At 71.6% G+C, this 112,936-nt stretch carries 106 protein-coding genes and 1 riboswitch (1 of these 107 cut by a window edge); of the genes, 67 read left to right on the top strand and 39 right to left on the bottom strand.

Annotated features, from left to right (window positions below; all coding sequences use genetic code 11):
• The 5 genes in view from paaA to paaE are tightly spaced (each overlapping or abutting the next) and all read left to right on the top strand, a layout consistent with a single transcriptional unit that may run on beyond the window.
• Nucleotides 1-534, top strand: the 3' end of a protein-coding gene (gene paaA, locus AB4Y83_RS15815) for a 1,2-phenylacetyl-CoA epoxidase subunit PaaA (RefSeq protein WP_442297449.1). It extends 534 nt beyond the left edge of the window; the window shows 534 of its 1,068 coding nt (coding positions 535-1,068); its start codon lies beyond the left edge, outside the window; the stop codon is at nt 532-534.
• Nucleotides 531-872 carry a 1,2-phenylacetyl-CoA epoxidase subunit PaaB gene (gene paaB, locus AB4Y83_RS15810; protein ID WP_056780265.1) on the top strand — a complete coding sequence of 114 codons (342 nt, stop codon included), beginning with the start codon at nt 531-533 and terminating at the stop codon, nt 870-872. Before paaA ends, paaB begins: the two co-directional genes overlap by 4 nt.
• Nucleotides 869-1,768, top strand: a complete 900-nt coding sequence (gene paaC / locus AB4Y83_RS15805; RefSeq protein ID WP_442297448.1) for a 1,2-phenylacetyl-CoA epoxidase subunit PaaC — start codon at nt 869-871, stop codon at nt 1,766-1,768. The genes paaB and paaC overlap by 4 nt, the downstream gene beginning before the upstream one ends.
• Nucleotides 1,765-2,274 (top strand): 1,2-phenylacetyl-CoA epoxidase subunit PaaD, encoded by a 510-nt coding sequence (gene paaD / locus AB4Y83_RS15800; protein ID WP_442297466.1) that lies wholly within the window; start codon nt 1,765-1,767, stop codon nt 2,272-2,274. Before paaC ends, paaD begins: the two co-directional genes overlap by 4 nt.
• The gene (paaE, locus tag AB4Y83_RS15795; RefSeq protein WP_442297447.1) at nt 2,275-3,435 is read left to right on the top strand and encodes a 1,2-phenylacetyl-CoA epoxidase subunit PaaE; all 1,161 of its coding nucleotides are present in this window, start codon (nt 2,275-2,277) and stop codon (nt 3,433-3,435) included.
• A gap of 89 nt (nt 3,436-3,524) precedes the next feature.
• Here the strand turns inward: paaE and AB4Y83_RS15790 are convergent, their stop codons facing one another.
• Nucleotides 3,525-4,475, bottom strand: coding sequence for a type IV toxin-antitoxin system AbiEi family antitoxin domain-containing protein (locus AB4Y83_RS15790; protein WP_442297446.1), 951 nt, complete (start codon nt 4,473-4,475; stop codon nt 3,525-3,527).
• Nucleotides 4,476-4,666: 191 nt separating this feature from the next.
• Between AB4Y83_RS15790 and AB4Y83_RS15785 the strand changes: the two genes are divergently transcribed.
• From AB4Y83_RS15785 to AB4Y83_RS15765, 5 genes are all read left to right on the top strand, one after another.
• The gene (locus AB4Y83_RS15785; RefSeq protein WP_442297445.1) at nt 4,667-5,482 is read left to right on the top strand and encodes a thymidylate synthase; all 816 of its coding nucleotides are present in this window, start codon (nt 4,667-4,669) and stop codon (nt 5,480-5,482) included.
• Between the two features lie 28 nt (nt 5,483-5,510).
• Nucleotides 5,511-5,990, top strand: a complete 480-nt coding sequence (locus tag AB4Y83_RS15780) for a dihydrofolate reductase (RefSeq protein WP_442297444.1) — start codon at nt 5,511-5,513, stop codon at nt 5,988-5,990.
• A 316-nt stretch (nt 5,991-6,306) separates the two neighbouring features.
• Nucleotides 6,307-7,218: a 4-hydroxy-tetrahydrodipicolinate synthase gene (gene dapA / locus AB4Y83_RS15775; RefSeq protein ID WP_442297443.1), complete on the top strand. Its 912-nt coding sequence runs from the start codon at nt 6,307-6,309 to the stop codon at nt 7,216-7,218.
• A gap of 66 nt (nt 7,219-7,284) precedes the next feature.
• Nucleotides 7,285-8,970, top strand: a complete 1,686-nt coding sequence (locus tag AB4Y83_RS15770; RefSeq protein ID WP_442274733.1) for a ribonuclease J — start codon at nt 7,285-7,287, stop codon at nt 8,968-8,970.
• Nucleotide 8,971: 1 nt separating this feature from the next.
• On the top strand, nt 8,972-10,051 hold the full coding sequence (locus tag AB4Y83_RS15765) for an endonuclease/exonuclease/phosphatase family protein (RefSeq protein WP_442297442.1): 1,080 nt from the start codon (nt 8,972-8,974) through the stop codon (nt 10,049-10,051).
• Between the two features lie 78 nt (nt 10,052-10,129).
• Here the strand turns inward: AB4Y83_RS15765 and AB4Y83_RS15760 are convergent, their stop codons facing one another.
• Nucleotides 10,130-11,527: an aminotransferase class V-fold PLP-dependent enzyme gene (locus AB4Y83_RS15760; protein ID WP_442297441.1), complete on the bottom strand. Its 1,398-nt coding sequence runs from the start codon at nt 11,525-11,527 to the stop codon at nt 10,130-10,132.
• Nucleotides 11,528-11,563: 36 nt separating this feature from the next.
• Nucleotides 11,564-11,689: riboswitch (SAM riboswitch) on the bottom strand.
• 201 nt (nt 11,690-11,890) lie between these two features.
• On the opposite strand from AB4Y83_RS15760, the gene AB4Y83_RS15755 reads away from it, so the two are divergent.
• Nucleotides 11,891-14,830, top strand: a complete 2,940-nt coding sequence (locus AB4Y83_RS15755) for a DNA translocase FtsK 4TM domain-containing protein (RefSeq protein ID WP_442297440.1) — start codon at nt 11,891-11,893, stop codon at nt 14,828-14,830.
• A gap of 50 nt (nt 14,831-14,880) precedes the next feature.
• On the opposite strand, the gene AB4Y83_RS15750 is transcribed toward AB4Y83_RS15755, so the two are convergent.
• From AB4Y83_RS15750 to AB4Y83_RS15725, 6 genes are all read right to left on the bottom strand, one after another.
• Nucleotides 14,881-15,558: a response regulator transcription factor gene (locus AB4Y83_RS15750; protein ID WP_442274729.1), complete on the bottom strand. Its 678-nt coding sequence runs from the start codon at nt 15,556-15,558 to the stop codon at nt 14,881-14,883.
• A complete protein-coding gene (locus AB4Y83_RS15745) occupies nt 15,555-18,212 on the bottom strand; it encodes a DUF4118 domain-containing protein (RefSeq protein WP_442297439.1) in 2,658 nt (885 codons plus the stop codon). The genes AB4Y83_RS15750 and AB4Y83_RS15745 overlap by 4 nt, the downstream gene beginning before the upstream one ends.
• A 17-nt stretch (nt 18,213-18,229) precedes the next feature.
• Complete coding sequence (kdpC, locus tag AB4Y83_RS15740) at nt 18,230-18,802, bottom strand: potassium-transporting ATPase subunit KdpC (protein ID WP_442297438.1); 573 nt, start codon at nt 18,800-18,802, stop codon at nt 18,230-18,232.
• Nucleotides 18,803-18,807: 5 nt separating this feature from the next.
• Complete coding sequence (gene kdpB, locus AB4Y83_RS15735; protein WP_442297465.1) at nt 18,808-20,877, bottom strand: potassium-transporting ATPase subunit KdpB; 2,070 nt, start codon at nt 20,875-20,877, stop codon at nt 18,808-18,810.
• A gap of 104 nt (nt 20,878-20,981) precedes the next feature.
• Nucleotides 20,982-22,628 (bottom strand): potassium-transporting ATPase subunit KdpA, encoded by a 1,647-nt coding sequence (gene kdpA / locus AB4Y83_RS15730; RefSeq protein ID WP_442297437.1) that lies wholly within the window; start codon nt 22,626-22,628, stop codon nt 20,982-20,984.
• Nucleotides 22,628-22,714, bottom strand: coding sequence for a potassium-transporting ATPase subunit F (locus AB4Y83_RS15725; protein ID WP_082588788.1), 87 nt, complete (start codon nt 22,712-22,714; stop codon nt 22,628-22,630). Before AB4Y83_RS15725 ends, kdpA begins: the two co-directional genes overlap by 1 nt.
• A gap of 101 nt (nt 22,715-22,815) precedes the next feature.
• Between AB4Y83_RS15725 and AB4Y83_RS15720 the strand changes: the two genes are divergently transcribed.
• Nucleotides 22,816-23,562, top strand: a complete 747-nt coding sequence (locus AB4Y83_RS15720; protein ID WP_442297436.1) for an ion channel — start codon at nt 22,816-22,818, stop codon at nt 23,560-23,562.
• A gap of 54 nt (nt 23,563-23,616) precedes the next feature.
• Here AB4Y83_RS15720 and AB4Y83_RS15715 read toward each other — a convergent pair whose 3' ends face one another.
• Nucleotides 23,617-24,837, bottom strand: coding sequence for a dipeptidase (locus AB4Y83_RS15715; RefSeq protein WP_442297435.1), 1,221 nt, complete (start codon nt 24,835-24,837; stop codon nt 23,617-23,619).
• Between the two features lie 28 nt (nt 24,838-24,865).
• Between AB4Y83_RS15715 and rimO the strand changes: the two genes are divergently transcribed.
• Genes rimO through AB4Y83_RS15685 form a run of 6 tightly spaced genes read left to right on the top strand, consistent with a single transcriptional unit; the run spans nt 24,866 to nt 30,040 of the window.
• Nucleotides 24,866-26,341, top strand: coding sequence for a 30S ribosomal protein S12 methylthiotransferase RimO (gene rimO, locus AB4Y83_RS15710; RefSeq protein WP_442297434.1), 1,476 nt, complete (start codon nt 24,866-24,868; stop codon nt 26,339-26,341).
• Entirely contained in the window at nt 26,338-27,054 is a 717-nt protein-coding gene (pgsA, locus tag AB4Y83_RS15705) for a CDP-diacylglycerol--glycerol-3-phosphate 3-phosphatidyltransferase (RefSeq protein WP_442297433.1), read from the top strand. Before rimO ends, pgsA begins: the two co-directional genes overlap by 4 nt.
• A 1-nt stretch (nt 27,055) precedes the next feature.
• Complete coding sequence (locus AB4Y83_RS15700) at nt 27,056-27,640, top strand: CinA family protein (RefSeq protein ID WP_442297432.1); 585 nt, start codon at nt 27,056-27,058, stop codon at nt 27,638-27,640.
• Nucleotides 27,641-27,651: 11 nt separating this feature from the next.
• Nucleotides 27,652-27,954, top strand: a complete 303-nt coding sequence (locus tag AB4Y83_RS15695; RefSeq protein WP_056780226.1) for a helix-turn-helix domain-containing protein — start codon at nt 27,652-27,654, stop codon at nt 27,952-27,954.
• A 17-nt stretch (nt 27,955-27,971) separates the two neighbouring features.
• Complete coding sequence (locus AB4Y83_RS15690) at nt 27,972-28,937, top strand: serine hydrolase (RefSeq protein ID WP_442274722.1); 966 nt, start codon at nt 27,972-27,974, stop codon at nt 28,935-28,937.
• Nucleotides 28,934-30,040, top strand: coding sequence for a dipeptide epimerase (locus AB4Y83_RS15685; protein ID WP_442274721.1), 1,107 nt, complete (start codon nt 28,934-28,936; stop codon nt 30,038-30,040). Before AB4Y83_RS15690 ends, AB4Y83_RS15685 begins: the two co-directional genes overlap by 4 nt.
• Before the next feature lie 59 nt (nt 30,041-30,099).
• Here AB4Y83_RS15685 and AB4Y83_RS15680 read toward each other — a convergent pair whose 3' ends face one another.
• Nucleotides 30,100-31,719 carry a DUF3352 domain-containing protein gene (locus AB4Y83_RS15680; protein WP_442297431.1) on the bottom strand — a complete coding sequence of 540 codons (1,620 nt, stop codon included), beginning with the start codon at nt 31,717-31,719 and terminating at the stop codon, nt 30,100-30,102.
• Between the two features lie 156 nt (nt 31,720-31,875).
• Here AB4Y83_RS15680 and AB4Y83_RS15675 point away from each other — a divergent pair, with 156 nt between their 5' ends.
• The 4 genes from AB4Y83_RS15675 to AB4Y83_RS15660 all read left to right on the top strand — a co-directional run bounded on the left by AB4Y83_RS15675 (nt 31,876) and on the right by AB4Y83_RS15660 (nt 34,870).
• On the top strand, nt 31,876-32,124 hold the full coding sequence (locus AB4Y83_RS15675; protein WP_082620036.1) for a DUF3046 domain-containing protein: 249 nt from the start codon (nt 31,876-31,878) through the stop codon (nt 32,122-32,124).
• Nucleotides 32,124-32,672 (top strand): O-acetyl-ADP-ribose deacetylase, encoded by a 549-nt coding sequence (locus tag AB4Y83_RS15670; protein WP_442274719.1) that lies wholly within the window; start codon nt 32,124-32,126, stop codon nt 32,670-32,672. The genes AB4Y83_RS15675 and AB4Y83_RS15670 overlap by 1 nt, the downstream gene beginning before the upstream one ends.
• 219 nt (nt 32,673-32,891) lie before the next feature.
• Nucleotides 32,892-33,941 (top strand): recombinase RecA, encoded by a 1,050-nt coding sequence (gene recA / locus AB4Y83_RS15665; protein WP_028785358.1) that lies wholly within the window; start codon nt 32,892-32,894, stop codon nt 33,939-33,941.
• 2 nt (nt 33,942-33,943) lie between these two features.
• The gene (locus AB4Y83_RS15660) at nt 33,944-34,870 is read left to right on the top strand and encodes a regulatory protein RecX (RefSeq protein ID WP_442297430.1); all 927 of its coding nucleotides are present in this window, start codon (nt 33,944-33,946) and stop codon (nt 34,868-34,870) included.
• A 98-nt stretch (nt 34,871-34,968) separates the two neighbouring features.
• Here the strand turns inward: AB4Y83_RS15660 and AB4Y83_RS15655 are convergent, their stop codons facing one another.
• Nucleotides 34,969-35,574 carry a YceI family protein gene (locus AB4Y83_RS15655; protein WP_442274717.1) on the bottom strand — a complete coding sequence of 202 codons (606 nt, stop codon included), beginning with the start codon at nt 35,572-35,574 and terminating at the stop codon, nt 34,969-34,971.
• Between the two features lie 197 nt (nt 35,575-35,771).
• Here AB4Y83_RS15655 and miaB point away from each other — a divergent pair, with 197 nt between their 5' ends.
• From miaB to dapF, 4 genes are read left to right on the top strand one after another with little or no spacing between them, the layout of a single operon-like run.
• Entirely contained in the window at nt 35,772-37,343 is a 1,572-nt protein-coding gene (gene miaB, locus AB4Y83_RS15650) for a tRNA (N6-isopentenyl adenosine(37)-C2)-methylthiotransferase MiaB (RefSeq protein ID WP_442274716.1), read from the top strand.
• Between the two features lie 42 nt (nt 37,344-37,385).
• Nucleotides 37,386-38,000: a peptide deformylase gene (gene def / locus AB4Y83_RS15645; RefSeq protein WP_442274715.1), complete on the top strand. Its 615-nt coding sequence runs from the start codon at nt 37,386-37,388 to the stop codon at nt 37,998-38,000.
• A gap of 45 nt (nt 38,001-38,045) precedes the next feature.
• On the top strand, nt 38,046-39,011 hold the full coding sequence (miaA, locus tag AB4Y83_RS15640) for a tRNA (adenosine(37)-N6)-dimethylallyltransferase MiaA (protein WP_442297429.1): 966 nt from the start codon (nt 38,046-38,048) through the stop codon (nt 39,009-39,011).
• Between the two features lies 1 nt (nt 39,012).
• A complete protein-coding gene (gene dapF, locus AB4Y83_RS15635) occupies nt 39,013-39,864 on the top strand; it encodes a diaminopimelate epimerase (RefSeq protein WP_442274713.1) in 852 nt (283 codons plus the stop codon).
• Nucleotides 39,865-39,914: 50 nt separating this feature from the next.
• On the opposite strand, the gene AB4Y83_RS15630 is transcribed toward dapF, so the two are convergent.
• Together AB4Y83_RS15630 and AB4Y83_RS15625 are read right to left on the bottom strand one after the other, a co-directional pair.
• Entirely contained in the window at nt 39,915-40,664 is a 750-nt protein-coding gene (locus AB4Y83_RS15630; RefSeq protein ID WP_442274878.1) for a nucleotidyltransferase domain-containing protein, read from the bottom strand.
• Nucleotide 40,665: 1 nt separating this feature from the next.
• The gene (locus AB4Y83_RS15625; protein ID WP_442274712.1) at nt 40,666-41,277 is read right to left on the bottom strand and encodes a class I SAM-dependent methyltransferase; all 612 of its coding nucleotides are present in this window, start codon (nt 41,275-41,277) and stop codon (nt 40,666-40,668) included.
• 121 nt (nt 41,278-41,398) lie between these two features.
• Between AB4Y83_RS15625 and hflX the strand changes: the two genes are divergently transcribed.
• The 4 genes from hflX (at nt 41,399) to AB4Y83_RS15605 (ending at nt 44,628) form a co-directional block, all read left to right on the top strand.
• Nucleotides 41,399-42,904 (top strand): GTPase HflX, encoded by a 1,506-nt coding sequence (gene hflX, locus AB4Y83_RS15620; RefSeq protein WP_442274711.1) that lies wholly within the window; start codon nt 41,399-41,401, stop codon nt 42,902-42,904.
• 82 nt (nt 42,905-42,986) lie between these two features.
• Complete coding sequence (locus AB4Y83_RS15615; protein WP_020142601.1) at nt 42,987-43,142, top strand: hypothetical protein; 156 nt, start codon at nt 42,987-42,989, stop codon at nt 43,140-43,142.
• Nucleotides 43,139-44,209, top strand: a complete 1,071-nt coding sequence (locus AB4Y83_RS15610; protein WP_442274710.1) for a GNAT family N-acetyltransferase — start codon at nt 43,139-43,141, stop codon at nt 44,207-44,209. Before AB4Y83_RS15615 ends, AB4Y83_RS15610 begins: the two co-directional genes overlap by 4 nt.
• Entirely contained in the window at nt 44,206-44,628 is a 423-nt protein-coding gene (locus AB4Y83_RS15605) for a hypothetical protein (RefSeq protein ID WP_442297428.1), read from the top strand. Before AB4Y83_RS15610 ends, AB4Y83_RS15605 begins: the two co-directional genes overlap by 4 nt.
• A 131-nt stretch (nt 44,629-44,759) precedes the next feature.
• Here AB4Y83_RS15605 and AB4Y83_RS15600 read toward each other — a convergent pair whose 3' ends face one another.
• The 3 genes from AB4Y83_RS15600 to AB4Y83_RS15590 form a co-directional block, all read right to left on the bottom strand.
• Entirely contained in the window at nt 44,760-46,568 is a 1,809-nt protein-coding gene (locus AB4Y83_RS15600) for an FG-GAP repeat domain-containing protein (protein ID WP_442297427.1), read from the bottom strand.
• 122 nt (nt 46,569-46,690) lie between these two features.
• Nucleotides 46,691-48,394, bottom strand: coding sequence for a formate--tetrahydrofolate ligase (locus tag AB4Y83_RS15595; protein ID WP_442297426.1), 1,704 nt, complete (start codon nt 48,392-48,394; stop codon nt 46,691-46,693).
• 116 nt (nt 48,395-48,510) lie between these two features.
• Entirely contained in the window at nt 48,511-49,104 is a 594-nt protein-coding gene (locus tag AB4Y83_RS15590) for a TIGR03086 family metal-binding protein (RefSeq protein ID WP_442297425.1), read from the bottom strand.
• Nucleotides 49,105-49,187: 83 nt separating this feature from the next.
• Here AB4Y83_RS15590 and AB4Y83_RS15585 point away from each other — a divergent pair, with 83 nt between their 5' ends.
• From AB4Y83_RS15585 to rpsT, 4 genes are all read left to right on the top strand, one after another.
• Nucleotides 49,188-49,862 (top strand): TetR family transcriptional regulator, encoded by a 675-nt coding sequence (locus tag AB4Y83_RS15585; RefSeq protein ID WP_442274705.1) that lies wholly within the window; start codon nt 49,188-49,190, stop codon nt 49,860-49,862.
• A 123-nt stretch (nt 49,863-49,985) separates the two neighbouring features.
• A complete protein-coding gene (locus tag AB4Y83_RS15580) occupies nt 49,986-52,226 on the top strand; it encodes an ATP-dependent DNA helicase (RefSeq protein ID WP_442297424.1) in 2,241 nt (746 codons plus the stop codon).
• Between the two features lie 70 nt (nt 52,227-52,296).
• Nucleotides 52,297-53,256 carry a DNA polymerase III subunit delta gene (gene holA, locus AB4Y83_RS15575; RefSeq protein WP_442297423.1) on the top strand — a complete coding sequence of 320 codons (960 nt, stop codon included), beginning with the start codon at nt 52,297-52,299 and terminating at the stop codon, nt 53,254-53,256.
• A gap of 226 nt (nt 53,257-53,482) precedes the next feature.
• The gene (rpsT, locus tag AB4Y83_RS15570) at nt 53,483-53,743 is read left to right on the top strand and encodes a 30S ribosomal protein S20 (RefSeq protein ID WP_020142594.1); all 261 of its coding nucleotides are present in this window, start codon (nt 53,483-53,485) and stop codon (nt 53,741-53,743) included.
• A gap of 60 nt (nt 53,744-53,803) precedes the next feature.
• On the opposite strand, the gene AB4Y83_RS15565 is transcribed toward rpsT, so the two are convergent.
• Nucleotides 53,804-54,349 (bottom strand): type II toxin-antitoxin system PemK/MazF family toxin, encoded by a 546-nt coding sequence (locus AB4Y83_RS15565; RefSeq protein WP_442297422.1) that lies wholly within the window; start codon nt 54,347-54,349, stop codon nt 53,804-53,806.
• Nucleotides 54,350-54,474: 125 nt separating this feature from the next.
• Between AB4Y83_RS15565 and AB4Y83_RS15560 the strand changes: the two genes are divergently transcribed.
• Entirely contained in the window at nt 54,475-55,713 is a 1,239-nt protein-coding gene (locus tag AB4Y83_RS15560; RefSeq protein ID WP_442274701.1) for an MFS transporter, read from the top strand.
• Between the two features lie 96 nt (nt 55,714-55,809).
• On the opposite strand, the gene AB4Y83_RS15555 is transcribed toward AB4Y83_RS15560, so the two are convergent.
• A complete protein-coding gene (locus AB4Y83_RS15555) occupies nt 55,810-56,946 on the bottom strand; it encodes a M48 family metallopeptidase (protein WP_442297421.1) in 1,137 nt (378 codons plus the stop codon).
• A gap of 199 nt (nt 56,947-57,145) precedes the next feature.
• On the opposite strand from AB4Y83_RS15555, the gene lepA reads away from it, so the two are divergent.
• Nucleotides 57,146-58,990 (top strand): translation elongation factor 4, encoded by a 1,845-nt coding sequence (gene lepA / locus AB4Y83_RS15550; RefSeq protein WP_442274699.1) that lies wholly within the window; start codon nt 57,146-57,148, stop codon nt 58,988-58,990.
• 64 nt (nt 58,991-59,054) lie between these two features.
• Here the strand turns inward: lepA and AB4Y83_RS15545 are convergent, their stop codons facing one another.
• Nucleotides 59,055-59,885 carry a tyrosine-protein phosphatase gene (locus tag AB4Y83_RS15545; protein WP_442297420.1) on the bottom strand — a complete coding sequence of 277 codons (831 nt, stop codon included), beginning with the start codon at nt 59,883-59,885 and terminating at the stop codon, nt 59,055-59,057.
• A gap of 96 nt (nt 59,886-59,981) precedes the next feature.
• On the opposite strand from AB4Y83_RS15545, the gene AB4Y83_RS15540 reads away from it, so the two are divergent.
• Nucleotides 59,982-60,725 (top strand): MFS transporter, encoded by a 744-nt coding sequence (locus tag AB4Y83_RS15540; RefSeq protein ID WP_442274697.1) that lies wholly within the window; start codon nt 59,982-59,984, stop codon nt 60,723-60,725.
• Between the two features lie 66 nt (nt 60,726-60,791).
• Nucleotides 60,792-62,726 (top strand): glycosyltransferase family 61 protein, encoded by a 1,935-nt coding sequence (locus AB4Y83_RS15535; protein WP_442274696.1) that lies wholly within the window; start codon nt 60,792-60,794, stop codon nt 62,724-62,726.
• Nucleotides 62,727-62,732: 6 nt separating this feature from the next.
• Here AB4Y83_RS15535 and AB4Y83_RS15530 read toward each other — a convergent pair whose 3' ends face one another.
• Nucleotides 62,733-63,458 carry a peptidylprolyl isomerase gene (locus AB4Y83_RS15530; protein WP_442297419.1) on the bottom strand — a complete coding sequence of 242 codons (726 nt, stop codon included), beginning with the start codon at nt 63,456-63,458 and terminating at the stop codon, nt 62,733-62,735.
• Between the two features lie 62 nt (nt 63,459-63,520).
• Here AB4Y83_RS15530 and hemW point away from each other — a divergent pair, with 62 nt between their 5' ends.
• From hemW to AB4Y83_RS15515, 3 genes are all read left to right on the top strand, one after another.
• A complete protein-coding gene (hemW, locus tag AB4Y83_RS15525; RefSeq protein ID WP_442297418.1) occupies nt 63,521-64,756 on the top strand; it encodes a radical SAM family heme chaperone HemW in 1,236 nt (411 codons plus the stop codon).
• A gap of 26 nt (nt 64,757-64,782) precedes the next feature.
• Nucleotides 64,783-66,279, top strand: coding sequence for an aldehyde dehydrogenase family protein (locus AB4Y83_RS15520; protein ID WP_442297417.1), 1,497 nt, complete (start codon nt 64,783-64,785; stop codon nt 66,277-66,279).
• A 141-nt stretch (nt 66,280-66,420) separates the two neighbouring features.
• The gene (locus tag AB4Y83_RS15515; RefSeq protein WP_442297416.1) at nt 66,421-68,139 is read left to right on the top strand and encodes a CHAP domain-containing protein; all 1,719 of its coding nucleotides are present in this window, start codon (nt 66,421-66,423) and stop codon (nt 68,137-68,139) included.
• A gap of 61 nt (nt 68,140-68,200) precedes the next feature.
• On the opposite strand, the gene AB4Y83_RS15510 is transcribed toward AB4Y83_RS15515, so the two are convergent.
• Nucleotides 68,201-69,085, bottom strand: coding sequence for a DUF3097 domain-containing protein (locus AB4Y83_RS15510; protein WP_442297415.1), 885 nt, complete (start codon nt 69,083-69,085; stop codon nt 68,201-68,203).
• Between the two features lie 167 nt (nt 69,086-69,252).
• On the opposite strand from AB4Y83_RS15510, the gene hrcA reads away from it, so the two are divergent.
• The 3 genes from hrcA (at nt 69,253) to AB4Y83_RS15495 (ending at nt 72,274) form a co-directional block, all read left to right on the top strand.
• The gene (hrcA, locus tag AB4Y83_RS15505; protein WP_056824900.1) at nt 69,253-70,296 is read left to right on the top strand and encodes a heat-inducible transcriptional repressor HrcA; all 1,044 of its coding nucleotides are present in this window, start codon (nt 69,253-69,255) and stop codon (nt 70,294-70,296) included.
• An 82-nt stretch (nt 70,297-70,378) separates the two neighbouring features.
• The gene (dnaJ, locus tag AB4Y83_RS15500; RefSeq protein ID WP_020142578.1) at nt 70,379-71,512 is read left to right on the top strand and encodes a molecular chaperone DnaJ; all 1,134 of its coding nucleotides are present in this window, start codon (nt 70,379-70,381) and stop codon (nt 71,510-71,512) included.
• 18 nt (nt 71,513-71,530) lie between these two features.
• Complete coding sequence (locus tag AB4Y83_RS15495) at nt 71,531-72,274, top strand: 16S rRNA (uracil(1498)-N(3))-methyltransferase (protein WP_442274690.1); 744 nt, start codon at nt 71,531-71,533, stop codon at nt 72,272-72,274.
• An 82-nt stretch (nt 72,275-72,356) separates the two neighbouring features.
• On the opposite strand, the gene AB4Y83_RS15490 is transcribed toward AB4Y83_RS15495, so the two are convergent.
• From AB4Y83_RS15490 to AB4Y83_RS15480, 3 genes are all read right to left on the bottom strand, one after another.
• Nucleotides 72,357-73,544 carry a Gmad2 immunoglobulin-like domain-containing protein gene (locus tag AB4Y83_RS15490; RefSeq protein WP_442297414.1) on the bottom strand — a complete coding sequence of 396 codons (1,188 nt, stop codon included), beginning with the start codon at nt 73,542-73,544 and terminating at the stop codon, nt 72,357-72,359.
• On the bottom strand, nt 73,541-74,188 hold the full coding sequence (locus tag AB4Y83_RS15485; RefSeq protein WP_442297413.1) for an RNA polymerase sigma factor: 648 nt from the start codon (nt 74,186-74,188) through the stop codon (nt 73,541-73,543). The genes AB4Y83_RS15490 and AB4Y83_RS15485 overlap by 4 nt, the downstream gene beginning before the upstream one ends.
• A gap of 139 nt (nt 74,189-74,327) precedes the next feature.
• The gene (locus tag AB4Y83_RS15480) at nt 74,328-77,303 is read right to left on the bottom strand and encodes a glycoside hydrolase (protein WP_442297412.1); all 2,976 of its coding nucleotides are present in this window, start codon (nt 77,301-77,303) and stop codon (nt 74,328-74,330) included.
• 214 nt (nt 77,304-77,517) lie between these two features.
• On the opposite strand from AB4Y83_RS15480, the gene AB4Y83_RS15475 reads away from it, so the two are divergent.
• The 12 genes from AB4Y83_RS15475 to AB4Y83_RS15420 all read left to right on the top strand — a co-directional run bounded on the left by AB4Y83_RS15475 (nt 77,518) and on the right by AB4Y83_RS15420 (nt 89,069).
• Complete coding sequence (locus AB4Y83_RS15475; RefSeq protein ID WP_442297411.1) at nt 77,518-78,558, top strand: LacI family DNA-binding transcriptional regulator; 1,041 nt, start codon at nt 77,518-77,520, stop codon at nt 78,556-78,558.
• Between the two features lie 9 nt (nt 78,559-78,567).
• A complete protein-coding gene (locus tag AB4Y83_RS15470) occupies nt 78,568-78,927 on the top strand; it encodes a histidine triad nucleotide-binding protein (RefSeq protein WP_056780126.1) in 360 nt (119 codons plus the stop codon).
• Nucleotides 78,924-80,456 (top strand): S10 family peptidase, encoded by a 1,533-nt coding sequence (locus AB4Y83_RS15465; RefSeq protein WP_442297410.1) that lies wholly within the window; start codon nt 78,924-78,926, stop codon nt 80,454-80,456. The genes AB4Y83_RS15470 and AB4Y83_RS15465 overlap by 4 nt, the downstream gene beginning before the upstream one ends.
• A 13-nt stretch (nt 80,457-80,469) precedes the next feature.
• On the top strand, nt 80,470-81,693 hold the full coding sequence (locus AB4Y83_RS15460) for a PhoH family protein (RefSeq protein WP_442297409.1): 1,224 nt from the start codon (nt 80,470-80,472) through the stop codon (nt 81,691-81,693).
• Nucleotides 81,690-82,157: an rRNA maturation RNase YbeY gene (gene ybeY / locus AB4Y83_RS15455; protein WP_056824909.1), complete on the top strand. Its 468-nt coding sequence runs from the start codon at nt 81,690-81,692 to the stop codon at nt 82,155-82,157. The genes AB4Y83_RS15460 and ybeY overlap by 4 nt, the downstream gene beginning before the upstream one ends.
• 19 nt (nt 82,158-82,176) lie before the next feature.
• The gene (locus AB4Y83_RS15450) at nt 82,177-83,490 is read left to right on the top strand and encodes a hemolysin family protein (RefSeq protein WP_442297408.1); all 1,314 of its coding nucleotides are present in this window, start codon (nt 82,177-82,179) and stop codon (nt 83,488-83,490) included.
• Nucleotides 83,471-84,445 (top strand): GTPase Era, encoded by a 975-nt coding sequence (gene era, locus AB4Y83_RS15445; RefSeq protein ID WP_442297407.1) that lies wholly within the window; start codon nt 83,471-83,473, stop codon nt 84,443-84,445. Before AB4Y83_RS15450 ends, era begins: the two co-directional genes overlap by 20 nt.
• Nucleotides 84,446-84,509: 64 nt before the next feature.
• Nucleotides 84,510-84,875 (top strand): VOC family protein, encoded by a 366-nt coding sequence (locus AB4Y83_RS15440; RefSeq protein WP_442274684.1) that lies wholly within the window; start codon nt 84,510-84,512, stop codon nt 84,873-84,875.
• 40 nt (nt 84,876-84,915) lie between these two features.
• On the top strand, nt 84,916-85,107 hold the full coding sequence (locus tag AB4Y83_RS15435) for a hypothetical protein (protein WP_442274683.1): 192 nt from the start codon (nt 84,916-84,918) through the stop codon (nt 85,105-85,107).
• A 48-nt stretch (nt 85,108-85,155) separates the two neighbouring features.
• Nucleotides 85,156-85,629, top strand: a complete 474-nt coding sequence (locus tag AB4Y83_RS15430) for a hypothetical protein (protein ID WP_442297406.1) — start codon at nt 85,156-85,158, stop codon at nt 85,627-85,629.
• A gap of 107 nt (nt 85,630-85,736) precedes the next feature.
• A complete protein-coding gene (leuA, locus tag AB4Y83_RS15425) occupies nt 85,737-87,494 on the top strand; it encodes a 2-isopropylmalate synthase (RefSeq protein ID WP_442297405.1) in 1,758 nt (585 codons plus the stop codon).
• Between the two features lie 36 nt (nt 87,495-87,530).
• On the top strand, nt 87,531-89,069 hold the full coding sequence (locus AB4Y83_RS15420) for a hypothetical protein (protein ID WP_442297404.1): 1,539 nt from the start codon (nt 87,531-87,533) through the stop codon (nt 89,067-89,069).
• 10 nt (nt 89,070-89,079) lie between these two features.
• Here AB4Y83_RS15420 and AB4Y83_RS15415 read toward each other — a convergent pair whose 3' ends face one another.
• The gene (locus tag AB4Y83_RS15415) at nt 89,080-89,898 is read right to left on the bottom strand and encodes a maleylpyruvate isomerase family mycothiol-dependent enzyme (protein WP_442274679.1); all 819 of its coding nucleotides are present in this window, start codon (nt 89,896-89,898) and stop codon (nt 89,080-89,082) included.
• A 14-nt stretch (nt 89,899-89,912) separates the two neighbouring features.
• A complete protein-coding gene (locus AB4Y83_RS15410; protein ID WP_442297403.1) occupies nt 89,913-90,563 on the bottom strand; it encodes an alpha-ketoglutarate-dependent dioxygenase AlkB in 651 nt (216 codons plus the stop codon).
• Nucleotides 90,564-90,683: 120 nt separating this feature from the next.
• Here AB4Y83_RS15410 and recO point away from each other — a divergent pair, with 120 nt between their 5' ends.
• The gene (gene recO, locus AB4Y83_RS15405; RefSeq protein ID WP_442297402.1) at nt 90,684-91,412 is read left to right on the top strand and encodes a DNA repair protein RecO; all 729 of its coding nucleotides are present in this window, start codon (nt 90,684-90,686) and stop codon (nt 91,410-91,412) included.
• Nucleotides 91,413-91,449: 37 nt separating this feature from the next.
• Nucleotides 91,450-92,229 (top strand): isoprenyl transferase, encoded by a 780-nt coding sequence (locus tag AB4Y83_RS15400; protein ID WP_442297401.1) that lies wholly within the window; start codon nt 91,450-91,452, stop codon nt 92,227-92,229.
• A 112-nt stretch (nt 92,230-92,341) separates the two neighbouring features.
• Here the strand turns inward: AB4Y83_RS15400 and AB4Y83_RS15395 are convergent, their stop codons facing one another.
• The 5 genes from AB4Y83_RS15395 to AB4Y83_RS15375 all read right to left on the bottom strand — a co-directional run bounded on the left by AB4Y83_RS15395 (nt 92,342) and on the right by AB4Y83_RS15375 (nt 96,016).
• The gene (locus AB4Y83_RS15395; protein ID WP_056780097.1) at nt 92,342-92,770 is read right to left on the bottom strand and encodes a Fur family transcriptional regulator; all 429 of its coding nucleotides are present in this window, start codon (nt 92,768-92,770) and stop codon (nt 92,342-92,344) included.
• On the bottom strand, nt 92,767-93,822 hold the full coding sequence (locus AB4Y83_RS15390) for a metal ABC transporter permease (protein ID WP_442297400.1): 1,056 nt from the start codon (nt 93,820-93,822) through the stop codon (nt 92,767-92,769). The genes AB4Y83_RS15395 and AB4Y83_RS15390 overlap by 4 nt, the downstream gene beginning before the upstream one ends.
• Nucleotides 93,819-94,664 (bottom strand): metal ABC transporter ATP-binding protein, encoded by an 846-nt coding sequence (locus AB4Y83_RS15385; protein WP_442297399.1) that lies wholly within the window; start codon nt 94,662-94,664, stop codon nt 93,819-93,821. The genes AB4Y83_RS15390 and AB4Y83_RS15385 overlap by 4 nt, the downstream gene beginning before the upstream one ends.
• Complete coding sequence (locus AB4Y83_RS15380) at nt 94,661-95,662, bottom strand: metal ABC transporter substrate-binding protein (protein WP_442297398.1); 1,002 nt, start codon at nt 95,660-95,662, stop codon at nt 94,661-94,663. The genes AB4Y83_RS15385 and AB4Y83_RS15380 overlap by 4 nt, the downstream gene beginning before the upstream one ends.
• 63 nt (nt 95,663-95,725) lie before the next feature.
• On the bottom strand, nt 95,726-96,016 hold the full coding sequence (locus AB4Y83_RS15375) for a DUF6703 family protein (protein ID WP_442274674.1): 291 nt from the start codon (nt 96,014-96,016) through the stop codon (nt 95,726-95,728).
• A 78-nt stretch (nt 96,017-96,094) separates the two neighbouring features.
• On the opposite strand from AB4Y83_RS15375, the gene AB4Y83_RS15370 reads away from it, so the two are divergent.
• A complete protein-coding gene (locus AB4Y83_RS15370) occupies nt 96,095-97,489 on the top strand; it encodes a glycine--tRNA ligase (RefSeq protein ID WP_442297397.1) in 1,395 nt (464 codons plus the stop codon).
• A gap of 159 nt (nt 97,490-97,648) precedes the next feature.
• Complete coding sequence (locus AB4Y83_RS15365; RefSeq protein ID WP_442297396.1) at nt 97,649-98,212, top strand: HEAT repeat domain-containing protein; 564 nt, start codon at nt 97,649-97,651, stop codon at nt 98,210-98,212.
• Nucleotides 98,213-98,426: 214 nt separating this feature from the next.
• Here the strand turns inward: AB4Y83_RS15365 and AB4Y83_RS15360 are convergent, their stop codons facing one another.
• The gene (locus tag AB4Y83_RS15360) at nt 98,427-99,266 is read right to left on the bottom strand and encodes a sulfurtransferase (RefSeq protein WP_442297395.1); all 840 of its coding nucleotides are present in this window, start codon (nt 99,264-99,266) and stop codon (nt 98,427-98,429) included.
• Between the two features lie 25 nt (nt 99,267-99,291).
• On the opposite strand from AB4Y83_RS15360, the gene AB4Y83_RS15355 reads away from it, so the two are divergent.
• Complete coding sequence (locus tag AB4Y83_RS15355; protein ID WP_442297394.1) at nt 99,292-100,020, top strand: alpha/beta fold hydrolase; 729 nt, start codon at nt 99,292-99,294, stop codon at nt 100,018-100,020.
• A gap of 30 nt (nt 100,021-100,050) precedes the next feature.
• On the top strand, nt 100,051-101,283 hold the full coding sequence (dusB, locus tag AB4Y83_RS15350; protein WP_442297464.1) for a tRNA dihydrouridine synthase DusB: 1,233 nt from the start codon (nt 100,051-100,053) through the stop codon (nt 101,281-101,283).
• Between the two features lie 3 nt (nt 101,284-101,286).
• Here the strand turns inward: dusB and AB4Y83_RS15345 are convergent, their stop codons facing one another.
• A complete protein-coding gene (locus AB4Y83_RS15345; RefSeq protein ID WP_442274669.1) occupies nt 101,287-101,991 on the bottom strand; it encodes a hypothetical protein in 705 nt (234 codons plus the stop codon).
• 45 nt (nt 101,992-102,036) lie between these two features.
• On the opposite strand from AB4Y83_RS15345, the gene AB4Y83_RS15340 reads away from it, so the two are divergent.
• On the top strand, nt 102,037-102,675 hold the full coding sequence (locus tag AB4Y83_RS15340) for a YdeI/OmpD-associated family protein (RefSeq protein ID WP_056780075.1): 639 nt from the start codon (nt 102,037-102,039) through the stop codon (nt 102,673-102,675).
• A 45-nt stretch (nt 102,676-102,720) separates the two neighbouring features.
• On the opposite strand, the gene AB4Y83_RS15335 is transcribed toward AB4Y83_RS15340, so the two are convergent.
• Nucleotides 102,721-102,852: a hypothetical protein gene (locus AB4Y83_RS15335; RefSeq protein ID WP_020142547.1), complete on the bottom strand. Its 132-nt coding sequence runs from the start codon at nt 102,850-102,852 to the stop codon at nt 102,721-102,723.
• A 102-nt stretch (nt 102,853-102,954) separates the two neighbouring features.
• On the opposite strand from AB4Y83_RS15335, the gene AB4Y83_RS15330 reads away from it, so the two are divergent.
• The 3 genes from AB4Y83_RS15330 to AB4Y83_RS15320 are packed head-to-tail and all read left to right on the top strand — an operon-like array spanning nt 102,955 to nt 106,697.
• Nucleotides 102,955-104,184 (top strand): deoxyguanosinetriphosphate triphosphohydrolase, encoded by a 1,230-nt coding sequence (locus AB4Y83_RS15330; protein ID WP_442297393.1) that lies wholly within the window; start codon nt 102,955-102,957, stop codon nt 104,182-104,184.
• A gap of 51 nt (nt 104,185-104,235) precedes the next feature.
• Complete coding sequence (dnaG, locus tag AB4Y83_RS15325) at nt 104,236-106,179, top strand: DNA primase (protein ID WP_442297392.1); 1,944 nt, start codon at nt 104,236-104,238, stop codon at nt 106,177-106,179.
• On the top strand, nt 106,179-106,697 hold the full coding sequence (locus AB4Y83_RS15320; protein ID WP_442297391.1) for a hypothetical protein: 519 nt from the start codon (nt 106,179-106,181) through the stop codon (nt 106,695-106,697). Before dnaG ends, AB4Y83_RS15320 begins: the two co-directional genes overlap by 1 nt.
• A gap of 149 nt (nt 106,698-106,846) precedes the next feature.
• Here AB4Y83_RS15320 and AB4Y83_RS15315 read toward each other — a convergent pair whose 3' ends face one another.
• The 5 genes from AB4Y83_RS15315 to AB4Y83_RS15295 all read right to left on the bottom strand — a co-directional run bounded on the left by AB4Y83_RS15315 (nt 106,847) and on the right by AB4Y83_RS15295 (nt 111,762).
• Nucleotides 106,847-107,731, bottom strand: a complete 885-nt coding sequence (locus AB4Y83_RS15315) for an amino acid ABC transporter permease (protein ID WP_442274665.1) — start codon at nt 107,729-107,731, stop codon at nt 106,847-106,849.
• Nucleotides 107,728-108,405, bottom strand: a complete 678-nt coding sequence (locus AB4Y83_RS15310; RefSeq protein ID WP_056780058.1) for an amino acid ABC transporter permease — start codon at nt 108,403-108,405, stop codon at nt 107,728-107,730. Before AB4Y83_RS15310 ends, AB4Y83_RS15315 begins: the two co-directional genes overlap by 4 nt.
• Nucleotides 108,406-108,524: 119 nt before the next feature.
• Entirely contained in the window at nt 108,525-109,358 is an 834-nt protein-coding gene (locus tag AB4Y83_RS15305) for a glutamate ABC transporter substrate-binding protein (RefSeq protein WP_056780055.1), read from the bottom strand.
• Nucleotides 109,359-109,453: 95 nt separating this feature from the next.
• Nucleotides 109,454-110,182, bottom strand: coding sequence for an amino acid ABC transporter ATP-binding protein (locus AB4Y83_RS15300; RefSeq protein ID WP_442274875.1), 729 nt, complete (start codon nt 110,180-110,182; stop codon nt 109,454-109,456).
• A 227-nt stretch (nt 110,183-110,409) separates the two neighbouring features.
• Nucleotides 110,410-111,762 carry a M23 family metallopeptidase gene (locus AB4Y83_RS15295; RefSeq protein ID WP_442297390.1) on the bottom strand — a complete coding sequence of 451 codons (1,353 nt, stop codon included), beginning with the start codon at nt 111,760-111,762 and terminating at the stop codon, nt 110,410-110,412.
• A 339-nt stretch (nt 111,763-112,101) separates the two neighbouring features.
• Here AB4Y83_RS15295 and AB4Y83_RS15290 point away from each other — a divergent pair, with 339 nt between their 5' ends.
• The gene (locus AB4Y83_RS15290; protein ID WP_442297389.1) at nt 112,102-112,908 is read left to right on the top strand and encodes a maleylpyruvate isomerase family mycothiol-dependent enzyme; all 807 of its coding nucleotides are present in this window, start codon (nt 112,102-112,104) and stop codon (nt 112,906-112,908) included.
• Nucleotides 112,909-112,936: the final 28 nt, after the last annotated feature.

Raw genomic sequence — 112,936 nt, 5'->3', positions numbered from 1 at the left:
GCCCGCGCCATGATCMGCGTGTGCAAGGAGGAGTCCTTCCACCAGCGGCAGGGCTTCGAGATCCTCTGGAACCTCATGCGCGGCACCGAGTCCCAGAAGGCGATGGCCCAGGACGCCGCCGACCGCTGGTGGTGGCCGGCGCTCGCGATGTTCGGTCCGCCCGACACCGGTGAGGCTGCGAAGGGTGGCCACACCGAGCAGTCGATGGCCTGGGGCATCAAGCGGTTCAGCAACGACGACCTCCGCCAGAAGTTCGTCGACATGACCGTCCCGCAGGCCCAGAAGCTCGGCCTCACCCTGCCCGACCCCGACCTGCGCTGGAACGAGGAGCGCGGCCACTGGGACTTCGGCGAGATCGACTGGGACGAGTTCTGGCAGGTGCTGCGCGGCGACGGCCCGTGCAACGCCGAGCGCATCGAGCACCGCCGCCGGGCCCACGACGAGGGCGCCTGGGTGCGCGAGGCCGCCAACGCGTACGCCACCAAGCAGGCCGCCCGCGAGCGGGAGCAGCAGCAGAAGGAGAGTGCCGCGTGAGCGGAGCCACCACCCCGACCACCGGTGCCGGGGCCCCGTCCGAGCCTGCCCAGGGGGAGCGCAGCTGGCCCCTCTGGGAGGTGTTCGTGCGCGGCAAGCGCGGACTGTCGCACGTGCACGTCGGCTCGCTCCACGCGCCCGACGCCGAGCTCGCGCTGCGCAACGCCCGCGACGTCTACACCCGCCGCCAGGAGGGTGTCTCGATCTGGGTCGTCAAGGCCGACGACGTCACCGCGAGCAGCCCGTCCGAGAAGGACTCCTTCTTCGACCCGGCCGGCGACAAGATCTACCGGCACCCGACCTTCTATGACGTGCCCGAGGATGTCGAGTACCTGTGAGCACCTCAGCCAGCTCGCCCTCGACCGACACCGGCACCACGCCGGTCACCGAGCCGGTCACCGGCGCCGCGACCTCTGCCTCGGAGTCCGCGCAGCGTGAGTCCCTGCCCGGCGCCGCCGAGAACACCGGCGCCGCCCCCGGGGCCAAGCCGTATGCCGCCTACCTCCTCGGGCTCGCCGACGACGCCATGGTCTACGCCCAGCGCCTCGGCGAGTGGATGACGAACGCGCCGCAGATCGAGGAGGACATGGCGCTCGGGAACATCGCGCTCGACCTCCTCGGCCAGGCGCGTGGGCTCTACCCCTACATCGGCTCCATCGACGGCACCGGTCGCGGCGAGGACGACTACGCCATGCAGCGCGACGAGCGGGAGTGGCACAACGTCCACCTCGTCGAGCAGGAGCGTGGTGACTTCGCCGACGAGATGGCCCGGTTGCTCTGGTTCTCCGCCTACCAGGTCGAGCTGCACACGGCCCTGACCGGTTCGGGCGACGACGTCGTGGCGGGCGTCGCGGGCAAGGCCCTCAAGGAGGTGCGCTACCACCTCGACCACGCCTCGCTCTGGGTCGTGCGCCTCGGCGACGGCACCGCAGAGTCCCACCGACGCATGCAGGCGGCGCTCGAGCGCGTGCTGCCGCACCTCGCCGAGCTCTTCGACGACGACGAGGCCTCGGTGCTCGCGGCCGACCTCGAGGTCGGCGTGCTGCCCTCGACCCTCCATGACGCCGTCGTGGCCCGGGTCGCGCGCGTCGTCGAGCAGGGGACCCTGACGCTGCCCGACGGCTCGCGGTGGCGCTCGCGCGGAGGTCGCGCCGGCATCCACTCGCGTCCCATGGGCTCGCTCCTGGCCGAGATGCAACACATCGCACGGTCGCATCCCGGCGCGACGTGGTGACCGCCGTGGCCGTGGAGTCCGCTGTCGCAGAGGCGATCTCGCGCATCCCGGACCCCGAGGTGCCCGTCATCAGCATCGCCGACCTCGGCATCCTGCGAGAGGTCGACGTCGACGAGCAGGCGCACACCGTCGCCGTGACGATCACCCCGACCTACAGCGGGTGCCCCGCCATGGAGGCGATCGCGTCACGCATCGTCTTCGAGGCCGCACGTCAGGGGTATGCCGCCGACGTCCGCACGCAGCTGTCGCCGGCGTGGACGACCGACTGGATGAGCGACGAAGGGCGAGCGGCACTGCTGCGCTTCGGGATCGCGCCCCCCGGCGCGGTGCCGGTGGCGGAGCCGCACGGTCCGGTGGCCGTGACCCTGAGCCGCCACGTCGTGGCCTGCCCCCGCTGCGGCTCCGCCGACACGACCGAGATCGCCCACTTCGGCTCGACCGCGTGCAAGGCCTTGCGCCGCTGCAACGCGTGCCTCGAGCCCTTCGACGAGTTCAAGGCCATCTGAATGACCGACGTCTCCACCCCGACCGCAGCCGATCCCGCCGCGGACACGGCCCCTGTCCAGGCCACGAGCGCCCGACACCGCGCGCGCTTCCACCCACTGACCGTCTCGTCGGTCGAGCGCCTCACCGACGAGGCCGTCGCGGTCACCTTCGCCGTGCCCGAGGACCTCGTCGACGAGTTCGTCTTCGAGCCCGGCCAGCACCTGACGCTCCGCGCCGAGATCCGCGGTGAGGACGTGCGCCAGTCCTACTCGATCTGCCAGTCACGCCGGGCCGACCCGGCCGGACGCAGCCTGCGGGTCGCGGCCGCGCGCGTGCCCGAGGGTCGCATGTCGAACTGGCTCAACGACGGCGTCTCGCGCGGCGCCGTCGTCGAGGTCATGACCCCGCAGGGGTCGTTCACCTGCCCGACCCGGCCGGACGGCATACGCCATCACGTCGCGATCGCGGCCGGCTCGGGCATCACGCCCGTCATCTCGCTGCTGACCACGGCGCTGGAGGAGGAGCCCGGGTCGCGCGCGACGCTGCTCTTCGGCAACCGGCGCACCAGCTCGATCATGTTCCTCGAGGAGCTCGAGGACCTCAAGAACCGCTTCCCGGGGCGCTTCCACCTCGTCAACGTCCTGTCCCGGGAGGCCCAGGACGTCGAGCTCTTCCACGGGCGGCTCGACAGCGAGCGGCTCGAGGCGATCTTCGGCACGCTGCTGCCGGTCGGGTCCGTCGACGAGTGGTACCTCTGCGGTCCGTTCGGCATGGTCACCGGCGCCGAGGGGCTGCTCACCGGGCGCGGCGTCGACCCGCGGCACATCCACCACGAGATCTTCCACGTCGACGACGGCACGGAGCCGAGGCGCAAGGTCGTCGTCGACGCCGGCGCACCGCCGGAGGCCACGGTCACGGTGAACCTCGACGGCCGCACGACGGTCATCCCGATGCCGAGCCGCGAGGAGACGATCCTCGACGCGACCCTGCGCGCCCGGCCCGACGCGCCCTACTCGTGCACGGGCGGCGTGTGCGGCACCTGTCGTGCCCGTCTGGTCTCGGGCGAGGTCCGGATGGACCGCAACTACGCGCTCGAACCCGAGGAGGTGGCAGCCGGCATCGTGCTCGCCTGCCAGAGCCACCCGGTCACCGACGAGGTCAGCCTCGACTACGACGCCTGACCGCGGCGGGGTCGCCTGCCGGCGCAGGTCCGTGTGCATTCGATGCCCCCTGGGGGCTGCATCTGCACACGGAGTCCGGCTGGCGACCGTCATCTGACCCTCTGCCGGATGACGAGGCAGGCTGGGAGGTGGCAGGGCTCGGCCCTGCCGGCCCACCCCCTGTCCCTGAAGATCGCGTCGAGGTCGGCTGCGAGCCCGCACGGTGCGTGAGCGACCTCAAGCCATGTGGGCCGCTCGGTCAGCCAGCCCGCGACCGCGCCGTCGAGGTCGCGCCGCCGGTCGACGGACTGGGCGGCCCAGCCCTCGTGCCCGAGCCGGCCGTCCACCTCCACGACGACCTTCACCTCGTCGTAGGCGCTGTCCCGGTGTCGTTGTCCGGGAGCGGGTGCCTGCCGCCGTCCGACGGGGAGCCGGTGCGCACGCTCGACATCGCGGACGTAGCGATACTCCGCTGCACTCTCGACGCCGTCTCGGACCTCACCCAGGGCCTCGAGCAACATCCTCCGCTGCGGCTGCCGTGGCCGTGCCGCGAGGGCACGGAGGAGCTGCTCCGGTGTGCAGAGGCGCAGCTGTTGCGCCTTGGCCATCACGGCCACCGAACGATCGAGAGTCTGGCCGGCGCAGAGGTCGAAGACGGTGTGCGCGGCCGTGACCCGATGGGGCCACGCAGTGGGGTCCAGACGTTCGTCGAAGTGGCGGCTCCGCACGATCGTGATCCCGTCGCGCGCGCGTCCCGACCGCCCGAGCGGCACGACGACCTCGATCGGGTCGTCCGGGCGGTTGAGCATCGTCCAGGCATGGCCCGCGCTGGGGCCGTGCAGCGCCGCCGGCCGACCCACGTGCAGCAGGGCGGCGACGGCCCTCAGGTCCCAACCAGACCGGCCTGGCTCGGTGAGGAACACGCGCGGGTGAACCACGGTCCACCGACCCGAGCTGACCCGCCAGCGGATCGCCTTCTCGGTCAGTCCCGCCGCCAGAGCCTGTTCGCGCGTCACGAGGCCCGACTGTCCCCGGATGCGCGCCGCGAGCAGAGGATCCATGACAAGAGCCTGTCGGCGCAGGAGCCTCCGGCGGGTAGCCCATCCACAGCCTCAGCCGACGCCCCACAGGCAAGGGCTTCGTGTGCGCCGGCCGCCCTGCGCGGGGCGCCTCCTGCACACGAACGCGCTCGGACAGCGGTCGGCGGCACGGCGTCCGGCCGCTGCAGGGCCTGCGGGTTAGGCTGCGGATCGTGCGGCAGTACCTCGATCTCCTCGACCACGTCCTGACCCACGGTCAGGAGAAGTCCGACCGGACGGGCACGGGCACGCTCAGCGTGTTCGGCCACCAGATGCGCTTCGACCTCGCCGACGGCTTCCCGGCCATGACGACGAAGAAGCTACACCTGCGCTCGATCATCGGCGAGCTGCTGTGGTTCCTGCGCGGCGACACCAACGTGCGCTGGCTCCAGGAGCGCGGGATCTCGATCTGGGACGAGTGGGCCGACCCCGCGACGGGCGACCTCGGCCCGATCTACGGCTACCAGTGGCGGTCGTGGCCCACGCCCGACGGCCGCCGCGTCGACCAGATCGCCAAGGTCATCGAGCAGATCCGCACCAACCCCGACAGCCGCCGCCTCATCGTCTCGGCCTGGAACGTCGCCGACGTCGACGACATGGCCCTGCCGCCGTGCCACACGATGTTCCAGTTCTACGTCTCGCCGCCCGGACCCGACGGCCGCCGGCGCCTCTCGTGCCAGCTCTACCAGCGCAGCGCCGACATCTTCCTCGGCGTGCCGTTCAACATCGCGAGCTACGCCCTGCTGACGCAGATGGTCGCCCAGCTGACCGACCTCGAGCCGGGGGAGTTCGTGCACACGCTCGGCGACGCACACCTCTACCTCAACCACCTCGACCAAGCCCGCCTGCAGCTGACCCGCACTCCGCACCCGCTCCCGACGATGCGCATCACGCCGGGCAAGACGAACATCGACGACTTCGACCTCGACGACTTCGAGCTCGTCGACTACGTCGCCGATCCGGGCATCAGGGCCCCCATCGCCGTCTGAGCGGCCCGAGTCTGGGAGCCTTGGCGCCATGACGACCACGCTGCCGAACGTGACGATGATCGCCGCCGTCGCACGCAACGGCGTCATCGGTGACGGGCTGACGATGCCGTGGCACCTGTCGGAGGACCTCAAGTTCTTCAAGCGCACGACGATGGGCCACCCGATGGTCATGGGCCGCCGCACGTTCGACTCGATGGGCGCGCTCCCCGGCCGGCGCAGCGTCGTCGTCACCCGCCAGCGCGACTGGAGCGCTCCCGGCGTCGAGGTCGCGCACTCCCTCCCCGAGGCGCTCGCGCTCGTGGCCGAGGCCGAGCAGGTCTTCGTCGTCGGCGGGGGAGAGATCTACCGACAGGCGATGGCGTATGCCGTCCGCCTCCTCGTGACGGACGTCGACCAGTCCCCGGAGGGCTCGGTCACCTTCCCGGCCATCGACCCGGCCGTCTGGAGCGAGACCGCCCGCGACGAGCAGCCCGGCTTCGCCTGGGTCACCYACGAGCGGCGGGGCTGACACGGCATACGCGATCTCTCGGAAAGAAAGCCCGGATCGGGCTGTAACGCCCGGGCGAACGCGCCGATATAGGAGGTGGCGAGGCACTACTCGGACCCCCGAGCGAGTAGTGCCTCGCCTTCTGCGTCCCCCGGTCCATGTTTCGCGCGCTCGTGCCTTGAGCGCGCGATTTGCCGCCGCGGCGCGTGAAACCTGGCGCGCTCGACGCGACGATCGCGCGCTCGGAGCCGGAGCGCGCGAAACATCCGAGTGCGGTGGCGGGCGCGCGGGTGGGCGTGGCGTCGTGAGCGAGGGCCCGGGCGCTAACCTTGGCCTCATGGCTGACGCACCCGCCCTCGGACGTGTTCTCTCGGCGATGGTCACGCCCATGCGGCCCGATGGCTCGATCGACCTCGACGCCGCGCAGCGGGTCGCGGCCCACCTCGTCGACGCCGGTCACGACGGCCTCGTCGTCTCGGGCACGACCGGCGAGTCGCCCACCACCTCGTCCGACGAGAAGGACGAGCTGCTCCGCGCCGTCATCGAGGCCGTCGGCGACCGCTGCGTCGTCATCGCGGGCGCCGGCAGCAACGACACCGCCAAGAGCGTCGAGGCGGTGCGCCACGCGCAGAAGGCCGGCGCCGACGCCGTGCTCGCGGTGACGCCGTACTACAACAAGCCCCCGCAGGCCGGACTCGTCGCCCACTTCACGGCCCTCGCCGACGCGAGCGACCTGCCCGTCATGGTCTACGACATCCCCGGCCGCTCGGGCATCGCCATCGCGCGCGAGACCTACCTGCGCATCGCCGAGCACGACCGCATCGCCGCCGTGAAGGATGCCCGCGGCGACCTCTGGTTCGCGAGCGAGATGATGCAGGAGACGGGCCTCGACTGGTACTCCGGCGACGACGCCATGAACCTCGGCCACTTCATCAACGGCGCCGTCGGCTTCGTCGGCGTCACGTCCCAGGTGGCCCCGGCGGCCTACCGGGAGATGGCCGACGCCGTCGTCGACGGGCGCTGGGACGACGCCCGAGCCGTGCACCGACGCCTCACCCCGATCGTCAACGCCGTCATGAACGTCACCCAGGGCGCCATCATGGCCAAGGCCGGCCTCGCCGAGCAGGGCATCATCGAGTCGACGGCCGTGCGGCTGCCGCTCGTGCCCGCCGACGAGGCGCAGACCGTCCTCGTCCGGGCCGCTCTCGCCGCTCTCGCCGCCACCGCGGCCCACCCGGCGGTCGGATGACCGCCCCGCTGACCTCCGACCGGAGCCCCCGACGGCCCGGTAGCACCACCGAATGACAGGACACCTGTGAGCCACCCCCACCCCGAGCTGACCATGCCGCCCGCCCTCCCCGACAACGGCCTGAGGGTCGTCGCGCTCGGAGGGCTCGGCGAGGTCGGCCGCAACATGGCCGTGCTGGAGACGAAGGGCAAGCTGCTCGTCATCGACTGCGGCGTGCTCTTCCCCGAGGACCACCACCCCGGAGTCGACCTCATCCTGCCGGACTTCACCTACATCGCCGACCGGCTCGACGACATCGAGGCCATCGTCCTCACGCACGGCCACGAGGACCACATCGGCGCCGTGCCGTACCTGCTCAAGCTCAAGGGCGACATCCCGATCATCGGCTCGACCCTGACCCTGGCGCTCGTCGAGGCCAAGCTCAAGGAGCACCGGATCCGTCCGTACTCCATGGCCGTCAAGGAGGGCCAGCGCGAGAAGCTCGGCGTCTTCGACCTCGAGTTCGTCGCGGTCAACCACTCGATCCCCGACGCGCTCGCCGTCTTCGTGCGCACCGAGGCCGGCACGCTGCTGCACACCGGCGACTTCAAGATGGACCAGCTGCCGCTCGACGGCCGCCTCACCGACCTGCGTGCCTTCGCTCGGCTCGGCGAGGAGGGCGTCGACCTCTTCCTCACCGACTCGACGAACGCCGACGTCCCCGGCTTCACGACGCCCGAGCTCGAGATCGCTCCGGCCATCGACAAGGTCTTCCGCCACGCCCAGCGCCGCGTCATCGTCGCCTGCTTCAGCAGCCACGTGCACCGCGTGCAGCAGGTGCTCGACGCCGCGGAGAAGGCCGGCCGCAAGGTCGCCATGGTGGGGCGCTCGATGGTGCGCAACATGGGCATCGCCGCCGAGCTCGGCTACCTCCGGGTGCCCGACGGCATCCTCATCGACATCAAGAAGATCGACAGCCTGCGTGACGACGAGCTCGTCCTCATCTGCACCGGCTCCCAGGGTGAGCCGATGGCGGCCCTCTCGCGGATGGCGAACCGCGAGCACCGCATCGACGTCGGCCCCGGCGACACGGTGCTGCTCGCGAGCAGCCTCATCCCCGGCAACGAGAACGCCGTCTACCGCATCATCAACGGCCTCATGCGCCTCGGCGCCAACGTCGTGCACAAGGGCAATGCCAAGGTGCACGTCTCGGGCCACGCCAGCGCGGGCGAGCTGCTCTACTGCTACAACATCGTCAAGCCGCGCAACGTCCTTCCCGTGCACGGCGAGTGGCGGCACATGTATGCCAACGCCCAGCTCGCCATCGCCTCCGGCGTCCACGAGGACAACGTCGTGCTCGCCGAGGACGGCGTCGTCGTCGACCTCGTCAACGGGGTCGCCGAGGTGACCGGTGTCGTCGAGTGCGGCTACGTCTACGTCGACGGCAGCAGCGTGGGCGGCGCCGACGAGGCGCTGCTCAAGGACCGGCGGATCCTGCGCGACGAGGGTTTCATCACCTGCGTCGTCGTGCTCGACGCGGCCACCGGCAAGATCGCGAGCGGCCCGGAGATCACGGCCCGCGGGTTCGTCGAGGACGACGAGATCTTCCAGCAGGTCATCCCGAAGGTCGAGCGGGCCATCGAGGAGGCCGTCGCCAAGGGTGTCCGCGACGACCAGCAGCTCCAGCAGGTCATCCGGCGCGCGGTCGGCTCGTGGGTCGGTGGCAAGATCCGCCGCCGGCCGATGATCATCCCGGTCGTGCTGCAGGCCTGACGTGACGGTGCAGGAGGCCGCCCGGGGGCACCTCGACAGCGACGACGGCCACGGCGGTCCCTCCGGTCCTCCGGGGGAGCCCGCCGAGTCGTCGACGTGGGAGCCTGCCGGACGTCGTCCCCGCGGGCGCTGGGTCGACGTCGTCATCGGCGTCGTCCTGCTCGGGCTCGTCGCCGTCGGGGCGCTGCGCTGGTACGACTCGACGGCATACGTCGTCGTCGTGCTCCAGACGGCAGGGCCCTTCGTCGTCATCGGCCTGGGCCTGCTCGCCGTGGCGACGCTCGTGCTGCGGCGGTGGTGGATGCTCGTCCCCGTCGTCGTCGCGCTCGTCGTGGCGGCGACGGTCGCCGCGCCGGCCTTCCGAGCCACCTCCTCGCCGAAGGCCGACCGAGACCTCACGGTCATGTCGGCCAACGTCTGGATCGGGGCGGCCAACGCCGGCCAGCTCATGGATGCCGTGCGCTTCCACTCCGTCGACGTCCTCGTGCTCACCGAGGCGACACCCGCGATCCTGCGGCGACTCGACGCCGAAGGGGCAGCCGACTACTTCAGCCAGCGGGAGGGCGTCGCCCGGGCCAGCACCTACACGGGGACGATGGTCCTGTCGCGCTACCCGCTCTCGGTGCGCAGCCTCGGCACCGACCCAGCGCTCGAGGGCACCCGGAGCGTCCAGCCCGAGGTCGACGTGACCGTGCCCAACGGCACGGTGCGTCTCAAGGTCGCCCATCCCACGGCGCCCTTGCGCGGTGACACCGTCGAGTGGCGCGCGGGCCTGCGGGCGCTCCAGTCGTGGAAGCAGCGTCTCGACGGCGACGAGCTCCTCGTCATGGCCGGCGACTTCAACGCCGGCTTCGGCCACCCCGGCTTCCGCGACCTCGCCGCGGGCCTCGACGACGCGCAGCGCATCGACGGGCAGGGCTGGGTGCGCACCTGGCCCTTCGCGGGCAACCGGCTTCCGGCCTTCGTCCAGCTCGACCACCTGCTGAGCCGCGGCCTCACGGTCGTCGAGGCCGGGCAGGTGGCTCTCAACCGGGCCGACCACGCCGCGGTCTGGGCGAGCTACGCCCTGCCGGCGCGCTGACCCGACCCTGAGCGTTCGAGCGCACCGACCGCGCCGGCGCACCGGCGCACGGACCTGCTCAGCGGCGTACGCCCGCGCTCACCAGGGTCGCTCGACCTCGACGTCGCGCGGGTCGGTGCCCTCGAGCGCCCATCCGGTCTCGGTGAGCGTCCACTCCGCGTCGGTGCCGTGCTCGACGAGCCCCGCGACGGCCGCGACGAGACGCTCGACGCCCTCGAGCGTGCTGCCGAGGCCGATGCTGGCGCGGACCGCGGTGGCGGAACGCTCGCCCCACGGGTCCTCGAGGAGCTCGTCGACGAGCAGGTGGGCGCAGAACTTGCCGTCCCGCACGCCGATGCCGTGCTCGACGGAGAGGACCTGCGAGACGAGCGAGGAGTCCCAGCCGTCGATGGTGAAGGCGACGACGCCGACCCGGTCGCTGTCGTCACCGAAGATCGAGAGGACCTCGACGCCCGCGACGTCGTCGAGTCCGGCGCGGAGCCGCTCGAGGAGGCGGGTCTCGTGCTCCTCGATGGCCTCGCGGTGCCGGCGGATCGTCGAGCAGGCCGCGGCGAGGGCGATGGCGCCGATGACGTTGGGGCTGCCGCCCTCGTGGCGCGCCGGCCCGGTCGCCCACGTGGTGCCGTCCTCGGTCACCGAGCGCGTCGCGCCGCCACCGAGCAGGTAGGGGTTGCCGGCGTCGAGCCAGTCGGAGCGCCCGGCGAGGACGCCCGCGCCGTAGGGGGCGTACGTCTTGTGCCCCGAGAACGCGACGTAGTCGGCGTCCCACGCGGCGAGGTCGATGGTGCGGTGCGCCGAGAGCTGGGCCGCATCGACGGCGATCCGGGCGCCGTGCTCGTGCGCCAGGGTGGCGAAGCGCTCGACCGGCCAGACCTCTCCCGTCACGTTCGAGGCGGCCGCGACGACGACGAGGCGGTGGCGCGACGGGTGGTCGGTCAGCGCCTCCTCGAGCAGGGCGTGCGCGTCCTCGACGGTCTGCGGGACGGGGAGGCGCACGGTGCGGAAGCGGCCCCAGGGCAGCAGGGTCGAGTGGTGCTCGGTGCCGAAGACGAAGACCGTCGTGCGGCTCGGCAGCGCCTTGCTCAGCAGGGCCCACGAGTCGGTCGTCGTCCGGGTGAAGATGACGGAGTCGCCCTCACGCGCGCCGACGAAGGCGGCGACCTCGGCGCGGGCCTGCTCGTACCACGCGCTCGTCAGCCGCGAGGCGAACCCGGCGCCGCGGTGCACGGACGAGTAGGTCTCGAGCGCGCGGTCGACCGCGGCCTGGACCGTCTCGAGCGCCGGCGTCGAGGCCGCGTGGTCGAGGTTGGCGTATGCCGTGTCGCCGTGGAGCGTGGGCACGCGCAGTCCCGCGCCGACGACGGTGGGCAGCGTGCGCGCCTCGGGCACGACGTGCAGGGCGCGGGTGCGCACGACGGGTGCGGGGGAGCCGCCACAGAGGGAGGCCGCTGGGTGCGTCGAGGGAAGGACCGACATGGGAGTGCTCCTGGGTCATGGGACCCACCCGGTGCAGGTCCGCGCTTGCCGACCTCGATCACACGTTCAGACCGAGGATGGCCTGGTCGTCACCCGGAGCACCCCACCGCGGAGGAGGGTTGCTGGCCAGCGAGCCGGGGCTTGTCACTGGCACTCATGACCTGCGCACGACGATAAAGGGGTCGGTCGCCGGCTGTCCACCGCCCGGTCCCCGGGTGTCGCGATCTGAGACGCCGACCCCGCCGGGGCCCTCGCGGGACGACGGCGGGCGCGGCCACGGCATACGGCGGCCGCGTCCGACTGGTCAGCCCTGTTGCGCGTGTGACGCGTGAGTTCAGCGGTGCGTTGACGTACGGTGCGAGCATGGCGTCACGTCCGTCCACCAACCAGCGCTCGAGCTCCGCCGCGGCCACCCGTGCCAAGGGGTCCGCGGGCAGCGCCTCGTCACGCCCTCCCGCAGCCCGGGGCGGCCGGCCCGCGCAGCGCAAGCCAGCGGCCCGCAAGCCCGCCGCCAAGACCGCGTCCAAGGCGCGGGGCGGAGGCCTCCCCTTCCCGCTCGGCGCGATGCGCAACACGTGGATGGGCGTCTCGCACATGGCCGGGGGAGCGGTGCGCCGCGTCGGCCACAGCGCCGCCGACCTCGAGCCGGAGCACCGCCGCGACGGTATCGGCTTCGCGCTCATCGCGCTCGCCGTCGTCGTCGCCGCCCGTGAGTGGTGGGGCGTCTCCGGCACCTTCGGCCAGGTGGTGCACGCCGTCTTCGCCGGCACCTTCGGCCGCGTCGCCTACGCCGTCCCGCTCGTGCTGCTCGCCCTCGGCCTGCGCATGCTGCGCGCCCCCCAGGACGACGCCGCGACCAACCGCGTCGTCGTCGGCACCATCGCCCTGACCTTCGCCGCGTGCGGTCTGTCGCACCTTGCCGACGGCATCCCCAACCCGCCCGACGGCGCCGACGGCATGCGTGCCGCCGGCGGCATCCTCGGCTTCCTCGCCTCGAGCCCGCTCGCGGCGGCCGTCTCGACCTACGGGGCGCTCGTCCTGCTCGTCCTGCTCGGTCTCTTCGGCCTGCTCGTCATCACGGCGACGCCGGTCAACATGATCCCGACCCGCCTGCGCCAGCTGCGCGCCCTGGTCATCGACCGCGACCACGTCGACGAGCAGCCCGACGAGGCTCTCGACGCCCCTGCCGCAGCGGTGAAGCGCGCACGCCGCAAGGCCGTCGACCTCGCCGACCGCGACGGCGACGAGGCGTTCCGCCAGGCCGCGCAGAAGGCCCTCGAGGACGAGGCGACCACGCAGCTGCGACCGGGCGAGAAGCGCCCGACCCCTCCCGGTCTGCTCGCCCCGCGTCCCGGCGGCGAGAAGGGGGTCGAGAAGGTCATCGACGCCACCGACCCCAAGACGCTCGGGGCGCCCGACACGAGCAAGGTCGGACCCAAGGCCGAGCTCATCCCGCCGCCCATGTCCGACCTGCCGGCTCGCGTCGAGCAGCTCAGTCTCGGCGGCGACATCACCTACCAGCTGCCCGACCACGCGATGCTGACGCCGGGGCCGCCGCACAAGACGCGCAGCGAGACCAACGACCGCGTCGTCGAGTCGCTGACCAACGTCTTCGACCAGTTCGACATCGACGCTGCCGTCACAGGGTTCACCCGCGGCCCGACGGTCACGCGCTACGAGGTCGAGCTCGGCTCGGGCACCAAGGTCGAGCGCGTCACCGCCCTCTCCAAGAACATCGCGTATGCCGTCGCCTCGGCTGACGTGCGCATCCTCAGCCCCATCCCGGGCAAGTCCGCGATCGGCATCGAGATCCCGAACCTCGACCGCGAGAACGTGTCCCTCGGCGACGTGCTGCGCAGCAACACGGCCCGCACCAACGAGCACCCGATGGTCATGGGTGTCGGCAAGGACGTCGAGGGCGCCTACGTCATCGCCAACCTCGCGAAGATGCCGCACCTGCTCGTCGCGGGCGCCACCGGCTCGGGCAAGTCGAGCTTCGTCAACTCGATGATCACCTCGATCCTCATGCGCTCGACGCCCGAGGAGGTCCGGATGATCCTCGTCGACCCGAAGCGCGTCGAGCTGACGGCCTACGAAGGCATCCCGCACCTCATCACGCCGATCATCACCAACCCCAAGAAGGCCGCCGAGGCCCTCGCGTGGGTCGTCAAGGAGATGGACCAGCGCTACGACGACCTCGCGGCGTTCGGCTTCAAGCACGTCGACGACTTCAACAAGGCGGTCCGCGCCGGCAAGGTCAAGCCGCTGCCCGGCTCGGAGCGCCAGATCACGACCTACCCCTACCTCCTCGTCGTTGTCGACGAGCTCGCCGACCTCATGATGGTCGCCCCGCGCGACGTCGAGGAGTCGGTCGTGCGCATCACCCAGCTCGCCCGTGCCGCCGGCATCCACCTCGTCCTCGCGACGCAGCGTCCGTCGGTCGACGTCGTCACGGGCCTCATCAAGGCCAACGTCCCCTCGCGCATGGCGTTCGCGACGTCCTCGCTCGCGGACTCCCGCGTCGTGCTCGACCAGCCCGGCGCCGAGAAGCTCATCGGCCAGGGTGACGCGCTCTTCCTGCCGATGGGCGCGAGCAAGCCGATGCGTGTCCAGGGCGCGTGGGTCAACGAGTCCGAGATCCACGAGGTCGTCAAGTTCGTCACGACCCAGCTCAAGCCCAACTACGTCGAGAACGTCACCGTCGCGGCGCCCAAGAAGCAGATCGACGACGACATCGGCGACGACCTCGACGTGCTGCTCCAGGCCACCGAGCTCGTCGTCACGACTCAGTTCGGCTCGACGTCGATGCTCCAGCGCAAGCTGCGCGTCGGCTTCGCCAAGGCCGGACGGCTCATGGACCTGCTCGAGTCGCGCGGCGTCGTCGGCCCGAGCGAGGGCTCCAAGGCCCGCGACGTGCTCGTGCGCCCGGACGACCTCGAGCAGACGCTCGCGCTGCTGCGCGGCGAGGACGTGCCGCACCCCAACGAGCCCGTCGACGACGACTTCGCCGACATCGTCGAGCCCGCCGAGCCGTACGCCGCCCCGCCCGTCGACGTGGAGCCCCCGGACGTGTCGGCCGGCTACGCCGAGGAGCCCGACGATGAGGTCGCGCCGCAGCGCACGGCCTCGCTCGTCGCCGAGCGCGGTGAGCAGCGTGCCCACGAGGACGAGACGACCGCGGTCCCGACGGCGCGGTGGACGCCCGGCGACATGACGCGCACGGTCGACGAGGGCGACGAGGGCGACGAGGAGTCCGAGGATGCCTGGAACCTCACCGACCGCGGCGGTAGAGAGCGCTACTGACCCCCGAGGGCCCGACACCCTGAGGCCGAGAGCCCCGACCCCACCGCGGTTCAGGGGTTGAAGCGGTAGCCGAGACCGGGTTCGGTGACGAGGTGGCGCGGGTTCGCCGGGTCGGGCTCGAGCTTGCGGCGCAGCTGGTTGGCGTAGACGCGCAGGTAGTTCGACTCGCGCCCGTACGAAGGGCCCCAGACGGCTCTGAGCAGGTCCTGCTGCTGGACGAGGTGACCGGGCTCGCGGCACAGCGCCTCGAGCACCCGCCACTCGGTCGGCGTGAGACGGACGTCCTCGCCCTCGACGGTCGCCCTCCGCTCGGCGAAGTCGAGGACGAAGTGGTCGGTCGCGACCGGCCCGAGGTGCCGGCCGAGGTCGCCGCCGCGGCGCACGGCCGCGCGCACCCGAGCGAGCAGCTCCTCGACACCGAAGGGCTTCGTGACGTAGTCGTCCGCGCCGAGGTCGAGCGCCTCGATCTTGTCGTCGGACTCGTGACGTGCCGACAGGACGATGACCGGGACGACCGACGCGGCGCGGATGCGGCGCAGCACCTCGGTGCCGTCGAGGTCGGGCAGTCCGAGGTCGAGGATGACGACGTCGGGTGCGTCCTCGAGCACCGACTGGACCGCGGTGCGACCGTCGGCGGCCGTGACGACCTCGTTGCCGTGGGCCCGCAGCGCGATCGTCAGGGTGCGCTGCAGCCGCGGGTCGTCGTCGACGACGAGCACTCGGGTCACGCGTCCTCCTTCGTCTCGGCAGGCCCGGCAGGCCCGGCAGGCCCAGCAGCCTCGGTCGAGGTGATGCTGTCAGCCACGTCGGTGCCGCCATCACCTCGACCCGAGGGGACCGGCGGGGTGAGGGGCAGCTCGACGACCATCGTGAGGCCACCGCCCGGGGTGTCCTCCGGCACGAGCGAGCCGCCCAGCACGGTCATCAGTCCCCGAGCCACAGCCAGGCCGAGGCCGAGGCCGTCGCCCTGCGGGGCGTCCCCGGCCCGCTGGAACGCAGCGAAGATGCGCTCCTTGTCGGCATCGGACACGCCCGGTCCGCGGTCGATGACTCGCAGCTGCACGGTGGCTCCGATCCGGCCTGCCGTGAGGCGCACCTCTGCGTCGCCGCTGTGCCTCAGGGCGTTCTCGACGACGTTGGCGAGCACGCGGTCGAGCAGTCCCAGGTCGGTCCGCACGAGGGGGAGGTCCGGCTCGAGGTCGACGTCGACGCGCTGGGGGGCGGAGGTGGTGCGCACCGTCGACACGACGGCGTCGAGCAGGTCGATCGAGTGGTGGTGCGCGCGCACGGCACCGGTCTCGAGCCGGGACAGGTCGAGGAGGTTGCCGATGAGGGCGTCGAGGCGGTCCGCGCTCTCCTCGATCGACTCGAGCAGCTCTGCCTCGTCGTCGGCCGTCAGGTCGAGACCGGACTGGCGCAGCGTGGAGACCCCCGCCTTGATGCTCGCGAGGGGCGTGCGCAGATCGTGCGAGACGGCGGCGAGCAGGGTCGTGCGCGCGGCGTTGTCGCGGGCGAGCCCGGCGGCCTCGCGCGCGGCCCGGACGAGCTGCTCGCGTCCGTGCAGGATCGCGGCATGGGTGGCGTACGCGTTGACGACGCGCTGGTCCTCGGCCGCCACGGGCGGTCCGTCGAGCAGCAGGTGGACACCGTCGTCGACGGTGATGTCCAGAGCCCACACGGCGCCGACCGGGAGCACGGTGCCTGCGGGCAGGTGGGGGTCGGTCGAGGCGACGACGGTCGACGGCTGGTCCGGGTGCGACTCGGTGAGCACGGCAGCGCGCATGCCGAGGTCGTCGCGCGCACGGTCGAGCAGGGCCGGCAGGGGTCGCGGCTCGGCGAGCAGGTCGCGACTCATCGCGGCGAGCGCTGACGACTCGCGCTCGGCCGAGACCGCCTGCTCGGTGCGCCGGGCTGCGACGTTGACGACCGACGAGACCGCCATGGCCACGAGCACGAAGACGGCGAGAGCCAGGGCGTTGGGTGGGTCACTGATGGTGAGCGTGCCCCGTGGCTCGGTGAAGAACCAGTTGACGACGAGCGAGCCGACGACGGCGCAGAAGAGCGCCGGCCAGATGCCACCCACGAGGGCGCACACGACGGTCAGCGCGAGGTAGAGGAGCAGGTCGAGCGAGAGCGTGTGCCCCTCCCGGGTGGCRACGAGCACGGCGGTCAGCCCGACGAGGGCGACGACGGCGAACAGCATCCCGCCGACGACCCGGCGGGCGGGCAGGCCAGTGGCGTTCCGGCGACGGCTGGCGACCTTCGACCCCTCGTGAGGGACCAGGTGGACGTCGATGTCGCCCGAGCCGTCGGCCACCTCGGAGGCGATGCTCGGACGCAGGATCTGCTGCCACCGGCCTCGCCGGCTGACGCCGACGACGATCTGCGTCGCGTTGACGCCGCGGGCGTGGTCGAGGATCGCCTCTGCGACGTCCTGGCCGGAGACGTCCTGGAACTCCGCCCCGAGGTCGCGAGCCAGTTGCCGCAGCCGAACCAGCACGGCAGGGTCGGTCGACGTGAGGCCCTCGGACGACCGGACGTGACAGGCGATGAGGTCACCGCCGGCCGCGCGGGTGGCGAGGCGGGCACCTCGCCGGAGCAGCGTCTCGCTGCCGGCGCCGCCGGTCAGGGCCACGACGACGCGCTCGCGAGTGGGCCACTGCTCGCTGATGCCCTGGTCGGCCCGGTAGCGTTCGAGCGCCTCGTCGACCCGGTCCGCGAGCCACAGCAGCGCGATCTCGCGCAACGCGGAGAGGTTCCCCGTCCGGAAGTAGTTGGCGAGGGCGGCATCGACCTTGTCGGGTCCGTAGATGTTTCCGTGCGCCATCCGACGGCGCAGCGCCTCGGGTGACATGTCCACGAGCTCCACCTGGTCGGCCCGGCGTACGACCTCGTCGGGGACGGTCTCCTGCTGTCGGATGCCCGTGATCGACTCGACGACGTCGTTGAGCGACTCGAGGTGCTGGATGTTGACGGTCGAGATGACGTCGATGCCGGCCTCGAGGATCTCCTCGACGTCCTGCCAGCGCTTCTCGTGCCCGTCACGCGACGCGTCCCCGGCCCCGCCGCCCGACGGGGCGCCCGAGCCGGGGACGTTGGTGTGGGCGAGCTCGTCGACGAGGACCACGTGAGGGTGTCGGGCGAGGACCGCGGCGACGTCGAGCTCGGTGAGCCGGTTGCCGCGGTACTCGACCGTGCGACGAGGGAGGACCTCGAGGCCCTCGAGCATGGCCGCCGTGTGGGACCGCCCGTGCGTCTCGACGTAGCCGACGACGACGTCCGTGCCCCGCGAGAGGCGCCGGTGCGCCTCGTCGAGCATCGCGACCGTCTTGCCGACTCCGGGCGCGGCCCCGAGGTAGATCCGAAGCGACCCTCGACCCATGCGCTGATCCTCTCAGGTCACCCGGCGCTCGGCGCCGAGAGACGCGCGAGGGCGAGGTTGAGCTCGAGGACGTCGACCCGCGGCTGGCCCAGGAAGCCGGCGATGCGGTCCTGTGAATGCTCCTCGACGAGCGCCCGGACCCGGGTGACGTCGAGACCTCGGGCTGCGGCGACGCGCTCGACCTGGGCGACGGCATACGCCGGTGTGATGTGGGGGTCCAGCCCGCTGCCCGATGCGGTGAGCGCGTCGGCGGGAGCGGTCGAAGGGTCGAGACCCGCTGCCGCCGCGCGCCTGGCGACCTCGGCCTCGAGGTCAGCACCGGGCCCGAGGTTGGTTCCACCGCTCGTGTCGCCGGCGTAGTCGCTGGCCGAGGGGCGACCGTGGAACCACTCGTCGCCCTGCCACTGCTGGCCGATGAGGCTCGAGCCGACGACCCTGGTTCCGGACGAGACGAGCGAGCCGGCCGCCTGGTCGCGTCCGGCGACCTGGCCGACGCCCCACACCGCGGCGGGGTAGAGCACGCCGAACAGCACGGTGAGGACGAGCATGGCCCGAAGGCCCGCGAGGGACTGCTTGATGACGTTGTCCACGTGTCTCACATCATTCCGGGGAGGTGGCTCACGACGAGGTCGATCAGCTTGATGCCGATGAACGGGGCGATGACGCCGCCGACTCCGTAGATGAGGATGTTGCGCCGCAACAGGGCAGTGCTTCCGGAGGGCCGGTAGCGAACCCCCCTCAGCGACAAGGGGATCAGCGCGACGATGACGAGGGCGTTGAAGATCACGGCCGAGAGCATTGCCGACTTCGGGGTCGAGAGGCCCATGATGTTGAGGACCTCGAGGCCGGGGAAGAGCACGACGAACATCGCCGGGATGATCGCGAAGTACTTCGCGATGTCGTTCGCGATCGAGAAGGTCGTCAACGCTCCTCGGGTGATGAGCAGCTGCTTGCCGATGGAGACGATGTCGATGAGCTTCGTGGGGTCGGAGTCGAGGTCGACCATGTTGGCCGCCTCCTTGGCAGCCGAGGTGCCGGTGTTCATCGCCACGCCGACGTCCGACTGGGCCAGGGCGGGGGCGTCGTTCGTGCCGTCGCCGGTCATCGCCACGAGACGGCCGCCCTGCTGCTCCTTCCGGATCAGGGCCATCTTGTCCTCGGGTGTGGCCTCGGCGAGGAAGTCGTCGACCCCGGCCTCCTCCGCCATGGACTTCGCCGTGAGCGGGTTGTCGCCGGTGATCATGACGGTGCGGATGCCCATCGTGCGCAGCTGGGCGAAGCGCTCCTTCATGCCGGGCTTGACGACGTCCTTGAGGTGGATGACGCCGAGCACCCGGGCCGGCTCGCCCGGCTGCTTCGACGCGACGACCAGAGGGGTCCCGCCGGAGCTGGCGATCCCGGCGACCTCGGTGAGCACCCCGGACGGAACGCCACCCCCGTGGTCGGAAGCCCAGCGGCACACGGCGTCGGACGCACCCTTGCGCACGGCCGTGCCGTCGGGCAGGTCGATCCCCGACATGCGGGTCTGCGCGGTGAACTCCACGAACGTGGCACCCTCGCGCCGGGCTCCGTCGAAGCGCGTACGCGTCTCGTCGGCGAGTCCCCGCGCGGACAGCTCGACGATCGAGCGCCCCTCGGGCGTCTCGTCGGCCAGTGAGGAGAGGTATGCCGCCTCGGTGACCTCCACGTCCGGAAGGCCGGGGGCCGCGAGCAGCTCGGTTGCACGGCGGTTGCCGAACGTGATGGTGCCGGTCTTGTCGAGCAGGAGCGTCGACACGTCGCCCGCTGCCTCGACGGCACGGCCCGACATCGCGAGGACGTTGTGCTGCACGAGCCGGTCCATGCCGGCGATGCCGATCGCGGAGAGCAGCGCCCCGATCGTCGTGGGGATGAGGCAGACGAGCAGGGCCACGAGCACGACGACAGACTGCTCCTGGCCGGAGTAGGCGGCGAGCGGCTGGATCGCCATGACGGCGAGGACGAAGATGATCGTCAGCGTCGTGAGCAGGATGGTCAGCGCGATCTCGTTGGGCGTCTTCTGCCGTGCCGCGCCCTCGACGAGGGCGATCATCCGGTCGATGAAGGTCTCACCGGGCTTGGTCGTGATGCGCACCGTGATGCCGTCGGAGAGCACGGTCGTGCCGCCCGTGACGGCGCACCGGTCACCACCGGACTCACGGATGACGGGAGCGGACTCGCCGGTGATCGCCGACTCGTCCACGGTGGCCATGCCCTGGACGACGTCCCCGTCACCGGGGATGACCTGGCCGGGACGCACGACGACGACGTCGCCGATCGTGAGGTCGGAGGCAGCCACGGTCTCGATGGAGCCGTCGGCGCTCCGGCGCTGAGCCGTCGTCGTGGTCCGGGTGGCGCGCAGCGTGGCCGCCTGCGCCTTGCCGCGGCCCTCGGCGACGGCCTCGGCCATGTTGGCGAAGAGGACGGTGGCCCACAGCCACAGGGTGATGCTCCACGCGAACCACGAGGGGTCGACGACCGCGACGACGGTGGTCAGGAGCGAGCCGATCCACACGACGAAGACGACGGGGCTGTGCCACACGTGACGCGGGTCGAGCTTGCGCACGGCCTCGGGGAAGGTCGCGACCAGCTGGCGCGCGAGCGTGCCGAGCGACAGCGGGGCCTTCCCGGCCCTGCTGAGAGGCATCTCGCTGCCGGAGCCGCCGCGCCGGTGGGCCGAGCCGGTGTGGGCGCCGGGGCCACGCGGGTCGGTGGTGTCGGGGGACGACGGGGTCGTCGTCGGGGACGGGGTCATGACAGTGCCTCCGCGAGGGGACCGAGGGCCAGGGCAGGGAAGAACGTGAGTCCGGCGACGATGATCGCCACCCCGACGAAGAGGCCCGCGAACGTGGGTGTGTGGGTGGGAAGGGTGCCAGCGTTGGCTGGCCGACGTCGTTGCGCCACCAGGGAACCGGCAAGAGCCAGCACGAGGACGATCGGCACGAAGCGGCCGAGGAACATGCACAGGGCGAGGGTGAGGTTCGTGTACGGCGTGTCGGCCGAGAAGCCGGCGAACGCGCTGCCGTTGTTGTTGGCGGCCGAGGCGTAGGCGTACATCACCTCAGTGAGCCCGTGCGGGCCGCTCGCGAGCATCTGCGACGACACCAGGGGCGCCACCATGCCGATCCCCGTGAAGACGAGCACGAGGGCCGGCATGACGAGCAGGGCCAGCGCGACCAGCGTGATCTCGCGCCGACCGATCTGCTTGCCGAGCAGCTCGGGGGTGCGCCCGACCATGAGCCCGGAGATGAAGACGGTCAGCATCGCGAGGAGCAAGGCGCCGTAGAGTCCCGACCCGACACCGCCGGGGGAGACCTCGCCGAGGAGCATGTGGACGAGCGCACCGCCTCCACCGAGGGGGCTGTAGCTCTCGTGCATCGAGTTGACGGCGCCGGTCGAGGTGCCGGTGGTGCTCGCCGCGAAGAGGGCGGACGGCCAGACGCCGAAACGCACCTCCTTGCCCTCGAGGCCGCCGAGCGGGCCGCTCGCCGCGCTCACCTCGGCCCACGTCACGGCCGCGACCATGAGGCCCCAGAGCGTCGCCATGAAGCCGAGCACTGCCCAGCCCTGCCGCCGGTCGCCGACGAGGATGCCGTAGGTCCGCGGCAGGGAGACCGGGATGACGAGCAGCAGGAAGATCTCGACGAGGTTCGTGACGGCGTTCGGGTTCTCGAAGGGGTGGGCGGAGTTGGCGTTGAAGTATCCGCCGCCGTTCGTGCCGAGCTCCTTGATCGCCTCCTGCGACGCGACGAGGCCGCCCTGGACGACCTGCGAGCCGCCCGTCACGGTCGTGATGGTGGTCGGCTCCGTCAGGTTCTGGATGACGCCGCCGAGCAGCAGGACGACGGCCGCGACGACGGCGAGGGGCAGCAGGACACGCAGTGACCCACGCACGAGGTCGACCCAGAAGTTGCCGATCTCGGCCCCGCTCGAACGAGCGAGGCCGCGCACGAGCGCCACGGCCACGGCCAGCCCCACCGCCGGCGAGACGAAGTTCTGGACGGTCAGCCCGAGCGTCTGGACGAGCGGCGACGTGCCGGACTCACCGGCATACGACTGCCAGTTCGTGTTCGTCACGAACGACACGGCCGTGTTGAGGGCGGTGTCGAGGTTCATCGACGCACCGCGGGCGAACGGCAGGACGCCCTGCAGGGCGATGAGCGCGAAGAGCAGGACGACGCCGACGACGGAGAAGCCGAGGACGGCGACGGCATACGTGCTCCAACGCTGCTCGGACGCGGGGTCGACGCGGCACAGCCGGTAGACGAGGCGCTCGACGCGCCAGTCCCGGGTGTCGGTGAAGACGCGTGCCATCCACGACCCGAGTGGCACGTGGACGGCGGCGAGCGCGGCGACGAGGACGGCGATCGTGAGCAGCCCGCTGACGGTGTCGCTCATCAGAACCGGTCCGCGTGGAGCAGGACGTGGACGAGGTACACCAGCACGGCGACGCCGACCACGAGGAGGAGGATGGAGGTGAACATGACTCCTTCCTAGGGTGGCCCGCCGGGCGCCCTGCAGCCGTTGACCGCGCGCTGACGGCTCTTGACGCGTTCTTGACGGGCCCGCCACTAGAGTCCGAGTCGTGAGTGCGTCGCTGGAGCTCTGGCCGTCATCGCCCCGTCGCGCCGGGCCGCCGTCACGGCTCGACCAGCTGCGGCGCAAGGTCAACGAGCTGCCGTGCGCCCTGCTCCTCTTCGTCCAGCTGGGTGCGCTGTTGGCCTACCCCTTCGTCGAGACCGCCACCCTCGGTGAGTACCGCGAGGCGGGACGCGCGGTCTTCGGCCTCATCGGCCTGCTCGTGCTCTTCCTCGCCGTGCGCGCGGTGCGGGCGACCCCGGCGCTGACGTGGGTCGCCGTCGTGCTGGGCGGGCCGGTGGTCCTGCTCACCGTGGCTGAGGCCGTGTGGCCCGACAACAGCCCGATCGCCTTCTGGAGCGCCCTGCTGCACGCGCTCTTCTACTTCTACACGGGCTACGGCCTGCTGCGGTACATGTTCGCCGACAACTGGGTGACCCGTGACGAGCTCTACGCCACGGGCGCGACGTTCACCGTCGTCGCGTGGGGCTTCGCCTACCTCTACGTCGCCGTGCAGTTCATCTGGCCGAACTCGTTCACCATCTACGGCGAGACCCTGCCGGGGGTGCGCACCTGGTACGAGCTGCTCTACCTCTCGATCACGACGATGACCTCGACCGGCCTCTCCGACATCTACGCCGTGACCCCGCACGCCCGCTCGTTCGTGCTGCTCCAGCAGATCGCCGGCATGCTCTACGTCGCGCTCGTCGTCGCCCGCCTCGTCGGGCTCACCATCGCCCGTTTCCGTCAGTAGCGGGCTGCGCCCACCGAGGGCGTATGCCGTGTGCCCGGGTCGGGCAGGCAGCGCTCAGCGGGTGCCGTCGAGCTCGGCGAAGGTCCTGAGGCTCGGGGGGCGGGTCGTCTGGAGGTCGCGGGCCACGGCCTCGACGTCGCGCATGACGCGGAGCGTGTTGCCGCGGACGAGCTGCGCGACGTCGGCCTCGGACCACGACCGCTCGAGCAGGGCGGCGACGAGCCGCGGGTAGCCGCTGACGTCCTCGAGCCCGACCGGGAAGGTGTCGGTGCCGTCGTAGTCGCCGCCGATCCCGATGTGGTCGATGCCGGCCACCTCGCGCACGTGCTCGAGGTGGGCGACGACCTGCTCGATCGTCGCGTCCGGCTTGGGGCGATCACGCTGCCACCCGGCGGTGAACCGGCCGAACGCCTCCCAGTCGCGCGCCTCCACGCCCACCTCCGCCGCGGCGGCGGCGGCCTCGACGCGCCAGGCGGCGGTCGCGGGCGAGACGAACTCGGGGACGAAGGTCACCATGCACACGCCGCCGTTGGCGGGCAGCGCGCCGAGCACGTCGTCGGGCACGTTGCGGGGGGTGTCGCACAGGGCCAGCGCCGAGGAGTGGCTGAAGATGACCGGTGCGTCGGTGGTCCCGAGCGCGTCCCGCATCGTCGTCCCGGCGACGTGGCTGAGGTCGACCATCATCCCGAGGCGGTTCATCTCGCGCACGACCTCGCGGCCGAACTCGCTGAGGCCGCCGACGAGGGGCACATCGGTGGCCGAGTCGGCCCAGGGCGTGTTGTCGTTGTGCGTCAGCGTCAGGTAGCGCACGCCGAGGACGTGGAGCATCCGCAGGGTCCCGAGCGAGCAGCCGATGGAGTGACCGCCCTCGGCGCCGAGGAGCGACGCGACGCGGCCCGTCGCGGTGGCAGCCTCCACCTCGTCCGCGGTGCGGGCGAGCGCCAGCCGGTCGGCATACGACCCGATCATCCGGTGCACGCCGTCGACCTGCTCGAGCGTCGCCGTGACGGCCGAGTCGCCCTGGAGGGTGCTCGGCACGAAGACCGACCAGAACTGCGCGCCGACCCCGCCCTCGGTGAGGCGGGGCAGGTCGGTCTGCGTCGTCGTGAGGCGGCCGGAGATGTCGAGGGCCTCGAAGTCGTAGCCGGTCTGCTCGCGGGCCTCCCACGGGAGGTCGTTGTGGCCGTCGACGAGGGGGTGCGCCCGCAGCAGGTCGCGGGCCCTCGTGAGCAGGTCGTCGTGGCCGTGGGCGGCGGTTCCGAGCATGTCGGCCATTGAACACCCCGGCATCTAGAGTGGACGCATGACCCCTCCCCACCCGAGCGCCGACAAGAGCGTCGCACTCGTCACCCTCGGGTGCACGCGCAACGAGGTCGACTCCGAGGAGCTGGCCGGTCGGCTGCTCGCGGAGGGATGGCGTCTCGTCGACGACGCGTCCGAGGCCGATGTCGCGGTCGTCAACACGTGCGGCTTCGTCGAGCAGGCCAAGAAGGACTCCATCGACGCGCTGCTCGAGGCCTCCGACCTCAAGGGCGAGGGCAGCCGCACGCAGAAGGTCGTCGCCGTCGGCTGCCTCGCCGAGCGCTACGGCAAGGAGCTCGCCGACCAGCTGCCCGAGGCCGACGCCGTGCTCGGCTTCGACTCCTACCGCGACATGAGCACGCACCTGCAGACGATCCTCGCGGGCGGCCACGTCGAGAGCCACACGCCGGGCGACCGTCGCACGTTGCTCCCGCTGACCCCGGTCGAGCGCCAGCAGGGCTCCGCGTCCGTCGCGCTGCCGGGCCACGGTGACCCACGCCCAGACCTCGCCGACGACGACGTGCCGACCCCCGCCTCCGGTCCCCGGGTCATCCGCGCGCGCCTCGACGGTCGTCCGTGGGCGCCGCTCAAGATCGCCTCGGGCTGTGACCGGCGCTGCTCGTTCTGCGCCATCCCGATGTTCCGTGGCGCGTTCCTGTCGCGCCGTCCCGCCGACGTCGTCGCCGAGGGCCGCTGGCTCGCCGAGCAGGGCGTCAAGGAGCTCTTCCTCGTCTCCGAGAACTCCACGAGCTACGGCAAGGACCTCGGCGACCTCGCCCTGCTCGAGAAGCTGCTGCCCGAGCTGACCGCGATCGAGGGCATCGAGCGCGTCCGCGTCTCCTACCTCCAACCGGCCGAGATCCGGCCCGGCCTGCTGCGCGCCATGGCCGACACCCCCGGCGTCGCGCCCTACTACGACATCTCCTTCCAGCACGCGTCCGAGCCGCTCCTGCGCTCGATGCGCCGGTTCGGCTCGCGCGAGGCCTTCCTCGAGCTCCTCGGGCGGGTGCGTGCCGACGCTCCCGAGGCCGGCATCCGCTGCAACGTCATCGTCGGCTTCCCGGGCGAGACCGAGGCCGACCTCGACGAGCTCGAGGCCTTCCTCACGGAGGCCCGTCTCGACGTCGTCGGCGTCTTCGGCTACTCCGACGAGGACGGCACCGAGGCCGAGGGTTACGCCGGCAAGCTGGCTCCCGAGGTCGTCGCCGAGCGTCTCGACCGCTTCACCCGCCTCGTCGAGGAGCTGAACGCCCAGCGGGCCGAAGAGCGCGTCGGCGAGCGGGTCCTCGTCCTCGTCGAGGAGATCGACGACGAGGAGGGCACCGTCGTCGGGCGCGCCGACTTCCAGGGGCCCGACGTCGACGGCGTCACCATCGTGCACGTCCCCCAGGGTGCCCCGGCCCCTCAGGTCGGCGACCTCGTGCCGGCTGTCGTCGTCGGCACCGAGGGGATCGACCTCGTCGCGGAGCCGCGATGACGCCACAGACCTTCCACCGGGGGGAGGGGCCGGCGCCCCGACCGACCGACTGGAACCTGCCCAACGCCCTGACGGTCCTGCGCTTCCTGCTCGTCCCGGTCTACGCCGCGCTGCTCTTCCAGGACGGCGGCAACGAGCCGTGGTGGCGCTTCTGGGCGTGGGCGGTCTTCGTCCTCGCCGCGGTCACTGACGGCATCGACGGCAAGATCGYGCGGCAGCGCGGTGAGATCACCAACTTCGGCAAGGTCGCCGACCCCATCGCCGACAAGGCGCTGACCGGCACGGCCTTCATCGGGCTGTCGCTGCTCGGGGTCGTGTGGTGGTGGGTGACCGTCGTCATCCTCGTCCGCGAGATCGGCATCACCGTGCTGCGCTTCGTCGTCATCCGGCACGGCGTCATGCCGGCCGGCCGTGGCGGCAAGCTCAAGACGATGCTCCAGACGCTGTCGCTCGGGGCCCTGACCTTCCCGCTCTGGGTGCTCCCGTTCGGCAGCGCGTGGTTGCTCGTGGCCTACGTCGTGCTCGGCGCGGCGCTCGTCATGACCGTGGTCAGCGGCATCGACTACGTCTTCAAGGCGGCACGGCTGCGCGAGACGAGTGAGCGCACGCTGGCCCGGCGGGCCGCCCGCGCCGCCGCCCGGGAGGCGAGGTCCGAGACGCCGGACGGCTCCACCGGCGACCCGGCGCCACCCCGGACGGCGAAACGGGACTGACGTGGACGACGTGTCCGAGGCGCCGGGGGCACGTCTCGTGGCCCGGCTGACCGAGGCGCGCCAGACCGTGGCCTGTGCCGAGTCGCTGACCGCGGGGCTCGTCGCCGCCACCGTGGCCGACACCCCTGGCGCGTCCGTGGTGCTGCTCGGTGGGGTCGTCGCGTATGCCGCCGAGGTGAAGACGGCGCTGCTCGACGTGCCCGACGAGCTCATCGCACGGGTGGGCACCGTCGACCCCGAGGTAGCCGTGCTCATGGCCGAGGGCGTACGCCGTCGGCTCGGCTCCACGTGGGGCCTCGCCACGACCGGTGTGGCCGGCCCGGGACCGTCGGAGGGCAAGCCGGCGGGCACCGTCCACGTGGCTGTCTCCGGTCCGTCGGGAACAGTGACGCGTGCCCTGGAGTTGAACGGGACCAGGGCCGAGATCCGGTCGGCCACCGTGGACGCGGTGCTCCGGCTCGCGGTGGAGGAGACGGGCGCCACGCGCCAAACACCTGCGCCGCCGTGGGACCCTCGGGGTACGGTAGGGCTGTCGGGTCACCCCGACGACGGCCCGCCACCCGAACGCACGACACCAGCGACCTGAAGGAGGACGACATGACGACACTGCTGCGGCGCGAGCTCGGCGACGTCCTCCGTGAGCGCCGGCGCGCCCAGGGCCGCACCCTCCGTGAGGTCTCTGCGACGGCCTCTGTCTCCCTCGGCTACCTCAGCGAGGTCGAGCGCGGCGAGAAGGAAGCCTCGTCCGAGCTGCTCGCCTCGATCTGCGGGGCGCTGGCCCTGCCGTTGTCGCAGGTCCTCATCGACGTGTCCAACCGGATGGCCGAGAGCGAAGGCCTCGCCCCGACCGTCTCGCTGCCCGTCCCGTCGGGCGACGTGGTGTCCGCCTCCGCTGCCTGATCGTCTACCGTGCTGGGGTGCCCAGCCCCTTCTCGGACCTCGACTCACGCCTGGACCGGGCCGTCTCGGCCTCGGACCCCTCGGACCCTGACGCGGCGGTGTCGGTGTGGCTGGGAGACCTCGACGGCCGGCCCCGCTACGAGCACGACGCGTTCGCGCCGCACTACGCCGCGTCCACGATGAAGCTCCCGCTCGTCATCGCGGCCTTCCGCCGCGTCGTGCGCGGCGAACTCGACCTCGACGCGCCGGTCGCGGTGACCGGCACCTTCGCCTCCGTGCTCGACGGATCCCCGTTCGACCTCGACGAGGCCGAGGACCAGGACCCGCAGACCTGGGCGGCGCTCGGCGGCACCCGCACGCTGGGAGAGCTGGCGGAGCAGGCCATCACCCACTCGAGCAACATCGCGACCAACCTGCTCGTCGACGTCGTCGGCCTCGACGAGGTGGCCGAGGTGCTCCGCATCGTCGGCTGCTCGCCGGCCACCGTGGTCGGGCGCGGCATCGAGGACGCCGTGGCCCGTCGAGCCGGCATCACCAACACGGTGACCGCCGCCGATCTCGGGCTCGTCATGGCCGCGGTCGGGCGCCGCGAGCCCGCCCTCGGTGGCGACGAGGTGCTGGCGCCCGTCGAGGAGATGCTGGCCCGGCAGGAGCACGTCGACCAGGTGCCGGCGGGCCTGCCGCCGGGCACCCCGACCGCGAGCAAGTCGGGCTGGATCCCGGGCGTCTCCCACGACGTCGCGCTCGTGCGGCCGGTGGGCGAGGAGCCGTTCGTCATCGCCGTCTGCACGACGATCGACCTCGACGAGACGGAGGCCGCCGTCTTCGTCGCCGGCATCGCCCGGGACGTCTGGCGTGCCGAGCACCCGACCGACGACCCGACCGACGACCCGGGGACCGTGACCGAGCCCCTGACCGAGCCCCTGACCGAGCCCCTGACCGACCTCGCGGCCCAGCCGGGGGCCGAGGGGGAGCGGGCATGACGACCGTCGCGCGGGTCACGACGACGACCTCGTCCGTGCGGCTCCACACGCCGTTCGTCACGGCCCTGCGCCGCACCGAGACCACCGACACCGTCGTCGTGACGGTCACCGACAGCGACGGCCGCACGGGTTGGGGAGAGGCGCCCCAGGTGTGGCAGGTGACGGGGGAGTCGCTCGCGAGCGCCACGGCGTGCATCGAGCAGATGCTCGCGCCTGCCGTCACGGGCCACCGGCTCGACGACCGCAGCGACCTCGCCGCTGCTGCTGCCGTCGTCCAGCGGGCCGTCGCCCGCAACTTCGGTGCCAAGGCAGCGGTCGACGCGGCCCTGCACGACCTCGTCGCCCAGGCGGAGGGCACGTCGGTGGCGGCGCTGCTCGCGACCCGGCCGGACGGCATACGCGAGGTGCTCACGACCGACGTCACCCTGTCGGCAGGTGCGGCTGACGCCCTCGCCGACACGGCGCGTGCGCGCGTCTCCGACGGCTTCCGCACCCTGAAGATGAAGGTGGGCACCGACGCGAGCACCGATGTGCAGCGTGTCGCGGCGGTGCGCGACGCCGTCGGACCCGACGTCGGCATCCGGCTCGACGCCAACCAGGGGTGGACGCGCGAGGAGGCCGTCCAGGTCATCCGCGCACTCGAGGTCGCCGACCTCGGGGTCGAGTTCGTCGAGCAGCCGGTCGTGGCCGACGACGTCGAGGGCCTGGCCTGGGTGCGGGAGCGGGTCGGGCTGCCGGTCATGGCCGACGAGTCGTGCTACGGGCCCTACGACCTCGAACGGATCATCCGGCTCGGCGCGGCGGACCTCGTCAACGTCAAGCTCGCCAAGTGCGGATCGCTCACCGTGGGCCGCGACATGCTGCGCCGCGCCCACGACGCCGGCCTGCGCACCATCGTGGGCTCGATGATGGAGAGCCACGTCGGGGTCGGGGCCGCGGCAGCGCTCGTGGCTGCCGAACCCACGACCGAGGTGAGTGACCTCGACGCCGCATGGTGGTCGGTCACGTCACCCGTCGTGGGTGGAATCGCCTACTCGGGCAACCAGATCCGTGTGCCGATGACCGACGGTCTCGGGATCAGCGGGTTCGTCCACCACGACTGACCCACCGCACGCACGAAGGGCCCCGCCGGAGCGGGGCCCTTCGAGCGTTGCAGGTGGTGTCAGTCGCCCAGGACGCGCAACGTGAACGAGCCTTCACCGTTGCCGGTGTTGGTGGCGGTGAAGCCCACGGCACGCAGCGACTCGAGGAAGGACTTGGCCTCGCCGTGGACGTCGCCCTTGACGAGGGCGTCGACCTTGTCGAGGTCGACAAAGAGCGTCGCCGTCGCGTTGCTGACGTCACCGACCGCGACCTTGAAGGTGTCGCTGTCGCCGAGCTTGCCGCCCGACTTGAGGTCGTCGGCGTAGTCGGGCGTCGTCGCCACGAAGACCTTGTCGCCCTCGACCTTGTGGGTCAGCACGTCGCCGCCGACGCCGGCCGACTCCATGAGTCGACCCACGAGCTCGTCGGCGCGCTTGGCGTCGCTCGAGACGACCTTGGCCCCGAGGACCGGCACGTCGCTCTTGAGGTCCTGCTCGGGCATGGCCAGGGTGAAGGAGCGGCCGAGCAGCACCTTGAGGTCGTCGGGCAGCTTGATGCCGAGCTGCTGCTCGACCATGCCGATCGGGTCGGACTCACCGTCGGCGGCGGCGAGGCTCTCGATCTGCTTCTTCAGCTGGGGCCACGCCGAGTCGAGCATCTGGTCGGCGCCGGAGACGTTGACGGCAGCCATCGTGTTGGCCGGCAGCGAGGCCACCTCGCTGCCGTCGCCCTTGACGGACTTCGTCGCGTCGGCGCCGCGCWCGACGYCGGCCATCTCGACGTAGTCTGCGTCGAAGCGGACCGCCGTCGCGAAGCGTCCCTTCGCCGAGGCCAGGGCCGTCGCGTCCATGCCGGTCGTGCCGCTGAACTTCTGGATCTCCTTCAGGCCCGCGCCCATGTCGAACCAGGCCGACAGGATGCCCTGCTCGCCGAGGGCCGCCATGTCGGAGGTGAAGTCGGCGTTCTGCGCGAGCGTGCCCTTGGCGGCAGCCGCGAGGGTGGCGTCGCCCACGCCGGGCGGCGTGACGATGGCGTAGCCGTCCTTCATCCGCAGCTCGGTGTCGGACCCGCCCTTGTCGCAGGCGAACAGCTTGGTCAGGGTGTCCTTGGCCGCGGACTCGTCCTTGACCTGGATCGCGATGGCGACGTTGGGCGCGTCCGCGGTGCCACCGGGACGGATCGCGGCGCCGACCCGGTCACCGAGCCAGGGCGCGATGTCCGTGTCGTAGCTGAACCTGGCGACGCAGTCGTTGCTCGCGTCCTTCGAGGCGAGCTGCCACAGCTGCTTGCGGGGGTCGTCGGCGCCGAGCGTGTCCTTGACCTGGGGCAGCTTGCCCAGGAAGCGCACGGCGGCGATCTTCTGGCCGGCGGACGGGTCGATGTCGAGACGGAGGTAGGCGTAGGCGTCGCCGGGCAGCACGTCGGCGGGCTGCGAACCGCCGCCGCTCAGCGTCTGGAAGGCGAAGGCGCCGGCGCCACCGAGGATGAGGGCGGTGACGACGCCACCGACGAGCAGACCCGTGCGCTTGCGGCCCCCGGACGTGGGCGGCTGCGGGTCGTCGGAGAGCGTGACCTCGCCGGGAACGGTCTCGGCCGCTCCGGCGGGCGTCGGGTAGGTGTAGGGCTGGCTCGCCCCGTGCGTGGGCTCGGTGGGCTCGGTGGGCTCTGTGGGCTCGGTGGGCTCGGTGGGCTCGGTCATGGTGTGCTCCCCTGAAGAGTTCGGTGCGTCCTGCGGTTGCGCGCGGGACGAGAGGACGATACCGGCAGCGCCGGACGTCCGCGGCCGGTTGCGATAACGCTCCGACGACGGATTCGCGTGGAACGGTTCCGGTGCCACGGGTGGCACACTGCAGTGGTGCGGATCAGCCACTTCTGGACCTTGATGGACGACGAGTTCGGCGCGGCGTATGCCGGGTCGCTCGCCCGTGACCACGTGCTGGGTGCGCTCGGCAACCGCACCGTCGTTCAGGCCCTCGCCGACGGCGAGGCGCCGCGTGCGGTGTGGGAAGCGCTGTGCGTCGACATGGACGTGCCACCGGAGCGACGTCTCGGACGTGACACCCGTGTCGCTCGGGGGGCCCAGGGCGGTCAGGCCGGTCGCTGATGCCGGCGTCGCTCGACCCCGGTCTGTCGCGGATCACGCTGCGGCACGGCGACATCACGAGCGACGCCTCGGCCGACGCCATCGTCAATGCCGCGAACCGGTCCCTGCTGGGCGGCGGCGGTGTCGACGGGGCGATCCACCGGGCAGCGGGGCCGGCTCTGCTCGCCGAGTGCCGGCTGCTCGGCGGGTGCGACACCGGCGACGCGAAGATCACCGGCGCCGGTCGGCTGCCCGTGCGGCACGTCATCCACACGGTCGGCCCGGTCTGGCGAGGGGGAGGTGACGGTGAGCCGGAGCTCCTGGCGAGCTGCTACGTGCGGTCGGTCGAGGTCGCCGACGCCGCCGGCTGCGCGGTGCTCGCCTTCCCCGCCGTCTCGTGCGGGGTCTACGGCTACCCGCTCGACGCGGCGGCGGGGGTGTCGCTCGAGGCGCTGGCGGCAGCGCTCACGGTGCACGTCGGGGTGCGCGAGGCGCGGTTCTGGCTCTTCTCCGACCCGGCGTACGCCGCGTTCGACCGGGCGCTGACGCGGCTGAGAGCGACACGCTGACCCGGGATCGGCGTGTCGTGCGGACTTCGAACACCTGTTCGGTAGTGTTCTCCACAGGTCCTGCGCCACCACCCGCATCGTCCACGGGCCGTCTCGTGGATCCTCCCGATGTCGGCGCCGGCACCTAGCGTCTGACCCGACAGCGGACCTCGCAGCACGAGGCCGTGGCCCGGGTCGAAGGTAGACGACCGCAACGCAGACGGCAGATAGGTGACCGACATGGCTTCGGTGCAGGAAAAGGACAAGGACAAGGCCCTCTCCTCGGTGATGGGCCAGATCGAGAAGAGCTACGGCAAGGGTGCGGTGATGCGCCTCGGCGACGACATCCGTCCGCCCATCGAGGTGATCCCCACCGGATCGATCGCCCTCGACGTCGCTCTCGGCATCGGCGGTCTGCCGCGCGGACGCGTCGTCGAGATCTACGGCCCGGAGTCCTCGGGCAAGACGACCGTCGCGCTCCACGCGGTCGCCAACGCGCAGAAGGCCGGTGGCATCGCGGCGTTCATCGACGCCGAGCACGCGCTCGACCCGGACTACGCGAAGAAGCTCGGTGTCGACACCGACGCCCTGCTCGTGTCGCAGCCCGACACGGGCGAGCAGGCGCTCGAGATCGCCGACATGCTGATCCGCTCGGGTGCCATCGACATCATCGTCATCGACTCCGTGGCGGCCCTCGTGCCGCGCGCCGAGATCGAGGGTGAGATGGGCGACAGCCACGTGGGCCTGCAGGCACGACTCATGAGCCAGGCGCTGCGCAAGCTCACCGGCGCCCTCAACAACACCGGCACCACGGCGATCTTCATCAACCAGCTCCGCGAGAAGATCGGCGTCATGTTCGGCTCGCCCGAGACGACGACCGGTGGCAAGGCGCTGAAGTTCTACGCCTCGGTCCGCCTCGACGTGCGTCGCATCGAGACCCTCAAGGACGGCACCGAGCCGGTCGGCAACCGCACCCGCGTCAAGGTCGTCAAGAACAAGGTCTCCCCGCCGTTCAAGCAGGCCGAGTTCGACATCCTCTACGGCCACGGCATCTCGCGTGAGGGCGGCCTCATCGACATGGGCGTCGAGCACGGCTTCGTCCGCAAGGCCGGTGCCTGGTACACCTACGACGGCGACCAGCTCGGCCAGGGCAAGGAGAACGCTCGCAACTTCCTCAAGGACAACCCCGACCTCGCCGACGAGATCGAGAAGAAGGTCAAGGAGAAGCTCGGCGTCGGGCCGCGCGTCGACCAGCCCGCCGAGGTGTCGGACGTGCCTGTCGACTTCTGACCATGGGTCTCTCCGAAGAGGAGACCGCACGGGACCGTCTGGCTCGCGCCGCGGCCGCCCTGGCTGAGGCCGAGGGGGTGGCCGGGGTGCGAGCCGGCGGTGCGTCGGGTGAAGGCTCGGATGCAGGTTGGGGGGAGTCGGCGTCCGAGGCCGGTGCGAGCCGGTCCGGACTGCCGTGGTCCGTGCCCGTCCGCGCCGAGCCGACCGGGCATGAGAGCGGGCGGCCCGCGAGCACACGCATGACCCGGTCCGACGGGTCGAGCCCGTCGGGCTCGTCGGGAGGGTCCCGCGGCGGCGGGCGTCCGGGCCGGTCGGGCGGTGCCGGCGGCTCCGGCCGTCGGGGGCGCCGGTCTGCCAAGCCGCGCTCGGGCTGGGGTTCCGATGAGGTGGGGGAGCGACCCGACTGGGCGCCCCCGCCGGAGGACGTCGAGACGGCCGTGCCCGAGGCCGATGCCGAGTCGGTGGCACGCGCGATCGTCCTGCGACAGCTGAGCATGGCGCCGCGCAGCCGTGCCCAGCTCGAGAAGAAGCTGCGCCAGCGCGGCTGCGAGGACGACGTGGCGGCGAAGGTCCTCGACCGGATGACCGAGGTCGGTCTCATCGACGACGAGGCGTACGCCCAGATGCTCGTCCGCTCGAAGCAGTCGGACAAGGGCCTGGCCCGGCGCGCGCTCGCGCACGAGCTGCGCAAGCAGGGCATCGACCAGGAGATCGCCGACGAGGCGCTCGGTCAGGTGGGTGCCGGGGACGAGAGGCTCCGGGCTGAGCAGCTGGTGGCCAAGAAGCTGCGCTCGATGCGCGGGTTGGCTCCCGAGGTCCAGACCCGACGTCTGGCCGGGCTGCTCGCTCGCAAGGGCTACTCGGGGGAGGTCGCGTGGCCGATCATCCGCGACGCGGTCGACGGGCTGCCCGAACACGGTCGTGACTGAGGAGCGTCGCGGTGCTCACGGCATGCCCTCCGGACACCACGAGGGGGTGAGGACCGTGTGGTCCCCACCCCCTTGGGTGTGCTGTGGTGCGGTGCTGCTCAGACCTCGGCGGGCACGTTGGCGATCGCGGAGACGTCGAACTCGAGCTTGACCTTCTCGCTGACGAGGACGCCACCGGTCTCGAGGGCCGCGTTGAAAGAGAGGTTCCACTCGGTGCGGTCGATGGTGACGTCACCCTCGAAGCCGACGCGCGTGTTGCCGAACGGGTCCTTGGCCGAGCCGGTCTCCTCGAAGGGGATCGTGACGGACTTGGTGACACCGTTGATGGTCAGGTCGCCGGTGATGTCCCACTCGGCGCCGTCGCGCTCGACGTTCGTCGAGACGAACGTGATCTGCGGGTAGGTGGCGATGTCGAAGAAGTCGGGGGTCTTGAGGTGACCGTCGCGCTGCTCGTTGCCCGTGGTGACGCTGGCGGCCTGGATCGTCACGGTCACCGAGGAGTTCGCCGGCGTCACGGTGTCGACGTGGGCCGAGCCCTCGAACTCGTCGAAGTGGCCGCGGACCTTCGTGACCATCGCGTGGCGTGCGGAGAAGCCGATGCGCGTGTGGCTCGGGTCGATGGTGTAGTCGCCGGAGATGTTCTCGACAGCGACCGAGGGGGTCTCGGAGACGGTCTCGTCCTTGGTGCGGGTGAACAGGCCCATGATGTGTCCTTCGGAGTAGGTTATTGAATCTTCAACAACTATGATGCACTCAAGTCGTTGAACTGTCAAGCAATGGGGTCAACAGGTCCACCATCACCCCTATTCCTTCGTCTCGCGCGCTGGGATCGAGGCCGGACCGGAGCATCGACCGCGCCCGGCCGTGGGAGCGCGCTGCACGACGTACCCTTGTCGGTGCCATGACAACGCAGAACTTCGCGCCCACGCCCGAGGCCGCCACCACCGCGCCCGCCGGCTCGCCCCGCACCTACGACGTCCGCACCCATGGGTGCCAGATGAACGTCCACGACAGCGAGCGACTCGCCGGGCTGCTCGAGACGGCGGGCTACGTCGACCTCGCGAGCCTGCCGACCGGGGAGCGGCCGGAGGTCGCCGACGTCGTCGTGTTCAACACGTGCGCCGTGCGAGAGAACGCCGACAACAAGCTGTACGGCAACCTCGGACAGCTGCGCCCGGCGAAGCAGAAGAACCCCGACATGCAGATCGCCGTCGGCGGCTGCATGGCCCAGAAGGACCGCGGCACCATCGTCCAACGCGCGCCGTGGGTCGACGTCGTCTTCGGCACCCACAACATCGGCTCGTTGCCCGCCCTGCTCGACCGGGCGGCCCACAACAAGCGCGCCGAGGTCGAGATCCTCGAGAGCCTCGAGGTCTTCCCCTCGACCCTGCCGACCCGTCGCGACTCGGCCTACAGCGCCTGGGTCTCCATCTCGGTCGGCTGCAACAACACGTGCACCTTCTGCATCGTGCCGAGCCTGCGCGGCAAGGAGCAGGACCGTCGTCCCGGCGAGATCCTCGCCGAGATCGAGGCGCTCGTGGCCCAGGGCGTCGTCGAGGTGACCCTGCTCGGCCAGAACGTCAACACCTACGGCGTGGAGTTCGGCGACCGCCTCGCCTTCGGCAAGCTGCTGCGCGCCTGCGGCGAGATCGAGGGCCTCGAGCGCGTCCGCTTCACGAGCCCGCACCCGGCCGCCTTCACCGAGGACGTCATCCTCGCGATGGCCGAGACTCCCAACGTGATGCCCAGCCTGCACATGCCCCTCCAGTCCGGCTCGGACAAGGTGCTCAAGGACATGCGCCGCTCCTACCGGAGCACGAAGTTCCTCCGGATCATCGAGAACGTCCGCCGGCACATCCCGGACGCGGCGATCACGACCGACATCATCGTCGGCTTCCCCGGCGAGACCGAGGAGGACTTCCAGGGCACGCTCGACGTCGTCCGCGAGTCGCGCTTCTCCAGCGCCTTCACCTTCCAGTACTCCATCCGGCCCGGCACCCCCGCTGCGACGATGGACGACCAGGTCCCCAAGGCCGTCGTGCAGGAGCGCTTCGAGCGACTCATCGCCGTGCAGGAGGAGGTCAGCTGGGCCGGCAACCGCGCCGTCGAGGGCCGTGAGGTCGAGGTGCTCGTCGCGCCGTCGGAGGGTCGCAAGGACGTCGAGACGAAGCGGCTGTCAGGGCGGGCCCGCGACAACCGGCTCGTCCACTTCGCCGTTCCCGAGGGCGCGGAGGTGCCCCGCCCCGGCGACATGGTCACCGTGAAGGTCACGTACGGCGCGCCGCACCACCTCGTGGCCGACTCGGGCCTCGAGGGCGGGACGTATGCCGTCCGGCGCACCCCCGGGGGTGACGCCTGGGCGGCGCTCCAGGACGCGCCTCAAGGCACCGGCAAGCCGGCCGTGAGCCTCGGCATGCCGTCCATCGGTCGACCGGCCATCACCCCGGTGGCGTCGGGCTGCTCTGTCGTCTGAGCCGATTCGGGTCAGCGCGTCCCCACGTGCTTGACTTGGTGCATGAGTGTGCGCCCCATCGTCATCACCGGTGAGCCCGTCCTGCACCGGGCCGCCGCCCTCGTCACGGACTTCGACGACGAGCTCCGCACCCTCGTCGAGGACATGTACGAGACGAACGTCGCGGCCAACGGCGTCGGGCTCGCGGCACCCCAGATCGGGGTCGGGCTGCGGGTGTTCATCTGGAAGATGGCCAACGAGGACGGCGTGCCCGAGCAGGGGCACGTCATCAACCCGACGGTCACCACCTCGAAGATCCCGCAGGAGCGCCCGAACCCCGACGAGGAGACCGAGGGCTGCCTCTCGGTGCCCGGTGAGGCCTTCCCCCTCAAGCGGGCCGACCGCGCCCACGTCATCGGCTTCGACGTCGACGGCAACCGCGTCGAGTTCGACGCGACCGGATGGTTCGCGCGGTGCATGCAGCACGAGTACGACCACCTCAACGGCACCCTCTACGTCGACCGTCTCGACGACCGCCAGTCCAAGAAGGCCCGCAAGGCCGTCAAGCGCAACGGCTGGGGCAAGCCCGGCAGCTCGTGGCATCCAGGCGTCGACAAGGACCCGTTCGGTCACGACGAGGACGAGGTTGACGAGTACGCCGACGACCTCATCGGCTGAGCCCTCGCCTCGTGACAGCCACGACCTGCTCGCGTCCGGACCGTCGTGACGCCTGACAGCGCGCCGACGGTCGCCGCTCCGGTGGTCGCCGTCGTCGGGCCGACGGCGACGGGCAAGTCCGACCTGGCCCTCGACCTCGCCGCGCGGCTCGGTGGTGAGATCGTCAACGCCGACGCCATGCAGTTCTACCGCGGCATGGACATCGGCACGGCCAAGCTGCCCRCCGCCGAGCGGCGCGGCATCGCCCACCACCAGCTCGACGTCTTCGACGTGACCGAGGAGGCCAGCGTCGCCGGCTACCAGGCGGCAGCCCGCGCCGACATCGCCGCGATCCGCGGGCGAGGCCACCGGCCGCTCCTCGTCGGCGGGTCGGGCCTCTACGTCCGAGCCGCCCTCGACCGGCTCGAGATCCCGCCCACCGACGCCGCCGTGCGCGGGCGCCTCGAGGCCGAGGCCGAGGTGGTCGGTGGTGACGCGATGCACGCGCGGCTGCTCGCTCTCGACCCACGGGCTGCCGCCGCGATCCTGCCCGGCAACCGCCGACGGGTGATCCGGGCCCTCGAGGTCATCGAGCTCACCGGCCGCCCGTTCAGTGCGTCGATGCCCACGCGTGAGTTCGTCTCTCCGGCAGTTGTCCTGGGCCTCCGCGTCGACCGTGACGTCCTCGTGGAACGCATCGAGCGGCGTGTCGAGCGCATGTGGGAGGCGGGGCTGCGTGGCGAGACCGAGGCCCTCCTCGCCGTAGGTCTGCGCGACGGTGTCACCGCGAGTCGGGCCATCGGCTACAGCCAGGCCATCGCCGTCGTCGACGGCGCCCTCGACGAGGCCACGGCGCGCAGCGACACGGCTCAGGCGACTCGCCGCTACGCCCGCCGGCAGGAGTCGTGGTTCAGGCCCGACCCCCGCATCGAGTGGCTCGACGCCACGAGCCCGGACCTGCTCGACCGGGCCCTCACGGCAGTTCGTGAGGCGGATGCGCGGGTGCGCGACGGCATACCGGAGAATGACTGACATGACGCGCTTCACCAAGGGCCACGGCACCGAGAACGACTTCGTCCTCGTCCCCGACCTCGAGGGCTCGCTCGAGCTCACCCCCGCCCAGGTGCAACGCATCGCCGACCGGCACGCCGGACTCGGGGCCGACGGCGTCATCAGGGTCGTGCGCGCGGCGCTCTCGACCGACGAGGACGTGCGAGCGCAGTCGCGCGAGGCCGAGTGGTTCATGGACTACCGCAACGCCGACGGCTCGCTCGCCGAGATGTGCGGCAACGGCACGCGCGTCTTCGCCGAGTACCTCCGCCGTGAGGGCCTGGCGTTCGGCTCGACCTTCAGCATCGCCACCCGCGCCGGCGTCAAGACGGTGCGCGTCGTCGAGCAGGGGTATGCCGTCGACCTCGGTCCGTGGCGTCTCGGCGACGAGGAGGGTGCCCGCCGCGACGGTTTCGACGTCATGGTCAAGCCGCGCCACGGCAAGCCCGTGCCGGCACTGACCCTCGACCTCGGCAACCCGCACGCGGTCGTCATGCTGCCCGAGGGCATCGCCCTCGAGAACCTCGACCTCGGTGAGGCGCCCGAACTGCATCCGGAGCCGGCCGACGGGTCCAACGTCGAGTTCGTCCGAGCAGTCGGACCCGGTCACATCGCCATGCGCGTCCACGAGCGTGGGGTCGGCGAGACCCGGTCGTGCGGCACGGGCGCTGCTGCGGCCGCCCTCGCGACGCGCTTCTGGTCCGGGGTGGAGGACCTCAGCCCGTGGACGGTCGACGTGCCGGGTGGGCGCCTCACCGTCACGCCCCTGGCCGGCCAGCGGGTCGAGCTCGCAGGACCCGCGGTCCTCGTCGCCGACGGGGACTTCCCGCTCTGACGACCGTCGGCCCCGTTCGGGTGGTGGAGGCAGCCACCCGGGGCTCGGGATCAGGCCGAACCGGGATCCGGTGGCGCAGCAGGGTCGGTGCCCGCGAGCCTGAAGCCCTCGAACAGCGGACCGCCATGGCGGGCCAGCACGTCGTCGGCGAAGGCGAGCAGCAGTGACACGTCGCCGGCAGCCGCCGTGACGAGTGCCTTCTCGTGCCTCTCCCGCCAAGAGGTGTTCTCGCGCTCGTCGAAGTCGGCGAGCTCGCGCGCCACCCACTTGCCGCGGCCCCACCAGTGACCCGATCCGTGCAGGAGCAGGTGAGCGGCCTCGTCGGCGAGCAGCACGGCGCAGACGAGCCGCTCGTGGGCGTCGTGCGCGTGGGTCACGTCGTCGAGCAGGTCGGTGACGGCATACCTCATCGTGGCGAGGTCGTCGCCGGTGAGCCGGGGAGGTCCCGCGGCGAGCAGCTGCTGCGCCGTCCGCTGCCACTGGGCACCGGACCCGTCGTTGTCGAGGAGGACGACCGAGCGTCCGAGGAGCCGCACCATGGTGGGCCGCCCGCCGGCGACGTCGCGCCGCACGTAGTGGCCGAGCGACGTCTCGGTGTGCACGAAGAGCTCGACCGGCCAGTCGCGGAAGCGCCGCGCATCGCGGTACGGCGCTGGTGGCCCGGGCAGGAGCACGGTCACGTCGAGGTCGGAGCCCGGGGTGGCGGAGCCGAGGACGACGCTACCGCCGAGCCACGCAGCCCCCGCCTCGGGGAACCAGCGGGCCACGAGGGCCCGCGCGTCGTCGACGGCCCCGTCCATGTCAGGCACGGCGCACCTCGAGGATGCGGAACGCCTTGGCGGACGAGAGGCGGGTGCACCTGAGCCCCCAGTCCTGCTCGGTGATCCACCGCTGGAGCGAGTCGGAGCCGAGGTGCTTCTGGACGACGAGGTGCGCGACGCCGTCGTCGGCCAGGCGTGGGAGCCACCGCTCGAGCAGGGCGTGGAGGGCGGGCTTGCCGACGTGGATCGGCGGGTTGGACCAGATCGTCGTGAAGCGCACGTCGTCGGGCACCTCGTCCGGCTCGCAGAAGGTCGTGTTGTCGACCCCCACCGCCGCGGCGTTGGTCCGCGCCAGGTCGAGCGACCGGCGGTTGACGTCGACACCCCAGACCTTGGCGCCGGGGGAGCGGAGCGCGAGGGTCAGCGAGATCGGGCCCCAGCCGCAGCCGATGTCGAGCAGGTCCCCGGTCGGGCTCGGGTCGGGAGCGCCCTGGAGCAGCACGGCCGTGCCCGGGTCGAGGCGGTCGGGGGAGTAGACGCCGCGGGCCGTCGTCAGCGTGTACCGGTGCCCGTCGAGGACGACCTCGATGGTGCGTCGCTCCTCCGGGGTGGCCGGCTCGGCGGTGAAGTAGTGGTCGGTCGGCTCGCTCATCACGGTCACCGTATCGGCCCCGGCCCGTCGACCGCGGCACCCTACCCGCCGTGCCCTGCACGCCGGTTCGGGCACAAACGAGTGGCTCGTGGCGTTCTACGGGTGGGACCATAGGGAGAACATGACGAGCAACCACACGAACCACCCCAGCGACACCGACCGCGCCGTGCAGCGCGAGCGCACCCTCTTCGCCACCCGCGCCGACGCGCTGGCCGAGGAGCTCCACGAGACCGACGAGACGGCATACCCGCTCTACGACGGCGACCAGCTCGACCGCGAGGAGCGCGCCGCGCTCCGCCGCGTCCAGGGCCTGTCGACCGAGCTCGAGGACATCACCGAGGTCGAGTACCGCCAGCTGCGCCTCGAGCGCGTCGTGCTGGCCGGTGTCTGGACCGAGGGCACCGCCGACGACGCCGAGAACTCCATCCGCGAGCTAGCGGCGCTCGCCGAGACCGCCGGCTCGACCGTGCTCGAGGGCGTCGTCCAGCGCCGCCAGAAGCCCGACCCGGCGACCTGGCTCGGCAAGGGCAAGGCGATCGAGCTGCGCGACATCGTCGTCGAGGAGGGCGCCGACACCGTCATCTGCGACGGTGAGCTGGCCCCCAGCCAGCGCCGAGCGCTCGAGGACGTCGTCAAGGTCAAGGTCATCGACCGCACCGCGCTCATCCTCGATATCTTCGCCCAGCACGCCAAGAGCCGTGAGGGCCGCGCTCAGGTCGAGCTGGCCCAGCTCCAGTACCTCCTGCCGCGCCTGCGTGGCTGGGGCGAGTCGATGTCCCGTCAGGCCGGTGGCCGGGTCGCCGGCGGTGAGGGCATCGGCTCGCGTGGACCCGGTGAGACGAAGATCGAGCTCGACCGTCGCCGCATCAACACGAAGATCGCCAAGCTGCGCCGCGACATCAAGGGAATGAAGACGAGCCGCGACACCCGTCGCCACTCGCGCCGGGCCGGCGGCGTCCCGTCGGTGGCCATCGCCGGCTACACCAATGCCGGCAAGAGCTCGCTGCTCAACCGCCTCACCGGCGCCGGCGTCCTCGTCGAGAACCAGCTCTTCGCGACCCTTGACCCGACCGTGCGTCGCACCGAGACCGAGGACGGCCGCGTCTACACGCTCGCCGACACCGTCGGCTTCGTGCGCAGCCTTCCGCACCAGCTCGTCGAGGCGTTCCGCTCGACGCTCGAGGAGGTGGGCGACTCCGACCTGCTCCTGCACGTCGTCGACGGATCGCACCCCGACCCCGAGGGCCAGATCTCGGCCGTGCGCGAGGTGCTCGCAGAGGTCGGTGGCGACCAGATCAAGGAGATCATCGTCGTCAACAAGGCCGACATCGCCGACCCGGAGGTGCTCGACCGGCTCCGCCGCCACGAGAAGCACTGCATCACCGTGTCAGCGCGCACCGGCGCCGGCCTCGACGAGCTGCGTGCCCTCATCGACGAGGAGCTGCCGAAGCCCGACATCGAGGTGGACGTGCTCGTGCCCTACGAGCGCGGTGATCTCATCTCGCGCCTCCACGAGGAGGGTGAGATCCTCCAGAGCGAGCACGTGGCCGAGGGGACCCGGCTGCGCGCCAAGGTCACGCCGAGCATGGAGCCCGACCTCGCGGCATACGCCGTCGTCGCCAGCTGACGGACACCGCCGAAGGGCCCCTCACCGGGCCCTTCGGCATGTCGGTGCCCGGCCGTCGGGGGTGTCGGGGAGGATGAGGAGCATGGCCCTCGAGATCCCGTGCCCCTACTGCGGCACCCAGATGTATGCCGAGCAGGCGCACAACCGCTGCCCGAAGTGCCTCTACATCGAGCCCTGCTGCGACGGCGCGCCGCTGGCCGCCTGTGAGACGCGCGCGCCCGAGCGACAGGCGCCGTGACCGCTCCCGCCGACGGCGGGGCCGTGTGGCTGACGACCGAACGGCTCGTCCTGCGGCGTCCGCGGGCCGACGACCTCGACGACTACGTGCGCCTCCACAGCGACCCGCGCACGTATGCCCACTCGCCCTCGAGCATGCCCAGCCTCGAGCGGTGCCGCGAGAGGCTCGAGGCCGACCTCGCCGACTGGGAGCGGGACGAGCTGGGGTATGCCGCCGTCGTCGACCGCGCGACCGGTGAGGTCGTCGGGTGGGCGGGCTTGCGGCACAAGGACTCCGACGCCTCGAGCCTCAACCTCTACTACCGACTCGCGCACGACCGCCTGGGTGCAGGTCTCGGGAGGGAGATCGCGCGCGCGGTCGTCGCGTGGGGCGTCGAGCACCGCCCGGACGCGCTCGTGACGGCGATGGTCGACGCCGTCAACGCGGCGTCGATGCGCACGGCGGTGTCGGCGGGACTCGTCCAGGTAGGCACCCGGCGGATGAAGGGCGAGCCGGAGAGCGAGCCGATGCCCTACTTCGAGGCGCCGAAGGTCGCGTCCGTGCCTCGAGAGGCGGTCGGCGCCGGGCTCCGGGAGGCCGTCGTGGACCTCTGGGTGCGCGTCAACGACGCCGGTGGCTCCGTCGGCTTCCTGCCCGGGGCGACCCGGCACGACGTGGCGGCCGCGCTCGACGGGCACCTCGACGACGTCCGTGCGCGGCGCTCGCTGCTCTGTGTGCTCAGGGAGCCCGGCGGTTCCTTGCTCGGCATCGGCTTCTGGGAGCACTCGAGAGGCTTCCCCTACGACCACGTCGCCGGGCTGAAGCGGCTCATGGTCGACCCGGCCGCCCAGGGGCGCAACCTCGGCCGCATCTTCCTCGGCGGCATGGTCGGCATCGCCCGACGCGAGCTGCCTTGGGTCGAGCTGCTGCGCCTCGACTACCGCGACGGTCTCGGTCTGGGGGAGTTCTACGTCCGCGCGGGCTGGACCGAGGTCGGTCGGGTGCCACGCGGCCTTCGCCTCAGCGCGAGCGACTACCGCGACGACGTCACGATGGCGCGGCGCGTCGACGGGACTCCGCTGTCGTGAGCGTCGGCGCCCCGCTCGTCGCTCTCACCGCTGCCGCTGCGCTCCACGCCGGGTTCCAGGTCACCGTCACGGCGCTCGTCTACCCGGCGCTCCTCGGCGACGACCATGACTGGGCCCGGCGCCACGCCGCGCACGGCCGCCGGATCGTGCCGCTCGTCGTCGTCACCTACGGAGCCGTGCTGCTGTCAGTGGTCTGGGTGCTGTCCAGCGGTCCGGCATCGCTCAGCGTGGGGGTCGCCGCAGGGGGGTTCGGTGTCATCCTCGTGCTGACCGCCGTGGGCGCAGCGCCACGGCACGGACGGCTCGGACGCGGCTACGACGCCGGTGTCGCGGCCGGCCTGTCCCGCGTCGACCACTGGCGCTGCGCCATGGCCGTCGTCGTGCTCGCCGCTGCGGTCACGGCATCGGTCCAGGGCTGAGGGGCAGGGCTCCGCCGCTGGTTTCGGAGTCGGGGGGCGGAGGGTCCTTCAGGAGGGCCGCGACGCCACGGGCTGTCGCAGTCTCCTGCTCAGGAGCGCGTGGGGGGCCGCGGCCCGTGCCCGTGACACGGTCAGTAGATGGCGCTCGGGACCTTGAAGGCGACGCGGTTGTTGTCGAGGACGCGGTTGGAGATCTTCCGGGTACCGACGTGCCCGTTGCCCTCGCCGGGGTAGAGCCACAGCCACCCGGACGCGTCACGGGCGAGGAGGTCGGCGCGACCGTCGCCGGTGAGGTCACCGGCGCGCAGGACCGCGGTGTAGCCCTGCCATCCGCGTTCGACGAGGACTCCGGCCGCGACCCGGCCGTTGCCGAGCCCTGCGTGGAAATAGAGGTTCCCGGCGGTCGTCATCGAGTAGAGGTCCGCTCGTCCGTCCCGGTTCATGTCGCCTGCGACCGTGACGATGCGGCGGTTGCCGAAACCCGTGCCGACGACCTTGCCGGGGGCGAGACCGAGGGGACCGCGACCGGCGTAGAAGAGGAGCGCGCCGTCCGACCGGCGCCGTGCCATGACGTCGCCGTAGCGGTCGCCGTCGAAGTCCGCGCCCGCCAGGACGCGGTCCATGCCGTTCCAGCCGCTGCCGATACGGAAGCGGCCAAGGTTGGCGGAGTACTCGATCGGGTCGGTGCGGTAGGCCCAGAGGTAGCCCTGGGCGTCACGGACGACGAAGTCCTCCTGCCCGTCGCCGGACATGTCTCCCACCGCCAACGCCGTGGCCCAGCTGCCCCACGAGGCCTTGGCCGACTGTGCGCCGCCCCAGTCGATGCCGCCGTTGAACCCGTCGCGCGTCAGCAGGTAGCCCTGTTCCCGCACGGCGATGTCGCGGTACCGGTCACCGGAGAGCGACACGGGCTGGTAGGTGCCCGGCATGACGGCCGTCTGGGCCGTGGTGAGCGTGCGCGTCACATATCCGGGCGAGCGGACGGTCACCCGAACAGACAGGCGCTTGCCGACATCGAGTCGGGTGAGGGTGTAGGCGTCCCGGGTCGCGCCGTAGATGGGGACACCGTTGCGCAGCCACTGCTGCGTGGTGGTGAACCGGCCGAACAGGTCGTCCGAGAAGGCGTCGGGGTAGGCCTGGGTGGGGCGAACCTCGACGGCGAGCGCGTTGTCGACCTTCAGAGGGGTCGCGGGGATGGTCGCGGTCAGGGACCACGTGCCGACGGTGGGTGTCGGGTCCGACGTGTAGGTCGCGGAGATCCCGGTGGCGGCCTGGCCGACCGACATGCGCAGCGACAGGTGGTGTCCGGCGTCGCCGTCCGTGAGGCGGTGAGACCATKGACGGGTCGTCTCGCCACCGCCGCCGGCGATGGCCACGCCGTCGCGCAGCCACGTGTACGTCGTGCGGATCTCCCCGGCCCTGGCCGCCACGGACGTCGCGAGGCGCTGGTCGTCGTACAGCAGGAAAGCGGGTCCGCCGGGAGAGTAGGTGCGGTCGGCGCTGTAGCCGACGTAGGCCGTACCGGACCCGAGGGTGACCCGCTTCGGCAGGCTGCGAACCGTCTGGGTGTCTCCGGCTGGCGTGGTTGCCGTCGCCTCGCAGGTGAAGGAGGTGCCGAGATCGGAGATCGACACGGTCAGGTACCTCGACGTGACGATCTCGGTCCCGTTGTCGTCGAGCCACCGCCGCGCGATCGTGGTGCCGGGCACCCATCCGGGCCCGCTCCAGGCCTCGCAGGACAGCTGTGAGTGCGCCTGCACCCAGAGCAACTCGGAGGACCCGAAGACCTCTGCGGTGGGATGGAGCAGGTCAGGCACCTCGTCGGCGCTAGCCGTGGGAGAGCCCGCGAGCGCCGCAGGCAACAGTGCCAGTGCCGCGCCGAGGGCCACGAGCCGTCGGCGACGGGTCGAGGACCGGGCGCCGCGCGCCGCTGCAGTCATATGAGCTCCCCTGTAATCGATCCGGTCCGGCACCGGCCACGCTGAGGCTAGTGGCCGCACACGGCATTCGGGGCGAATCCACGCTCACACTTACAGCCCGGCGGTTCGTGGTGCGACGACCGTCAGGACAGGCCGGTGACGGAGCCGTTCTCGTCGATGTCGATGCGTTCGGCGTTGGGGGAGGTCGGCAGGCCCGGCATGGTCCGCATGTCTCCGCAGATCGCGTAGACGTAGCCGGCCCCGACCGCCGCCCGGACCTCGCGCACCGGCATCCGCCACCCGCGCGGGGCTCCGCGCAGCGAGGGGTCGGACGAGATCGACAGGTGCGTCTTGGCGATGACCACGGGCAGCCCGCCGTAGCCGAGCCGTTCGTAGTCCTTGAGCGCCCTGGCCGCCGCCGGGCTGAGGTCGATCCCGTCGGCGCCGTAGATCTGTGTGGCGATGGCCTCGATCTTCTGCTCGAGCGGCAGGTCGAGGGGATAGAGGAACTCGAAGCTCGTCGGCTCGTGCGCGGCCTCGATGACGACCTGGGCGAGCTCCAGCGCTCCCGCCCCGCCCTCGGCGACGTGACGGGTCACCGCTGAGCGGACCCCGAGGCTGTTGCAGAAGCGGCGGATGACGGCGTGCTCGGAGTCGTGGTCGTCGGGGAACGCGTTGATCGCGATGACGGGCTGCACGCCGAAGCGACGCACGATCTCGACGTGCTTGCGAAGGTTGGCCAACCCGGCCTCGACGTCCTTGGGACTCTCCTTGAGCAGGCCCGCGGGCAGGGGTTTTCCGGCCTTGACGGCATACCTCCCCGAATGGGTCTTGAGCGCGCGGACCGTCGCCACGATCACGGCGACGTCGGGCCTGAGCCCGCTGACCCGGCACTTGACGTCGAAGAAGCGCTCGGCTCCCATGTCGGCCCCGAAGCCGGCCTCGGTGATGGCGTAGTCGCTGCCGCGCATGGCGATGAGGTCGGCCGTGACGGACGACGTGCCCGTCGCGATGTTGCCGAACGGCCCGCAGTGGATGATGGCCGGCCCGCCCTCGAGCGTCTGGAGCAGGTTGGGTTTGAGGGCGTCCGCGAGGATCGCCGTCATCGCCCCGGCGGCGTGCAGGTCCTCGGCGCTGACGCCCTTTCCCTCGGTCGTGTAGCCGACGACGATCCGGCCGAGGCGCTCGCGCAGGTCGCGCAGCGAGGTCGCGAGGGTGAGCAGCACCATGACCTCGCTCGCGGCCGTGATGTCGAACCCCGTCTCGCGGGCCACGCCGTCCTGACGTGCACCGAGCCCGATGACGACGTTGCGCAGGGCCCGGTCGTTGACGTCGAGCACCCGGCGCCACGTGATGTTGCGGACGTCGAGGCCGAGCGCGTTGCCGTGGTGCAGGTGGTTGTCGATCATCGCGGCGAGCAGGTTGTGGGCCGACGTGACGGCGTGGAAGTCACCCGTCAGGTGCAGGTTGAGCCGCTCCATCGGGACGACCTGGCTGTAGCCGCCGCCGGCCGCACCGCCCTTGATCCCGAACGTCGGACCCATCGAGGGCTGGCGCAGCGCGACGACGGCACGCTTGTCGAGCCGCTGCAGCGCCTGGGCGAGCCCGACGGAGGTCGTCGTCTTGCCCTCGCCGAGCGGCGTCGGCGTGATCGCGGTGACGACGACGTACTTCGCGTCGGGCTGGTGGGGTGGCTCGTCGAGGACGGCGAGGTCGATCTTCGCGACGTCACGCCCCCACGGCTCGAGGTGGTCGGACGTGACGCCGAGGTCGGCGGCGACGTCGGCGAGCGGACGCAGGGTCGCCGCGTTCGCGATGTCGAGGTCGGTGGGCAGGGGTGCGCTCATACCTCGATACAACCCCCGGACCTGCCTCGGCACAACGAGATCGGCGCAGTCGGTGGCGTGACGTCCGTCCCAGGCCGGCACGTCCGGACGCACGGTCGGAGACGGACGGCTGCGGCTCAGCGCGTCGGGGACCAGCTGGGGTCTCGTCCGAGGTAGCGCAGCAGCCGGTCGACGGCATCACCCTGGACGCCGGGCAGTGCTGCGGCATAGGCGAATCCGCGCAGGGGCTCGACGATCTCGACAGCCACGGCGTACAGCTGCGCGGCGAGCCCGGCGTCCATGGGGGACGGCTGGCCGGTCGCGACCGCGATGTCCCAGGCGTGCACCGCTGCGTCCAGCGCGGCCGCGCCCACGGCGACCGGAGCGACCAGCCGTGCCTGCGGGAGCGGCACGGCGACCGCGGGGTCGTCCGCGCCGACGCGCGAGAAGGCAAGGCGGGATGCCCTGAGCGGCGGGTCGAGCAGCTCGAGCGCGCTCGTCTCCAGGGTGCCCGTGGGGGAGAAGGGGTCGTATGCCGGGAAGTCGCCCTCGCCGAGCATCGCCGCGTAGGCCTGCTGGTCGCCGGCCGCGTGCTGGAGCACCTGCGCCACGGTCCAGTCGGAGCACGGCGTGGGGCCGTCCCACTCGTCCGTGCGCACCGCGGTCACGGTGTCGCGCAGGGCGGTGTGCGCCGCGTCGAGGATCGTCCAAGYGGTCTGCGTCGTGTCCATCGGGGTGCCTCTCTATCGGAATGGTTCGTTCCGTATAGACATTAACGGAATGATGCGTTCCGTTCAAGTGGTACGGTCGGTCCATGCCGAGCCGCACGCCAGGGGAGCCCGCCGCCGACGACGCACGGGACCGACCGCGGCGCGGTCGCCAGGCGGAGGCGGCGCGCAACGACGCTGCCATCGTCGAGGCGGCGCGGGAGGTGCTGCTGCGCGACCCGGAGGCCTCGATGGCCGCGGTCGCGCAGGCGGCCGGAGTCGGTGTCGGTGGTCTCTATCGTCGCTATGCCGGCCGGGACGAGCTGCTGCGGCGGGTGTGCGGCGACGGGCTACGCCGTTTCGCCGAGCTGGCCGAGCGGGCGCTCGCCGACGACCGTGACGCGTGGTCAGCCTTCGAGGACTTCCTCGCCGACGTGGTCGAGGCCGACGTCCACGCCCTGACCGTCCGGCTGGCCGGCACGTTCCGGTCGACGGTCGAGCTGCGCGACCTCGCCGTCCGCGGCGGCGACCTCGTCGACGCCCTCGTGCGGCGGGCGCAGTCCACCGGTCGGCTGCGCCGCGACGTCGAGGCGGCAGACGTCCCCATGCTGCTCGAGCAGCTGACCGCCGTACGCGTCGACGACCCCGCGCGGACCGTCGCCCTCCGGCGCCGCTACCTCCGCCTGCAGCTCGACGCGTTGTGCACGCCGGAGCCCTCGACGCTCGACGCCACCGCGCCGACGGGCACCGAGCTCGGCGAACGCTGGGCACGGAGTCACTGAGCCTCCGAGCCTCCGAGCCTCCGAGCCTCCGCGCCACAGCCACTGCGCGCGACCCGACCGCGGGTCACGCGACGCGGGGGACGGGTGGCACGGCGAGTCGGCCCTGCGGCATACGCTGAGCCAATGCCTCAGCGACCCGCGCTCGACGACCTCCTCCACGCCGCGGTGTCGGGGGTCGGCGGTGTCGAGCGCCCCGGTCAGGTCGAGATGGCCAAGGCCGTCGCCCACGCCATCGACGGCGGCGAGCACCTGCTCGTGCAGGCCGGGACCGGCACCGGCAAGTCGCTCGCCTATCTCGTGCCCGCCGTCGCGCACGCCTTCGAGGCGGGCAAACCGGCGGTCGTCGCGACCGCGACCCTGGCGCTGCAGGCACAGATCGTCGACCGCGACATGCCGCGGGTCGCCGATGCGCTCGCGCCCGTGCTCGGGCGACGACCGACCTACGCCCTCGTCAAGGGGCGGCGCAACTACGTGTGCCTCAACAAGCTCGAGGGTGGCTTCCCCGACGACGAGGACGGACTGCTGTCGGTCGGGCAGGTCGACGCCGCCGTCGGCCGTCTCGGCCAGGAGGTCGTCCGGCTGCGCGAGTGGGCGAGCACGACCGACTCCGGTGACCGCGACGAGCTCGTGCCCGGCGTCTCGGAGCGCGCGTGGCGGCAGGTCTCGGTGTCGGCGCACGAGTGCATGGGCGGCAAGTGCCCGCTCGTCGCCGAGTGCTTCGTCGAGCGCGCCCGCGAGGCCGCCAAGGACGTCGACGTCATCGTCACCAACCACTCCTTCATGGCCATCGACTCCTTCGAGGGCCGACAGATGCTGCCCGAGCACGACGTGCTCGTCGTCGACGAGGCCCACGAGCTCGTCGACCGCGTCACCGCGACGATCACCGACGAGCTGACCGGCACCATGGTCATGACGGCTGCGAAGAAGGCCGGCCGCATGTCCGAGAACACCGCCGCCATGGACGAGGCGGGGGAGATGCTCGCCCAGGCGCTCGAGCCGATCGAGGAGGGGCGGATGCTCGGCATCCCCGACTCCGTCGGCCTCGCGCTCGCCCGGGTGCGTGACACGGCCCGCACCGTCCAGAGCGACCTCAAGCCACCGCCCGGGCAGGAGGCCGACGGCGCCCGCCAGGTGGCCCGCGCCGCCGTCGACGAGATCCACGAGAACGCCGAGCGGATCCTCGAGGAGCGCGAGCTCGACGTCGTCTGGCTCAATCGCGACCAGCGCCGCGGGCCGGTCCTGCGCGTCGCGCCGATGAGCGTCGCCATGCTCGTGCGCGACAAGATCTTCGAGGAGCGCACCGTCGTCCTCACGTCCGCGACGCTCGAGCTCGGCGGCACGTTCGACGCGGTGGCCGGCACGATCGGGCTGCGCGGCGAGGGCGCTCCCACGTGGCAGGGCCTCGACGTCGGCAGCCCCTTCGACTACCCCAAGCAGGCCATCGCCTACGTCGCCGCCCAGCTGCCGCCGCCCGGCCGTGACGGCGCCGGCGACGACACGCTGGACGAGATCGAGGAGCTCGTGCGTGCCGCCGGAGGCCGCACCCTCGGTCTCTTCTCGTCGATGCGGGCGGCCCAGACGGCCGCCGAGGTCATGCGCGCGCGGTTCGGCGACGACATCCCGGTCCTCTGCCAGGGGGAGGACCAGATCACGACCCTCGTGCGCCAGTTCGCGCGCGACCCTCGCACCTGTCTCTTCGGCACGCTCACCCTGTGGCAGGGCGTCGACGTGCCGGGCTCGTCGTGCCAGCTCGTCATCATCGACCGCATCCCGTTCCCACGACCCGACGACCCGCTCGCCTCCGCCCGGTCGCAGGCGATCGCGCGGATGGGCGGCAACGGCTTCATGGCCGTCTCGGCCACCCACGCCGCGCTGCGCCTGGCCCAGGGCGCCGGACGTCTCGTGCGCCGTGCCGACGACCGCGGCGTCGTGGCTTTCCTCGACTCCCGGATGATGACGGCGAGGTATGCCGGCTTCCTCCAGCGCTCGCTGCCGCCCTTCTACCCGACGACCGACAGGAAGATGGTGCTCTCCGCGCTGGCCCGGCTCGACGCCATGGCGCCGCCGCCCGTCCCCGTCGAGGAGCCGGCCCTGCGGTCGCTCACCGGGGCCCGGTCCGACGCCGACGGCACGGAGYACCCGAGGCCGGTCGCGGTGGCCCCGCCTGCTCCGGTCTCCTCGCGCAGCGCGGTGACGTCCGGGCACGCGTGGACCGACGAGCAGGACGAGGAGCTGCGCGACGCAGCAGAGACCGGCATGCAGCTCGACGAGCTCGTCGACCACTTCGAGCTGCCCGAGGAGACGATCGCCGCTCGCGTCGAGCAGCTCGGGCTGACCATCGCGTCGGGCGCCCTCTTCGACTGACACGCCTCAGCGGGCTTCCCGGGATCCCGGGCGTCCCGCGGTGTCGGCGTCGCATGGCAGAGTTGCGGCCATGACCGACCCGGCCATCCTTCCCTTCGTGCTCGTGACCGGCCCCGAGGGCGTCCTCGTCGAGCGGGCCGTCGCCGGCGTCCTCGCCGGCGCCAAGGAGGCCGACGTCGAGGTCATCCGCATCGAGGCCGCGACCTACGAGTCCGGCGCCCTCCAGATGCACGCCAGTCCCTCGCTCTTCGGCGGCGCCAAGACGATCGTCGTGCGCGACCTCCACGAGTCACCCGACGAGCTCCAGCTCGACCTGCTCGCGCTCCTCGCGGCGCCCGACCCCGACGTCGGCCTCGTCGTCGCGCACGGCGGAGGGATGAAGGGCAAGAAGGTCCTCGACACGATGAAGAAGGCCGGGGCCCGCGTCATCGAGTGCCCCGCCATCAAGACCGACCGCGACAAGACCGACTTCGTCATGAAGGAGTTCTCGGCGGCCCGGCGCAAGATCACGAGCGAGGGCGTGCGGGCCCTCATCGAGGCCGTGGGCAAGGACGTCCGCGAGCTCGCCGCCGCCTGCTCCCAGCTCGTCTCGGACACCGAGGGCACGATCGACGACGCCGTCGTCGACACCTACCACGGGGGCAAGGTCGAGGCCACGGGCTTCCGGGTTGCCGACGCGACGATCGCCGGGCACTCCGGGGAGGCGCTGCGCCTGCTCCGACACGCCATCGCCACCGGGGTCGACCCGGTCCCGATCGTCGCCGTCATCGCCTCGCAGCTGCGCCAGCTCATCAAGGTCGGCGCGGCTGGCCGGGGCAGCTCGGCCCAGCTCGCCAAGAGCCTCGGCATGGCTCCGTGGCAGATCGACAAGGCCCGCCGCGCCGTCGGCCACTGGACCGCCGACGGGCTCGCCGTCGCCGTGCAGGCGGTGGCGGCCGCGGACTTCGAGGTCAAGGGCGGCGGCCGCGACCCCGTGTACGCCGTCGAGCGGGCGATCCTGACCATCTCCCGGGCGCGAGCGGCCCGCTGAGGTCGAGCTCACCGGACGACCGCGCGGACCGCGCCGGACGGCATACCTCCGGTTTGGTCGAGCGCCCCGCCCGCTGGTAACTTTGACCCTTGCGTGCGCGCTCAGGTCGTGCGCGCATGCATGCACCATCCAGAGCCGCTCACGCAGGGTGTCCCCACGCCCGGTCCCGAGCAGCTTTGCCGCCCTCTAACGGCAACCATCCGACCGAACGAAAGAAACCATCAACGTGGCAAACATCAAGTCGCAGCTCAAGCGCATCAAGACGAACGCGACGCGCACCGAGCGCAACAAGGCCGTCAAGAGCGAGCTTCGCACGTGGGTCCGCAAGGTCCGCGAGGCCACGGCCTCCGGCGACAAGGACGCTGCTGCCGAGGCCCTCAAGACCGCCTCGAAGAAGCTCGACAAGGCTGTCAGCAAGGGTGTCATCCACCAGAACCAGGCTGCCAACAAGAAGTCGGCGCTGGCGAAGAAGGTCGCGTCGCTCTGACGCACCACCCTCTCGTCTGAACGGGCCCGTCACCTCGTGGTGACGGGCCCGATCTGCGTCTCAGCCGTGGTGGGCGCGCGCGGCGGCCACGACCTCCTCGTAGCGGTCGCGGGGGAGCACAGCACCCTCGCGCCGCACCCCGTCGGGGTCGACCCGGACGAGCCGGTTGACCCGGACCTCGCTCGGGCGCCCTCGGCCGTCCCACGCGCCGGTGCCGATGTCGACCCACTCGCGGCCCGAGCGACGCTCCTGCTGCTCGTCGCGGTCGTGGTCCTTGCTCGTCAGGGGCAGTGCGACGAGCCAGTCGCCCTCGCGTCCGATGACGAGCACCGGCCGGTCCTTGCCCTGGCTGTGGTCCTCCTCGTAGGGCACCCAGGTCCAGACGATCTCGCCGGGATCGGGGCGGCCGTCGGGTCGCGGCGCATACGTCGTGTCCGGCAGGGTCGTCGCGTCACCGGGGTAGGGCCTCGCGGTGGCGGACGGTGTCGAGGTGGCAGCCGGACGCTGGGGCGCGCTGGGCGCGGACGAACGGGTGCGCGTCGTTGAGGGCGAGGCTCGCACGAGGCCGCGCAGGCGACCGACCAGGCGTTCGAAGGTGCTGGGCATGGGAATCACCGTAGCCGCGGCACCGTTACCGTTGGGGTCCGAGACCGGGTCGACGGCGATCCGCACCACTCATGCCCGCCGCCACCATCGTGGATCCCGATGAACGACCGAACCCGGAGAGCCCTGTGAGTCCCGCAGCACGCCGCACGACCCTCGCCATCCTCGCCATCGCCGTCGGTGGGTTCGCCATCGGCACGACGGAGTTCGTGACGATGGGCCTGCTGCCGCAGATCGCCGACGGGACGGGTGTCGGCATCGCCACCGCCGGTCACTACGTCTCGGCCTACGCCCTCGGCGTCGTGGTCGGTGCGCCGCTCATCGCCATCGCGTTCGCCAAGGCGCCGCGCAAGGGTCTGCTCATGGGGCTCATGGCCTTCTTCGCCGTCGCGCACCTCGCCGTCCTCGCGGCGAACACGTACCCGACCGTCATGGCTGCCCGTTTCCTCGCGGGTATGCCGCACGGTGCCTTCTTCGGCATCGGCTCGGTCGTCGCCGCGTCCCTCGTGTCGCACCGGCGCCGCACGGCGGCCGTCGCCGCCATCCTCGGTGGCCTCGGCGTCGCCAACGTCGTCGGCGTTCCGCTCGCGACCCTGCTCGGACAGCGCTTCTCGTGGCACCTGCCCTACGTCCTCGTCGGCGTCATCGCCGTCCTGACCGTCGCGGCCATCGCGGTCTTCCTGCCGCACCAGCCGCCGAGCGGCGAGGAGTCGATGCGGGCCGAGATGCAGGCGCTGCGCCGGCCCCAGGTCTGGCTCGCCCTCCTCATCGGCGTCGTCGGCTTCGGCGGCATGTTCGCGATGTACTCCTTCATCACCCCGACCATGACCGAGCTCGCCGGGCTCGACGAGCGCTACATCCCGTGGGTGCTCGCGGCCTACGGGGTCGGGATGGTCGTCGGCATGGTGCTCAGCGGCCGGGTCGCCAACCGGGTCGGCGTGCTCAAGGGGATCATCGGGGCGCTCGCAGCCATCGCCGTGCTCCTCGCCCTCTTCGGGTGGGCCGCCCAGATCCTCTGGCTCGCGGTCGTCATGGTCTTCGTCCTGGGCCTGCTGCCCTCGATCGTCGTGCCGCTGCTCCAGACGCGCCTCATGGACGTCGCGCACGAGGGGCAGTCGCTCGCGGCAGCGCTCAACCACTCGACGCTCAACACCGCGAACGCCCTCGGGGCCTGGCTCGGCTCGATCGTGCTCGCGGCGGGCTGGGGCTACGGCGCGCCGAGCCTCGTCGGTGCCGGTCTCGCCGTGCTCGGTGTCGGCGTGGCGGTGCTGTCAGCGGTGCTCGAGCGCCGCGCGCGAGCTGCTGCCACCGGCTCCGGGCGTCAGGTCGAGCACGCTGCCGCCGTGTCGGCCACGACGAACGCCTGACGCCGGGACGGGGCGCTCACTCGACTGGGACGGGGCGCTCACTCGACTGGGACGGGGCGCCCAGCTCGACTGCGGCGGGGGCGCTCGCCCGACGGGTCAGGGGCGCCAGCGGTCGTCGTCACGGACCGGCTCCGGCTGGCCGGTCGGGTCGCGACGAGGTTCCGGGGCGGCGTCCGCGCCCTCACTCACGACGGCGGGCACGGCATACGGCACGGCGCTGGACAGGGCACCCGACGCGGTGTTGGCCACGGCGTCGACGGGGACGCGATCGGCCACCTGCCGGGTGGACAGCACCTCGGGCAGCGGCGTCGGCGAGAAGCCGACCATGGCGGGCAGGGCGTAGGCGCCCGGCGCCGCGGGAGTGCCCCACAGCCACGGCTCCCTCGGGCGCCAGAGCAGCCGCCCCGGACGGCGTCGGTCGCGCAGGGCGTGCATGCGCCACAGCAGCACCGGGTGGCTCGCCGCGGCGTTGGTCACCCACACGAAGAAGCCGGGCTCGGTGACGGCGCGGTCGGCCATCGCGTCGACGTCGACCGACCGGCCGAGGTACTTGCCTCCGGCGAGGGTCGCCATCGCCGACCGGGCACCCTGCGGTGCGAGAGCGTGGCCGTAGTTGTCCGCGGTGTACTCCTGGGCCCGGCTCAGCGTCGACCCGACGAGCGGGATCCACTGGGAGGCGAACGTGCCGAGGATGCGCCAGTAGCTGACGTGACCCGCGGCGATGTGCCCGACCTCGTGGGCGATGACGAACCGGAGCGCGTCGGGCTCGCGTGCTGCTCCACCGACCTCGAGGAGGTCGCTGTTGACGAACACGAACCGTCGGAAGCCGTGGCCGGACGCCGCCGCGTTGATGACACCGTTGCCGAGCACGACGTACGCGTCGGGCACGTAGGAGAGGCCAGAGCGCCCCGCGGCGTCGACGAGCATCGCGTACGCCTCGGGGAACTGCTCGGGGGTCAGCTTGATGCCGGTGAGCCGCTGCTGCGCCCACAGCTGCCCGCGCGCGAACCAGACGAGCAGCGGGGCGAACACGAGCGCCAGCGCGTAGACGTCCGGCGTGCGCTGCTCGTCGATGGCGGCCGACACCTCCGCGAAGGCGGCCAGGAGCAGGAGCAGCGAGGCGATGATCGCGACGACGAGCGTCAGGATCTCCCGCGGGTGCCGCACGTGACGGCGCAGCGGCACGTGCGACCCGGGGGCCACGGGCAGGACCTGCATGGGTTGGGCGCGCATGGCCGCCATTGTGCGTCACGACTCGGGTCGGTGGTGGGCGCGGGCCACGAGGGCGTGAGCGGCGGATCCCCAAAGCATGGGAGACTGTGGGGGCTGCGGGGGCACTCCGAGCGGCTCGAGCGACTCGAGCGCCGCCCGCCCACCGACCAGCACCATCCCCGTCACCCTGACTCTGCGAGGTTCGTCCCACGTGTCGCCCATGGCCCGATCCGCGTTGGCACCCAACGCAACGCCGCCGGACCTGATCCGCAACTTCTGCATCATCGCGCACATCGACCACGGCAAGTCCACGCTGGCCGACCGCATGCTGCAGCTGACCGGCGTCGTCGACGCGCGCGCGATGCGCGCGCAGTACCTCGACCGGATGGACATCGAGCGCGAGCGCGGCATCACGATCAAGAGCCAGGCCGTGCGCATGCCGTGGGAGCTCGACGGCACGACGTACGCCCTCAACATGATCGACACCCCGGGGCACGTCGACTTCACCTATGAGGTGTCCCGGTCGCTGGCCGCCTGCGAGGGTGCGGTGCTCCTCGTGGACGCCGCCCAGGGCATCGAGGCACAGACCCTCGCGAACCTCTACCTCGCGATGGAGAACGACCTCTCGATCATCCCGGTCCTCAACAAGATCGACCTGCCGGCGGCCCAGCCCGAGAAGTACGCCGAGGAGCTGGCCAAGCTCATCGGCTGCGAGCCCGAGGACTGCCTCCGGGTCTCGGGCAAGACCGGCGCGGGCGTCGAGCCGCTGCTCGACAAGATCGTCCGCACGCTGCCCGCCCCCGTCGGCGACCCCGACGCCCCGGCGCGCGCCATGATCTTCGACTCGGTCTACGACACCTACCGCGGTGTCGTGACCTACGTCCGCGTCGTCGACGGCAACCTCAGCCCGCGCGAGAAGATCGTCATGATGTCGACCCGGGCGACCCACGAGCTGCTCGAGATCGGCGTCATCAGCCCCGAGCCGGTCCCCGGCAAGGGTCTCGGCGTCGGCGAGGTCGGCTACCTCATCACCGGCGTCAAGGACGTGCGCCAGTCGCGCGTCGGTGACACCGTGACCAACGCCAGCAAGCCGGCGACGAAAGACCTCGGCGGCTACCGCGACCCGAAGCCGATGGTCTTCTCCGGTCTCTATCCCATCGACGGGTCCGACTACCCCGACCTGCGCGACGCCCTCGACAAGCTCAAGCTCAACGACGCCGCGCTCGTCTACGAGCCCGAGACGTCCGCGGCTCTCGGGTTCGGCTTCCGCGTCGGCTTCCTCGGGCTGCTGCACCTCGAGATCGTCCGGGAGCGGCTCGAGCGCGAGTTCGACCTCGACCTCATCTCGACCCAGCCCAACGTCGTCTACGACGTCACGATGGACGACGGCAAGGCCGTGCACGTGACCAACCCGAGCGAGTACCCCGACGGCAAGATCCGCGAGGTGAGCGAGCCGGTCGTGCGCGCCACGATCCTCGCGCCGTCGGAGTTCGTCGGCGCGATCATGGAGCTGTGCCAGCAGAAGCGAGGCAACCTGCGCGGCATGGACTACCTCTCCGAGGACCGCGTCGAGATGCGCTACACGCTGCCGCTCGCCGAGATCGTCTTCGACTTCTTCGACCAGCTGAAGTCGCGCACCCGCGGTTACGCCTCGCTCGACTACGAGCCCGACGGCGAGCAGGTCGCCGACCTCGTCAAGGTCGAGATCCTGCTCCAGGGCGAGACCGTCGACGCCTTCTCGGCCATCGTCCACAAGGACAAGGCCTACGCCTACGGCGTCATGATGGCGAGCAAGCTCAAGGACCTCATCCCGCGTCAGCAGTTCGAGGTCCCGATCCAGGCCGCCATCGGCTCGCGGATCATCGCCCGAGAGAACATCCGCGCCATCCGCAAGGACGTGCTTGCCAAGTGCTACGGCGGCGACATCAGCCGCAAGCGCAAGCTCCTCGAGAAGCAGAAGGAGGGCAAGAAGCGGATGAAGATGGTCGGACGGGTCGAGGTGCCGCAGGAGGCCTTCGTCGCTGCTCTGTCGAGCGACGGCGACAAGGGCGACAAGAAGAAGTAGTCACAGCCGCAGCCTCTGTGGTGTCGTCGGGGCTGACGCTCCCAACGCCAGGGGCCGTGGCGGCTCAGGCCTCGAGGAGCTTGCGGCGGAGGCGCTCCGTGTCGGCCGCCGTCCAGCCCTGGGAGTCGAGCCAGCCCAGCGGGCCGCCGTAGCGCTCGTCGAGCGCGGCGAGCAGCAGGCGCATCGTGTCGGTGGTCGGCGACTGCTGCGCCACCGTCTTGTCCTTGAGGTTCGCGGCGTACGCCTCCTTGGCGCGCAGCCGGTCCATGATCGCGGCGACGCGCTCGGCCGACGCCGCGTAGTCGGCCACGACGAGGTCGTCGGGCACGCCCACGACCTTGAGCGCGAGTCCCACGACCGTGCCGGTGCGGTCCTTGCCGGCGGCACAGTGCACGACCGTGGCGCCCTCGCTCGCAGCGATGGCGTGCAGAGCCGCCACGACCGAGTCGGGACGGCTCGCGAGGTAGCTGAGGTAGTGCTCCGACCAGAACTGGTCGTGGCTCGGGCGGTGGCCACCGTTCCTCTCGGCAGCCGCAGCGGCGGCAGCGTCGCGGCGCTCGTCGGTCTCCCAGGGAAGAGCGCGCTCCGCGGCCGGGATGCCCGACTCGGTCGTGTCCTCGCGGTAGAGCGTGTGGTGGTGGTGTCGTATGCCGTCCAGCGCGCGGAGCGGGCCGTCGCCCTCCTTGGCGACCTCGACGTCGGTGCGCAGATCCACGACGTCACTGACGCCGTAGCGGTTGACGAGGACGTCGACGGAGCCGGGGGTGAGGTCCTGGAGGTTGTCGGAGCGCAGCAGCCGGCGCGGTCGGACGGTGTCGCCACCGGCTGTCACCATGCCTCCCAGGTCACGCATGTTGACGACACCGTCGAGCTCGATCCAGTTGGGGCTGTACACCCCAGCACCATATGCGACGGTCGAAAACGATCTGCACCGATGTGCCCACCGCCAGATATCTTGACGTCGAGAGAAATGCGGGACCAGGAGAGTGTCATGACGTCAACGACGACCCAACCACTGACCCGGCGGGACATCCCGGTGGACCGCGACCTGCGCATCCTCGCGCTGGGGTCGTTCGCCAACCGGTTCGGCGCCGGCGCCGTCCTCACGACGAGCGCCCTCTACTTCACCCGCCAGGTCGGCTTCAGTGCCACCGAGGTGGCGCTCGCGATGTCGGTGTCGGCGGTGGTCGGCATCGTCGTCCAGGTGCCGGCTGGGCACCTCGGCGACACGCGCGGCCCGCGCCGGGTGCTCACGGCGTTCATGGTCGGCGCGGCCGTCTTCAGCGAGCCGCCGGTCCTGGCCACGACCCCGTGGATGCTGGCGCTCGTCTTCGTCCTCAACGCCGTCCTCACGGGGTTCGCCGCCTGGAACTCGACGCGGCTGCCCGACATCGCCCTGCACGCGCGGGCCGTCGGCGAGCCGCGGCTCGCGGTCATCCGCGACTGGCCCTACGTCGTCATCACCGTCGTCACCGGGCTCTTCTCCCTCCACGTCTTCGTCATGGAGCCGCCGCACGAGCGGCAGGGGCAGTACCAAGGCTTCGCCGGCCTCGGGTTCAGCGTCCTCGCGGTCGGTGCGCCACCGGTCGTCACCTACGTCTGCGTCGACCTCGGCGAGACCGGCTGGCTGGTCCTCGCGGTCTTCATGGTCGTCATCGCATTCGTGTCGGTGCCCGCGGCCCGCTGGGCGCTGGCCTCCCGGGGCCGCTACGGCGTCACGACGCACTCGGGCTGAGCGCGGCCTGTGAGCTCTCCGGCAACCATCCCGTCCTGACGCTCCCGGTGGCGAGGGCGTGCTTGGATGTCCCCTGTGCCAGCCACGCGACCCACGGACGGTGATGCCGTCGACCCTGTCGTGGGGGAGCCGGCGGTGCACCCGGCGAGCGAGCTGGTCCTCCGCGCCGACCAGCAGCGGTGGGCCGACGTGCGGCCGCACCTCGCCGCCATGGAGGTCGTCGTCGCCGCCCTGCAGGGGCGCACGGACGGTGCCGTGCTCGTCGTGGGCGGCCCCGACGCCGCGCCGTGGTCGACCATCCTCGCGGGCCAGTGGCCCGGCCTGCGCGTGTCGACGGTGCAGCTGCCCGACGACGCCTCGACGACGCATGCGCGGCTCACCGTCGAAGGACCCTTCGACCTCGTCGTCGACGCGTCCGACGAGGACGGCAACGACCAGGCCCTGCTCTTCCAGCGGGTCTTCATGCACCTGCGCCGGGGCGGCGAGTACGTCGCCCGCCGGCTCGTCCCGCATCCGCTCGAGGACTCCGCCGCCACCCCGGGCCCGGAGGCTCCGCTCCTGCAGCGTCTCTCCGCGTCGCTGACGGCATCGGACGGCGGCACCCGGATCGCTGTCGACGACGCCCTGCCCAACGAGAACCTGCCTCCCGAGGCTGCCTATGCCGGCGACCTGTGGGGCCTCGTGGCCACAGCGCAGGAGGCACGCACCCGCGACTTCCACGACGACCGGGTCGAGGCGCCTGCCTACCGGGACGTCGAGGGGCTCGGGCGCTCGCTCGAGCAGGTCCATGTCCACAGCAAGGTGCTCCGGGTCGTCAACGGCGTGCGCGTCGCCCCGAAGCTGCGCGAGGAGGAGGTCGACGCCGTCCTCGCGGGGCGGCCGGAACTCGGGGAGCGGCTCGATGCCCTGCCCCCGGTGACGTGGACCGCGACGTGCGCCTACGACGTCAACCGGGAGGCCGACCCCTACGTCCAGTCCCGCCTCGCCGTGCCCGAGATGGTCCTACGGCGCTACGACGCCCCGACGTGCTCGCGCGGGCAGATCGTGACGCGCGACGACATCCTCTTCCCCGAGACGTTCCGCCAGAGCTGGATGGAACGGATCGCCAACGTCTACGTCGTCGAGCGCGCGCCCCGGTTCGGGACCGTGCGGCGGGACATCAGCGCCCCCGATGGGCTGCCTGGTGCCTGGTTCCACCTCGACTCCGAGTGGCCGGGGCACTTCGGCCACCTCGTGACCGAGCAGGTGAGCCGGATGTGGGCCTGGGAGCGGGTCCGCGAGCTCGAACCCGACGTCAAGGTGCTCCTGACGCTCCAGCACGACCGGGAGCCGGCCGTCCTCGCGCCCTTCGAGATCGACATCCTCGGTGCGTTCGGGATCACGCCCGAGGACATCCACGTCTTCACGGCCCCCTGCCGACCCGAGCGGCTCTACACCTCGACGGGCATGTTCTCGCTGCCGCGCTTCGTCCACCCCTCCATGGCGGCCATCTGGAACCGTGTCGGGGACCACGTCGTCGCTTCGGCCGAGAAGCGCGAGCGCCCTCGCCGGATCTTCGTCTCCCGTCGGCCCTCCCTCAAGCGCTCGTGCCACAACGTCGCCGAGGTCGAGGCGTTCTTCGTCGATCGAGGCTTCGAGGTCGTCCACCCCGAGGACCACCCGCTCGCCGAGCAGGTGGCCTTCTTCCGCGCCGCCGAGACGATCGCAGGCTTCGCCGGCAGCGGCCTCTTCTCGCTGGCCTTCTGCCGGACGCCCAAGCGCGTCTTCGCGCTCGGACCCGATGCCTACACGGCCCGCAACGAGTACCTCATCTCGGCCCTGCGCGGTCACGACCTCACGGCGGTGCGCAGCCGGTCGGACCTCGAGCACCCCGAGGGCTCATGGACCCAGCAGGCGTTCGCGTCGAGCTTCACCTTCGACCTCGACGACGAGGGTCGCTTCCTCGCCGAGCGGCTCGACCGCGCAGACGCCCTCGGACCGCTGTCCCGACGGCGCGGCTGAGGGCGGTCAGCCGGCGTGCACTCCGACGGAGAGCACGCTGATCGAGGTGAAGGGGGGCCCGTCCGACCGGAAGTCCTCGCCGCCGAGCCCCGCGATGTGCTGCACGACCTCCTGCCCCGACGTCACCCTGCCGATGAGGGAGTAGACCGGTGCCCCGGCCGGCACCGTGAAGTCGCGGTGGACGACGAAGAACTCACCGGCGGTCCCGGGGAAGCCGTCCCCCCGGGCCAGCCCGACGTCGCCGACCCGGTAGGTCCGGTCCGCGGGCACGTTCTCGAGGGGCAGGTCGTAGCCGGGCTCGGCCGTGCTGCGTCCTGATGGGTCACCGCACTGGAGAAAGGCGGTCGGCGCCGGGTCCGTGGTGAGCCGGTGGCAGACGCTGTCGGTCCAGTAGCCCGCGCGGGCCAGCGTGACGAACGATGCGACGCTCCTGGGGGCGCGCCTCCCGTCGAGGCGGAACGTCAGGTCCCCACACGTCGAGCGCACGTCGGCGATCCAGCTCGAGCCCGCTGCCACGGACGCGTCCGGAGCTGCCGTGAAGGTCGGGAACGCCGTGGGTGGTAGCGGGGGAGCCGTGCACGAGACGTCGCCCGCGGCGGGCGCGGATGCCGGCTCCCCGCCGCGCAGTGCGACGACGGCGACGTACAGCGCGACCGCCAGTGCGGCGACGACCAGCGCGACCGTCGCGAGGAACCACACGTTCCTGCGTCGCGACGACGGCGCCTCGGGCATGGGGGCAGCGTACGACCGGGGGAGTGGACGGGACATGCCTTCCGGGCTGGGACAATGGACGTATGCCGCCCTCCGCCCTCCCCGACGGCGACCCCGCTCCCCGCACGGGTGAGCTGCCCGCCGCGGCCCTGACCGACCTCCCGGGCACCGACCTCGGCATCTACGTGCACGTGCCGTTCTGCACGGTCCGCTGCGGCTACTGCGACTTCAACACCTACACGCTGACCGAGCTCGGCGGCCCGGGCGCGAGCATCGGCATCGACACGTACGCCGACGCGGCCCTGCGCGAGCTCGACCTCGCCCGTTCGGTCCTGGGCGACGAAGCGCCCATGGTGTCAACGGTGTTCGTCGGTGGTGGCACCCCCACGATGCTGAGGTCCGCCGACCTCGTGACGGTGCTGGACGGCATACGCACGCGGTTCGGGCTGACCCCCGACGCGGAGGTCACCACCGAGGCCAACCCCGACTCCGTGACGCCCGACTCGCTCCGGGAGCTCGCCGAGGGCGGATTCACGCGCGTCTCCGTCGGGATGCAGTCGGCGGTGCCCCACGTGCTCCACACGCTCGAGCGCACCCACGACCCCGACAACGTCGCGCGAGCCGTCGCCGCCACCAAGGCGGCCGGGATGCAGGTCAGCGTCGATCTCATCTACGGCACGCCGGGGGAGTCGCTCGAGGACTGGCGACGCAGCCTCGAGACCGCCGTCGCCCTCGAGCCCGACCACATCTCGGCCTACGCGCTCGTCGTCGAGGACGGCACCAAGCTCGCGGCCCAGGTGCGCCGCGGGCTCGTGCCGGCGCCGGAGGACGACGACGAGGCCGACAAGTACGAGCTCGCCGACGACCTGCTCTCCGCCGCCGGGTTCGGGTGGTATGAGGTGAGCAACTGGGCGCGCTCGGAGCAGACCCGGTGCCGCCACAACGTCGCCTACTGGTCGGGGACGAACTGGTGGGGCGTCGGACCGGGTGCCCACAGCCACGTCGGCGGCCTCCGCTGGTGGAACGTCAAGCACCCCAGTGCGTATGCCGCCCGGCTGGGTGCGGGGGAGTCCCCCGCCCAGGCGCGCGAGATGCTCACCGACGACCAGCGCTACGACGAGCGTGTGCTGCTCGGCACACGCCTCGTCGAGGGACTGCCGGTCTCCGATCTGCGAGGATCGGGTCGCACCGCCGTGGCCGGCCTCATCGCCGACGGCCTGCTCGACGGCACGGCCGTCCTGCGGGACTCGCGTCTCGTCCTGACCCGGCGCGGGCGCCTGCTCGCGGACACGGTGGTGCACCGGCTCCTCGCCTCCTGAGGAGCCCTCGACGAGGAAGGCCCCCGATGAGCGAGACCCTGTCGACGACCACCGGTGACGCGGCGGACTCCCACGCGAGCCGCGGAGCGGTGTCCCACGCCGCGGAGGTCGTCGCCGCGGCCCGACGCGCCTTCGACGACGGGGTCACCAAGCCCCGGGAGTGGCGGGTCGCCCAGCTGCGGGCCCTGCGCTCGCTGCTCGTCGACCACGAGGACGAGCTCGCCGAGGCGCTGCACGCCGACCTCGGCAAGAGCGCCACCGAGGCCTGGGTCACCGAGACCGGCTTCGTCGTCCGCGAGATCGACCACACGCTGCGACACCTTCGGTCGTGGACCGCCCCGCGCCGTGTGCCGGTGCCGCTCTCGCTCGCACCCGGCCGGGCCAAGGTCGTGCGGGAGCCGCTCGGTGTCGTCCTCGTCATCGCGCCGTGGAACTACCCGGTCCAGCTGTGCCTCGCCCCCCTCGTGGGCGCGCTCGCCGCCGGCAACGCCGTCGTCCTCAAGCCGAGCGAGATCGCCCCGGCCACCTCACGGGCGCTCGCACGCCTGTTGCCCCTGAAGCTCGACGCCGCGGCCGTCCACGTCGTCGAGGGTGCGGTCCCGGAGACGACCGCGCTGCTCGCCGAGCGGTTCGACCACATCTTCTACACCGGCAACGGAGTCGTCGGCCGGGTCGTCCTCGAGGCCGCCGCCCGGCACCTGACGCCGGTGACGCTCGAGCTCGGGGGCAAGTCCCCGGCCTACGTGGCCGACGATGCCGACCTCGAGGTGACCGCCCGGCGGCTCGTCTGGGGCAAGTTCACCAATGCCGGCCAGACGTGCGTGGCGCCCGACTACGTGCTCGCGAGCCGTTCGACGCTCGACGCCCTCAAACCCCTTCTCGGGCAAGCGATCCGAGAGGCGTTCGGTGACGACCCGTCGGCATCGGCCGACTACGGCCGGATCGTCAACGCGCGCCACTTCGAGCGGCTCACCGCTCTCGTCGACCCGGCCAGGGTCGTTGCCGGCGGTCGGTCCGACGCGTCCACGCGCTACCTCGAGCCGACTCTCGTCGAGGTCGACGACGCGGACGACCCGCGTGAGCTCGTCATGCGTGAGGAGATCTTCGGACCCGTCCTGTCCCTCGTCGCCGTCGACGGGCTCGACGCGGCGATCGACGTCGTCAACCGACGTGACAAGCCGCTGGCGCTCTACGTCTTCACGGGCTCGGACGAGGTGCGTCAGCGCTTCGTGCGCGACACCTCGTCCGGCGCGCTCGGCTTCAACATCCCCCTCGCGCACCTCGCCGTCCCCGGCCTGCCCTTCGGTGGGGTGGGGCCCAGCGGCATGGGCGCGTACCACGGCGAGCGGTCCGTCGCGCTCTTCTCGCACGACAAGGCCGTGCTCACGCTGCCCACCAGGCCCGACACCACGGTCTGGGTGCGACCGCCCTTCACCTCGCTCAAGGAGCAGGTCATCGCCCGCCTCGCCGTCCCCGGCCGCCGGCGACGCGGGGACCGCTCGGAGCCGCAGCAGCACAAATGACAGCCGTGTCATTAACACAGGAGTGGTCCGGGATCACGTAGATCTCTCGCGTGTCGCATGGGATTTCTGGGAAACCAGTGATCGTGTGGCCCGATTGTCCTAGATTGCCGAGAGCACCCACGGCGACCACGGGAGACACCGATGCCACTCGAGCGCGACCTCATGGCCGACCCCCGTCTCTCCGGGCCCGGCACCGCCTCCGCTCGGGGCCCCCGTCCCGCACGGACGCGCACCGGCGCCGTTCTCCTCGCGGTGGTCGCGCTCCTGCTCGGCGCCGTCGGGACGGTCGGTCTGGCGGGACCGGCCCGCTCCGCCGAGTGGATCGTGCTGTGCACCGGCTACGACCCGTGCCAGGCGGCCGGCTACCCGAACTCGGGCTACAAGGACAACAGCGCCACGAGCTACTGGCGCCAGTCGACGGGGCACAACTGCACGAACTACGTCGCCTACCGCCTCGTCAAGAACGGCCTGCCCAACACCAAGCCCGCCACCTTGTCCGGCAATGCCTACAACTGGGGTCCGGCCTTCCCGAGCCAGACCAACGACGACCCTGCCGTCGGGTCGGTCGCCTGGTGGAACACCTCCTTCTCCTCGACGGGACACGTCGCCTACGTCGAGAGGGTGGTGTCGGCCGACGAGATCCTCGTGTCCGAGGACAACTGGGGTGGCGACTTCAAGTGGCGCAAGGTCACCCGGGCCGGCGGCAGGTGGCCCAACGGCTTCATCCACCTCAAGGACCAGGGCGCGACGGTCGTCGACACCGACGTCTACCGCCCCGTGACCCCCACCCGGCTGCTCGACACCCGCACCGGCCTCGGGGCTCCGGCCGCCAAGGTCGCGGCCGGCACGTCGATCGGCCTGCAGGTCAGCGGCCGAGGCGGCGTCCCGAGCGGCGGGGTCGGCACCGCGTTCCTCAACGTGACGGTCACCGCCCCCACCGCGGCCGGCTACCTCACGAGCTACCCGTCCGGTGCGACCCGCCCCGGCTCCCGCAGCGTCACCTACCCGGCCGCCGGCACGATCAGCGAGCTCGTCCCGGCCCGGCTCGGCACCGACGGCAAGGTCCGGCTCTACACCTCGGCGGCGGCGCACCTCGTCGCGGAGGTCGTCGGGTGGTACCCCACGACGGGGCACCTCGTCTCCGTCACGCCGACCCGTGTGCTCGACACCCGCACCGGTCTCGGCACCGCCCGGGTGCGCGTGCCCGCGAACGGCAGCGTCGACCTGCCGGTGGCCGGCGCCGGCATCGTCCCGAGCACGGGGGCGTCGGCCGTCGTCCTCGCCGTCTCGGCGGCCGCGCCCAGCGCGGGCGGCTGGCTGACGGCATACCCGACGGGGACGACCCGGCCGACGACCRCGCACGTGCGCTACGACGCGGACGCCGCCATGACGGGCGTCGTCGTGTCGCGGATCGGCACCGGCGGCAAGGTGACCATCCAGTCCACGGCCGAGACCGACCTGCTCGTCGACGTGGTCGGCTGGTTCAGGACGGGCGGTGACCACGTCGCGCTCGCCCCGTCACGGGTGCTCGACACGCGCATCGGGCTCGGTGCCCCGACGGGGCGCGTCGCGGCGGGCTCGACCGTCTCGGTGCCCGTCCTCGGCCGGGCCGGGGTGCCCACCGTCGGGGTGGCGGCCGTGTCGATCACCCTGACGCCCATCGCGCCGACGGCGACGACCACCGTGACGGCGTACGCCTCGGGCACGACCCGACCGACCCCCGCGAACGTCACCGTGGCCTCGGGCCGCGCCCGGGTCAACGCCGTCGTCGTCCCGGTCGGCGCCGACGGGGCGATCACGGTGCACACGAGCGCGGCGTCCTACCTCGTCGTCGACGTCCAGGGCTACCTCAAGAAGTGACCTGGGGGACCTGGGCGACCTGGGTGCCCAAGGCCACGGCGTCCCGGGCGCCCGTCGCCGCTCAGGCGCCGGGCTCCGTGACGAAGTCGATGAGCTCCTCGACGCTCGCGAGCAGCGTCGGCTCGAGGTCGGCGTAGGTGCGCACCGTGCCGAGGATCCGCTTCCACGCGTTGGCGATGTCGGCCTGGCTGGCGTGGGCCCAGCCGAGCTCGGCGCAGATGCCGTCCTTCCACGACGTCCCGCGCGGGATGACCGGCCACTGCTGCCAGCCGAGCCGTTCCGGGCGCACGGACTGCCAGACGTCGACGTAGGGGTGGCCGAGGATGCGCACGTGCTGGGACAGGCCGGGAAGCGCCTGGGCCTGCGCGACGATGTGGGCCTCCTTGGTGCCGGGGACGAGGTGGTCGACGAGCACGCCGAGGCGCCGACCGGGTCCCGGCTGGAACTCGGTGATGATGCCGGCGAGGTCGTCGACGCCGTCCATGAGCTCGACGACGACGCCCTCGACGCGCAGGTCGTCGCCCCAGACCTTCTCGACGAGCTCGGCGTCGTGACGACCCTCGACGTAGATCCGCGACCCGCTCGCGACGCGCGCTCGCGCTCCCTCGACGGCGACCGAGCCGCTCGCGGTCCGGGACGCGGCCCGGCGCGCGTCGGCGAGGGCGGCACCGGCGGCGACCTGCGGGGGAGTGAGCGTCACCGGGGCGCCGTCGACGAGGAAGCCCGGGCCGAGGGGGAAGGCCTTGGTGCGCCCGCGGCGGTCCTCGAGGTGGACGACGTGCATCCCGCCGGCCTTCTCGACCCGCACGACGGCGCCGACCCAGCCGGTCTCGACCTCCTCGACGACGAGGTCGGGCTCGGCCGGGGTCGGGGTCGACCGGCCGCGGCGCGGGGCACGCCAGTCGCCGCTGAGCACGTCGGATCCGTAGCGATCGTTGGGGGACACGACTAGGGAGGGTATGCCGCTTGGTGGACCCGGACGCAGCCGCCACGCGGGCGGGGTCGGAGCTGCCCCGACGGCATACGGTTGGATGAAATCGGAGATCCGCGAGGCACGACGTAGACTTGGCACTCGTCGATCGAGAGTGCCAGACCCGTGAAGGAGGGGACGCGATGAGCGAGGACCGCAGGCTGATGGTGCTGCGCGCGATCGTGCAGGACTACGTCCAGACCTCCGAGCCGGTGGGGAGCCGGGCCCTCGTCGAGCGCCACCACCTCGGCGTCAGCGCCGCGACCGTGCGCAACGACATGGCCCTGCTCGAGGAGGAGGGCCTGATCCACGCGCCGCACACGTCGGCCGGGCGCGTGCCCACCGACGCCGGCTACCGCGTCTTCGTCGACCGCCTGAGCGCCGTCAAGCCCCTCGGGTCGGGCGAGCGCCGGGCCATCGGCCAGTTCCTCGAGGGCGCCGTCGACCTCGACGACGTCGTCGACCGCACCGTGCGCCTGCTCGCGAGCCTGACCCGTCAGGTCGCCGTCGTGCAGTACCCCTCGCTCACGCGGTCGACGGTGCGCCACATCGAGCTCGTGCCGATGGGGTCCTCACACCTGATGATCGTGCTCATCGTCAACACCGGGCGCGTCGAGCAGCGCGTCGTCGACACGGGCCGCGTGCTCTCCGACGGCACGGGCGAGGCGCTGGTCGCCACGATCCGCGCGCGCATCAACGAGGTGGCGGCCGGCGTGCCGTTCACCGTGGCCGCGACCCGCCTCCGGCGCCTCGTCGACGAGGCCGACGAGGCCGACCGTGCCGCCATGGAGGCCGTGGTGTCCGCCCTCGGCGACGCCCTCGTCGAGGAGCGTGAGGAGCGCGTCGTCCTCGCCGGTCAGGCCAATCTCGCACGCGCCGGCACCGACTTCCCCCGCACCATCGGCCCGATCCTCGAGGCACTCGAGGAGCACGTGACGCTGCTGCGCCTGCTCGGCCAGCTCGGCGACGACCCCGACCTCGTCTCCGTGCGCATCGGGTCCGAGAACCCCGTGACCGGGCTCCAGTCGACGTCCCTCGTGTCGATGGGCTACGGCTCCGGTGCCGAGCGCGTCGCGAGCCTCGGAGTGCTGGGCCCGACCCGCATGGACTACCCCACGACGATGGCCTCGGTCCGCGCCGTCGCGCGCTACGTCTCCGAGATCCTCGACGAGAACCAGGCCACCTGACCCACCTGCAGCACAGCGGCCAGTCCGCCGGCGCAGCGCCGCGCCGGAACCGAAAGCACCACGTACCAAAAGGAATCTCAGCTTGAACGACTACTACGCCGTCCTCGGGGTCTCGCGCGACGCGAGCCAGGAGGAGATCAAGAAGGCCTACCGTCGGCTCGCCCGCAAGCTGCACCCGGACGTGAATCCCGGCGCCGAGGCCGAGGAGGAGTTCAAGCGGGTCTCGCAGGCCTACGACGTGCTCTCCGACCCGCAGAAGCGCCAGTCCTTCGACATGGGCGCCGACCCCTTCGCCTCGGGTGGTGGCGCCGGTTTCGGTGCGGGACAGGGCTTCTCGTTCAGCGACGTCATGGACGCCTTCTTCGGCGCGGGCGCCCAGGCCGGCACGCGCGGACCCCGGGCCCGCGTGCAGCGCGGCCAGGACGCCCTCGTGCGCCTCGACATCGACCTGTCGAAGGCCGTCTTCGGCTCCGAGGAGGAGCTGACGCTCGACACCGCGGTCGGCTGCAAGCGCTGCGACGGCGACGGCGCCGAGCCCGGCACCGGTCGCCAGACCTGCCAGATCTGCAAGGGCGCCGGTGAGGTGCAGCAGATCCAGCGGAGCTTCCTCGGCCAGGTCATGACCTCGCGCCCGTGCGTCAACTGCCAGGGCTACGGCTCGACCCTCACCGACCCGTGCCACGACTGCTCGGGTGACGGCCGCGTGCGCACCCGTCGCTCGCTCAAGCTCAAGGTGCCCGCGGGCGTCGACACCGGCACCCGCATCCAGCTGACCGGAGAGGGCGAGGTCGGCCCCGGCAACGGGCCCAAGGCCGACCTCTACGTCGAGATCCGCGTCGTCAACCACGACACCTACACCCGTCGCGGTGACGACCTGCACTGCAACGTCGAGCTGCCCATGGCCGCGGCCGCACTCGGCACGAGCTTCAAGCTGTCCACCTTCGACGGCATGCAGGACCTCGAGATCAAGCCCGGCACGCAGAGCGGCGACGTGCTGACCCTGCGCGGCCTCGGCGTCACCCACCTGCGCCACGGGGGTCGCGGCGACCTGCTCGTGCACGCCACGGTGCAGACGCCGACGCGCCTGACCGAGGAGCAGCGGGAGCTGCTGCACCAGTTCGCGACCCTGCGCGGCGAGGAGCGACACGAGGGTCGCCTCACCCCCGCCAACAAGGGGCTGTTCGGCAAGCTGCGCGACGCCTTCAAGGAGAAGTGACCCCCACGTGAGTGCCCGGTGACCCACCAGCTCTTCCTCGGCGAGCCGTCCGCGGTCGCCGGGGCCGTCGTCGGGGCGTCCCTGCTCCTCGACGGTGACGAGGGGCGTCACGCCGCGACGGTCGTGCGCATCCGACCGGGTGAGCGCTACTTCGTCGCCGACGGTGCGGGCCGGCGCGCCCTGCTCGAGGCCACCGACGTCGACCGGGCATGGGTGCGCGGCCGCGTGATCGAGGTCAGCGACGAGGCCGAGCCGGCCCCACGCCTCGTCCTCGTCCAGGCCCTCGCCAAGGGCGACCGTGACGAGCAGGCCGTCGAGGCCGCCACCGAGCTCGGTGTAGACGAGGTCGTGCCCTGGCAGGCGGAGCGCTCCGTCGTCGTCTGGCGCGGAGACCGCGCCGCCAAGTCCCTGGCCAAGTGGGCCGCGGTCGTGGCCCGGGCGACCAAGCAGTCACGCCGGTCGCGTGTGCCGGTGACGTCCCCCGCGGTCGGGCTCGCTCCGCTCGTGGCCCGTGTCGGGGAGGCCTCACTCACGCTCGTGCTCCACGAGGACGCCACCGAGCCGCTCGCGTCCGTCGAGCTGCCCGCTTCGGGCGACGTGCTCGTTGTCGTCGGTCCGGAGGGTGGCATCACCGACCGCGAGATCGACGCCCTCAGCGCCGCGGGAGCGCGACCGGTCCGGCTCGGGTCGACGATCCTGCGGGCGTCGTCCGCCGGTCCCGCCGCCCTCGCCGTCCTCAGCGCACGCACCCGCTGGACCTGACGGCATACGCCCTCTGGTTCGAGGTGATCTCGTTACGGGGGTGGGTGCCGCGCTCACCTCGAACGGGGGGGAGCGGGTCCGGTCAGCGAGCGGTCACGGGGACGAGCTGCTCCGCGAGCGGCGACCCGTCCTTCGCGCTGCTGGCGAAGACGCGGACGACATAGTCGCCGGGCGCCAGCGACGACTTCGTGGTGAACCGGTACGTGCCGCGGTCCGGGGCACCCACCGACGCCGTCGTGAAGCCGTGGTCGACGCGTTGGCCGTCGCGGAGGAGCTCCCACTCGACGGTGGCCTCGAACGTGCTGGCGACGCCCTTGACGGTGAGCCGTGCGCCGGCATTGACGGCGGAGCCCCGGGCCGGCTCGTCGACCCAGACGGGTGCGACCTGGTCGAGGACCGTCATCGGGTCGGTCGGCCGCGTGAAGGACGCCGAGGCCGGGTGGCCCGGTGAGACCTCGCTGCCGCCGTCGGCGAGCTCGAAGCGGACGGGCCGTGCCGTGCCCGCCGCCGCCTGTGCGGTCCAGCCGAGCTGCTCCGCGGCGAGGGAGTCCGTGCTGGTCGTGCCCGACGAGAGGCGGACGGTGATCGCGCCCGGACCGATCGTCACCGACTGCACGGTCACCCCCGACCACGCGAACGCGTAGGAGGAGCCCTTCGGCGGTGTGCCCGTCGCGAGGCGGAGCGCGGCCAGGGCCTTGGCCTCACCGGTCACCGGCGTCGTGACACCGGTCGACACGAACTCGCGGAAGAGACGGAGCTGGTCGCTGCCGGCCACGACCGGGCCGAGGTAGTAGACCGGCACGCTCACGGTCGTCGTGGCCGGAGGCGGGAGCGCGGTCGTCGCCGGGGAGGTCGGCCGCTGCGCGGTCTGCGTCGGGACGCTCGACGGTGCGCCGGACGACGTCGGGGTCGACGCCCGCGCGGTCGAGGTGGCCACGGCGGTCGGAGTCCCGGCGACCGGTGGTGTCGGCGCGGACGGCCGGTTCACGGCCCAGACGGTGCCGGCGACGAGGACGGCCGCGGCCGCCGCCACCGCAGGCACGAGCCACCGGTGGCGCCGGGACCCGGCGCCGGCGCCGGCCCCCCAGGACGACTCGTCCGACGCATGCGCGTCGGCGAGGATCGCGCCGAGTCGGTCGGTCGGGGTGATCGACCGCGCCTCGGCATCGAGGGCGCGGCGCACCCGGTCCTCGACGGGGCGCAGCCCGGCACCGATGAGGGTCGGCTCCTCGCCGGGCGTCTCGCCCGGTCGCGTCGGCTCGGTGTTCATGACAGCTCCAGGGGGTCGATGCTGCGGCGCAGGGCCGTCAGGCCGCGGTGGGCGTGGGTCTTCACGGCGCCGGGGGAGATCTCGAGGGTGTGGGCGATCTGGGCCTCGGAGAGGTCGGAGTAGTAGCGCAGCACGAGCACCTCCCGCTGCCGGGAGGGCAGGGTGCGCAGCGCGTCCAGGACGGCGTCGCGGTCGGCCGTGTGGAGCACCTGGGTCTCGGCGCTGCCGTGGGTGCCTCGACCCGGGGCGTCGGCAGCGCCCGCGTCGCGGACGTTCTGGCGGTCGACGACGACGGTGTGCCGCTGCACCGACCGGCACCCGTTGACGACGGCGGTCTGGAGGTAGCCGACGACGCGGCCGCCGTCCCGGATGGCCGACCAGCTGCGGTGCGTCGCGACGAACGCGTCCTGCACGACGTCCTCCGCTGCCAGCTGGTCGCGCAGCAGCAGCCAGGCCAGGCGGACGAGCCGGTGCCAGTGCGCGTGGTAGAGCTCGGTGATGGCGACGTCGGGGTCGGTCGGCAGCTCGGACCCGCCGGGGGTGACCACTCCTCCGGCGTCCGGGGCGGGAGCCCCACCACCGCCCGTGGCGGGACGACCAGCGGCCCCGGAGGCCGCGGGGTCGCTGAGCTGGCCGGCCGGCATACCCAACGTTCTCACGGACAGATGACGCGCAACGGGAGCACAGGGTTGACACGTCGGAGGCGTGAGGGTCCGGAATGCGCCGCAGGTCCACGGCTGCCCGGGGGCTGCCGTGGACCTGCGGTTCGAGCGACCGGTCGGGTCAGCCGGCCGCCTTGGCCAGGACCTCGACCTCGCTGACGGTCATGTAGCTCGCCGCCGTCATGACGACCCGCACTGCCGAGGTACGTGTGGGGGTGATCGGCACCGTCACCACCGGTGCGGCTGGTCCGCTCGCAGCCACCGTCACCTCGCTCGACACGGGGGTCCAGGTGCTGCCCACGAGCGCCTCGACGTGGAGCGTCCGGGCGTAGCTGACGTTCCCGCCGTCCTGGTAGAAGCGGGTCGTCACCCGGGTGACGTCCCGAGCGCCGGGCAGTGTGACCGTCAGGGTGTCGCCGGGACGCTGGGTGCCCGAGCGCCAGTTCGACCAGGCCTTGTCGGTCAGCACGCCGTTGACGATGCCCTGCACGGAGTAGCCCGGCTCCGTGAAGGTGGCCGAGGCCGTCGTGCCCAGGGCGAGGGCCGCATTGGCCTCGACCGGCTCGGTCACCGTGACGACCGCCGTGGCCGGGGCGGTGGACCCGTCGGGCAGGGTGGCTCGGCCGGGCAGCGTGACCGTGCCGACCGAGTCGTACGCCGCGCCGGTCGTGTCCCACGCCACCGGCAGGGTGACCGTCACGTCGTAGCGGTCCGACGTCGCCGTGACGGTTGCCGGCAGGTCCGGCGTGCCGCCGACGTACGTGCGTGCCGCGGCCGGCGTGGTCGACGAGATGGCGTCAACGGTGACGACGGCCCGTGCCGCGTACTCCCGCCCGGTGGCGGGGTCGGTGGCGGTGCCGAAGACGAAGACCTGGCCCGGGCGGGCCCACCGCACCGCGGGCACGGGGCGCCACGTCACGGGCAGGGCGGCCGTCGCGGCGCCGACGCGGTCGGGCGCCACCGCCGTGGGAAGGGTCGGAGCAACTCCGGGCATCGTGAAGACCGCGACGTCGGCGACGCCGCGCACGGTCTCGTCGACGAGTCGCCACCGCTGGTTCGCGGCGGCGTTCGGCTGCCAGACCCCCACGGACGAGCCGTCGGCCGTGGCCTGTCCGCCCACCTCGACGTTGCCGGGACCGGTCGCGCTCGAGATCGTCCACATGCCGTCGCCCGTGGTCGAGAGGTACCACTGTGCCGATGCGTCCGGCGTGGTCTGCGCCGCCTCGAGGACGAGAGCACCGGATCGCAGGGCGACCTGACGACCGTCGAGTGCTCGCAGCTGGTAGCGCTCACGGTTCGTGTCGCCGCCCGTGAGCTTCGTCGCGGTCCAGAGCTGGTCGGCGCTCGCGGTGTCCGTCGTGCGGATCGCGATACCGGTCTGCTCGGCGTCGAGGGAGCGCCCGCTCTGGACGCCGACGAAGCGGTACGCGTGGCCCTCCTGGAAGGTCGGCGCGTCCGTGGCGACGCCACGGACGTCGGAGACGACGAGGGTCGTGACGGACTGGGCCGGCACTCGCACCGTGGCCGAGGTGCCGTCGACCGCCACCGGGGTCTGCGACCGGAGTGCGCCGTCGGCGTCGGTGACGACGGCGGTCACGCTGGCCTTGGGGCCGATCTTGCCGAACTTCGAGAGGTCGATCGCGAGGTCCTGCGCTGTCGTCGAGCCGTTCGTGTGCACGAGGGTCGCGGTGCGCGCGTCCGGACGGATCGCGGCGATCGTGCTCGTGTCGTCGACCTTGACGACGTGGTCGCCGGGACGGATGTAGTGCGTGAAGTTGCGCACGGTGTTGAACTTCTGGTTCGTGTAGATGGGGCAGGTGGCCAGCGTGTCCTTGGCCGTGCAGTCGAAGCGCATCTGGATGCTGCCCCAGTTGGCGCCCGCCGCGCTCTCCCCGCCGGGCTTCATGTTGTCGTAGTCCTCGACGGGCTGCCAGAAGACCCACGCCGACGGCTCGAGCTCGCGCAGGTCGTCGGTCATCCGCTGCGCCATGCCGATACCGGGCTCCATGGAGGTGAAGCTCTGGCCGTTGCCCCAGCTGCCCTCGACCTCGGACATCCACAGAGGCTTGTCGTCGGACTTGCTGAGGTCACGCACGGCCGTCCGCTGGGCGGTGCCGTAGGTGTGGACGTTCATCCGCGACACGGCGGCCTTGACGTCGGCCGGATAGCTCATCCAGTTGGTGACGAAGGTCCCGGGGTTGGTCTCGTCCATCGCCGCGATCTTCGCGTCGGTCCCTGAGCCCGCGAGGCGCTGGTCGAGCGAGCGCACGACGTCCTGCTGCAGCTGTGGTCCGATGTGGGCGCCCTCCTGGCGGCCGCCGGTGGGCCGGCCGTCGGCGCCGAGCTGGGTGCCCCAGTAGCTCGTGTTCGGCTCGTTGAAGGGGTCGATGGTGTCGACCTTGATGCCGTGCGCCGCCTCCAGGTGCTCGGTCACCTTGACGAGGTATGCCGTGAAGTCGCCGATGCTGGTGCGCTTGAGCTGGTCCTGGCCGGCGTTGTAGTTCCCCGAGACGTAGCCGCTCTCGGTCATGAACCATGGCGGGGAGTTGCTGAAGGTCTCCCACTTCGTGATGCCGCCCTTGATGCGGTCGACCCACCAGCGCTGGGTCTGGTCGGCATCCCAGTTCCAGTCGGCCGCGTCGTCCGGCGACCACCAGTCGACGTCGGTCCGCGTCGTGCCCTCCGGTGCCTTCCACCAGCCCTGCACGGCGCCGCCGGGACGCAGGTAGTCCTCGACGTCCGGCGCGTTGCCGCCGCCGATGTTGTAGCGCGCGATGTTGAGCGCCAGCCCGTCCTTGCCGAAGACGAGGTCGGCGAGCTTGTTGCGGACGGCGTCGGGGTAGTCGCCTGTCGCGTTGGCGAACCACACGAGGCTCGTGCCCCAACCCTCGAAGGCGGGCTGCTGGTAGGACGGGTCGGGCGTGAGTCGCACGACGGGGACACCGTCGCCGCTGGGGGAGGCGGCCGTGGCGGAGGTCGTGGGAGCAGCGGCCGGTGCGGGCGCCGCAACGGCGACGGAACCGGCGAGCAGCGAGCCGACGGCGACCGTGACGGTCGCCAGGGCGCCCGAGGCGACGCGGGTGGGACGGGGTCTCATGGGTTGGTGCCTTCCTGGAGCGACGGCGGTGGCGGTCCGGGGTGAATGCGCACCCAACGCCCGGAATGAGCGTATGTTTGCGCAAACATCGGCCGCCGACACGGTCCCAGCCGGGCTGGACGGGTGTCAAGGGGCGGTCTCGCGGCGGCTGGCAGGATGGCGTCGGAAGCGGCGGCATGCGCGAGCAGGACGAATGGGACGAGCAGGAGGAACGGTGGGGGAGCGACGAGCGGTGTCGATGGCCGACGTGGCGCGCCTCGCCAACGTCTCGTCGCAGACGGTCTCCCGAGTGGCGAACGGCGAGACGAGCGTCGTCGAGAGCACGCGCCAGACGGTGCTCCGCGCCATGGAGGAGCTCGGCTACCGTCCCAACAGTGCGGCGCGAGCCCTGAAGCGTGGAGCGTTCCGCGCCATCGGGGTCATGACGTTCACCCTGTCGACGACCGGAAACGTGCGCACGCTGGAGGGCATCGTCGCGGCGGCCGCCGTCCACGACTACGCGGTGACCCTCATCCCGGTCAACGCCCCCTCCCAGGACGCCGTCCGCGGAGCCTTCACGCGGGCCGGGGAGCTCGCCGTCGACGCCGTGGTCGCCATCATGGAGACCCACCTCGCGAGCGACGCCCCCGCGCCCTACCCGCCCGGTTTCAAGGTCGTCGTCGCCGACTCCGACGACGCCGGCGACCGTCACCCCGTCGTCGACACCGACCAGGCGGCGGGCGCCGCCTCGGCGACCGACCACCTGCTCGACCTGGGGCACCGCACCGTGTGGCACGTGGCCGGCCCCGAGAGCTCGTATGCCGCCCAGCGGCGTCGCGATGCCTGGCGGGCGCGGCTCGTGGCCAGGGGGCTCGAGGTGCCTCGGGTGCTGCACGGTGACTGGACGCCCGAGTCCGGCTACGAGATCGGTCTTCGGCTGGCCGACGAGCCCTCCTGCACAGCGGTTTTCGCCGCCAATGACCAGATGGCACTCGGGCTCCTCCGAGCCTTCCACGACCGCGGCCTGCGGGTCCCTGAGCAGGTGAGCGTCGTCGGGTTCGACGACGTGCCCGAGGCGGCGTCTTACATCCCCCCGCTCACCACAGTGCGCCAGGACTTCGAGCAGATCGGCCGGCTCTGCGTCGAGCAGGTGCTCGGCCAGGTGCGGGGCACGGGGCCGACCACCGGCACGACCCTCGTGCCGACGCAGCTCGTCGTGCGGGCGAGCAGCGCCGCGCCGAGCCGCACGGGTGCGCGCCGACCACGTCGTGCCTAGGGTGCAGTCATGACCTCGCAGACCCCCAGTGACTGCCTCTTCTGCAAGATCGTCGCCGGTGAGATCCCGTCCGACCGGGTCGCCGAGAGCGAGCGGTCGATCGCCTTCCGCGACATCAGCCCCGCCGCGCCGATCCACGTCCTCGTCGTGCCGAGGCGCCACGAGCCGACGGTGGGTGCCCTGGCGGCGGCGTCCGGTGACGACCTCACCGACGTCTTCCGGCTCGCGGCCCGCGTCGCGGAGCAGGAGGGCGTGACCGACGCCCACCGGATGATCGTCAACACCGGCAGCGGCGCCGGCCAGACCGTCTTCCACGCACACGTCCACCTGCTCGCCGGCGCGGCCTTCACCGAGGGGAGGATGGTGTGAGCGACGAGACCTCCACCATCGACGAGAAGCCCGACGCGACAACGGGATCGGCGGCCGAGAAACCGAAGACCGATGCCGCCGAGGCGAAGCCCGTCGACCCCGTCGACGACCTCGTGACGACCCACCACACCCTCAAGATCGGCCGGCGTCGGCTGCGCTACACCGCGACGACAGGGCGGGTCGTGCTCCGCGAGGAGGAGCACAAGGACGGCACCTTCGGCGGCCACAAGGCGCGCGCGGAGCTGTCGATGACGAGCTACGTCCTCGACGACGCCGATGCGCGCACGCGTCCGGTCACCTTCGCCTTCAACGGTGGTCCCGGCAGCTCGAGCGTCTGGCTGCACCTCGGCCTGCTCGGTCCGCGCCGCGTCGTCAGCGGCGACGTGGGCGCCCTCCAGCCGCCCCCGTACGACCTCGTCGACAACCCCGAGTCGCTCCTCGCGGTCAGCGACCTCGTCTTCATCGACCCCATGTCGACCGGCTACTCACGCGCGGTCGAGGGCGGCAAGCCGGGGGACTACCACGGCTACCAGAAGGACATCGAGTCCGTCGGCGAGCTGATCCGGCTCTGGACCTCGCGGAACGGCCGCTGGATGTCGCCCAAGTTCGTCGCGGGGGAGTCCTACGGCACCCTCCGCGGCGCGGCGCTCGCCGAGCACCTCCAGTCCCGCTACGGCATGTACCTCAACGGGCTCGTCCTCATCAGCAGCGTCCTCGACCTCAGCTCGGTCGACTTCGAGAACCAGCGCAACGACCGCGCGCACGCGCTCTACCTGCCGACGTATGCCGCCGTGGCCCACTTCCACGGCAAGCACGGCCGCCGCTCGCTGCGGTCCGTCCTCGACGAGGCCGAGGCGTATGCCGCCCGCGACTACCCGTGGGTGCTCTCTCGTGGCCACCGGCTGACGAAGGCCCAGCGCGCCGAGGCGGTCTCGACCCTGGCCCGGCTCTCGGGGCTGACCGAGGACTACGTCGACCGCGCCGACCTGCGCATCGAGCACTGGCGCTACTTCACCGAGCTGCTGCGCGACGAGCGCCTCTCCGTGGGTCGGCTCGACGCCCGGTTCACGGGACCGGCCGCCGCCGCGATCGCCGAGAACATGGACGCCGACCCGTCTCACGACGCCATCGCCGGCCCCTACGCCGCGGCCTGGAACCACTACGTCCGCGACGAGCTCGGCTACGTCAGCGACCTGCACTACGAGCAGATCTCGCGCCTCGTGCACCCGTGGTCGTTCAAGGACTTCGAGGGGCGGCCCATCGACGTGTCCCCGAAGCTCGAGCGCGCGATGCGCCAGAACCCGCACCTCAAGGTCCACATCGCCTACGGCTACTACGACGGCGCCACGCCGCACTTCGCAGCGGAGGACGTCGTGGCCCACCTGCAGCTTCCTGCCGACCGGCTCGCGAACGTCGAGCACGCCTACTACGAGGCCGGCCACATGATGTACGTCCACGAGCCGTCGCGCGTGCAGCAGAGCAAGGACCTCGCCGAATTCGTGGTGAGGAGCTCGGGCCGCGACACGTAGACTCGTGACCACGATGAATGACGCGCAACCTCGACCATCCGACAGCGACGGCCCGCACGCCCCTGACGGCACGCAGCTCCCCGTGGGAGCCGAGAGCGGCGGTGACACGCCGGTGCTGACCCGGCAGATCCCGCCGCCGATCGAGATGGTGACCCTCCTGGGTCCCCGCGACGAGCTGCTGCGCACCATGGAGCGCCAGTTCCCTCTCGTCGACACCCACGTGCGCGGCAACGAGATGACCTTCGCGGGACCGGCCGGGGAGCTCGAGATCATCGACACCCTCGTCGACGAGCTGCTGACGATCGTCTCGACCGGCCAGCCGCTCAACCGCGACGCCGTCGAGCGTTCGATCTCGATGCTGCGCGGGCAGACGGCCGAGCGCCCGGCCGACGTGCTCACGATGAACATCGTCAGCAGCCGCGGTCGCACGATCCGTCCGAAGACGCTGAACCAGAAGCGCTACGTCGACGCGATCGACGAGCACACCGTCGTCTTCGGCATCGGCCCCGCCGGCACCGGCAAGACCTACCTCGCGATGGCCAAGGCGGTCGCGGCGCTGCAGGCCAAGCAGGTCAACCGCATCATCCTGACCCGCCCCGCCGTCGAGGCCGGCGAGCGTCTCGGCTTCCTGCCGGGCACGCTCAACGACAAGATCGACCCCTACCTGCGCCCGCTCTACGACGCGCTGCACGACATGGTCTCGCCCGAGACGATCCCGCGGCTCATGGCGTCCGGCACGATCGAGGTGGCCCCGCTCGCGTACATGCGCGGTCGCACGCTCAACGACGCGTTCATCATCCTCGACGAGGCCCAGAACACCTCGAGCGAGCAGATGAAGATGTTCCTCACGCGTCTCGGCTTCGGCTCGAAGATGGTCGTGACGGGCGACATCACCCAGGTCGACCTCCCCGGTGGCACCCGCTCGGGCCTGCGCGTCGTGCGCGACATCCTCGAGGGCGTCGAGGACGTCCACTTCGCCGAGCTGACCTCCCACGACGTCGTGCGCCACCGCCTCGTCAGCGCCATCGTCGACGCCTACGAGCGCGACGAGGTGCGTGCCGAGCGTCGGGCCCGGTCCCGGGCCGCATCGGCCGACCACCGTGACCACCGCGGGTCGCGGCGGACCTCCGACCGTTCCCCGGACCGGGGAGCCGACCGCGACGACCACGGGCGCGACCACCGCGACGACCGCGACGACCACGGCGGACGCCGTGACGCCACGGAGGCCGGCGCGTGAGCATCGACGTCCTCAACGAGACCGACCACGATGTCGACGAGCTCGAGCTGCTGGCCTGCGCCGCCTACGTCATGGAGCAGATGCGGGTCCACGCGCAGGCCGACCTCTGCATCAAGCTCGTCGACGAGGACGCCATGGAGGTCCTCCACGTGCAGTGGATGGACCTGCCCGGGCCCACCGACGTCATGAGCTTCCCGATGGACGAGCTGCGACCGGGTCGCGAGGGCCAGGAGCCCGAGGAGGGCACCCTCGGCGACATCGTGCTCTGCCCGTCCGTGGCGACGAAGCAGGCGCTCGATGCCGGTCACGCGCCGATGGAGGAGATGCTGCTGCTCACGACGCACGGCATCCTCCACCTGCTCGGCTACGACCACGCCGAGCCGGACGAGGAACGCGAGATGTTCGAGCTGCAACGTCAGCTGCTGCTCACCTTCCTCGCCACGCGCAACCGCCCGAGCGCCTGACCGCGGACGAGAGACCGAGATGTTCCCGCAGTTCGCGCTCCCGGCCCTCATCAGCATCGTCGTGGCGTTCCTGCTGTCGGCCGCCGAGGCCGCCATCTTCCGCATGTCCCGCGTGCGCGCCCAGGAGCTGTTCGACGAAGGCCGGTCGGGCGCCAAGTCGCTGATGACCGTGGTCGGCGACTCACCGGCATACCTCTCGGTCATCGCGTTCCTGCGCGTCGTCGCCGAGGCCACCGCGGCGGTGCTCGTCACCCTGGCCGTCGCCGGGCGGTTCGAGTCGACGTGGAGCCGCGCCCTCATCAGCATCACGATCATGGCCGTCGTGTCGTTCGTCGTCGTCGGCGTCTCGCCGCGCACCCTCGGACGGCAGAACTACGACACCGTCGCGCTGTGGAGCGCCCCCTTCGCCGTCGGCCTGCGCCGCGTGCTCGGGCCGGTGGCCAAGCTCCTCGTCGTCCTCGGCAACGCGGTCACGCCCGGCAAGGGCTACACCGACGGCCCCTTCCAGACCGAGTCCGAGCTGCGCGACCTCGTCGACATGGCCGGTGACTCCGACGTCATCGAGGCCGACGAGCGCGAGATGATCCACTCGGTCTTCGAGCTCGGCGACACCCTCGCCCGCGCGGTGATGGTGCCGCGCACCGACATGGTCGTCCTCGACGCGGACAAGACGCTGCGCAGCGCGATGTCGCTCTTCCTCCGTTCGGGCTTCTCCCGGATCCCGGTCGTCGGCGAGGACAGCGACGACGTCCGTGGTCTGCTCTACTTCAAGGACGTCGCCCGCCGGCTCAACGCCGCCCCCGAGGACGGCCGCCACCCCGCCACCGAGGTCATGCGGCCCATGCACTTCGTGCCCGAGAGCAAGCCCGTCGACGACCTGCTGCGCGAGATGCAGCGCGACCAGAACCACTTCGCCATCGTCGTCGACGAGTACGGCGGCACCGCCGGTCTCATCACGATCGAGGACATCATCGAGGAGATCGTCGGCGAGATCGCCGACGAGCACGACCGTGAGGCGCCCGGCATCGAGCAGCTCGAGGACGGCACCCTGCGGGTGCCGGCCTCGATGGACATCGACGACCTCGCCGAGCTCTTCGACGTCACCATCGACGAGGAGGACGTCGACACCGTCGGCGGACTCCTCACCAAGGTGATCGGCCGGGTCCCGATCGTCGGGTCGTCCGGTAGGGTCGCTGGGCTGGAGCTGACGGCCGAACGCATGGCCGGACGCCGCCACCGCGTCGCGTCGGTCATCGTGCACCGGGCCTCGGTGCCGGAGGACGACGCGGCGTACACCGAGACGGAGGACGCCCATGGGCACCCAGGACGCTGACCCGACGCACGGCGACACCTCGGCCTCGGGGACGACCGACAGATCGGCCGACTACCGGGCGGGCTTCGCCTGCCTCGTGGGGCGGCCCAACGCGGGCAAGTCGACGCTGACCAACGCGCTCGTGGGCCAGAAGGTCGCGATCACGAGCTCGAAACCCCAGACGACCCGGCACACGATCCGGGGCGTCACGACGACCGCGACGGCCCAGCTGATCCTCGTCGACACCCCGGGTCTCCACAAGCCGCGGACCCTCCTCGGCCAGCGCCTCAACGACCTCGTCCGCGAGACCCTGCTCGAGGTCGACGTCATCGGCTTCTGCCTGCCGGCCGACCAGCGCATCGGCCCCGGCGACACCTTCATCGCCCACGAGCTCGCCGAGCTGCGTTCGGTCCGGCGCCGTCCGGTCGTCGCCATCGCCACGAAGGCCGACGCCGTCGACCGCGAGCGGCTCGCGGAGCACCTCATCGCCATCGACCAGCTGGGGGAGTGGGACGCGATCATCCCGTGCTCGGCCGTCTCCGGGAGCCAGGTCGAGGAGGTGCGCGACGTCCTCGCGTCCTTCCTGCCGCGCTCGCCGCAGCTCTACCCCGACGGGATGCTCACCGACGAGCCCGAGATGGTCATGATCGCCGAGCTCGTGCGCGAGGCGGCGCTCGAGGGTGTGCGCGACGAGCTGCCGCACTCGCTCGCCGTCGTCGTCGAGGAGATGGTGCAGCGCGAGGGGCGGCCCGACGACAACCCGCTGCTCGACGTGCGCGTCAACGTCTTCGTCGAGCGCCCCAGCCAGAAGGCCATCGTCATCGGACGCGGCGGCTCCCGGCTGCGCGAGGTCGGCACGAACGCCCGCAAGGGCATCGAGGCCCTCCTCGGGCAGAAGGTCTACCTCGACCTCCACGTCAAGGTGGCCAAGGACTGGCAACGCGACCCCAAGCAGCTCCAGCGCCTCGGCTTCTGACCCGCGACGGGCACCGCAACGCAACGGGTTTCTCGTTCGTGGCCGGGTCCTCCAGCCTGCCGCGATGAGCAGCCCCATCCTTCGCCGCGTCGGTCAGGTCTTCGTCCCGGTCCGCGACATGGCCGCTGCCATCCGGTGGTATGCCGCCGTGCTCGGTTTCGAGACCGACGTGGCCTCCCACGACGCCACGATCTACGACATCCCGACGGACGGGCAGACCCGGCAGGCGCTCGACGCCAACCGCCAGGACTTCGTGGCGTCCGGGCCACCGCGGTTCTTCCTCTGGACCGACGACATGACGGCGACGGTCGAGCACCTGCGGGCGCTCGGCGTGAGGATCACCTCGGACGTCGAGGACATCGGCAGCGTCGTCTTCGTGCAGTTCGAGGACCCTGACGGCAACGCGCTCATGGTCTGCCAGCGCGCCTGAGGTCAGCGCCTCGCCCTACACTCCGGGCAAGGAGGCAGACATGTCCGAGCAGCCAGCGCACGACCACGAGCTCGAGGTCCTCGAGGAGGACCAGACGGTGCCGCCGCGTCCGGAGGAGCAGATCGCCGACGCCCGCGAGGACTCCCAGGCGGCGGAGTCTCCGGCCGTGCCCGGATCCGACGAGCCGACGGCCTCCGCCGATCTGCCTGGCGGTCCGCGGTCCGCGCCCTGACCTGTTCGCCTCAGACGGCGACTGCCCTCCGCGTCGACAGGGAGTTCCGTGCGCTACGAGTACGTGGACGTGACAGACCGGGCTGACCTCGTCTCGCCCTATCCCGAGGTCGTCGGCGCCCTCGAGCGGCTCGGCTGGCGCACCCTCGGGCGCTGCGCGACGGAGTTCCCGCCGAGGGTCACGGAGCGGCTCCTCGCCGGCTACGCCGAACCGGCCAGGTCGGAGTTCGCCGCCCACGTGCCCGACGTCGCGACGGTCCAGCTGTCAGCAGACGGCACGACCTTCGCCTTCGTCTCGTGGTTCTGGGGCAGCCCGCCCGACGCCCACCGGGCGCACGTCGCCGAGCTCGCCGCGACCCCGGTGCCGCTCACGTCCGTCGAGGACGCCGTGGCGCTTTCCCCGAGGGGCGCAGCACTCCTGACGTCCAGGACCCCGCGCGAACGTCTCAGGATCCGGGCAGCGGTCCCGAGGGGTGGACGCGAGCGGAGCGACCGGCATACGGTGAACGGGTGCGAGCGGTGAGCCTCCTTCTTCTCTGCCGCGACGAGGCCTGACCCCGGCCCTCCTCGTCGCGGAGTTTCCCGTGTCCGGCCGGACACCGAGCGAAACGCAGACGAGAGAGTGACGCGATGATCCACCCCCAGCAGACGTCGGGAATGCCGTTCCAGAAGTACGTCCCCTTCCACGAGCAGATCCCGTTCGAGCTCCCGGACCGCACGTGGCCGACGAAACGCATCGCGGCGGCCCCGCGCTGGTGCGCCGTCGACCTGCGCGACGGCAACCAGGCGCTCATCGACCCGATGAACTCCGAGCGGAAGCTCCGGATGTTCCAGCTGCTCGTGAAGATGGGTTACAAGGAGATCGAGGTCGGCTTCCCGTCGGCGAGCCAGACCGACTTCGACTTCTGCCGTGAGCTCATCGAGGGCGGACACATCCCCGATGACGTGACGATCCAGGTGCTGACGCAGTGTCGCGACCACCTCATCGAGCGCACCTACGATGCGATCCGGGGCAGCAAGCAGGCCATCGTCCACTTCTACAACTCGACGTCGGCGCTGCAGCGCAAGGTCGTCTTCGGCCTCGACCAGGACGGCATCATCGACATCGCCGTCCAGGCCGCGCGCCTGTGCAGGAAGCTCGAGGAGACGATCCCCGACACGACGATCTACTACGAGTACTCGCCGGAGTCCTACACCGGCACCGAGCTCGACTTCGCGATGCGGATCTGCAACGCCGTCGTCGACGTCATCGACCCGACGCCCGACCACAAGATCATCGTCAACCTGCCGGCGACCGTCGAGATGGCGACGCCCAACGTCTACGCCGACTCGATCGAGTGGATGGTCCGCCACCTCGAGCGGCGAGAGTCGATCGTCGTGAGCCTGCACCCCCACAACGACCGCGGCACCGGCGTGGCCGCGGCCGAGCTCGGCTACCTCGCCGGCGCCGACCGCATCGAGGGCTGCCTGTTCGGCAACGGTGAGCGCACCGGCAACGTCTGCCTCGTCACCCTCGGGATGAACCTCTTCAGCCAGGGCGTCGATCCGCAGATCGACTTCAGCGACATCGACGAGGTGCGCCGCACCGTCGAGTACTGCAACCAGCTGCCCGTGGGCGAGCGCCACCCCTACGGCGGCGACCTCGTCTTCACGGCCTTCTCCGGATCGCACCAGGACGCCATCAAGAAGGGCTTCGAGGCCATGGCGTCCGAGGCCGAGGCGAAGGGCACGGGGATCGACGACCTCGTCTGGGGCGTCCCCTACCTCCCCATCGACCCGCACGACCTCGGCCGCTCCTACGAGGCCGTCGTCCGCGTCAACAGCCAGTCCGGCAAGGGCGGCGTCGCGTACATCATGAAGACCGAGCACCAGATGGACCTGCCGCGTCGGCTGCAGATCGAGTTCTCCGGTGTCGTCCAGCGCGGTGTCGACCAGGACGGCGGCGAGGTCGCTCCAGCCGACCTGTGGGCCAAGTTCCAGGACGAGTACCTCCCCGACCCGAGCCGGGCCTGGGGCCGCTTCGAGCTCGTCAACGTCGTCACCGACTCGACCGTCGACGGGGCGAGCACGATCGAGGCGACCGTCCGCGACGGTGGCGAGTCCATGACCGTCACCGGCACGGGCAACGGTCCCATCGCGGCCTTCGTCGATGCGCTCTCGACCGTCGAGGGCACCCCGGACGTCCGGGTCCTCGACTACGCCGAGCACGCCCTCTCCGCGGGTGGCGACGCCCGCGCCGCGGCCTACGTCGAGTGCGCCGTCGGCGACCGCGTGCTCTGGGGTGTCGGGGTCGACCCGTCGATCGTCACGGCGTCCATCAAGGCGATCGTCTCGGCGGTCAACCGCGCCCACCGCGACGCCGTTCCGAGCCCCTCGTCGGACGCCTGATCTGACGACCACCCGCGTGGGGTAGCGTCTGGCGCCATGGAGTCCCCGGTCGGTCGAGCGCTGCTTCGACTGGCCGGGGTCTCGCTCGTCGCGGTCGCGGTCGTGGGACTCGTCGCGCCCCGACCGGTCAACGTCGAGCACCGCTGGCAGGTGGTCGTGCCCGTCACCCTCGGGCTGGTGCTGTTCGCCGCGGTCGTCCGCGTCCCCGGGTGGGCGAAGCGGCGCTGGGTGCCGGTGGCGATCGCGGTCGGCGGAGGCGTCGTCGCGACGCTCGTCGGTCTCATGACGCGCTACCGCTACGGCTGGGACGCGCGGATCGTCATGGACATGGCGCGCGGCCTCCAAGTAGGGAGACCGCTCAGCCAGGGCGAGTACGACTACCTCTCCCTCTACCCCAACAACCTGCCGCTGCTCGCCATCGACAGAATGGGCGTCGCTGTGGGACAGGCGTTCTCGCTCGCACCCGACGCAGTCCTCATCCCGCTCAACGGGATCTGCGTGGGCCTGACGCTGTATGCCGTCCACGACCTCGTCGGGCGCGTGGCAGGTCGCGGTCCTTCCCTCGGCGCCCAGCTCGCGACGCTCGTCCTCGTCGGCACGAGCCCGTGGCTGGCGGTGCCCTACACCGACTTCTACGCGATGCCGTTCGTCGTCGGGGGAGTGGCCCTGGCCGTCCGGGCCATGACCCCGCGGCCGCGCACGGGACGAGTCGTCCTGTGGCTGCTCGCGATCGTGTCGGTCACGGTGGCCTACTCCATCAAGACCACCCCGGTCGTCATCGCCATCGCGGCGGTCCTGACGGCCGTCGTGGCGATCTTCGACCACGACCTCCTCCCGGCCCGGCGCGCGGGCGTCATCGCCGCCTGCGCGGCCTCCGCCCTCGCGTTCGTCGTCCTCGGCGTGGGCCTCGGCGCCGCGGCCTCCGCGGCCTCCGGGGTCGACTCCGCGCGCATCGACACCGCGGTCTCACCCCCGATCCTCTGGTGGGTCGCGCTCGGTTCCGACGAGCAGCGCTCGCCCACCGGCGTGGTCAGCTACGGCGCGTACTCACGGGAGATGGTCGACGCGGTGACCGGCCGCAGCCAGGGCGAGATGAAGACGTATGCAGTGGACGTCCTCGCAGACCGGTGGGCTGAGCGAGGTCTCGGTGGCACGCTCGCCTTCTACGGCAGCAAGGCGGCCTGGAACTGGGGCGACGGGATGTTCTGGGCGTGGGGCGAGGGCCCCGACTCGCTGCCCGGCACGCTCGCGCCGGCGACAGGCGTGACCGGGATCGTCCACGACCTCAACGGCTTCCACGGGTCGGGCTACCAGCTGCGCGCCGACGTGACCCAGGCAGTGTGGCTGGCCGTGCTGCTCGTGGCCGGTGTCGGGCTGCTGCGCGCGCCTTACCGGAGGGAGACGCTGCTCGTCGCTGGCTCGGTGCTCGGCATCGCGGCCTTCACGCTCGTGCTCCAGGGACGCTCGCGCTACCTCTTCGCGTTCGTCCCTCTCGTCGTCGTCCTGGCCGCGATGGTCCACGCCTGGCTCCCGCGCCCGAGGCGAGCAGGTCGCCTCGGGCGCCGCACCGGCTGAGCCGTCCGGGTCAGTCGATCGAGTCGGTGAGCACAGCATCGACCGCGGCCAGCGCTGCCGCGTCGCCGTCGCGCGTGATCTCGCCCTCCACCGGACGGTTCCAGAGCCAGCAGTCGATGTCGGCTGCGGACCCGCTGATCTCGGCCGCCGCGGCGTCGTCCGGTCCGTCGCTGACGAGGAAGCGCTGCACGTCGATCTCGTCGCCGTTCCACGTGCCGGTGATGCGCACGGGAGTGACCGTCCACGCGTGCATGGCATCGACCGTCGCGATCGTCACCGGCGCCGAGACCGGTACGTGCGTCAGGTCCGGCTCGGGCTCGTGGCCGCGCATGATCCGCAGGGCCTCGTCGATGCCGTCGGCGGCCAGCCGACAGTCGAGCGGGGTCCGCTCACCCACCGTGACCTCGGCGTCGACGCGGTGCACCATCGCCTCGTGGGCCTGGCGACGGCGGATGTAGCCGGCGGTCTGGTCCTCGTCGTACCACATCCACAGCGGCGTTTCGGGCGCCAGCTCGCCGAGCACCCGCTGAAGCCGCTCGCTCGAGCGATCGAAGAAGGCGAGCAGCCCGCCGCGGTCGCCCGGACGCTCCTCGCGGCTCGCGTTCATCGCGTCGAGGTCGGCCGGATCGGTGAGCCTGCGCTCGGCGATCTCGCCCCAGAACCACTGCACCTCGCCGAGGTGCCACAGCAGGTCGTCGGCGTCCCAGTCGGGACACGTCGGCACGCGGGCGTCCGCTGGGGCCGTCGCGAGCACGGTCCGGAAGCGGGCCGAGTCGGCCGCGAGGTGGTCGAGGAAGGGAAGGGGGCCACCTGAGCGGCTGGACGGCATACGTGGGTCTCCTGTCAGCGAACACCGGCTACACGGAACTGCACCGAGATGCGCGGCCCCATCGGCTCGGACGTCTTCGGCACCGAGTGGTCCCATGTCCGCTGGCACGAGCCGCCCATCACGACGAGGTCACCATGTCCCAGGGGATAGCGCAAGCTCTTTGTCGTCGAGCCGGGGATCGGTCCGCCGTCACGAKGGCGGAGGGCGAGTGTGCGTGCGGAACCGAGCGACAGGATCGCGATCATCGTGTCGCTGTCGCGCGAGCGCCCGATGCGGTCGCCGTGCCAGGCGACGCTGTCGCGACCGTCGCGGTAGAGGCACAGGCCGGCCGTGACGAACGGTTCGCCGAGCTCGGGCGCGTAGTGACGGCTCAGGGCGTCGCGGGCCTCGACGAGCATCGGGTGGGGCAGCCTCTCGTCGCCGGCGTAGAACTTCGTCAGCCGAGGGACGTCGACGACGGAGTCGTACATCTGCCGGCGCTCGGCGTGCCACGGCACGTCACGCAGCAGGGCCGTGAAGAGTTCGTCGCCGGCCGCGAGCCAGCCGGGACGGACGTCGACCCACGCGCCGTGGGCCAGGTGGTGGCGGGTCTTCCCGGTGCCGACGTCGCGCAGCGTCATCGCGTCGGTGAGGTCGAGGAGCGAACCCTGGAGAGAGAGGTCCATGGCCCCACGATAGCCCACGGGTCGAACGGGTGTTCGACTCCCGGCGGTGTTTCGCGTCGACCTCGTGGACACCGGCGCGTGCGGTGCGGCCGACGCCTCGGCGGGGGAGACAATGGACCCATGCCCCTCTACCGTGACGAGGCGATCGTCCTGCGCACCCACAAGCTGGGCGAGGCCGACCGCATCATCACGATGCTGACCCGCACGCGGGGTCGGGTCCGCGCCGTCGCCAAGGGGGTGCGCCGCACGAAGTCGCGCTTCGGGTCGCGCCTCGAGCCCGGCATGGTCATCGACGTGCAGTGCTACGAGGGTCGCAACCTCGACACCGTCACGCAGGTCGAGACGCTCGCGCCCTACGGTGACGCCATCGCGCGTGACTACATCGCGTACACGTGCGCCACCTCGATGCTCGAGACGGCGCTCCAGCTCACCGAGGAGCACGAGCCGCAGACGCAGCAGTACCTCCTGCTCGCCGGCGCGCTGCGCTCCCTCGCCGAGCACAGCCACGACGCCGGGCTCGTCCTCGACGCCTACCTGCTGCGCTCGCTCGCCGTCGCCGGCTGGGCACCGAGCTTCGTCGACTGCGCGAAGTGCGGGGCCCCGGGCCCGCACCGGGCCTTCAACGTGCAGGCCGGCGGCGCCRTGTGCTCCGTATGCCGTCCGCCCGGCTCGAGCGCCCCTGCCCCCGAGACCTTCGAGCTGCTCGCGTCACTGCTGACCGGCGACTGGGACGTCGCCGACGCGAGCGACGAGCGGTGCCGCAGGCAGGGCAACGGCCTCGTCTCCGCCTTCCTCCAGTGGCACATCGAGCGAGGGCTGCGGTCGCTGCGCCTCGTCGAGCGCGCCTGAGCCAGCAGCGAACCCGATCCCGACCGACCGGAGCCCCATGTACGCCAAGCCCTTCCCGCACCCGTCCGGCGCCACCCCGCCCGTCATCGCGCCTGCCCTGCTGCCCAAGCACGTCGCGATCGTCATGGACGGCAACGGCCGGTGGGCCAACGCGCGAGGGCTCCCGCGGACCAAGGGCCACGAGGCCGGGGAGGCGTCGCTGCTCGACGTCGTGGCCGGAGCCATCGACGTCGGCGTGACCCACCTGTCCGCCTACGCCTTCTCGACCGAGAACTGGCGGCGGTCTCCCGACGAGGTGCGCTTCCTCATGGGCTTCAACCGCGACGTCATCCGCCGACGACGCGACCAGCTCCACGAGTGGGGCGTGCGGATGCGCTGGGTGGGTCGGGCGCCGCGCCTGTGGCGCTCGGTCATCAAGGAGCTGGAGATCGCCCAGGAGCTGACGCAGCACAACACCGGGCTCACCCTCTACTTCTGCGTCAACTACGGCGGGCGTGCCGAGATCGCCGACGCCGTGCAACGGATCGCCCACGACGTCAAGGACGGTCGGCTCCGGCCGGGCTCGGTCGACGAGAAGACGATCCAGCGCTACCTCGACGAGCCGACGATGCCGGACGTCGACCTCTTCGTGCGCAGCTCCGGAGAGCAGCGCACGAGCAACTTCCTGCTGTGGCAGTCGGCCTACGCCGAGATGGTCTTCCAGAACCGGCTGTGGCCCGACTACGACCGTCGCGATCTCTGGGCCGCGATCGAGGAGTACGTCGACCGCGACCGCCGCTACGGCGGAGCCGTCGACACCCCGACAGCCAGCTCCTGACGGCAGCGGCACGCAGCCTTCTCGAATCGAACGCCGCGTTCGGTGTCGAAAACCTCGGTAGAACACGGCTTTCGAGACCGAACGCGGCGTTCGGTGCGGAGAGCTGCTGGGGTCAGTCGGCGGTGGCGGTGCAGTCGGCGCAGGTGCCGAAGATCTCCAGGGTGTGTGTCACGCCGCTGAAGCCGTGGTCGCTCGCGATCTTGTCGGCCCACTTCTCGACGGCCGGGCCCTCCACCTCGACCGTGCGACCGCAGGCCCGGCACACGAGATGGTGGTGGTGGTGGGTCGAGCAGGCCCGGTAGACGGCCTCCCCGTCGTCGGTGCGCAGCACGTCGACGGTGCCGGCCTCGACCATCGACTGGAGCGTCCGGTAGACCGTCGCCAGCCCGACGCCGGCTCCCGCGTCGCGGAGCCGGGCGTGCACCGTCTGGGCGGAGGTGAAGTCGTCGGAGCGCTCGAGCAGCTCGGCGACGGCCACCTGCTGCCGGGTCGGCTTGCGTGAGGTCGCCGCGGAGCCCGAGGTGTTGGTGCTGCTCGTCATGATCTCGATCCTGTCGTCGGGCCGGAGGTCGTGCCGGCCGGGCCGGCGCCCGCCGTCTCGGGGCCGGGCGGGGCGGGGTGGTCGTGATGGACGCCGTGCTCGTCGTAGTGGCCCTCGTGGGCGGCGTGCAGGTGCCCGTCGTGGACGTAGTCGACGTGGTCGCCGTGCGTCACCGCAGGGTGACCGCACTCGGCGCCGTGCTCGTGTGCGTGGGTCTCCGCGACGTCGTGCCTCCTCCCGCCGACCCTGGCCAGCACGCTGGTGACGACGGCGGTGACGACGAAGAGCGCGACGGCGAGCAGGACGATGGTGCCACCGGACGGTGTGTCGAGCGGGTAGGAGAGCGCCACGCCGCCGACCGAGGAGACGAGACCGAAGGCGATGGCCCACCGGACGCCGCCGCTGAAGGACCGTGCGACGAGCTGGCTCGCGGCGTTGGGCACGATCATGAGCGCGCTGATGAGCAGGAGCCCGACGACGCGCATGGCGACGACCACCGTGGTCGCGGTGAGCACGGCCAGCACGATGTTGAGCGGCAGCACGGGCAGGCCGACGGCGCGGGCGTACTCCTCGTCGTTGGCCACCGCGAAGAGGCGCGGGCGCAGCGCCCACGTCGTGACGGAGATGAGCAGCGCGAGCCCGGCGAAGACGTAGAGGTCGGTGCGCTGGGTCGTGAGGATCGACCCGAAGAGGTACTTCATGAGGTTCGCGGGAGTGCCGCTGGGAGACTTGCTGATGATGACGACGCCGCCGGCGATGCCGCCGTAGAAGATGACCGCGAGGGCCACGTCACCATTGGTGCGGCCGCGGGCGCGGAGCAGCTCGATGACGACGGCGGCGATCACCGCGGCCAGGAGCGCCGTCAGCACCGGCGCGGCCCCGGACACGAGGCCGATCGCGACCCCGGCGAGGGCCACGTGGCCCATGCCGTCGCCGATGAGCGAGAGCCGGCGCTGGACGAGAAAGATCCCCACCATCGGCGCAACGGTGCCCACGAGCAGGGCGGCGATGAGCGCCCGCTGCATGAAGTCGACGGAGAGCAGGTCGATCACGGTCGGCTCCTGTCGGTGCGGTCGACGTCGAGCGGGCCGTGGGCCAGCGACGGGTGGTGGCCCTCGAGCTCGAGGTCGTGGTGGTGGCTGTCGTGGTCGTGGTGGACGCTGTCGCGCGCAGTGGCATACGCACGGGGTGTCCCGTCGAAGCGGATGCGTCCGCCGTCGATGACGACGATGCGGGTCAGCAGCCGCTCGAGCGCTCCGAGCTCGTGCGTGACGATGACCATGGTGACGTCGCGCTCGACGAGGCGGTCGAGGACGTCGGCGAGCACGTGCTGGTTCGCGGCGTCGACCCCGGCGGTGGGCTCGTCCATGATGAGGACGTCGGGCTGCCCGGCGAGGGCGCGGGCGATGAGGACCCGGCGCTGCTGGCCCCCCGAGAGCGTGCTCACCTCGGTCGCGGCGCGGTCGGCGAGACCGACGACGTCGAGCGAACGGGCCACGATCTGCCGGTCGGTGGCGCGGAGCCGGCCGAGCCAGCCGATGCGGGGGAGTCGCCCCGTGGCGACGATCTCCTCGGCGGTGGCCCGGACGGACGCCGAGAGCGTATGCCGTTGGGGCACGTAGCCGAGGCGGGCGCGGTCGTGGAACTCGGTGCTGTCGATGCCGAAGAGCGTCACCGTGCCGGCGACCTTTTCGTTGAGGCCGAGGACGCCCTTCATGAGCGTCGACTTGCCCGACCCGTTCGGTCCGACGATCGCCACGATCTCACCCTTGCGGATGGACAGGTCGACGTCGCTGAGGACGGTGCCGTCGCCGTAGCCGAAGCTCGCGCCGCGCAGGGTGACGACCGCGTCCGACGGCGCGGCATCCCGGGGGACGAGCGGTGCCGACCTCATGAGCACTCCTGACCGTCGCGCAGGGCCACGAGGTTGCTCCGCATGACCTCGAAGTAGTCGGTGCCGACCGACGCGCTCGTGATCCCCTCGATGGGGTCGAGCGTCGCGACCTTCGCACCGGTGGACTCCGAGACCGTCTGGGCGAAGTGCGGCTCGACGAGCGTCTCTTGGTAGATCGTCGTCACGCCGGCAGACCTCACGAGGTCACCGACGGCCTTGAGGGCTGCGCCGCTCGGCTCGGCCTCGGGCGAGACGCCGGTGATGCCGCGCTGGTGGAATCCGTAGCGCGCCGCGAGGTAGCCGAAGGCGGCGTGGCTCGTGACGAGCTCCTTGACCGTGCACTGGCGCAGGCCTGTCCGCATCTCGTCATCGAGCTCGGAGAGCTTCTCGACGAAGACCGCGGTGTTCTTCGCGTAGCTCGCGGCGTTCTCCGGGTCGTCCTCGGACAGGCGCGCGCTGATGGCCTCGGCCACGGCGGCGTAGCGCGACGGGTCGAGCCAGAAGTGGGGGTCGTCCGCCCCGTGGTCGTGGCCGTCGTGCCCGTCACCGGCGTCGGTCGTGTCGTGCGGCTCGGTCTCGGTGCCGGACTCGTCGGCGTGGTCGCTGTCGTCGGTCGACGCGGGTACGAGCTTCGCGACATCGGCGACGTCGAGCACCTTCGCCGCGTCGACGAGCCCGACGGCCTCGTCGACCGCCGGCTGGAAGCCGTCGGCGTAGACGACGAGGCGTGCCTTCGTCATGCCACCGATGTCCTGCGGCGCCAGCTCGAGGTCGTGCGGCTCGGCGCCRGGCTTCGTCAGGACGGTCACCGGGAGCCGGCCGCCGGTGATCTGCTGCGTCGCGAACTGGATGGGGTAGAAGGACGTGACGATCGAGCCGTCCGCGGAGCCGGCGCCGGATCCGGTGTCAGGACCGCTCTGGCAGGCGGCCGTCGCGAGCGCCAGTGCCGTCGCGGCGACGATCGCGGACAGGGCGCGGCGTGGGGGAGCGGGGGGCATGACACCCATCATCACTCAAAGTGAGAATGATTGTCAAAACCGTTCTCGCGTTCGGTGCGGCAGTCAGCCGGCCGGGACGATCCTCACCACGGCGACGGCCACCGCGAGCACGAGCACCGCCGTGCGCATCAGCCGCTCGGGCAGGGTCAGTCGATGCCACGTGAGGAAGAGCAGCCAGCCGACGAAGGCCGCGACGACGAGGAAGGCGATGCCACCCCACGGGCGTGGCGCGAGGATGCCGACCGCCAGCAGGACGACGAGGCCCCCGAGCGCGACGGGACGCGGGACGGCGTTGAGGCGCTCCACCCACGGGTAGGAGGCGTGCTCGAGACGGGAACGGAAGCTCAGGGCCACGTGACGAGCCTAGGGGACGCGACGGCATACCCCGGACGCGTGGCAAAGCAGTGGCGGCGGCCCGATAACCTGTCCCGCATGGCCAAGCAGACTTCCATCGTGGACACCGTCGTCAGCCTCTGCAAGCGCAGGGGCTTCGTCTTCCCGAGCGGTGACATCTACGGAGGCACCCGGTCTGCCTGGGACTACGGCCCCCTCGGCGTCGAGCTCAAGGAGAACATCCGCCGTCAGTGGTGGAAGTCGATGGTGACGAGCCGCGACGACGTCGTCGGCCTCGACTCCTCGATCATCCTCCCGCGCGAGACGTGGGTCGCCTCGGGCCACGTCGGCACCTTCACCGACCCCCTCGTCGAGTGCCTCAGCTGCCACAAGCGCCGCCGCCAGGACCACCTTCAGGAGGCGCTCGCCGAGAAGAAGGGCATCGAGGACCCCGACTCGATCCCGATGTCCGACATCGTGTGCCCCGACTGTGGCACCAAGGGCCAGTGGACCGCGCCGCGCGAGTTCAACATGATGCTGAAGACCTACCTCGGCGTCATCGAGGACGAGTCGGGCCTGCACTACTTGCGCCCCGAGACCGCCCAGGGCATCTTCGTCAACTTCAACAACGTCATGCAGGCCTCGCGCAAGAAGCCGCCGTTCGGCATCGCCCAGACCGGCAAGAGCTTCCGCAACGAGATCACGCCGGGCAACTTCATCTTCCGCACGCGCGAGTTCGAGCAGATGGAGATGGAGTTCTTCGTCAAGCCGGGCGAGGACGACGAGTGGCTCCAGTACTGGCTCGAGGAGCGCACCCGCTGGTACGTCGACCTCGGCATCAACCCCGACAACCTGCGCCACTACGAGCACGCACCCGAGAAGCTCTCGCACTACTCGAAGCGCACCGTCGACATCGAGTACCGCTTCAACTTCGCCGGCTCGGAGTGGGGCGAGCTCGAGGGCATCGCCAACCGCACCGACTTCGACCTGTCGACGCACAGTTTGCACTCGGGCACCGACCTCGTCTACTTCGACCAGCAGACGGGCGAGAAGTACACCCCCTACGTCATCGAGCCCGCAGCAGGTCTGTCGCGATCGCTCATGACCTTCCTCGTCGACGCGTACCACGAGGACGAGGCCCCCAACACCAAGGGCGGCGTCGACAAGCGCGTCGTGCTGCGCCTCGACCCGCGCCTGGCGCCGGTCAAGGCCGCGGTGCTGCCGCTCTCGCGCAACGCCGACCTCTCGCCCAAGGCGCGTGACCTCGCGACCACTCTGCGCAAGCACTGGAACATCGACTTCGACGACGCCGGCGCCATCGGCAAGCGCTACCGCCGCCACGACGAGATCGGCACGCCGTTCTGCATCACCGTCGACTTCGACACGCTCGAGGACCACGCCGTGACGATCCGCGAGCGTGACTCGATGGCCCAGGAGCGCGTCGCCCTCGACCAGGTCGAGGGCTACCTCGCGCAGCGCCTCATCGGCTGCTGACGCAACATCACCGCACCGCTGACGTAGGCCGTCCGCCCACCCGGGTGGGCGGCATACGTGCGCCCGTGGGCCGTGCCAGCGGCGGGTCGGTCGGTGAGGTCGCCGCGGTCCGGCCCGTCCCGGGCGCAGGACGTCCGGGTTCGGCGGCATACTGCCGGCATGGTCGAGCCCGAGGTGCTGCGCGCCACGCCCGGCGACCGGGCGCGAGCGGCCGCCGACGCGCTCGGCGACGAGGTGCTGACGTCATGGTGCGCTGACCTGCTCGCCGGGCGCGCGGCGTGGGGCGACCCCGACCTGCCCGACATCGGCTGGGTCGGCGGTCAGGTCGCGTCCGGTTGGGGCTCGCCGGACCACCTCGACGACGCCACCCGCTACTGGTCCCGGGTGTGGGCCGCCCGCACCCTGCTCTACGTCTGGACCGAGCCTTCCGGACCGGATGTCGTTGCGGCACTGGGTGATCCGGCCTGGCGGGTCCGCGAGATGTGCGCGAAGGTCGCGGCCCGCTGGGAGGTGGGTCCCGCGGCCGAGACCTGCGCCGACCTCGTCACGACGGATGCCGTACCCAGGGTCAGGGCTGCCGCCGCTCGTGTCCTCGCGGTCACCGGCGAGGGAGAGCACGCCGCCGCCCTGCACAAGGCGTTGGACGACCCGGACGAGACCGTCCGCGCCGCGGCCGCGCGAGCACTCAGCAGGCTCGAGCGACGCCTCGACCGCGACCTCTGAACCACCAGAGGGATGTGCCATGCCAGTCACGAGTCGCATCCTGCTCCGGAAAGCGGAGCAGGTTCCGATAGGCGAGCTGCCGGACCAATCCGGCGGGGACTCGGATCCTGCTCCCGAAAACGGAGCAGGTTCCGATAGGCGAGCTGCCGGACCAATCCGGCGGGGACTCGGATCCTGCTCCSGAAARCGGAGCAGGTTCCGACAGTCGGGGAGCTCAGCCGGGGGAGTGGCCGGTCGCGACCGGCCGCGCAGGATCGCGGATCCACTCGCTCCACGAGCCGGGGTAGAGCACGGCGTCGACGCCGAGCTCGGCCAGCGCGAGCATCTCGTGGGCTGCGGTCACCCCCGACCCGCAGTAGACGCCGACGGCGCCGCCTCCGACGTCGTGACCGGCGCGCACCCGCTCCCAGTGCTCGGCCAGGTCCCGGCGGAAGGTGCCGTCGGCGGTGATCCACGCGGCCGTGGGGCTGTTGAGCGCGCCCGGGACGTGTCCGGCCACGGGGTCGATCGGCTCGGTCTCGCCGGCGTAGCGCTCAGCCGCCCGAGCGTCGAGGAGGAGCCCGTCGCGGGCCAGGGCGGCCGCACCGGCGGCGTCGAGCGTCGGCAGGTGACCCGGCCGCACCTCGACGTCGCCGTGCCGGTCGGCGGGCTCCTCGGTCGAGACGGGAAGTCCGGCCGCCAGCCACGCGGCATACCCCCCGTCGAGCACCCGGACGTCGGCGATGCCCACCCAGCGCAGCACCCACCAGGCCCGCGCGGCGGCATACGACTCCTTGCCGTCGTAGGTGACGACACGGGTGTGCGCGGTGATGCCGGCGCGGCGGAGCAGCGCCTCGACGACGGCGGGGTCCGGGAGGGGGTGGCGCCCGCCGTCACCCGGGCGTGCGGCGAGCTCGGTGTCGAGGTCGACGAAGTAGGCGCCGGGGACGTGGCCCGCGTCGTAGTCGGTCCGCCCCGCAGACGTGTTGGCCGTCGACAGTGCCCAGCGGACGTCGAGCACGACGACGTCCTCGACCTCGTGGGCGAGCTCGGTGGCGGTGATGAGGTGGGTCACCGGGCCATCGTGGCATCCTCGCCGTGTGCGTGCTCACCTGGTCCTCGTGCACGGGTCGCGCCTGTCGAGCACCCAGTGGGCGCCCCAGGTGCCGCTCCTGCGCGACCACGTCGACCTGACTCTCGTCGACCTGCCCGGGCACGGCGCCCGCGCAGACGAGGACTTCACGCTCGCGCGGTGCGCGGACGTCATCGGCGAGGCGGTGGCGGCCGTCCCCGCCGGCAGCCCCGTCGTGCTCGTCGGTCACTCGCTCGGCGGCTACGCCGCGATGTCGTATGCCGCGGCCCGCCCCGACACGCTCGACGGGCTCGTCCTCGCCGGGTCCAGCGCGGTCCCGACCGGTCCGGGGGCCGCCGTCTACCGGGGTGTCGCGGCGCTGACGGACCGACTCGGCGCCGAGCGGATGACACGCGTCAACGACCGCGTCCTGCACCGGCTCTACCCGCCCGAGCGCATCGACCCCGTCATCGCCGGCGGCTACTTCTTCGCCCCGACAGCGACAGCCTGGCGGGAGGTCATGGCGCTCTGCCGACCGTCGATGCTCGAGCACGTGCAGTGCCCGGTGCTGCTCCTCAACGGCCAGTTCGACCAGCTGCGGATCGGGGCCGGGGCCTACCTGCGCGCGTGCCCGAGCGCGCGCGAGGAGATCGTCCGCCGGGCCGGGCACCTGTCCGGCCTCGACCAGCCCGTGGCCTTTGCCGATGCCCTGCTGCGCTTCGCCCGCAGGGTCACCGATTCGGCCGGGCGCGCCTGATCGGGGACAATCGAGCCCGTGACCGACGTGATGACCCCCGTGACGCAGGCCGGTGAGGCCGCCCCCGCAGACGCGACGGGTGCCGTGCTGCCCCCGCTGCGCATCGGCCGCCACGTCATCGAGTCACCCGTCGTGCTCGCGCCGATGGCCGGCATCACGAACCGTGCCTTCCGCCGACTGTGCCGGGAGTACGGCAACGAGGGCCGCGCGATCGGAGGTGCGAGCGGCGCGACGAGCCTCTACGTCAGCGAGATGATCACCTCCCGCGCCCTCGTCGAGCGCACCCCTGAGTCGATGCGCCTCATCGAGCACGACCCCGACGAGAACCCCCGCTCCATCCAGCTCTACAGCGTCGACCCCGCCACCGCGCGCGCCGCCGCCCGGATGCTCGTCAGCGAGGACCGGGCCGACCACATCGACCTCAACTTCGGCTGCCCCGTCCCGAAGGTCACCCGCAAGGGCGGCGGCTCCGCCCTGCCGTGGAAGAAGGACCTCTTCAAGGCCATCGTCGGGGCCGTCGTCGAGGAGGGCGCCAAGCGCGACATCCCGGTCACCGTCAAGATGCGCAAGGGGATCGACGACGTCCATCTCACCTTCCTCGACGCGGGCCTGACCGCCGAGGCCGAGGGCGTCGCGGCCGTCGCCCTGCACGGCCGCACCGCCGCACAGGCGTACTCGGGCACTGCTGACTGGAGCGCCATCCGGATGCTCAAGGAGACCGTGACGAGCATCCCCGTGCTCGGCAACGGCGACATCTGGTCGGCCGAGGACGCCCTGCGCATGGTGCGCGAGACCGGCTGCGACGGCGTCGTCGTCGGGCGCGGCTGCCTCGGGCGCCCGTGGCTCTTCACTGATCTCGCGGCCGCCTTCGCCGGCACCTCTGCACGGGTGACGCCGACGCTCGGGGAGGTCACTGAGACGCTCCGGACGCACACGGCCTACCTGTGCGACTTCTACGGCGAGGAAGAGCGCGCCTGCCGTGACATCCGCAAGCACATCGCTTGGTACCTCAAGGGATTCCCGGCCGGCTCGACGATCCGCAACTCGCTCGCGCTCGTCGACTCGATGGCGGCGCTCGACCGCCTGCTCGCGACGCTCGACCCCGACGTGTCGTGGCCGGGCGAGGCCGCCGAAGGCCAGCGCGGGCGGGCGGGGTCGTCGCGCACCGTCGCGCTGCCCGACCGCTGGCTCGAGTCGCGCGAGCTCTCCGAGGAGCACCGGCGCACCATCGCCGAGGCCGAGCTGTCGGTCAGCGGCGGCTGAGCCTCACTTCAGCCAGACGCTGAGCGGGCCGATCCGCTCACAGCCGGCCGCGACCGCTGCGTCGACGCTTGCGCCGGCCTCCCAGCCGACCAGGGGTATGCCGCCCACGACGTCACGTGCCGCAGCAGCGGCCGCGCCCCAGGCCCGCTCCACGTCGCCGTCGAGCGCGAAGACGTTGCCCAGACCGGCGACGTCACCCGTCACGTTGACGATCGCACCCGCGACGACAGGGGCCTGCCGGTCGTCGGACGCGCGCTGCGCGAGGAACGTGACGCCGGGCTCGTCGAGGAGTGACGGGCGCAGGATCGCCTCGGCGTCGGGGTCGCTCGCCCACGCGCGCACCCAGGCCGCCATCGCGTCGGGCGTCGTGACGCGCTGCCAGCGGCCGGGGGGAGCGGGCCGCGCCGGTCCGAAGAGGTCGAGCCAGACCCACTCACCCACGACGAGCCGGGCGAAGTCCTCCATCGACAGGTCCAGACGCGACCACGAGTCCTTGACCGAGCAGCCGTCCGAGTCGTCGACGCGCGCGAGCACGTCGTACTCCCCGGCGTCCGGCGACAGCGTCACGGCGTCGGGGTAGTAGGGCGGCGTGCGCGTGGACGCCGTCCACGCCACGTCGTCGACGGTGCACGCGACACCGTGCGAGCGAGCGACGGCGTCGCACCAGAGGGCGTTGTTGCGGGCGGCGAGCAGGATCCGGTCGGTCACGCCGACGATCCTCCCAGCGTCGGTGGCCGGTGGCAGGATCGGGGCATGCGACAGGGCGGATCGGGCGAGCGGCCCGCGACCTTCTTCGACGACGCGGAGGACTTCCGGGCCTGGCTCGAGGCGCACCACGAGAGCGCCAGCGAGCTGTGGATGGGCCTCAACAAGAAGCACGTCGAGCCCCGCGGGCTGCAGTGGGCCGACGCCGTGCGCGAGGCCCTCTGCTTCGGCTGGATCGACTCGATGGCTCAGCGCATCGACGAGGACGCGGTGCGCCAGCGGTGGACCCCGCGCAAGTCGGGCAGCAACTGGAGCGCCATCAACATCAACGCCGTCGCCGAGCTCACCGCCGCCGGGCGCATGCGTCCGGCCGGGCTCGCCGCCTTCGCGAAGCGACGCGAGGACCGCTCCGGCGTCTACGCCTACGAGAACCGCGAGCTCACCTGGTCCGACGACTACGAGGCGATGCTGCGCGCCGATCCCCGCGCCTCGGCCTTCTGGGACGGCGCGACACCGTCCTACCGCAAGCTCGCCACGAACTGGGTGCTCACGGCCAAGCAGGAGGCCACCCGCGACAAGCGCATGGCCGAGCTCGTCGACGACTGCTCCCACCTGCGCCTCATCAAGACGCAGCGCTACGGCACCGAGCCGGCCTGGGTGCGACGCATGCAGGCCGAGCTCGGTTGAGCCGCGCCGAGGTGGGACCGGGTCCGTGCCCGCGTCAGACCGTGGTCAGCGCTTGGCCTTGGGCGGGATGATCTCGGTGTGGTCCTTGGCGGCGGACTTCGCGTGCTTGTCGGCACGCTTCTCCTTGAGCGATCTGGCCTTCGTGGACATGTGGGACTTCGGTGACTTGTCGCCCATGGCGCGCTCCTGAGTTTGGAAGCCTGAGCGGCTCCATCCCTGAAGTATGCGCCCCGGGAGCGGCGCCGTGGTCGGCCGCGCCGCGCCGCATAGAGTTCCGGTGTGGGCTACGAGGGTCGGGACCGGGAGCGCTGGGTCGCGGAGGACCCTGCCCAGAAGCGCGCCGACCGTGACGACTTCGCCCGCGACCGGGCGCGGGTCGTGCACTCGTCGTCGCTGCGGCGGCTCGCCGCCAAGACCCAGGTGCTCGCCCCCGGCCACGACGACTTCGTCCGCAACCGGCTGACCCACTCGCTCGAGGTCGCGCAGATCGGCCGTGAGTTCGGGGCCGCCCTCGGCTGCAACGCCGATGTCGTCGACACCGCGTGCCTGGCCCACGACCTCGGCCACCCGCCCTTCGGGCACAACGGAGAGACGGTCCTCGACGAGATCGCCTCGGGGATCGGCGGGTTCGAGGGCAACGCGCAGACGCTGCGCCTGCTGACGCGGCTCGAGGCCAAACGGGCGCACCCCGACGGCACGTCCGCCGGGCTCAACCTGACGCGGGCGAGCCTCGACGCGACGACGAAGTACCCGTGGGTGCGCGGTGACGGCCCCTACGAGACCCGCAAGTTCGGCGTCTACCCGTCCGACCTGCCCGTCTTCGAGTGGATCCGCGACGGCGCGCAGCCGCAGCGTCGATGCCTCGAGGCCGAGGTCATGGACTGGTCCGACGACGTCGCCTACTCCGTCCACGACGTCGAGGACGCGATCGCCTCGGGCTGGATCGACCCCCGGCTGCTCCACTCGCGCGACATGGCCGACGTCATCGACGTCGCGGGCCGCACCTACGCGCCCGACCTCGGCGCCGACGCGCTCGGGGACGCGCTGGAACGCATCCTCGCCTCGGGAGCGGTACCGACGGCATATGACGGCTCGCGGGGTGACCTCGCGCGCCTCAAGGACATGACGAGCCGGCTCATCGGCCACTTCGTGCTCGTCGTCGAGCAGGCCACGCGCGAGCGGCACGGGCCGGGCGAGCTGTGCCGCTTCGAGGCCGACCTCGTCGTGCCCGACGACACGCGCGCCGAGTGCTCCGTGCTCAAGGCGATCGCGAACCACTTCGTCATGACCACCGACGAGCGCCTGGCGATCATGTCGGGCCAGCGCGACGTCGTGCGCGCCGTCGTCGAGGCGTATGTCGCCGCGCCCGAGGAGCGCCTCGACGTGGCCTTCCGGCTCGACCACGAGGCGGCCGCCGACGACGGGGAGCGGCTGCGCGTCGTCGTCGACCAGGTGGCCTCGCTCACCGACGTCCGGGCGCTCTCCCTCCACAGCCGGTGGTGCCGGTGACCGGCCGCACCCGGGCGAGCACCTAGAATCACGGATGGCGACAGGAGGCAGATGGCGGGGCTGATCAACAGCGAGGACATCGCGGCGGTCAAGGCGCGGTCGTCCATCGAGGACGTCGTGCGCGAGCACGTGACGCTTCGCTCCGCCGGTCCGGGGTCGCTCAAGGGCCTGTGTCCCTTCCACGACGAGAAGTCGCCGTCGTTCAACATCCGCCCGGCCGTCGGTGCGTGGCACTGCTTCGGCTGCGGCGAGGGCGGCGACGTCATCTCCTTCATCCAGAAGGTCGACCACCTCAGCTTCTCCGAGGCCGTCGAGCGGCTCGCGCAGAAGCTCGGCATGGAGCTGCGCTACGAGAACGGCGACCGGCCGCGCGAGGAGGGGCTCGGCCGCCGCAGCCGGCTCGTCGAGGCCCACCGCGTCGCCGAGGAGTACTACACCGGGCTGCTCCTCGCGCCCGGTGGCCAGGCTCGGCAGGCCCGTGACTTCCTCCGCGCCCGTGACTTCAACAGCGAGCACGTCAAGCAGTTCGGCATCGGCTTCGCGCCGCGCGGCGGAGAGGACCTGGTGCGCCACCTGCGCGCCAAGGGCTTCACCGACGACGAGCTCGTCACGGGCGGCATCGCCGGACGCGGTGCGCGCGGACTCTACGACCGCTTTCGCGGGCGTCTTGTCTGGCCGATCCGGGACATCACGGGCGACACCGTCGGCTTCGGCGCGCGCCGGATCTTCGACGACGACCGCATCGAGGCGAAGTACCTCAACACGTCCGAGACGCCGATCTACAAGAAGTCGACCGTGCTCTACGGCCTCGACCTCGCCAAGAAGAAGATCTCGCAGGGCCGTCAGGCCGTCGTCGTCGAGGGCTACACCGACGTCATGGCCTGCCACCTCGCCGGCGTCGAGACGGCCGTCGCCACGTGTGGCACGGCCTTCGGCGCGGACCACATCAAGACCCTGCGTCGCCTCATGCGTGACGAGGCCGGCCTCGCGCCCGCCAAGGTGATCTTCACCTTCGACGGTGACGCCGCCGGCCAGAAGGCGGCCATGCGCGCCTTCGCCGACGACGAGAAGTGGACCTCGCAGTCGTTCGTCGCCGTCGAGAAGTCGGGCAAGGACCCGTGCGAGCTGCGCCAGGCCGGAGGAGACCCCGCCGTGCAGGCGCTCATCGAGGACGCCGTCCCGATGTTCGAGTTCGCGGTGCGCACGACGATCAAGCGCTTCGACGTCGCGACGGCGGAGGGCCGCATCCAGGCCGTCCGCGCGGTGGCGCCGATCATCGCCTCGATCCGTGACCAGTCGCTGCGGCCCGAATACACCCGCGAGGTGTCCGGGATGCTCGGGCTCGACGTCGAGCAGGTCGCCACCGAGGTCTCGCGCGCGGGAAAGATCAAGGTCGACGAGGACGCGCGGAGCGAACGGAGCGAGCGGAACGGCACCGACCGAGGCGAGCGCCGCGACGACGCCGAACCGCACGTGGCCGACGGTGGAGGCATGCCGGTGCCCGACCGTCGCGACCCCGTCGTCCACGCCGAGCGGCAGCTGCTCCAGGTGCTGCTCCAGTTCCCGACCGTCTTCAAGCCGGGGGCCATCGACCTGCTGACCCCCGACGCCTTCTCGGCGCCGGCACACCGAGCAGTCTTCGACGGCATCCGCATCGCCCACCACAGCGGCGACAAGGGCAACGCCCGCGCCTGGACCTCGGCCGTCACCGAGGCCGCCCCGTCGCCCGTCGCCGGACTCGTCAGCGAGCTCGCCGTCGACACCCTGCCGACGCGGATGGACGCCTCGACCGGACTGCCCACGTCGCGCTACGTCGACGAGCTCTTCGACCGGGTGCGCACCATCGCCCTGACGCGCCAGATCGCCGACTCGATGAGCGAGATGCGCCGGCTCGACCACGCCGAGACACCGTCACCCGAGCGCACCCGTGAGCTCGGCATCCAGCTGCAGACGCTCCAGCGCGAGCTCGCGGCGATCAAGGCGGGGATGGGCTGATGGCCCTCTTCGAGCGGCGGCGTCGACCGGCGCTGCCCGCGGACGTCCGCGCGGTGGTCCCGCTCGACCCGGGCGAGCTGGTGCTCGCCTGGTCCCGTGACGAGACGAGCGGAGCGCACGTCGTCGCGACGACCTACCACCTGGTCCTCGTCGACGCCGACGGCGGGCTCGTCTGGCGCCGCGCCTGGCACGAGGCCGAGTCCGGCTCGTGGCAGGGCGAGTCGTCCCGACTCACGGTCACGTGGGTCGACCAGGGCGTCCCGGCGGGCTGGCACCTGACGGAGCCCTCGCTCCTCCAGCAGACCCTGCGTGAGCGGCTGCAGGCGAGCGTGGTGCTCGCCGACGAGTTCCGCACCGCCGGGCGCCGCACGGTGCGCGTCGTGATCCGCCAGGACCTGGCCAGCGGCGCCCTGCTCGAGCAGACGATCCCGGGCAAGGGCGCCGACCTCAGCGACCCGCAGGTGGCTCGTGAAGCCGCCGAGCGGATGGCCCGGCTGCGCTCCGAGGTGGGGCTCTGACGGGTGCCCGCACGGCGTCCCGCAGGCTCGTCCGGACGTCGTCGGCGACCCGCCGAACCCGATTTCTCGACGGCGCTGATGCTTTGCTATATGGGCCCCGACACGGCTGGTGTCGGGGCCCTTCTCGTATGCCGTGTCGTCGGGTCGCGTCAGCGGGTCGGGGTCCCCGCCGCGTCGGCACCGACCACGCCTGTTGCCTGTGCGCCCTTGCGGGGCCCGCGTCCGCGGCGGCTGAGGCGGCGCTCCACCCGGCCGGCAACCACCGTCAGGCTGTAGTTGATCAGGATGAAGATGATCGCGACGAAGATGTAGGCCGGGATCGTGTTGCTGTAGCCGGTGCCGATGTCGCGCGCCGCCTGGAGCAGCTCGGGGTAGAGCACCGCCGTGCCCAGCGCGGTGTCCTTGAGGATCACGACGAGCTGCCCGACGAGTGCCGGCAGCATCGCGGTGAGGGCTTGCGGCAGCTGGATCGACCGCATCACTTGAGGAGGCGTGAGGCCGATCGACACGCCCGCTTCGGCCTGGCCCTTCGGCAGGCTGAACACACCCGACCGGACCAGCTCGGCGATCACCGAGCCGTTGTAGAGCGTCAGGGCGGTCACGACGGCAGCGAGTGGGTTGATCTCGCTCGTGAAGACGCCGTTGCTCGAGAAGTACGAGTACGTGAAGTACATCATCAGCAGCACGGGCACGGACCGGAAGAACTCCACGATGACGCCGCACACCCAGCGCAGCGCCCGGTGCTGCGACAGCCGGCCCATGCCGAAGATGAGCCCGAAGGCCAGGGCGAGGACGATGGAGATCGCGGCGGCCTCGAGCGTCTTGATCAGTCCCGGGACGATGTACTGCGTCCACACGTCGGCGCTGAACAGCACGGTCCACATCTCGGGTTCCAGCTGGCCCTGGGCCTTGAACTTCCACAGCACGGCGCCGATGGTGGCGACGGCGAGCACCACGCCGAAGACGGTGAGGATCGCGTGCCGCCGCCGGGCCCGGGGCCCGGGGGCGTCGAACAGAACGGACTCGGCGCTCATCGCTTCACCGCCAGACGACGCGAGAGCGAGGTGAAGAACACGCCGACGGGAAGCGTGAGGACGACGAAGCCGAGCGCGAAGACGAGGAAGACCGTGACGCTCGCCGTCTCGTTCTCGATGATCTCGCTCATGAGTAGCGAGGCCTCCGCGACGCCGATGACGGAGGCGACGGTCGTGTTCTTGGTCAGCGCGATGAGCACCGAACCCAGTGGGGCGACTGCCCCGCGGAAGGCCTGCGGGAGGATGACCTCGCGCAGGCTCTGGCCGAAGGTGAGACCGATCGAGCGGGCGGCCTCGGCCTGACCGAGCGGAACGGTGTTGACGCCGCTGCGCAATGCCTCGCAGACGAAGGCCGCGTGGTAGACGGCGAGCGCGACGATGGCCCACCGGATGCCGTTGTCCACGAGCGCTGTCGGTGAGTTCTTGTCGGTGAGGCTGATCTGCAGGATGTAGTACGGGCCGGCGATGGAGAAGAAGATGAGCAACGTCAGCGGGGTGTTGCGCACCGTGTTGACGTAGAACGCGCCCAGACGGCGCAGGATCGCCACCGGCGACACCCGCATCACCGCGAGCACGGTGCCGATCACGAGAGCGCCGATCGCCGAGAAGAAGGCGAGCCTGATGGTCATCCAGAACGCGCCGAGGATGTCGTACTTCTCGAGGATGTCGAGCACGACGCTCCTTTCCGCTGTCGAGTCAGTGGGTCAGGGGTTCACGGGTCGGAGTGCCGGCCCCCGCCGAGGACGGGCCGCGCACCGTGTGGTGAGCGACCCGCCCTCGAGGTGGGAGTCGGTCAGGAGCACGCAGCCGGCGTGGGCGGGTTGCCCGGGCCGGGCTTGTAGTTGGCCGGGCCGAGGTTGGCGTCGATGGCCTTCTGCAGGGAGCCGTCGCTCTGCATCTTCTTGATCGCGTCCGTGATCTTCTGGCAGAGGGCCGTGTCGCCCTTCTTCAGGCCGATCCCGTAGTTCTCTGTCGAGAACGGCTTGCCGACGAGCTTGAACTTGCCCTTGTTCTCGGGCTGGGCCGCGAAGCCGGCGAGAATGGCGTCGTCGGTCGTCAGAGCGTCGACGCCGCCGGTGGCGAGAGCGGGCAGACACTCGGAGTACGTCCCGAACTCCTGCAGCTGCACCGTCTGGGCGAACTTGTCCTTGACCTTCTGGGCGGAGGTCGAGCCCTTGACCGAGCAGAGCTTCTTGCCGTTGAGGCTGTCCGGACCGGTGATCGACGTGTCGTCGGCGCGGACGAGGAGGTCCTGTCCTGCGACGAAGTAGGGGCCGGCGAAGGAGACCTTCTCCTTGCGCGCGTCGGTGATGGAGTACGTCGCCACGATGAACTTCACCTGACCGGTGGAGATGAGGTCCTCGCGCTGGGCGCTGGGCGCCTGCACCCAGGTGATCTTGTCCTCGGAGGTGCCGAGCTCCTTGGCGACGTACTTGGCGACGTCGATGTCCATGCCGGTGTACTCGGTGCCCTTCTTGAGGCCGAGGCCGGGCTGGTCGAACTTGATGCCGATCTTGAGCGCGTCGCCGCTGCCGGCGTCGCCCCCGCTGGTGCCGGAGCCACACGCGGCGAGCGTGAGAGCCAGTGTCGCAGCCGCAGCTACGGCTCCGATTCGTCGTGCCTTCATCTGGGTTCCTCCCTGAGTGGTTGCTCGCGGCACGCGGTGCTGCGTGCCGCTCCCTGTCGCTAGGTCCCGTGGGGTGAGCGGGTTCGGTGGGTGGGTCAGTGGGTGAGGATCTTGCCGAGGAAGTCCTTGGCACGGTCGCTCTTCGGGTGGGTGAAGAACTCCTGCGGCGTGCCGGTCTCGACGATCTGGCCGTCGGCCATGAAGACGACCCGGTCGGCCGCCTTGCGGGCGAAGCCCATCTCATGGGTGACGACGATCATCGTCATGCCCTCCTTGGCGAGGCCGACCATGACGTCGAGGACCTCGTTGACCATCTCCGGGTCGAGGGCTGAGGTGGGCTCGTCGAAGAGCATGACCTTGGGCCCCATGGCGAGGGAGCGCGCGATGGCGACACGCTGCTGCTGTCCGCCGGAGAGCTGCGCGGGGTACTTGTCGGCCTGGGCCTCGACGCCGACGCGCTTGAGCAGGTCGGTCGCCTGCTTGTCCGCGTCGGACTTGGACTTCTTGCGGACCTTGATCGGTCCGAGCGTCACGTTGTCGCGGATCGTCTTGTGCGCGAAGAGGTTGAAGGACTGGAAGACCATGCCGACGTCGGCGCGCAGCTGCGCGAGCGGCTTGCCCTCCTCGGGCAGGGCCTTGCCGTCGATCGAGATGGTGCCCGACTCGATGGTCTCGAGCCGGTTGATGGCGCGGCACAGCGTCGACTTGCCGGAGCCGGACGGTCCGAGGACGACGACCACCTCGCCCTTGCCGACCGTGAGGTTGATGTCGCGCAGCACATGCAGGTCGCCGAAGTGCTTGTTGACGCCGTCGATGACGACCATGGGGTCACGAGGCGTGTCCGGGGTGCGATCGCTCGGCGCCGCGGTGTCGGGGTTCACGTCGTCCATGCCGGAAACCTATCGGCTCCGGGGACCGTCGAGCACCCTCCGCGCCGAGCGTGCTCGAATCGTGAGGAGTGCCGTCGAAGCACGCGCACCCGGTCCGAGACCGAAAACGGACCGGTCAGCCGTCACCCGGCCCGCAGGGCCGGGGCCACTGGGCGTCCCGCTCAGGGACCGACCGCGGCCGTCGTCGACGAGTCGGTGGGCTGGCTCGTCGAGGTGTCGATGGCCGTGGCGATCGCGGTCGCGACCTCCGTGGCGGTCTTCAGGACCTGGGTCGCCGTCTCCGTCACGGTGGCCGTCGGCGTGGGGTCTGCCGCGACCGGGGCGGCCGCAGGAGCACTCGGAGCCACCGACGACGACGGCGGCGGGGGCGGGGGCGGCGGGTCGCTCGTGGTCACGGGAGGCGGGTCGGCCGTGGTCGTGCTCGGCGGGGCGGTCGTCGTCGTGGTCGTGGCCGGGGCGGGGGTCGTCGGCGGCGGGACCGTCGTGGACGGCGCGCTCGTCGTCGTGGTGGGCGACGGCTTGGTGGTCGTGGGCTTCGACGTGGTCGTCGGGCTCGGGGCGCTCGTCGTCGTCGAGGGACGCGTCGTCGGAATGACCGTCGTCGGAATGACCGTCGTGGTCCCGGGCTGCGACGTGGTCGGGGTCGAGGTCGGCGGCCGACCGCCCGTGCTCGTCGCGTCGCTCGGGGCCTGCGTCGCCTGGGGGATCGGCACGTCGCCGTCGGCGACGGTCCGGATGACGCGGCCGCCCGGGTCGAGCACGAGGTGCGGGACGACGGCATACGGCACGGAGGCCGTGGCTGACGGCGCGAAGCCGAGGTACGGCGCAGGGTCGACGTAGCGGTCGTTGACGATGACGTCGAAGTGCAGGTGGCACCCGGTCGACCATCCGGTCGTGCCGCTCAGGCCGATGACCTGGCCCTGCTTGACGTGCTGACCCTCGGTGACGAGGAACTTCGACTGGTGGCCGTAGGCCGTCTTGAGCGTCGGGGTGTGCTCGATGATCGTGCGTCCACCCCAGGACGCGGAGACGCGGGCGTAGATGACCGTGCCGTCGGCGGCCGCGTGGATCGGGGTCCCGCAGGCCGCGGCGAGGTCGATGCCCGTGTGGAACATCGGGCGGCCGAGGAGCGGGTGGATGCGCGGCCCGAAGGGCGAGGTCTCGCCGCCGGGGACCGGGTGGATGAACAGAGGGCGGCCGATGATCGGGGCCGCGATGGCCTGGGCCGTGGCGGGTGCCAGGCTGATGGCCGGGAACATGAAGAGGCCGCCTCCGATGGCGGCGCTGAACGCGGAGTCGACCGGGGCGAGGGCGACCGTCGGCGAGCCGGTGACCGATCCGGTCAGCTCCTTGCGGGCCTGGCCGACGACGGCGATGGCGTCCTGGACGGCGGCCGGTGAGCCGGCCGCGAGCACGACCGAGGCGGTCGGGGTCTGGGGGGTGCTGCCCCCGAGGAACGGCAGCAGGGCGAAGAGGAGCAGCATCGTCGCGAAAGGCACGAGTCGACCGCTCATCCTGATGTTCAGGACGAACGGACCGCTGCGCTCATTGGCATCTGTCACCGTCAAGCCACCCCCTCGAGGCACACCCACTGTCACCATCGACACTCTCCCGGCGGTCGCGCCGCCGCAACCGGAAGGCCCCCACGAACGCCCCCACGTCCTGACCGGCCGGTCACGACCACCATAGGTCGGGCCGATGTGCAGGGGGCGGTTCCCGCGAAAATGCGTCGGGAATCGGTGACGTATGTGACTGATGGGGACAATGTCCGTCTCTCGGCCGGCCGGGAATCGGGGACGCCGTCGGGCGGTTGGCGCTTGAGACCGTATCCCGTAGAGCAGTTGGAGCCAGCAATGACCCCGCAGGCAGCCTGGATCGATGCCGTCCGCACGTCTCACGAAAGGCTCCGCGGCGTCCTCGACCGCGTCGAGCCGCAGCAGTACGAGAGCGGGGCCTACCCCGCCGACTGGAGCATCGCCCAGGTCGCGTCCCACCTCGGGAGCCAGGCCGAGATCTTCGGCCTCTTCCTCGACGCGGGCCTCGCCGACGGCGCCGCCCCTGACGGCGACGCCTTCAAGGCCGTGTGGGCGCGGTGGGACGCCATGGCGCCGGCCGACCAGGTCAGCGAAAGCGTCGTGGCCAACGACCGCTTCGTCGCGCGGCTCGAGGAGGTCGCCTCGTCCGGAGCGCCGTTCGAGGTCGAGCTCTTCGGCGGCCCGTCCGACCTCTCGGGGGTCGCCGCCGCCCGGCTGGCCGAGCACGCCGTGCACACGTGGGACGTCGAGGTGGTCCTCGACCCCGCCGCCACCGTGGGGCCCGAGGCCGTGGACCTGCTCGTCGACCGGCTGCCGGGCACGGTCGCCTTCGCCGGCCGGCCGTCGGCGGACGTCGGCCCCACCTCGGTCGTCGTCGGCACGCAGGGGACCGAGCGGCGCTTCCGGCTCGACGTCGACGCGGACGCGATCCGCCTCGAGCCCGTCGACGAGGCCGCCGCGACGACGTCCGGCGGAGGGCCCTCGGCCGACACCATCGACGTGGAGCTGCCTGCGGAGTCGCTCGTTCGCCTCGTCTACGGCCGCCTCGACGACGAGCACACGCCCGACGACGTCACCGGCGCCGAGCACCTGCCGGCGCTGCGGGCGGTCTTCCCAGGCTTCTGACCCGACCCGAACGCGTCGGAGCCCCCCC

The sequence above is a fragment of the Terrabacter sp. RAF57 genome, from assembly GCF_052113925.1.
Taxonomy (GTDB): domain Bacteria; phylum Actinomycetota; class Actinomycetes; order Actinomycetales; family Dermatophilaceae; genus Terrabacter.
The sequence above is the reverse complement of the archived record's forward strand: the minus strand, read 5'-3'. Positions and strand labels throughout refer to the sequence as shown.

What these genes read in the sequence shown, in the direction of transcription:
- AB4Y83_RS15615 (WP_020142601.1), top strand. Translation starts at nt 42,987, where the DNA reads ATGGCCCTCGAGATCCCGTGCCCCTACTGCGGCACCCAGATGTATGCC.
- AB4Y83_RS15760 (WP_442297441.1), bottom strand. Translation starts at nt 11,527, where the DNA reads ATGTCGGTCCTTCCCTCGACGCACCCAGCGGCCTCCCTCTGTGGCGGC.
- AB4Y83_RS15435 (WP_442274683.1), top strand. Translation starts at nt 84,916, where the DNA reads ATGTCCGAGCAGCCAGCGCACGACCACGAGCTCGAGGTCCTCGAGGAG.
- AB4Y83_RS15365 (WP_442297396.1), top strand. Translation starts at nt 97,649, where the DNA reads ATGGTCGAGCCCGAGGTGCTGCGCGCCACGCCCGGCGACCGGGCGCGA.
- AB4Y83_RS15440 (WP_442274684.1), top strand. Translation starts at nt 84,510, where the DNA reads ATGAGCAGCCCCATCCTTCGCCGCGTCGGTCAGGTCTTCGTCCCGGTC.
- def (WP_442274715.1), top strand. Translation starts at nt 37,386, where the DNA reads ATGAGTGTGCGCCCCATCGTCATCACCGGTGAGCCCGTCCTGCACCGG.
- AB4Y83_RS15630 (WP_442274878.1), bottom strand. Translation starts at nt 40,664, where the DNA reads ATGGACGGGGCCGTCGACGACGCGCGGGCCCTCGTGGCCCGCTGGTTC.
- AB4Y83_RS15395 (WP_056780097.1), bottom strand. Translation starts at nt 92,770, where the DNA reads ATGACGAGCAGCACCAACACCTCGGGCTCCGCGGCGACCTCACGCAAG.
- AB4Y83_RS15695 (WP_056780226.1), top strand. Translation starts at nt 27,652, where the DNA reads ATGACGACACTGCTGCGGCGCGAGCTCGGCGACGTCCTCCGTGAGCGC.
- AB4Y83_RS15670 (WP_442274719.1), top strand. Translation starts at nt 32,124, where the DNA reads ATGCCGGCGTCGCTCGACCCCGGTCTGTCGCGGATCACGCTGCGGCAC.
- AB4Y83_RS15320 (WP_442297391.1), top strand. Translation starts at nt 106,179, where the DNA reads ATGGCCCTCTTCGAGCGGCGGCGTCGACCGGCGCTGCCCGCGGACGTC.
- kdpB (WP_442297465.1), bottom strand. Translation starts at nt 20,877, where the DNA reads ATGCCTCTCAGCAGGGCCGGGAAGGCCCCGCTGTCGCTCGGCACGCTC.
- hemW (WP_442297418.1), top strand. Translation starts at nt 63,521, where the DNA reads ATGCCGCCCTCCGCCCTCCCCGACGGCGACCCCGCTCCCCGCACGGGT.
- AB4Y83_RS15715 (WP_442297435.1), bottom strand. Translation starts at nt 24,837, where the DNA reads ATGGCCGACATGCTCGGAACCGCCGCCCACGGCCACGACGACCTGCTC.
- dapA (WP_442297443.1), top strand. Translation starts at nt 6,307, where the DNA reads ATGGCTGACGCACCCGCCCTCGGACGTGTTCTCTCGGCGATGGTCACG.
- AB4Y83_RS15725 (WP_082588788.1), bottom strand. Translation starts at nt 22,714, where the DNA reads ATGTTCACCTCCATCCTCCTCCTCGTGGTCGGCGTCGCCGTGCTGGTG.
- AB4Y83_RS15660 (WP_442297430.1), top strand. Translation starts at nt 33,944, where the DNA reads ATGGGTCTCTCCGAAGAGGAGACCGCACGGGACCGTCTGGCTCGCGCC.
- rimO (WP_442297434.1), top strand. Translation starts at nt 24,866, where the DNA reads ATGACCCCTCCCCACCCGAGCGCCGACAAGAGCGTCGCACTCGTCACC.
- AB4Y83_RS15520 (WP_442297417.1), top strand. Translation starts at nt 64,783, where the DNA reads ATGAGCGAGACCCTGTCGACGACCACCGGTGACGCGGCGGACTCCCAC.
- holA (WP_442297423.1), top strand. Translation starts at nt 52,297, where the DNA reads ATGACCGACCCGGCCATCCTTCCCTTCGTGCTCGTGACCGGCCCCGAG.
- AB4Y83_RS15790 (WP_442297446.1), bottom strand. Translation starts at nt 4,475, where the DNA reads ATGGATCCTCTGCTCGCGGCGCGCATCCGGGGACAGTCGGGCCTCGTG.
- lepA (WP_442274699.1), top strand. Translation starts at nt 57,146, where the DNA reads ATGGCCCGATCCGCGTTGGCACCCAACGCAACGCCGCCGGACCTGATC.
- AB4Y83_RS15300 (WP_442274875.1), bottom strand. Translation starts at nt 110,182, where the DNA reads ATGGTCGTCATCGACGGCGTCAACAAGCACTTCGGCGACCTGCATGTG.
- AB4Y83_RS15655 (WP_442274717.1), bottom strand. Translation starts at nt 35,574, where the DNA reads ATGGGCCTGTTCACCCGCACCAAGGACGAGACCGTCTCCGAGACCCCC.
- AB4Y83_RS15595 (WP_442297426.1), bottom strand. Translation starts at nt 48,394, where the DNA reads ATGAGCGCACCCCTGCCCACCGACCTCGACATCGCGAACGCGGCGACC.
- AB4Y83_RS15535 (WP_442274696.1), top strand. Translation starts at nt 60,792, where the DNA reads ATGTCCCCTGTGCCAGCCACGCGACCCACGGACGGTGATGCCGTCGAC.
- AB4Y83_RS15625 (WP_442274712.1), bottom strand. Translation starts at nt 41,277, where the DNA reads ATGAGCGAGCCGACCGACCACTACTTCACCGCCGAGCCGGCCACCCCG.
- dapF (WP_442274713.1), top strand. Translation starts at nt 39,013, where the DNA reads ATGACGCGCTTCACCAAGGGCCACGGCACCGAGAACGACTTCGTCCTC.
- AB4Y83_RS15305 (WP_056780055.1), bottom strand. Translation starts at nt 109,358, where the DNA reads ATGAAGGCACGACGAATCGGAGCCGTAGCTGCGGCTGCGACACTGGCT.
- AB4Y83_RS15565 (WP_442297422.1), bottom strand. Translation starts at nt 54,349, where the DNA reads ATGCCCAGCACCTTCGAACGCCTGGTCGGTCGCCTGCGCGGCCTCGTG.
- kdpA (WP_442297437.1), bottom strand. Translation starts at nt 22,628, where the DNA reads ATGAGCGACACCGTCAGCGGGCTGCTCACGATCGCCGTCCTCGTCGCC.
- AB4Y83_RS15370 (WP_442297397.1), top strand. Translation starts at nt 96,095, where the DNA reads ATGGCCAAGCAGACTTCCATCGTGGACACCGTCGTCAGCCTCTGCAAG.
- AB4Y83_RS15480 (WP_442297412.1), bottom strand. Translation starts at nt 77,303, where the DNA reads ATGAGACCCCGTCCCACCCGCGTCGCCTCGGGCGCCCTGGCGACCGTC.
- AB4Y83_RS15585 (WP_442274705.1), top strand. Translation starts at nt 49,188, where the DNA reads ATGCCGAGCCGCACGCCAGGGGAGCCCGCCGCCGACGACGCACGGGAC.
- AB4Y83_RS15420 (WP_442297404.1), top strand. Translation starts at nt 87,531, where the DNA reads ATGGAGTCCCCGGTCGGTCGAGCGCTGCTTCGACTGGCCGGGGTCTCG.
- AB4Y83_RS15485 (WP_442297413.1), bottom strand. Translation starts at nt 74,188, where the DNA reads ATGCCGGCCGGCCAGCTCAGCGACCCCGCGGCCTCCGGGGCCGCTGGT.
- dusB (WP_442297464.1), top strand. Translation starts at nt 100,051, where the DNA reads ATGACCCCCGTGACGCAGGCCGGTGAGGCCGCCCCCGCAGACGCGACG.
- AB4Y83_RS15295 (WP_442297390.1), bottom strand. Translation starts at nt 111,762, where the DNA reads ATGAGCGGTCGACTCGTGCCTTTCGCGACGATGCTGCTCCTCTTCGCC.
- AB4Y83_RS15450 (WP_442297408.1), top strand. Translation starts at nt 82,177, where the DNA reads ATGTTCCCGCAGTTCGCGCTCCCGGCCCTCATCAGCATCGTCGTGGCG.
- AB4Y83_RS15540 (WP_442274697.1), top strand. Translation starts at nt 59,982, where the DNA reads ATGACGTCAACGACGACCCAACCACTGACCCGGCGGGACATCCCGGTG.
- AB4Y83_RS15460 (WP_442297409.1), top strand. Translation starts at nt 80,470, where the DNA reads ATGAATGACGCGCAACCTCGACCATCCGACAGCGACGGCCCGCACGCC.
- dnaG (WP_442297392.1), top strand. Translation starts at nt 104,236, where the DNA reads ATGGCGGGGCTGATCAACAGCGAGGACATCGCGGCGGTCAAGGCGCGG.
- AB4Y83_RS15290 (WP_442297389.1), top strand. Translation starts at nt 112,102, where the DNA reads ATGACCCCGCAGGCAGCCTGGATCGATGCCGTCCGCACGTCTCACGAA.
- hrcA (WP_056824900.1), top strand. Translation starts at nt 69,253, where the DNA reads ATGAGCGAGGACCGCAGGCTGATGGTGCTGCGCGCGATCGTGCAGGAC.
- AB4Y83_RS15470 (WP_056780126.1), top strand. Translation starts at nt 78,568, where the DNA reads ATGACCTCGCAGACCCCCAGTGACTGCCTCTTCTGCAAGATCGTCGCC.
- AB4Y83_RS15685 (WP_442274721.1), top strand. Translation starts at nt 28,934, where the DNA reads ATGACGACCGTCGCGCGGGTCACGACGACGACCTCGTCCGTGCGGCTC.
- miaB (WP_442274716.1), top strand. Translation starts at nt 35,772, where the DNA reads ATGACAACGCAGAACTTCGCGCCCACGCCCGAGGCCGCCACCACCGCG.
- AB4Y83_RS15415 (WP_442274679.1), bottom strand. Translation starts at nt 89,898, where the DNA reads ATGCCGTCCAGCCGCTCAGGTGGCCCCCTTCCCTTCCTCGACCACCTC.
- AB4Y83_RS15335 (WP_020142547.1), bottom strand. Translation starts at nt 102,852, where the DNA reads ATGGGCGACAAGTCACCGAAGTCCCACATGTCCACGAAGGCCAGATCG.
- paaE (WP_442297447.1), top strand. Translation starts at nt 2,275, where the DNA reads ATGACCGACGTCTCCACCCCGACCGCAGCCGATCCCGCCGCGGACACG.
- leuA (WP_442297405.1), top strand. Translation starts at nt 85,737, where the DNA reads ATGATCCACCCCCAGCAGACGTCGGGAATGCCGTTCCAGAAGTACGTC.
- recA (WP_028785358.1), top strand. Translation starts at nt 32,892, where the DNA reads ATGGCTTCGGTGCAGGAAAAGGACAAGGACAAGGCCCTCTCCTCGGTG.
- AB4Y83_RS15385 (WP_442297399.1), bottom strand. Translation starts at nt 94,664, where the DNA reads ATGAGGTCGGCACCGCTCGTCCCCCGGGATGCCGCGCCGTCGGACGCG.
- AB4Y83_RS15315 (WP_442274665.1), bottom strand. Translation starts at nt 107,731, where the DNA reads ATGAGCGCCGAGTCCGTTCTGTTCGACGCCCCCGGGCCCCGGGCCCGG.
- AB4Y83_RS15755 (WP_442297440.1), top strand. Translation starts at nt 11,891, where the DNA reads ATGGCGTCACGTCCGTCCACCAACCAGCGCTCGAGCTCCGCCGCGGCC.
- hflX (WP_442274711.1), top strand. Translation starts at nt 41,399, where the DNA reads ATGACGAGCAACCACACGAACCACCCCAGCGACACCGACCGCGCCGTG.
- AB4Y83_RS15555 (WP_442297421.1), bottom strand. Translation starts at nt 56,946, where the DNA reads ATGCGCGCCCAACCCATGCAGGTCCTGCCCGTGGCCCCCGGGTCGCAC.
- AB4Y83_RS15490 (WP_442297414.1), bottom strand. Translation starts at nt 73,544, where the DNA reads ATGAACACCGAGCCGACGCGACCGGGCGAGACGCCCGGCGAGGAGCCG.
- era (WP_442297407.1), top strand. Translation starts at nt 83,471, where the DNA reads ATGGGCACCCAGGACGCTGACCCGACGCACGGCGACACCTCGGCCTCG.
- AB4Y83_RS15530 (WP_442297419.1), bottom strand. Translation starts at nt 63,458, where the DNA reads ATGCCCGAGGCGCCGTCGTCGCGACGCAGGAACGTGTGGTTCCTCGCG.
- AB4Y83_RS15340 (WP_056780075.1), top strand. Translation starts at nt 102,037, where the DNA reads ATGCGACAGGGCGGATCGGGCGAGCGGCCCGCGACCTTCTTCGACGAC.
- AB4Y83_RS15400 (WP_442297401.1), top strand. Translation starts at nt 91,450, where the DNA reads ATGTACGCCAAGCCCTTCCCGCACCCGTCCGGCGCCACCCCGCCCGTC.